Genomic DNA, 112,927 nt, shown 5'->3' on the forward strand with positions numbered 1-112,927 from the left:
AGCGCCACCAGCAAAATGGTTAGCGGCGCCGCCGCCCAGTACGGCAGGCCGTAAAACTGGACCAGATAGTACATGCCGTACATGCCGATCATGACCAGCTCGGCATAGCAGATCCAGGTCACGTCGATGACGCCGAAGATCAAATTGAGCCCGAGCGCCAATAGCGCCAGCACCCCGCCGAGCAGGATGCCGTTGACCACGGCTTCCAGCAGATAGATGTCGAAGACGTCCAGAAATCCCTGCATCGCTTGCCTGTCCTAAACGCCGAGATATGCCTGCTTGATGGTGTCGTTGTTCATCATCTCCGCCGACGTGCCCGACGCGCGGATGCTGCCGGCCTCGAGCAGGTAGGCGCGGTCGACCACGCGCAGCACCTGCTGCACGTTCTGCTCGACGATCAGCACCGTCAGCCCGCTGGCGCGGATCCGCTTCACCAGCTCGAACACCTGTTGAACCACGACCGGCGCCAGTCCCGCCGATGGCTCGTCGAGCAGCAGCAATTTCGGGTTCGACATCAGCGCGCGGCCGATCGCGCACATCTGCTGTTCGCCGCCCGACATGGTGCCCGCCATCTGGCTGCGGCGCTCCTTCATCCGCGGAAACAGGTCGAACACGAATTCCAGCCGCTCGGCATATTTGGCGCGGGCGCCTTCCATGTAGGCACCCATCTTCAGATTGTCGTCGACCGTGAGCCGCGGAAACAGCCGGCGGTTTTCCGGCACATGGGCGATGCCGAGGCTGACGATGCGATGCGCCGGCGTGGCCAGCACGTCGGTACCCTCCATCGAGATCGAGCCTCTGGTGGGCCGGATCAGGCCGGAGATCACCCGCATCAGCGTGGTCTTGCCGGCGCCGTTGGGGCCGATCACGCCGACCGCCTCGCCCGCCCTGACGTCGAGGCTGACGCCGAACAACGCCTGGAAAGTGCCGTAACCAGCATCGACCGATTTCAATTCGAGCATGCCTAGTCCCCTGCCCGCCGGCGCGCTTCCCCGGCCGCGGCTAGAGTCGAATCCGCATCGGTGCCGAGATAGACCTCGATCACGCGGGGATCGCTCGACACCGCACTCGGCAAGCCTTCCGAAATCTTCTCGCCGTGATCGAGCACCATGACGCGATCGACCACGCGCATCAGCACGCCCATGATGTGCTCGACCCAGATGATGGTGATGCCGAGTTCGTCGCGGATCTTGCGCAGCATGTCCGCCGCAGCATCCATCTCTTTCTCGTCGAGGCCGCCGAGGCTTTCGTCGGCGAGCAGAAGTTTCGGCCCGGTCGCCAGCGCTTTCGCAAGTTCGAGCTTCTTCAGGCCGGCTGCCCCGAGGCCGTCGACGGTGGCATGGCGATCGGTGGTCAGGCCGACCATATGCAGCGCCTTTTCGGCGGCCTCGTTCGCCTTGGCGCGGCTGTGGCTGCCCTGGCCGTAGTAACCGGCCAGCGCCACGTTTTCGAAGATGCTGAGCCGGTGAAACGGCCGCGGGATCTGGAAGGTGCGGCCGATGCCGCGATTGATGATGCGATGAGGGGCGACGCCCGCGATCTCCGCGCCGTCGAACAGAATCGAACCGGCGCTCGGGACCAGCGTGCCCGACAGCATGTTGAAGATCGTGCTCTTGCCGGAGCCGTTCGGCCCGATCAGGCCGAGAATCTCGCCCTGTTCGACCCGGAACGATACGTTGTTGACCGCGGTGAAGCCGCCGAAGCGCTTCACCAACCCGTTCACCGTCAGCACCCCAGATACTCCGCTAACCTACTGGCTGCTGAAGGTGGTGCCCTTCGGCAAAGGCAGCACGGCCTCGCGCTGCATCTGGCTCTTCGGCCACACCACGTACGATTTGTCGTCGACATACTGGATCACCACCGGGAACGAACGCTCGTTCTGGCCGGCCATCTGCTGGCCTTCGCCGTAGAACTTGACGCCGAAGCCGAGCATGGTGCCGCCTTCCGGCAAATCGACTTCGAGCGAGGCCTTGCGCAACGCCTCGGGATCGACGCCGCCATATTTCTTGATCGCGCGCGGCAGCACCTCGGTCATGAAGACGTAGGTGTTGGACGCGGCCATGCCGACATGGGCGGAGCGGATGGCGACGCCGGGCTTGGCCTTGTCGAACTCCTCACCCACCATCTTGATCATCGGCGGCAGCTTCGGATCCATCGACTTCTGGTTGGCGAGCCAGATCGAGATCGGATCGGTGTTGAAGACGTAGTTGACGTCGCCGCCGAGGCCTTCCTTCAGCTTCTCGTAGACGCCATAGCCTGCGCCATGACCGACCAGCGCGCCGAACTTCAGGCCCTGCTCGCGCGCCTGGCGCAGCAGCAGCGTGATGTCGGGGTTGTAGCCGGTATGGAAGACCACGTCGGGCCGGCCGCGCTTCAGCTTGGTGACGAGCGCGGAAAGATCCGGCGCGGTGGCGGAATAGCCCTCCTTCAGGACGACGTTGAAGCCGGCCTTCTTGGCGCCCGCCTCGTTGCCCTTCGACACGTCGACGCCATAGGCGCCGTCTTCGTGGATGATCGCAACCCGCAGGTCCTTCGGCTCCTTGCCGAACTTTTCCTTGGAGTTCTGGGCGATGAAATCCATCGTCATCAGGCCGAACTGATCGCCACTGGCCTGCGGACGGAAGATATATTTGAAATTCTTGTCGGCGAGCACCGCCGAGGAAATGCAGGTGGTGATCCACATGAACTTCTTCAGCTGCTCGACGCGGGCCGCCACCGGCACGCACTGCGCCGACGAGAAGAAGCCGAGCAGCATGTCGACCTTTTCCTGCTCGACGAGGCGGATCGCCTCGTTGATGGCGACATCGGGCTTGCTCTGCGCGTCGGCGTAAACCGCCTCGATCTTGTAGCCTTCGACGCCGGTCTTGCTGAAATGGTCGAGCATGATCTTGGCGCCGGTGTATTGCAGCTCGGAACCGCCGCCGGCGAGCGGGCCGGTCAGGTCGTAGATCACGCCGATCTTGATTTTCTTTTCCTGAGCTTCGGCGGCAACCGCCATCCCCAGCACCGCCACCGCGGCGGACAGCCCGACAAACAGGCGCGCAACCTTGTGCCCCGGCATCAAATCCTCCCTGTATATGGTGCGATGCACCTTTTTGTTTTTGTCGTATCTTTTTTCGACATCACACGGGTAGCGCCGTGTGATGTCAAGGCAATAACCAAGGTTACACTGTCGCGGCACCTCGGCATCCAAAAAAAATATCAGTCGCAGCACAACCGATGCGCGCAGCCGCTCAATCATCGGATGTTAAACATCGGATGATTGCTAGCATACATCACCCATGCTAGCAAATCTCAAATCTCAGCCAAATCTCAGCAACGTCAAGAGGAGAAGGAGGTGGCCAAGCCGAAGAGCGCCGACAAGCGTGTCAAGCCGGGGCGCATTCGCAACGTGTTGACGACACTCGGCCGCGAAATTGCGCAGGATCTCATTCCGGTCGGAGCGGCCCTGCCACCGGAGCCGGATCTCGAAACCCGCTTCGGCGTCGGACGCGGCGTGGTACGGGAGGCCATCAAGACGCTCGCCGCAAAAGGGCTGGTCAGCGTCCGCCCCCGGCATGGCACCCACGTGCTTCCGCGCAGTGAATGGAGCCTGCTCGACCGCGACGTTTTGAGCTGGCTGGTCGGCAAGGACGAACCGGGCCGCGATCTTCTGCTGGCAATCCAGGAAGTCCGCTCGATCATCGAGCCGGCGGCCGCAGCGCTCGCCGCCGAGCGCGCCACCAAGAACGACCGCTGGCGCATCAATGCGGCTTTGGCCGCGATGGAAACCGCGCAGGACCACGCGAGCACCATCGCCGCGGACAAGGCTTTTCATCTCGCGATCCTCGACGCCACGCACAACCCGGTGCTGCAAGGCTTCCGTGGCGCCATCGACACCATCCTGAGCACGGTTTTCATTGTCGCGGTGGGCAGCGCCGGCTGGTTCCGGGACAATTTGCCCAACCATGCCGCCGCCGCACGCGCGATCGAGAGCGGCGACGCCGAGAAGGCGCGGATCGCGATGGAGCGGGTGCTTGGCTACACCAAATTCAAACTGTCGAGCCGGAGGACCGCCGCCGCCGAGCGACGATTGGCCGGCACGGTCGCAACCACGCCAACGAAAAGAGCAATCGTCAAGAAGGCGAGCGCCAACAAAAAGAAAAAGCGTCATGTGTCGTAGTATGAAGCGCTCGACCCATATCCCAGTTACGCCGCAAACTGCGCCTCAATGAACGCCGTCACGAAGCGTGGCATTGCCGAATTGAGATCGCGCGTTCCGCGCACCAGATGAATGGCCGACAATTCAGGCGATTGCTGCAAAGCGAGATTGGCCTCGATCCGGCTGCGCAATGCCTCGCCCGACATATCGACGTGCAACAGCCGGATCATCGCCAGCGCCGGGCCGGTGTAGACGCAGTGCCAATCCGGATCGCTCCGGTACTCCCCCGGCACGAGACCGGTTTCCTCCTCGAGTTCGCGCGCCACACTGCCGGATATGTCGAGCGCGCCATCCCTGACGTCGTCGAGATCGGGCGTGCCTGACGGAAAATAGATTCGTCCGGCGTTGGAGGTGTGCTGGCCCATCTCGCCGAGCACGAACGCGCCGTCGGCGCAGCGCAGCGCGCCCATCCCAAAACCGTTGAACACGTCCCGGTCAGGAAAGCCCCAGTCACGCCAGGCCAGGAAGCTCGCAAAATCAGTCTCGAAATAGCCGGCCGTGAGGTGACTGCCGGCAAAGACCGGATGGCGCCCGAGCAGCACGCGCCCGTTCCACAGTTGCGGATTGTCGCGCTGCGCCTGCGCAAAATGCGCATCGATCTCCGCCCGCCGCGCGGCGGCGAACGGCCATGACCAGGATTCGACCGGCAGATCGAGCGAGGTAACGCGATGAATGACCGGTGGCGTCGTGCCATTCATCGCCGCATCACTTCCAGCATTGCGTCACGCACGACTTCACGTGTTATTTGGCGCTCGAGCCGGTCGTCTTCTTGACCTGATCGACATATTTGTTGGTGTAGGTCTTGGTGACGTCGATGTTGGCTTTTGCCACCTCGGGTGAGCCCTCGCTGAACACCGCCAGCACCGCATCCGCGCCCTTCGGGTCCATCTTGCCGTTCAACGAATACATCGGGATCGTGTTCTTCAGCGCCGCCAGATACAGCTCCTTGTTCTTGCCGACGATTTCTTCCGGCATTTTCGCCATGATCTCTTCCGGCGAATGGGTGTGAATCCAGGTCAGCGTGTTGACGATCGCCGTGGTCAAAGCCTGCACTTCCTTCTCGTGGGATTTGATCCATGCCGCCGTGGTGTAGAGCGAGCCGCCCGGATATTCGCCGCCGAACACTTCGAGCGTATCCTTTTGCGTGCGGGTGTCGCTGAGGATCTTGAGGTCGGGATAGCTGCCCTGCAGCACCGTGACCGACGGATCCAGCATCACGGCCGCGTCGATCTGACCCTGCTGCATCGCCGCGATAGCGGTGGCACCAAGCCCGACGCCGATCACCGAGGCGCTGGTCGGATCGAGGCCGTTTTTCTTGAGCAGATACTTCAGGAAGAAATCGGTCGAGGATCCCGGCGCGCTGACACCGACCTTCTTGCCGGCAAGATCCTTGATCGAGTTGATTTCCTTGTTGTGCGAGGGCGACACGACGAGCACCAGCCCGGGATAGCGGTCATAGACCACGAACGACACCAGTTCCTGCTTCTTGGCGGCCAGATTGACGCAATGGTCGAAATAGCCGGAAACCACGTCGGCGCTGCCGCCCAGCACGGCCTTCAGTGCATCCGAGCCGCCCTTGAGATCGACCAGTTCGACGGCAAGGCCGGCTTTTTCGTATTCGCCGAGCTGCCTGGCCAGCACCGTCGGCAGATAGCACAGGCAGGATCCGCCCCCGATCGCGATGGTGACCTTGCTTTGCGCTGCGGCAAAGCCTGACGTCAGGACGAGCGCCAGCAGCGCCCCGGCCAGCCGGCCAACAATTTTCTTCATGGTTTCCTCCGATGGGTTGCCGACAGGATAATGCAGTGCACAGGCCTTGAGAAGGCGACTTTGGTGACAATGCAAGGGCGTTATTGCAACGCTGTCCCGCTCGCTGCGATTTATTCCATCGCAGATGCGTGGTCTTTCGCCGCGCTGGCGAAGTGCAGCTTCGCGGCGTAGCATTGCCTTACAAGAAAATACAATCGGGGAGGACCATCCATGAATCGGATCGCCATCACGCTGTCCATATCAGCCGCTTTCGCCGCGGGCGTCGGCGTCACGCATCTGCTGCGTCCGGCCTATGCTGCCGAAAACATCACCGCGCAGGTCATCTCGACCGGCGAGATGAACGGTGACGCGCTCGGGGCTGCCAATCCCGTCGGGTTCCGCTCCAAGATGTTCGTCTCCGCCGACGGCGTCACGATCTCCATCCAGGACGGCAACGTGCCCAAGCACATGCATCCGAACACCAACGAGATGCAGTTCATCCTCGAGGGCACAGGCACGGTCTGGCTGGGCGACAAGGAAGTAACGGTGAAGCCGGGCGACCTCATCGTGATCCCCAAGGGCACCCCCCATGGCGGCACCAAGCCGGATGGACGGACCTTCAAGGCGATCGCGATCAAGACCCCGCCGCAGGCGCCGGATGACACCAAGATGCTGAACTGAGGGTATCACCGTCGTCCACCGACGTTCGTTTGGCGGAAGGCGTCAGCCAGATTTCCCTCAATCGAGAGATCACGCGGTATGGGTCCCCCGATGCGCAATTGCGCATCTGAGCTCAAGGCCGGGACGACGAGAGACCCTACCCTCGCCCCTCCACCGGCGCCGGCCGCCACCGCAACAGCCCGCGCTGGACCACGATCGCTGCCGCAACCAGCTCCAGACCGATGCACACCGCAAGGACGGCATCATAGTCGCCGCGCCAGCCGCGAACGAGACCGACAAGGCCGGGACCAAGCGCACCAACGGTTCCGCTGACCGCGTTCGACAGCCCCATGACCACGACAAAGCTTGCGGCATTGAACTCGCGATGAATGATCAGGGGCGGCAAGGTAATGATATTGCCGATTGAAAAGCCGAACACCGCACAAGCGGCGAGGACGACCGGAACGTCGTCGGTCTGCAGGATGGCCAGCAGCGCCGCCGCTTGGCTGACGAGCGATACGGCGGTGACGCGCCGCGGATCGAGCCGGTCGACAAAGATGCCGAGGCCGAGGCGTCCGGCTATCGCCATGAACGTCATAATGGAAACCGCGACACCTGCGCCGGCAAGGCCGATTTTCGGTTCAAGCAATGCGATCTGGTGCACGATGAAACCAATCTGAGCCAGCAGCGCAAGCGCGAATGGAACCGAGATTGTCCAGAACGCCGGGCTGTGCAGCAGTTTGGCGCGCGGGATCTCGCCCGCAGCGGATGACATTTCGGCTGGCGACGGATCCTTGATCTGCCCCTCGGCCAAACCACCGCCGGATGGCGGACCGATCCAGGCGACAGCGACAGGTATGAGAACCGCAACCATGATCGCCGTCACGGTCAGCATCGCGGCCGGGAAGCCGAACCGCTCGACGAGAAACACCAGCAACGGCGTAATGACGACCCCGCCGCAACTCCCGCCGGTGAACGCAAGGCTGATGGCGAGGCCACGACGGCGCACGAACCAAAGGCTCACGACCGTCGCGATCACGACCGTCCCCATGCCGATCCATCCCAGAGACATCAGGATGAAAGCGGCGTAGAGCTGCCACGGGGTGGTCGCCCATGCGAGCAGCGTCGTCGACGCCGCCAGCGCCGCAATTCCCAGCAGCACAAGCCGCTTCGCACCCAGCCGGGCGACGAGTTCGTTGGTGAAGGTTGCGAAAATATTGCACAGCAGGAACGACAGCGTGCTCGCGCCCGAGATAAGGGCGGCGGTCCAGCCGTTCAGACGCTGCAGTTCGGCCAGGTAGACGCCATGACCGTACAGGCCAAAGCCGAACAGAAACAGCGCCATGAGGAAACAGGCGAGCACGACACGCCAGCCGGCGTAGCGCAGCAACGTCTCATCGGATTGGGCTGTATCCGGTGCGGGGATCATTTGCTTTCGGGCGGTCGCGCCGATCGAAGCCGCGCATGGAGCAGCCCGCCTTGATCATGCGTCAGTTCGCTCGCCGAAGGCGAGTAATAATTAAGCAGACGTCTGTAACAAGGCCGCGGCCTCCGACGGCGTCGATCAATCCCGCACCACGGGCGCCGGCCGCCATACCAAGAGCCGCCGCTCGACCAGCGTCACGCCGAAATCGATCAGGATCACGAAGGCCGACAGCACGAACATGCCGGCGAAGACAGCGCCGACGTCGAACACCCCCTCGGCCTGCTGGATCAGGTAGCCGAGGCCGGCCGCCGATCCCAGATATTCGCCGACAACGGCGCCGACCACGGCGAAACCGACCGCGGTATGCAGCGAGGAAAACATCCACGACAGCGCCGACGGCCAGTACACATGCCGCGTCAACTGCCGTTCGCTCATGCCGAGCATGCGGCCGTTGTCGAGCACGGTGGTGCTGACCTCCTTGACGCCCTGATAGACGTTGAAGAACACAATGAAGAACACCAGCGTCACGCCGAGCGCGACCTTGGACCAGATGCCGAGCCCGAGCCACAGCGCGAAGATCGGCGCCAGCACCACGCGCGGCAACGCGTTCATCATCTTGACATAGGGATCGAACACCGCGGCGACGCGGGGCTGGCGCGCGAACCAGAAGCCGACCAGCACGCCGCCGACCGAACCGATCACGAAGGCCAAGACCGACTCCCACAGCGTGATCATCAGATGCTTCCAGATCACGCCAGTCGCGAACCATTTGTAGATCTGGCTGGCGACATCGACCGGAGTGGAGAAGAAGAACGGCGGCAGCAGCATGCGGCCGAACACCGGTACGGTGGCAAAGAACTGCCACAGCGAGAGCGCAACCACGGCGACCATCAATTGCCAGAACAGCAGCGTCAGGCGGGACATCAGGAGGCCTCCGCCGCTTGCGAAGACTGCGCGTAACCCTTCATCACTTCATCCTTCAGCACGCTCCAGATTTCCCGGTGCAGTTCGTGGAACTGCTTTTCCATCCGCACTTCCGAGATATCGCGCGGGCGCGGCAGGGCCACCTTCCAGTCGCCGATGATGCGCGCGCCGGGTCCCGCCGACATGATCACCACGCGGTCGGCCAGCGCGATCGCCTCTTCGAGATCGTGGGTCACGAACAGCACCGCCTTGCGGTCGGCGGTCCATAATTCCAGCAGCAGATTGCCCATGATCTGGCGGGTTTGGGCATCGAGCGGCCCGAACGGCTCATCCATCAGCAGGATCTTGGGATCGCGGATCAGCACCTGGGCGAGCCCAACGCGCTTGCGCTGCCCGCCGGACAGCATATGCGGATAGCGATTGCCGAACGCGCCGAGCCCGACCGACGTCAACCAGCCCTGCGCGCGCTCCAGTGCCATCGCCCGCGGCGCGCCCTTGATCTCGAGGCCGATGGCGACATTGTCGATCGCGGTCTTCCAGGGAAACAGCGCATCGGCCTGAAACAGATAGCCGGCGTCCCGATTGAGCCCGGTGAGCGGCTGGTCGAAAATCCGCACCGCGCCCGCGGCCGGCTTCAACAGGCCGGCGGCGACGTTGAGCAGCGTCGATTTCCCGCATCCGGTGGGACCCACGATGGCGACGAACTCGCCATGCGCGACCGAAAGCCGGGCCTTTTCCACCGCCGTATAGACCCGTGCGTCGGCCAAGCGGAATGCCACCGTCGCCTCATCAAGCGCGACCGCCGTAGGCTGTACCGTATCCAATGCGTCCCCTCCCCAATTTGGGTCATGCCTTAGCGGTTACGAACGATAAGTTCAACGCGGCACCGCAACGTGGTAATTGATCTTATTGCCATTCTTGGAGGCCGGGCCGCCACCCCGGTCACGACCCGTTTTGCCAGCTCGACCGGTCTGCTTTGGGGATCGCCAATCGACAGACCCATCGCCATGCAACGAATTTGGGTATCTACTGATCTGTTCGGAATTCATGCCGGAGACGTTCAATGAAGCGGGGGTTTCACCTCGTCGGATCGGCGGTACTGCTGGTCATCTCGTGGGCTGTGATCTTTGAGATTGGGTTTCGGCTGCAGCAGTATTTCGGTCCGCTGTACGATCTCGAAATGGCGAGCGTCAATTTGAACTGGCAATCCGACGTGGTGAACCATCAGCCGACACCGGAAGACCAGAATCTGTGCATCTACGGCGATTCGACCGGCTTCAGCTACAAGCGATCGTTTGACGCGAACGGCATCAGGATTACCGACGATACGGCACAGCAGGCCGAGTGCGAAAACCCGGTTTCGGTCCTGTTCCTCGGCGATTCCTTTATGGAAGGCTACGACGACAAGAACACGCTGCCGTATCACGTTGCAAAATACTTCAAGACAGAGCGCGGTACCTGCCTGAAGGCCTACAATGCGGGATATACCTCGTATTCCCCGGCCATCTTCGTGCCGCAGGCCAAGAAGCTGCTGCCGGTGCTGCGTCCCGACTATATCGTGGTCGACGTGGACGAAACCGATCTGTACGACGACTTCGCCCGATACCGCGGCCTGATTGTCCGCAACGAACGCGGACAAAATGTCGGCGTCAAGGCTTCACCGATTGGTCGCGAATGCAGTATCGGCCTGATGGAGGCCCGCAAGCATCCCTTGTACCTGATGCGCTTTGCGGCAAGGCTTTGGCATTCCTTTGTCCATATGCCAGCGGTAGTTGCGAAGAACCGATCGGACTTCACCCTGTTTTCCTATTCGCAGGACCAGGGCAGCGATCTCGAACGGAAATATGCAGAGCCGCTCCTGAGTTTCAGGAACAATCTGCAGGAGCTGGCTGAGGTGCTGAAGGATTACACCAGGGACGGCAGCCGCGTGCTGTTCATCTCTCATCCGCATCTCCAGCACCTCAAACCCGACGCCAAGGGCCGCCTGTGGAACAATCTCATCAGCTCTTCGGTGCAAAAAATTTGCGTCGCCAACAGCTTTCTTTTCTTCAATGCCACCGAGGCACTGAAGAAGCGGTCCGGATCGCGCCCCGAGCGCTTCTATTGGGGAGGTAACGATATGCATTTTAGTCATGAGGGGCTGGCGGAATATTCCGCTGCCGTCGCCGCGTTTATGGCCTCGGCGATGATCCCGAAGGACTGACCGCGTCACCTCAATGGCCTATCGGCCGACGAGGCCACCGAATGGCGTGACCGCGTGCCGGCGGCAGAAAAAGGTTGGCACCCGGCTCACGATTAGCCGATTGTTCGGCTATCGCTATTTCCCTTGCGGAGAATCGACGCCGAATGCCCGCCTCGTCTCTCATCTCCTACGCGCATGTCGGCAAGACCTTCGACGGTGGCCGAGGCGCGAACCGCGTGGTGGCGGTCGACGACGTCTCGCTCGATGTCGCCGAGGGTGAGTTCCTGGCCGTTGTCGGCGGCTCCGGGTCAGGCAAGACTACGCTGCTGCGGCTGGCCAACCGGCTGATCGAGGCCGACGAGGGCCACATCACGGTGGAAGGCGAAGACGTCCGCAATGTCGACCCGATCGGTCTGCGCCGGCGGATCGGCTACGTGTTCCAGAGCGGCGGACTGTTTCCGCATCTTTCCGTCGCCGGCAATATCGGCATCACGCCAAAGCTGCTCGGCTGGCCCGCGGACGAAATTGTGGCGCGGGTCGATGAATTGGTCGATCTGGTGCGGCTCGACCGCGCGCAGCATCGCGACCGGCTGCCGCATGAATTGTCCGGCGGCCAGCGCCAGCGCGTCGGCGTGGCGCGGGCACTGGCGGCGAAACCGCGCATCGTGCTGATGGACGAGCCGTTCGGCGCGCTCGACCCCCTCACCCGCGACGCGCTCGGCGACGATTATCGCGAATTGCACCGCAGGCTCGGGCTGACCACGGTCATGATCACCCATGACATGACCGAGGCCATTCTGCTCGCCGACCGCATCGCTATCATGCGCGGCGGACGGCTTCTGGCCCAAGGCACGCCCGCCGAACTCTCTGATAGCGGCGACGCTTACGTCGGCGAGTTGCTGCGCACGCCTCGGCGGCAGGCGGAACGGCTCGGCGCGCTGCTGCCGCGGGATGGCGCGGCATGAACCTGTTCGCCGATCCACGCTGGAGCGAGGCGCTCGGGCATCTGCCTGACTATCTCGGCAACCATGTCCGCGTCAGCGTGACCGCGCTGGCTCTGGGGCTCGCGGTCAGCCTGCCCCTCGCGATCATCGCGCACAATCGTCCGGTGATGCGCGGCGCGCTGCTCGGGCTTGCCAGCATCGTGCAGACCGTGCCAGGGCTGGCACTGCTGGCGCTGTTCTATCCGCTGCTGCTGGCGCTCGCGGCGGTGTCGCTGTCGTGGTTCGGATTTGGATTTTCCGCCTTCGGTTTCCTCCCCGCCGTGCTGGCGCTGGCGCTCTATTCGATGCTGCCGGTGCTGCGCAACACCATCACCGGCCTGCAGGGCGTCGATGCCGCGATCCTCGAAGCCGCCCAGGGCGTCGGCATGACGCCGCGGCAGTCGCTGTTCACGGTGGAGCTGCCGCTGGCATTGCCGGTCATGATGGCGGGCATCCGCACCGCGGCGGTCTGGGTGATCGGCACCGCGACGCTGTCGACGCCGATCGGCCAGACCAGCCTCGGCAACTACATCTTTGCTGGATTGCAGACCCAGAACTGGGTGTTCGTGCTGTTTGGCTGCCTGTCGGCCGCGGTGCTGGCACTGGCGGTCGATCAATTGCTGGCACTGATCGAAAGCGGATTGCGCCATCGCAGCCGCGTGCGCGCCATGCTTGGCGGCGCCGGCATCGCAGTGCTGGTCGCGGCGACGCTGGTGCCCGCCATGACGCGCTCGCAAACCAACTATGTCATCGGCGCCAAGACCTTTACCGAGCAATATGTGCTGTCGGCGCTGATGGCGCAGCGGCTGCGGGCCGCCGGGCTCTCCGCCAGCTCGCGCGAAGGCCTCGGCTCGAACGTGATCTTCGGAGCGCTGGCCGCCAACGACATCGATTTCTACGTCGATTATTCCGGCACGCTGTGGGCCAATCAGTTCCAGCGCAGCGATATCAGGCCGCGCCAGGAAGTGCTTGCCGAGCTGAAAACCATGCTCGCCAAACAGAACATCACGCTGCTCGGCGAACTCGGCTTCGAAAACGCCTATGCCCTGGTGATGCCGCGCAAACGGGCGGAGCAGCTCGGCATCCGCAGCATCACCGATCTGGCGCCGCACGCAGCCGGAATGTCAATGGCCGCGGACTACGAGTTCTTTTCACGGCCGGAATGGGCCGGGCTGAAAAAGGCCTACGGGCTGTCGTTCCGCGCGCAACGGCAGATGCAGCCGGACTTCATGTATGCCGCGGCGGCTTCCGGCGAAGTTGACGTGATCGCGGGCTACACCAGCGACGGACTGATCGCGAAATACGATCTGGTGGTGCTCGCCGATCCCAGACACGCGATCCCGCCCTATGATGCGATGGTGCTGCTTGCTCCCAAGCGCGCCGGCGATGCGGCATTGCGCGCGGCGCTGCAGCCGCTGCTCGGCAAGATCGATATCGCCGTGATGCGCGAGGCCAATCTGCGCGCCTCGGGCAACGACGCGACTTCATCGCCCGACGCGGTGGCGAAATGGCTGTGGGAGAAGATCGGGACGCGGTAGCCAGCCTGCGCTAAGGTGTCCCGGCCCACATGGAACTGCGCCGTGAATTTTTTGCGCTCTCTCAGACTGCCTGCCGCTTGTATCGCTGTTATGTCGGGACTGGTACTCGGAATGGCCAACGCCACCGCAGCTTCGCTGCCCGCACGCGTCACCTTCGCCAGTGCCGACGGGCGGACGACGCTGGTCGGCTATGTCTTCACGCCGGAAGCGCCGCATGCACCGCGCGTGCCTGCGGTGGTAATGATGCATGGCCGCGCCGGCGTCTATTCCTCGGCCGCCAACGGCAAATATGACGCCTCGACGCTATCGAAACGCAATCAGCAATGGGGACACATCTGGGCCCGGCAAGGTTATCTCGCCATCCTGGTCGATGGTTTTGGTCCTCGCGGCTATCCAACTGGTTTTCCCCGTTTCAGCTACGATTCCCGGCCGGATGAATTGAATGAAATCACCATTCGTCCGCTCGACGCCTATGGCGCGCTCGCTTACCTGCGGACACGCAACGACGTGATCGCCGATCGGGTCGCGTTGCAGGGCTGGTCCAACGGAGGTAGCGCCACGCTGGCGACGATGTCGGTGATCGCGCCCGGCATCACCGCGCCGACGCCCGCAACCGGCTTCCGGGCCGGATTGGCGTTCTACCCGGGCTGCGGCCTGAAAGGCCAATTCGCCGACGGGATCAAGCCTTACGCGCCGGTGCGCGTGTTGCATGGATCGGCCGACGAGGAAGTCTCGCCGCGGCGCTGTGCCGACTTCGTCGCCAAAAGCCGCGCGATCGGTGGCGACATCCAGTTCCAGCTCTATCCCGATGCGGCGCATGGTTTCGACGATCCCAGTCCCTCGCGCCAGAGCGACGCCGCCAATGCATCCGCGACCCGCGACGCGATCGCGCGCGCGATTGCGTTCTTTGCAAGCGTGCTGAAGCCGTAGGCTCTTGTGCGGGACGGCAGCCTGCTTGAAATCCGGCATCAAAGACTGGCAAAAAGCGATCGAGCAAGCCGGAATTCAAAACCGGTAGCCGCGTCACCCTTCACCGGGCCACCGATCTGGAGAATGCTTTGATGACCGCACCCTCGACCAATCCCCGCCACTGGAATGTGGGCCTCGTCGGCTACGGCGAAGTGGGTCGCATTCTCGCCGAGGACCTGCGCAAACAGGACGTGAAGGTCGCGGCCTACGATATTAAGCTGCGCAGCGATCAGACAGGCTCCGCCCTGCGCGACCATGCTTTCGCACATGGTGTCGCGCTTGCGGCCTCCCATGCCGATCTCGCCGCGAGTGCCGATTTCATCGTTTCCGCCGTCACCGCGAGCCAGGCCGTCCCGGTCGCGCAGGCTTGCGCGCCGGCCGTGAGGCAGGATGCCTGGTTCCTCGATTTCAATTCGGCATCGCCGGGCGCCAAGCAGCGCGCCGCCGCCCTGATCGACGGCAAGGGCGGCCGCTATGTCGAAGGCGCAGTGATGACGTCGATCCCGCCGTACCGCATCAAGGTGCCCTTGCTGCTTGGCGGCGCCGGTGCCGAGGCGCTCGCGCCGCTGCTGGTGGAACTCGGCTTTGACGCCAAGGTGGCAAGCCGGGAATTGGGCGTCGCTTCGGCGGTCAAGATGTGCCGCAGCGTGATGATCAAGGGCCTGGAGGCGATGGTGATCGAGAGTTTTACGACCGCGCGCGCCTATGGCGTCGAGGACGCGGTGCTGGCGTCGCTCACTGAGACCTTTCCCGGCATCGATTGGGAAAAACAGGGCGCCTATTTCTTCCAGCGCGTGATCGAGCATGGCCGCCGCCGCAGCGAGGAGGTTCGCGAAGTGGCTGAAACCGTGCGCGAGGCTGGCCTCACACCATGGTCGGCGGAAGGCACCGCTGAACGCCAGGCCTTCATCGCTGATCTCGCCGACGAAGGCCTGTTCGGTGCGAAAGGCACCGAGGCGTTTGCCCGCAGCCCCGACTGGCGCGTGGAGGCCGACCGGATCCTTGCCGCTGTGAAGAAGAAATAAGTGATGCCGAAACGTAGGGTGGGCAAAGGCGCACTTAGCGCCGTGCCCACCATTGCTCTCCGAATTCAATGGTGGGCACGCTAGCGCTTTGCCCACCCTACGCCACTACAGCCCGCGCACCAGCCCGGCGTCGATCAGGAGGCGGTTGAAGCGCCTGGCTTCCGCGCCGTCCTTGCAGGCATAGAACACGCCCTTGCATCGCAGCATGATGCTCTTCTGCTCCTTGAACGACGGATCGAGCGGAACGCCGGCGGCGTCCTGGATGACGAGCGGAATGTAGGCGGCGTCGAGGGTTGCGAGGGCCGACGACAAATCGGGCGGCTGGAAGTTGATTCCATCCAGCGCATAGTAGGTCGAGAAGTAACGCGGATCCGCGCTCATCAAACGTTGCCCCAGCAGTTTCCGGTCGATGCCGGGCTCGAGCAGTTTCTGCGAGATTGCCGGTTGATGATCGCCGAAGCGCAGCACCAGGAACGACTGGTCCGGATAGTCGCGCGCCAGCCGTGCGGTGAAATCGCGGTAGTCCTTCGCCGTCATGCTCTGGCGGCGGATATACTCGTCGATCTCCGGCGTATTTCCCGGCGGTTTCCAGTCCGGCGTCAGATCGGGCCGGTAGACACTGGTCCAGGGAAAATGATTGGCCGTGAGATACACGAACATGAAGACCGGCGACTGTGACGCTTGCTCATCAGCAAACGTCTTCAAGGCCTGATCGAAGTAGAACTTGTCGGGCTGCATGTCCTCATCGACGCCCATGTCGGCCATGTCGATGAACCTGTTGACGCCGACACCCTTCTGGAACGCCCGCGCGCTGAGGAAGTCGCCATAGGTCGGATAGAGCGAGACGGTCTTGTAGCCGCAGCGCTGCAGCGCTTGCGGCAGGCCACGCTCGATGCGGTTCGCGGTGATCCTCGTGACGTAGAACTTCAGATCGCCGAACGAGCGCGCCGACATGCCGGTCAGGACATTGAACTCGGTGTACCAGGTCGGGCCGCCTGTCGCCTCCGCGATCATGATCCGTCGCTTGCCGTCGGTGGACTTGAAGTAGTCGGAATATCCCGGCGGCACTTTGACGCCGGGCGCGGCCGAGATGTCGAAGCTCGACTCGTCGAGCAGCATGATGATGTGCGGCCGCTTTGCAGCGGCATCGCATTTTGCGTCTGGCGGCAGCGCCGGCCGGACCGTGGCGTGCGCTCCCGGGGCCAGGCCAAGCGAGCCGCTGGCCGGCGGATCGGCCTCGATCCATCCGGTCGAGGCCAGCCGCGACACCGCGACCACGCCCGAGCGCGCGAGGTTGGAAATATGATTGATGCCCTGGAACGGCTCCCAAGGCTGCTCGGGCGCAGCGAGCGATATCGCCGACATCGAGACGGTCGAGGCGGCAAGAACCGCCAGCACCGGGCCGCGAGCTGCACGAAGCGGATCGGCGCGCCAGATCACCCACAGCAGCGGAACGGCAATCACCGCCGCCACGATCAGCTGCGTCCGCAACTGTGGAAACACCGAGAGCAGAAACGAAAGCGTATCGCGATCGATGATCAGGAAATCGAGGAAGGTCAGAGATAGCTGCAAAATGTCGAACTTGAAGCGCGACAGCACGATCAGCAGCACCACCAGAACCAGCGCCAGCGCCGCGGCGACGCCGGGCCGCCGCAGCACCAGCAGCAACAGGCAATTCACAAAAACCCACGCCAGCAGCGCGAGCGTGATCCCAACAAATCCGTATTCCGTGCCGAGCAGGACAGCCAAGGCCGCAAGATGCAACGCGGCGACCACGCCGACGCCGGCATAGAACCAGACCCCGCGTGATGCTGTATCACCGGTCCGGTTCACTGCAGGTTTGGCGGAGGCTGGAATGCTGCCCTCCCTTGTTGCTAGAGGTTTTTCACGTAACCGGCGTCGATCAGGAGCCGGTTGAAGCGTCGGGCTTCCGCGCCGCCCTTGCAAGCATAGAACACGCCCTTGCAGCGCAGCATGATGCTCTTCTGCTCCGAAAAGGAGGGATCGAGCGGGATGCCGGCGGCCTCCTGGACCACCAGCGGCAGATAGGCCGCGTCGACGGTTTCCATCACCGCAGGGCTCTTGACCGGTTCGAAGTTGATGGCGTCGATCGCATAATAGGTCGTGAAATAGCGTGGATCGTAACTCTCGAATTTCTTGCCGGCGGCGGTCTCGTCAATCCCGGGATCGAGAACATGCGACGAGAATTCCGGCTGATGGTCGCCATAGCGCACGATCAGGAACGGCTGCGCCGGGAATTTCTTTTTCAGCCCCGCGACGAACGCCGAATAGTCGTTGGCGCTCATGGTCTGCCGGCGCACATATTCATCGACCACGGGCGCGTTGCCGGGCTTCGACCAGGATGGCGTCAGGTCCGCACGAAACGGCGTCTCCCACGGGAAGTGATTGGCGGCGAGATAGACGAAAATGAATTGCGGGTTCAATGCTGCGTTCTGGGACAGAAGGTTCAGGGCCTTGTCATAGAAGAAGCTGTCGGGCTCGATGCCCTTGGCGCCGAGATCGCGTGCATCGTAGAATTTCTGGATGCCGGTGGTGGTGTGGAAGCCGCGTGCGCTCATGAACGCGCCGTGGGCGGGATAGAGCGAGGTCGTGCTGTAACCGCAGCGGCGCAGCGCGAGCGGCAAGCCGCGCTCGACGCGGCCCGCTGCGATACGGGTCACGAAGTAGGAAAACCGGCCGAACGAGCGCGACGAAAGCCCGGCCAGCACATTGTATTCGGTGAACCAGCTCGCCCCGCCGCTGCTTTCGGCCACGAACTTGCGTGCCTTGCCGTCGAAGGAGTCGAAATGACTGCCGTAGCCCGCCGGCACCTTGACGCCCTGCGCCTGGCGAATGTCGAAGCTCGACTCATCATGGACCATGATGATGTGCGGCCGCCGCCCCGCCGGGGCGCATGAATCCACCAGCGGCAGCTTGAGGCGACCGGCGGCGACGGCGTCGGACTCCATGAAGCCGTAGTTGACGAAATCCGAGACCGCGGTAACGCCGGAACGGGCGAATTTGGACAGATAGCCGTCCGGATAGTAGCCGCGCCAGGCCTCGTCCGGCCAGGCAAAGGCGTATCCGGTGAGCGCGGCAAGGCAGGCGAGCATCCCCGCCAGCGCCGGCAACCGGCGGATCCGGAACGGATCGAGCCACCACAGCGCATACATCAGCGGGATCGTCACAAGGCCCGCCGAGATTACCGACCAGCGCAGGTTCGGAAAGATCGTAAACAGGAAAGCCGCACTGTCGCGATCGATCACCATCAGATCGACGAAGTTCGCGGTCATCTGCACGACGCCGTGCTTGAACTGCGACAGCAGCACCAGCGCCACGACCAGCGTCAGCGACAGCGCGCCCGATAGCGCGGGCCGGCGCAGCAGCGCGATGAACAGCAAGTTCAGGATGCCCCACGACAGTGCGAAGCACAGGCGCGAGCCGAAATCGGCCTCGGTCTGCAGCATGACCGCCAGCGCGGCCATATGCGGCGCGGCGACGGCCAACAGCCGCCATATGCCGATCGCGGCAATGCCGGCGGTAACCGCAGCGGTGGCAGAGGGACCTGGGTTTGGCGCGGGCGCCATGGGCGGAACGCAACACTACCCGGCGCAACGCAAATGCCTTGGCTGGCGACGGCCAGGAGACCCACGACGCAGCCGGAACCTGGATCGTGTCATGAAAACGTAGTGTAAACGTCATGAACAGGCAATGAATTTGCCGTTGCAACGCGAAGCTTTAGTGAATCCGGCTGACGCTGGCCCACGCCGCCAACTTCCGGCCAGCTCTTCGCGCTCCCTACCAAAGGCGAAGGACCGTCACGGGCGAAACCTGATTTCGTGACTTTTTGTCAGGTATCAGACAGACAACCGTTTCTGGACGGCGGTATTTTTTGGCATGCCGAGGACCAGAGCTGATCCAGAGCTGTTGCCGATCCACCGTCCGCGCTGCCCTGACTGCCAAACGCGGATGCTGACGGTTGCCGTGTCGGCTGGACCGGAAGGTTTCGAGCATCGAAATTATCAATGCCCGAAGTGCGCCCATGCCGAAACCAGGATCGAGGCGATCGACCCGCTGGATACGATGGCCGTGGCTCGGACAGCTCTCGAGCCGGGACGGTTGCCCCAGCAGGAAGCCGCGCCAGGCCCGGTCTTCGACAATCCGACCAAAACCCAGCCGAAGCGTTAGATCCATGGCCCGACCGATCAAGAATCCCCGCCCCAAGCTCGATCTCGAAACCGAAGCACTGGCCGCGCTTGAAGCAGCCCGCACCATGGCTCCCGGCCCGGAGCGTACCGAAGCGATGAAACGCGCCGGCATTCTGCAAAACGCCGTGGACATGCAGGGCATGTTGTTTGCGAAGCGGGGCCGGCCACCGAAGGCCTGAGCCAAGCCAGACCGTCAGCCACGGAAAACGTCAGCCCGCCCCGAGGAAAAATAGGATCGCGAAGAATATCGAGACGGCGATCACGACGGTCCACGCAGAGGCGCCTGCGACCCGGATCGCGATCTCCGTCAAGCTCAGGGATTTCGTCAAACCGGCGGCCGGACATTGGTCGTCAGCCGCACGACGGCTTCGGATTTCAGCGGGTCGGCAACCGTCATGGTCTCGATCGCGCTGCATTTCGGGCATTCGAAAGTCCGCTCCTCCGACCCGTCAGACAAAGGCGCTAGTCGAGCCAGCATCATCCGGGTGAGGCACCTGCCGCAGCGCGGCCGTTCGATCGCGGAAAGGGGGACGTCCGGCATTTTGGACATGATCCTTCCTTCATGCATATCTCGCCGGCTGGTTTGATCGGGCCCTGCTCGTCGGCGCGCCAAACGGCATCCTGCAAAATGGAGGTTCCCGAGCCCGTTGTAATCCTGTCGGATCGTTCGCCGAATGAGTTCCTGCGTCTGTCCGCTACCCGACATAGTTGGATTATTTTCTTGCTATGTCCGGTAGTTGACGTACCGTCCCGCAATTATCGGGTATCCCGCCAAGGCACCGATAGCTGAGAGTAGTTCGCGCTCCCGCCTGTCACCAGGAGCGCATTTCATGAATCAATTGCTCAGCCTTTTCCCGCCGTCCGACATGAAACTTCTCGGTCCGCATTTGAAGGCCGCACAATTCGACCAGCACAGGGTGTTGTTCGAGGCGGACCAGCGAATCCGCCACGTCTACTTTCCGACCAGCGCCGTGGTGTCGCTCGTGATCACGCTGTCGACCGGGGAAATGGTCGAAGCGGCCATGATCGGCAAAGACGGTGTGGTGGGTGCTTCCGCAGCGCTTGACGGGAAGATAGCGGTGAGCCGCGGCATCATTCAGCTCAGCGGCGAAATTGTCGTATGCGACGTCGAAGCCCTGAAATCGGTCGCAATACAAAGCCCGAAACTGCTTGCCCTGCTCATGCGGCACGAACAAACGGTCTACGCCCAGGCCCAGCAATCCGCGGCATGTTTTGCCACGCATCAGGTGGAAGCGCGGTTCTGCCGCTGGTTGCTGCGCGCGAGAGATTTGTCCGATAGTGATTACCTGCCGTTCACGCAGGAATATCTCGGCGAGATGCTGGGCGTCAGACGAACGAGTGTGACCGCGGTCGCCAGGACATTGCAGGAGGCGGGACTGATCAAATATGCCCGCGGCAAGATCCAGATCGTGGATGCAGAAGCGCTGCAGGCGAATGCCTGCGAATGCTACGGTTCGGTCAAGACGCATTATGAAAGGCTGATCGGGCCTCTCAAGAAGTAACCGGCAGGCTGATGCGTTGCGGACGCCGCTCTATTGGTTGCATGGCTTCAGCGTCTTGACCGCGGTTTCCGCCTCGGCTCTCGTTTTGTAGATCGTATCGCTGGCCACCGTGATGTTGGGTGTATCGGTGCGAGGGGTCTTGTCGACCACCGTGCAGGTCTTCGTCAGCGAGTTCAGCACGATGTAGAATGCGGGGACGTTTCCCGCAGGCTGGGCGAGACCGGCACCGTTCAGGGTCAGCACGAAGATCGCGCAGAACAGGCTTCGTTTCATGGCAGTCTCCGTTAGCCGCTTTCGAGGCGAACAAGGCTCAGGACGAGCACCAGCAGGATCGCGCCGATAAGCCCGCCAAAGAAGATCCACTTCCTGAGCGGCGTATTGAGGATCACCTCGGCGCCTCGCGCCTTGTCGGCGGGATAGGGTTCTTTTGGCGGTGGTGCGGGTTGCGCAGGACCTTCTCTGACCACGGGCGCCTCCCGGTTCAGGATGCAGTCTTTAAATTGTGCAGCAGCGAACGGTGGCGGAACGCCTTGCCGCCCTTGTCAACGCGCGGCGAGATTGCCGGTTCCGGCTTCGTGCATTACGCGCGGCGGAAACCTCCTCAAACGCATCAAGCGGATTTGCCGGGAACTTTGGCGATACCTTCGATGAAGAGATCGAGGATGCCTTCCGCGGTGCTTTCGGCATCCGCGCCGGCGACGCCCCAGCGCGGAAAATGACCGTCGATATTCATCCGGGCGAAGCCATAGACCAGCGCCCGGCCGGCGATCTGCACCTGTTTCAGGTCCACCGAGCGCAATTGCCCCTGTGCAAACGCTTCCGCCAGCGTGCGCTCGGTAAGGTCGATCAGTTCGGCATTGTCCTGCGAGACGCCGGCTGCCTTGTCGTGATCAAAAAAGCGGCGGCTGGAAATGATCTCGAAATGGGTCGGGTTCTTCATCGCCCAGCGCAGGTAAGCGAGCCCCAGGCAGCGGAACCGGCCCAAGGGATTGTTGGCCGGATTGTTGGCCGGATTGTTGGCCGGTGCCTCGACCAGCGCCGCTTCGATCTCGGCCCGGAACCTGCGCTGCGCCTCCTCGGCGACCGCGTTCATCAGGGCGTCGCGGCTGGGAAAGTGCCGGAACGGCGCTCCCGGCGACACCCCGGCGCGGCGGGCAGCCTCGCGGACACTGACCGCGTCAGGACCGCCCTCGCCGACCAGTTGCAGCACGGCGTCGATCAGCACCCGGCGGAGATCGCCATGATGATAGGGCTTTGGCGCCGACGCGCGCGCCGTGCGGCGGCGCGGCTTGGCCGGCAGTTTTGCGGACGGAGGCTTGGCCGAGGAGCGCATCGTCCCTCCTAACATCACTCTCTTGTGAATGTAAGCATCGATTACACGGATTGACGATGCGTGACGCGCATATGTAACTGATGATTACATTTACTTGCAGGGGGAGAGCGATGTCGGAAAGCCGTCAAAACTGGTTCGAAGGCTGGCGGCTGTTTGCCGTGCTGGCGCTGACCCTGCTCGCGCTTAGCATCTGGATCGCCGGCATGCGGCAATTCGAGGTCGATGGCGTGCGCATGGTGATCCGCTTCACGGCGCGGACCTCGCTGCTGTTCTTTTGTCTTGCCTTCAGCGCCGCCGCGCTGGCGCGGCTCTGGCCCAACGCCTGGACGCGATGGCAGCGCCGCAACCGCCGTTACCTCGGCGTGACCTTTGCAGCCTCGCACGGCATTCATGCGATTGCGATCGCCGCCTTCGCAATGATGGATCCCGCGGGCTATGCGGCCGCGACATCGCCCGCCTCCTACATTTTCGGCGGCATCGGCTATGCCGTCATCATCGCGATGACGGCAACGTCATTCGACCGGTCAGCCAAAGCCCTCGGCGCGAGTGCCTGGCGCAGGCTGCATCTGATCGGCGGCTATTATCTGCTGTTTCAGTTCACGGTCTCGTTCGGCAAGCGAGTTCCCGACATGCCGCTATACGCGCTGTTCCTGATCCCGCTGCTGGCGGTGTTCGCCTTGCGGATGATCAGCATGGCCGCGGCGCGAACGCCGCGCACGGTGCAGACGGGATGACGGCCGCTACGCCTGCGTGCTGGTCATATCAGATCAGATGAAACGTGCGGCCCAATCGGCGATGAATCGTGATCACGGCGCGATCGACGTCGCTGATCAGGCTGTCGCCGAGCGCGACGCTCGGGATTTCCCAGTTGCGGCCGCCGCGGACGCCCGGCACCGGTTGAAGACCGGTGATGCGCGCCGTTTCGCATCCCGGTTGATCGCCAAGCGCCTCGTTGACGAGTTCGGTCAGCTCCGCGTTGGTCTTGCCGATCGTCGTCATGCTTGCGGCGTCAGGCCGAGGCGCCTGGCGATGATCTTGTCGACGGTGCGCTTGGGCAGCAGCGCCGCCGCCAACACCTGAAGCGGATCGGGCACGATCGAATAGCGAACCTTGGGATTTGGCAGCGTCAGCGCGTCGAAGATCTTCGCGGCGATTTTCTCCGCGGGCAATCCGATCGAACCAAGCTGCAGCATGTAGGCGCGGACCTTTTGCAGCGCCGGAAAGAACGGCGAGTTCTTGTAGCCGGATATGTCGACTTCCTCGGCCTTGCTCCAGATCGGCGTTTTTACCGCGCCGGGCGCGATGATGATGACGTCGATCCCGAACAGCATCAATTCGCGGCGCAGGCTCTCCGACAGCCCCTCGATCGCGTGCTTGGAGGCCGCATAGGCCGACGTCATCGGGACGCCATTTTTGCCCGAGACCGAGGAGATCATGACGACGCGCCCCTTTGGTCCCTTCAGTGACGGATCGGCGCCGAGCAGCGGGCCGAACGCCTGCGTCGCGATAACCGGCCCGATCACATTGACCTCCATCTGGCGGCGGAATTCGTCGGCCGCGAGTTCAAGCACGGGACCCGCCACCGCGATGCCGGCATTGTTGACGAGGCCCGCGAGCGTTTCGCCGCTCAATTGGCTGCGCACCTCGCGCGCGGCGGCCAGCACCGCGGCCTCGTCGGTGACGTCGAACCGCAGCGGCGTGAAATTGGCGCCGAACTCAACCCTGAGGCGGTCCGCGTCGGCCTGCTTGCGGACGCTGCCGAACACGCGAAAGCCACGATCGAGCAGCAGTTTCGCGGCAGCCCAGCCGATGCCGGTGGATGCACCGGTGATGACGACGGATCTCATGATTGTCTCCCCTCTGTGAGGCGGGGTTGATGTAATAGAGAAGTGCAATGCGCGGCGGCGGCGGCCAACATTCCCGTCACGACGGTGCGCGCGCCCGCCCCCGTTCTTGCTGGAGGGTTTGAGGAACGCAAGTCCGGCAGCCTTAACAGAATTCATCGTGAAAAAATCCTTAGCGCCGCGCGTCATGAACCGCCTCCTCGGCAGCGGACCAGGCTTGATGGCCCGTTGTCGGAGCGCTTCGCCTTCGAGTTTTTTCCGCAACGGTTTGGAGAGGATAGCTGCCGGTCAAAACACCGAAAACGGCGCAAATCATGCGAATGCCGCGGTTAGGCGCTGATCACGGCGCAATATAACGGCATGCAGCGTCGCGAGTGTGGTAAAGCAATCGGGAATGCAAAGCGGACAATGTTCGGCGCACGCATGCGGCGAACTTGCAGCGATGGCTGCGAATTTCGCAATTGCCTGTTTTCAGTGCTGTCGTTCCGCATTTCTACGGGCTTTCGCCTTAACGCTCGCGAAAGACCGCGCTCGCCATTGTGCGTGCTGAAGTTGAAACAACAAACAGGCTGCCACAATGGCGCAACAGCCGGCTCACTCGATTATCGCCGAACTCGAAGATGCCGTAAGGGGTGGCTCGCCAGCCCGGCGCGTCGAAACCCTGCGTCAGGTCACCGATCTCTTCCTCAATGACGGCGAACGCCTCAGCGAAGACCAGGTCAAGGTGTTTGACGACGTGCTCTGCCTCTTGATCGCACGCGTCGAGACACGGGCGAGAACCGAGCTCAGCAAGCGGTTGGCGCCGCTCGACTACGCGCCGTTCGAAGTCATCCAATATCTCGCATGGGACGACGAAATCGCCGTCGCCGGCGAGGTGCTCACCCATTCCAGCCGCATCAGCACCGAAGCGCTGGTCGAGATCGCCAGCAGCAAGGGCCAGGACCATCTGCTCGCGATTTCGGCGCGCGACAATTTGCCGGAAGCCGTCACCGACGTGATCGTCGATCGCGGCCAAACCAAGGTCATCCGCAGGCTCGCGAAGAACGCGACCGCGCGGTTCTCCGAAGCCGGCTATTCCGGCATGGTCGCCCATTCCGAAGCTGACGACGAACTGGTCGAGATCCTCGGCCTGCGCCTCGATCTTCCCGTCAAATTCCTGCGCGACCTGCTGCGACGCGCCAAGGACGCCGTTCGCGCGAGGCTTCTGGCCCTTGCGCCGCCGGCGCTTCAGGAAGAGATCCGGCGGGTGATCGAAGACATCGTGCGCGAGGGACCTCCGTCCGGGCGCGACTTCCGCGTGGCCGAAGAACTGGTCAGGCTGATGATGGAATTGAAAGAGCTGGACGACGCGGCCGTCTATGGTTTCGCCGAGGCGAAGAAGTTCGACGAGGTCATGGTCTCGCTCGCGGTCCTCAACGACGTGCCGGCCGAAATGATGGCCCGTCTGATCGAAGGGCCGCGCGCCGACCTTATCCTGATTCCCTGCCGCTCCGCCCGCCTGAACTGGCCGACGGTCGAGAGCATCCTGCGCAACCGCCCGGTGAAGCGCCGCATCGACGACCAGACCCTGGCCGTCGCCGAGCGGGACTACAAGCGACTGTCGATGGAGACCGCCCAGCGCACCGTGCGCTTCTGGCAACTTCACAACAGGATCGAGCGCTAGGCGTCTCGCCCGCCGCCGGAGGCCGGTTCGGAGCCGTGAGCTAGTGCCGGCTCCCGCGCTCCCGTAGCCGGTAGAACTGCAGTGCGGTTCTTGCGGTCTTTGGCTGCAGCCGGAAAAAGCTCGCGAACCGTTCGTCCAACCATTCTTTCGTCACGCCGCCGCGCGTGGCGTGCAAGATCAGGATGACCTTTGTCGTTTCCCACGAAAGGTCGATGGCCTTGGCAAGAATAAGAAGCTGCTCGGTCTCGCTCTGAACCAGCGCGCGCTCAACCAACCCGATCGGCAAATCGCACATCAGCGAAAGCGCCACCGCCGTTTTATCGAAACTCCCCTCGCGGGCGAAACCGAGCAACCGCGCCTCGTCGAGCTGTCCGAGCGCATGCAACGCGTGCACATTGGTCAGCGCCTGCGCATGCTCGTGAGAGCCTGCGCGCGCGGTCGCCTGAACTCCCTCCGAAGCGTCCGCGACCGCGCTCCGGATCAGCGCGGCTTGTCTCGGATTGGCCGCCTCAAGTCTGCGTCGCACCGTTTCGGAAGCCTGCGCAAACAGTTTCAGCAGATCCTGGCGGGGGATGTCGGGGCGCGACCAGACGCACAATGCGAGATCGCCGCTATGTTGCGCTTTCTTCACGAGTGCAGACATGCCGGACGTGGAAAATTTCGCGCCGCGGTTACCGGCGGTGCTGACAACGACCTCATGATCGCCCCGATCGACCAGAATATCGGTCACGGCCTCGGTCAAGACGCTTCGCGCGGAAATGGCCAGCAGGTGACCCTGCCCCCGGGTTCGCGCATTCTCCACCAGCGTCGTCTCGTCGAGCCGACCGGAATGAGTCAGGACCGGCGCGGCGACCTCGATCGCGTCGTCGAATGCCAGTTTGCGGATCACCTTGCCGGGCGCGTCGGCCACCCCGGCGAGCCGGCTCCCGAAAGCCACGCGGGCGGCAAGCTCGATGGTTTCGACGAGCTTGCACATGACCTCGTCGAACAGGTCGATCTGTTCGTCGGAAAACCCGCCCGAACCGTGGATAAAAAGGTCCGTGACACGCCGCAGGACTTCACCCCGCTTTGACAGATCCCTGCTCGCCAGCACGTTTTCGAGCTGATTTATCAGGCTTTCCTGCGCAGTCATGATATGGGTCCAGATATGGCGATTGCGAACGCGTTATAGCGACGGTCAGGCAACATTCTTCGTCAACGGGAATACCGATTCGAGATCGAGTTCGAAGTGCGGAACAGGCCGGCCAAACAGATATCCTTGGGCAAAATCCACCCCGAGGGCCAGCAAGGCTTCGAACTGCTCGCGGCTCTCGACGCCCTTGGCCGCCGTCGCAATGTCGAGGCCGCGCGCCAGCGCAAGCACGGAAGCGACGACCGCCGCACAGTCCCGGCGGTTCGCAATGCCCTGCGTGATCGGCCTGTCGATCTTGATCTTGTCGAATGGAAAGTTCGTCAGGTAGCTGGCCGCGGAGTATCCCGCGCCGCAATTGTCGAGCACGATCGAGACGCCTAGATTCTTCAGTTGCCGAATGGTGAGCAGATGCGCCGCCTGCTTCCTTTCCAGCAGCGCAGCATCCGCTATTTCGAGCTCCAGCCGATCCGGCGAAAGGCCTGATTCAACCAGCGCGCATAAAATGACGTCGAACAGATTGCCCTTGTCGAACTGAGCTGCCGAGATGTTGACGGCAATCCGGATATGCGGCGGCCAGGCTGCGGCGTCGAGGCACGCCTGTTGCAGGATCCATTCTCCGAGCGGCTGCATCAACCCCGTCGATTCCGCCAGCGGAAGGAATTGATCCGGCGCGAGCATGCCTCTCGACGGATGATGCCAGCGCACAAACGTCTCGACGCCGCTTACGACGCGTGTCCTGGCATTGACGACAGGCTGATAGTGCAGTTCGAATTCGCCGCGCGACATCCCCTCGCGCAACTCGCTCTCCAAGGACTTCTGGATGTCCGCGGCTTCGGTCAATTCGGGCTGGAACACCCGGAAATCGTTTCGTCCTCCCGATTTCGCGGCATAGAGGGCCATATCCGCCTTCTGCAGCAGAGAGGCGGCGTCGTCGCCATGTTCCGGTGCAAAGGCAATGCCAATGCTGGTTCCGACGCCGACCTTGCTGCCGTTGAGGTCGAACGGCTGCTCAATCAAGCCGATGATCCGAAGCGCGAGTGCGATGGCGGCCTCGCGCTGGTCGCTTTCGTGCTCCTGGATGATCGCGAATTCGTCACCGCCCAAACGAGCCACCACGTCGGTATCGCGAAGCGACGACTTCAGCCGCTGCGCGACTTCGATAAGCAACTGATCGCCGGCGGGATGTCCCAGCGTATCGTTGACATTCTTGAACCTGTCGAGGTCGAGCATCAGCACGGAAAAATGGACGCCATGGCGCTGCAGGCGCCTGGCCGCCTCATCGAGTTTTTCGGAAAATAGCGCGCGGTTCGCAAGACCCGTGAGCAAATCGTGCTGCGCCAGGAACGCGATCCGCTTTTCGTTCCGCGCCCGATCCGTGATGTCCTCATGCGTCGTAAGCCAGCCGCCATTCGCCATCATGTGACGGGCGATCGCAACCACGCGCCCATCGGCGAGCTCGCGAATTTCCTTCGTCTCCTTCACATTCTTTTTGAGGTAGGTTTCAGGCGCGACGTCCGAGAAATTGGTGCCCTTTTCGCGGCGATACTCCAGAATCTGCGCGAGCGAGATTCCCGGCTTTATCTGATCGCGGTTGAGATGATAGATGTCGCCATAGCGCGCATTCCAAACCACGACCTTCTGCTCTGCGTCGAACATGCAAAGCCCTTGCGACATATTGTTGAGCGCGGCGTCGAAGCGCACGTTCATGGCTTCGAGTTCGGCGGCCTTCTCCGCCAGTAGCCGCTCGCCGCGCTTCTGCTCGGTGACGTCTTCATGGGTCGCGACCCAGCCGCCTTCCGGCAGCGGCTTGCGTTGAATGAATATCTCCCGGCCATCGGACGGCCGGTAATCCTGCCTCGGTGTCGTCGGCATCAATTGGACGTGTTGATCGACGGTGAGATTGCTGGTTTCGCCGCGGTCAGCATAGTGCTGCAGGATGTGCTCCAATGGCGTGCCCGGCAGAACCAGTTGGTCCGGCAGATTGTACATCTCCTGGTAACGGCGGTTGGAGATCACCAGCCGCTTGTAGGCGTCGAACAGGCACAGCCCCTGCGACATGTTGTTGATGGCGACATCGAACCGATCGTTGATGCGCTTCACTTCCGCGGCGCTCTCGACCAGCAGCGTGTCGGCGCGCCGCTTCTCGGTGATGTCCTCATGGGTGGCAACCCAGCCGCCGTCTTTCATCGGCGTGCGCATTATCCTGATGATCCGGCCGTCGGCGAGCGTGAGCAAATGCTGCGTGCGGTTCTTTGCGCCTTCAAGAAAGCGGTCGAGGTTGAAATCAGTTCCCTCGGTCTTGTAGTTCCTGAGAATGCGGCTGAGCGGCGTTCCGGGCTTCACCTGATCCGCCGTCAGTTCGTACATCTCGCTATAGCGGCTGTTCGACACCAGCAATTCTCCATGGGCATCAAACATGCTGAGGCCATGCGGCATATTGCTCAGTGCCGCGTCGAAGCGCGCATTTGTACTCGCAAGGGCCCGCGTCTTGGCGGCGATGGCGTTGGCCTGCCGAACCAGCACAAATGTGCCGAGCAGGATGACGGTGACGATCGCGAACACCAGCAGGCCGAATGTGTAGAGGTGCCGATACCACGACGCCAGCACTTCGCTGCGGGAGTAGGTCACGATCAAGACCAGCGGCAACCCGGATACGGCCTTGTAGCCCGCAATGCGAGACACGCCGTCAACGAAGCTTGTCGTCTCGTAGGAGCCCGTCTCCGATGCCGGCAGGTATTTGGAAAGCAGCGCACTATCCGAGAAGGACTTGCCGAGCGCCTCTTTTCTTTCAGGCTGCCTCGCCATGATCCGACCCTCGCGGTGCAGCAGCAATACGGATCCGCCCTTGCCGATATCGATCGAGCGATAGATCTTGGTGAAATAGGATTGATCGAGCGGCGCGGTGACGATCCCCGCAAAACTGCCGTCGGCGTTGCTTAGCCGTCGCGATGCCGCGGTAAGCCATTTGTCGCCGGCAGCTGAAAGATAGGGCGGCGAAACATACAGGCGGTTTTCGCCGCTATCGCGCTGGGCCGCGAAATGCGCCATGTCGGATATGTTGCTGCGCGGCAGCGCACGGTCATAGGAATGCGCCAGTACCTGCCCCGATGCATCGGTCCACCCGACGGCGACCAGGACGGGTGAGCTCTTTTGCAGTTGGCGCAGGTTGGTGTTGGCTGCGCCTGGATCGGCATTGTTCCCAGACAGGCTGTTTCTGCGAATTGCCGCAGCTTCGAGCAGCGCACGATCGACATCCTCGAACGTCAGCGCCGCATGCTCGGCAAGAACCTTTGCAAAGCTCTGGGCATCTTTTTTTGCGGCTGCGATCCGATCCACGTAGCGGGCCTCAAGATCGGTAACAAACAGAGCGATCGTCGCGAGGCAAAGCAGGACACCAAGCGCCGCAATCAGCGCGCCTGGCGATCGTGCCAACCTTCGAAAGATTCCCAGCATAGCGAGCCCAATTGACGAAGAAATGCCGGCACCAAAATCGCCCCTCAATCTTAAAATTTCGTGCGTAACATACGTACGTACCGGACACGGATGGCCCGTTCGCCCCGGGGACGGGCTCCTACATCCGTAATTCTACTGCGCCAGAGGGGTGTTAACGGTGCGGACGCAAGTTGCGGCTTCTTAGCGACCCGGAACCGGCACCTTCGCGGAAACAACGTCGCCGACGGTGGGCACGCTGGCACTTTGGCCACCCTACGATCCCCAGCACGAAAAAGGGGCCGCGCAATGCGCGGCCCCGATTCCATTTTGACCTAGAGGAGGCTTAGTTCTTGGTCTTGTCGACCAATGCGCCCTTCTTGATCCACGGCATCATGTCGCGGAGCTTGGCGCCGACCTCCTCGATCGGGTGCTCGGCGAGCTTGGCGCGGGTGGCCTTGAACGAGGTCTGGTTGACCTTGTTCTCCAGCATCCAGTCGCGGGCGAACTTGCCGCCCTGGATGTCGGCGAGCACGCGCTTCATCTCGGCCTTGGTCTCGGCAGTCACGATGCGCGGGCCGGTGACGTATTCGCCGTATTCAGCGGTGTTGGAGATCGAGTAGTTCATGTTGGCGATGCCGCCTTCATAGATCAGGTCGACGATCAGCTTCACTTCGTGCAGGCACTCGAAATAGGCCATCTCCGGCGCGTAGCCGGCTTCCACCAGCGTCTCGTAGCCGCCCTTGATCAGTTCGACCAGGCCGCCGCAGAGCACCACCTGCTCGCCGAACAAATCGGTCTCGCACTCTTCCTTGAACGTGGTCTCGATGATGCCGGCGCGGCCGCCACCGATCGCCGAAGCGTAGCTGAGGCCGAGGTCATGGGCATTGCCGGAAACGTCCTTTGAAATCGCGATCAGGCAGGGCACGCCGCCACCGCGCTGATATTCCGAGCGCACGGTATGGCCGGGGCCCTTCGGCGCGATCATCAGCACGTCGAGATCGGCGCGCGGGTCGAGCAGGTTGAAATGCACGTTGAGGCCATGCGCGAACACCAGCGCCGCACCCTTCTTCATGTTGTCGTGCAGATGCTCGCGGTAGATGTCGCCCTGCAGTTCGTCGGGGGTGAGCATCATGACGAGGTCGGCCCATTTGGCGGCTTCGGCGACTTCCATCACCTTGAAGCCGGCGGCCTCCGCCTTGTTGGCCGAGGCCGAGCCCTTGCGCAGCGCAATGGCCACTTCCTTGACGCCGGAATCCTTCAGGTTCAGCGCATGGGCGTGGCCCTGGCTGCCGTAGCCGACGATGACGACTTTCTTGCCCTTGATCAGGTTCAGGTCGGCATCACGATCATAATAAACTCGCATAGTCGTTTCCTCATCGGTGGCCAGAATGGGCCGGTTAATCAGGCATTTGGGTTAAGATGGAGCGCCGGTCGCCCGCGAATTTCCGGCGTTGTCTAGAGCATTTTTCGCTTTCTGGGAAACCCGTTTCTGCATGGCGCGGTGCGGCATCATGCGTCCATGAAGACCGGGTAGAGCGAGGCCAGCAGCAGCACCGCCATCACGATATTGAAGGCCCGCACCGCCCTCGGCGAGGTCAGGACCGGCCGCAGCGCGCTGCCGAACAGGGCCCAGGCGGTGCAGGAAAGCACCCCCAGCAACAGGCTCAGGACGACCTGGATCGCGATGTTCCAGGGATAGGCCGCGATCGCCGCATAGGCCGTGATGGTGCCGATCACCATGACCCAGCCCTTGGCGTTGACCCATTGGAACATGGCCGCCCCCCAGAAGGTCATCGGCCCGCGGCGGTTGTCCTGGTCGGCCGAAACCGGCCCGGACATCGCGATCGCGGCGGCAAGATAGATCAGGTAAACGACGCCGGCATATTTCAGGACCGTCTGCAGCACCGGATAGGCGATGAAGACGGTGCCAAGACCAAGCCCGACCGCGCCGACCATGAAGGCAAAGCCGACCGTGATCCCGGCGATATGCGGGATGGTCGGGCGGAACCCGTAAGTCAGCCCCGAGGACAGCAGCATGATGTTGTTCGGCCCCGGCGTGAAGAACATCACGGTGGCGAACAGCACGAAGGCGATCAGCAGCGAATGTGACATGGTGGCCTCACGCGATCTTTGGCAGAACTGTTTTTGATGAGGCCTGCAAGCGCTTCACCAGCAGCATGATGGCGAAGCCGACATCGGCCGGTTGCATTTTTTTAGCTTTGTTGGTGGTCCGGCTTCGGTTTGCGCAAAAGATAAGTGCCGTGCAGCGGCGCGTGGTAATCGACCGATTCCAGTGTGAAGCCGACATCGGTCAGCATGCGCTCGATCACCCAGCCAAAGGTCGAGTACTCGTCGCGCATATGGGTGACCACGCTCTCGCGCTCGAAATCGTGGTTCTTGATCGAGAAATCTGCCCACGCCTCGACGTCGCGATCGACGCCGTCGGGCATGCTGACGAAGACGATGTCGCGCAGGTAGAAATTCGCGCCGGGCTTCAGCGCGGCATGGATCCGCGCCAGCGCCACCGCCTTCCAGAAATCCGGCAGATGATGCAGCGTGAACTCGCTGACGATCAGGTCGTAGGAATTGGGCTGGTAGGCGAAGCTCAGCATGCCCGCCGGCTGGCTGCGGACCGCGACCTTGCGGTCGCGCGCCTGGATGTTGGCGAGCGCCAGCATCGCCGGCGAGATGTCGATGGCGTCGACCTCGGCGCCCATCAGCGCCGCCTCGACCGCCAGTACGCCGTTGCCGCAGCCGATATCGGCCACCCGCCAGCCGCGCTGGACGCCGAGCATGGTCAGCGCCGCGCGGGCGCGGATGTCGCTGTCGTCATGCCGGTCGTAGATCGAGGCGACCGCGGAATCGAGCCCGAGTTGCCGCCGTTGATTGTAATACCAGTCGCGCGCCAGCATGGTTCACATCCCCTCAGGCCCGCGTCCGATCGCGGCAACGCCGGTGCGCGACACCTCGACAAGGCCGATCGGTCGCATCAGGTCGATGAATTGGTTGATCTTGGCCGAATTGCCGGTGATCTCGAACACGAAGCTTTCGGTGGTGGCGTCGATCACGCGGGCGCGGAACGCGTCAGCCAGCCGCAGCGCCTCGACGCGGTTGTCGCCGCCGCCACGCACCTTCACCATCGCAAGCTCGCGCTCGATCGAGCGGCCGGTCAGCGTCATGTCGACGACGCGATAGACCGGAACCATGCGGTCGAGTTGGTGCTTGATCTGCTCGATCACCATCGGCGTGCCGGTCGTGACGATGGTGATGCGGGAGAGATGTTTCTGGCTCTCGGTCTCGGAGACGGTGAGGCTTTCGATGTTGTAACCACGGCCGGAGAACAGCCCGATCACGCGCGCGAGCACGCCCGGCTCGTTCTGCACGAGCACCGAGAGCGTGTGCGACTCGGTCGGATCGTGGCGCTCTTCGAGGAAATAGGCGGATGCGGGCTGATTCATTGTCGTTCCCAAATCTTGGCTACGCCAGTGCCTTGGCGGCGGTGACATTTTCGTTGCGGGCGATCCATTTCCAGAACAGATCGAAATCGATATTGCCGCCGGACAGGATCAGCCCGACCCGCTTGCCGCGGAGTTTCGGCTTCTCCTGCAGGGCAGCAGCAAGCGCGGCAGCGCCGGCGCCCTCGGCGAGATTGTGGGTATCGGTCCAGTAGGACCGCACCGCGTCGGCGATTTCGTCGTCGGTCACCTGGACGATGTGCGAGGCGCCCTTGCGAATGATCGCCAGCGCCTCGGCGTCGGGGACGCGCGTCGCCATGCCGTCGGCGAGCGTATTGCTGCTGTTGGTCTTCACCACGGTGCCGGCGGCGAACGACAGCGCATAGGACGGCGCCTCCGTCGACTGCACGCCGACGATTTCCGTCTTTAGCCCGAGCAGATCACGCGCCAGGATGCAGCCGCAGATGCCGGAGCCCTGCCCGATCGGCACATAGAGCACATCGATATCGCCCGCGGCGCGCAGCAATTCCAGCGCGTAGGTGGCAACGCCCATCACGAGATCGCGATGGAACGACGGCACCAGCTCGAGGCCCTCGCGTTCGGCGTGACGCTCGCATTCCTCGCGGGCGGACTGAAAATCCTCGCCATGCTCGATGAGGTTGGCGCCCAAGGCGCGCATCGACTGGTTTTTCTCGACCGAATTGCCATGCGGCACATAGATCGTCGCCGGCACGCCGAAACGGCGCGCGGCGAAGGCGAGACTCTGGCCGTGATTGCCGCGTGTCGCCGAGATAATTCCTGAGGTCTGTGCCCTCTCGCGTTGCAGCCGCTCGACATAGACCAGTCCGCCCCGCACCTTGAAGGCGCCGATCGGGGTGTGGTTCTCGTGCTTGACGACCACGTGGGCGCCGAGCCGCTGCGCCAGCAGCGGCCACGCATGCGCCGGCGTCGGCGGCATCGCTGCCCCGACCACCTGATGCGCGCGCTCGAGTTGCCCCAGATCAAACATCTTCGCTTCCTGTCAACCTACTCGCACCCTTGTCGTCCCCGCGAAGGCGGGGACCCAGTATTCCAGAGACGCCAGACGGCAACCGAGAAGCCGCGGCGTACTGGATCGCCCGGACAAGCCGGGCGATGACAATGGAATTTGTGGCAAGCATCCTCACACCAGCGCCTTGCCGCCGGCGAAAGCGGCCGCGGTCGCCTCGTCGGTCGCTTCCGCCGGCAACAGCATTTCATTGTGCGCCTTGCCGGACGGAATCATCGGGAAGCAGTTTTCCAGCGCCGCGACGCGGCAATCGAACAGCACCGGGCGCTTGATCGAGATCATTTCCTTGAGCGCGCCGTCGAGATCGCCGGGCTTGATCGCCTGCAGGCCGACACAGCCGAACGCGTCCGCCAGCTTGACGAAATCCGGCAGCGCCTCCGAATAGGAATGCGACAGCCGGTTGCCGTGCAGCAGCTGCTGCCACTGCCGCACCATGCCCATATACTGGTTGTTCAGGATGAAGATCTTGATCGGCAGTTCAAACTGTACCGCCGTCGACATCTCCTGCATCGTCATCTGCACCGAGGCATCGCCCGCGATATCGATCACGAGGCTGTCCCGGTGCGCGACCTGGACACCGAGCGCGGCCGGCAGACCGTAGCCCATGGTGCCGAGACCGCCCGAGGTCATCCAGCGGTGCGGCTCCTCGAAGCCGAAGAACTGCGCCGCCCACATCTGGTGCTGGCCGACTTCGGTCGTGATGTAGGTGTCGTGGCCGCGCGTCGCCTCGAACAGGCGCTCGATGGCGTATTGCGGCAGGATAACCTCGCTGTTCTTCCGGTAGGCGAGCGAATTGCGCGCCCGCCATACGGCGATCTCCTGCCACCACGCCTTGATGTCCGGCTTTTTCGCTTCCGCCTTGAACACCTGCAACAGGTCGCCGAGCACGTTGCCGCAGTCGCCGATGATCGGCACGTCGACGTGGATGTTCTTGTTGATCGAGGACGGATCGATGTCGATGTGGATCTTCTTCGAGCCCGGCGAGAACGCGTCGGTGCGGCCGGTGATGCGGTCGTCGAAGCGCGCGCCGACGCACAGCATGACGTCGCAATCATGCATCGCCATGTTGGATTCATACGTGCCGTGCATGCCGAGCATGCCGAGCCAGTTCTTGCCGGTCGCGGGATAGGCGCCGAGGCCCATCAGGGTCGAAGTGATCGGAAAGCCGGTGACTTCGACCAGTTCGCGCAGCAATTTCGAGGCTTCGCGTCCGGAATTGATGACGCCGCCGCCGCTATAGATCACCGGGCGCTTTGCGCCGGCGAGCAGCGCCACGGCTTTGCGGATCTGCGTCGCGTCGCCCTTGACCCGCGGCGTGTAGGAAACATGCACGTCGGACTTGCGCGGCGGATGATAGGTGCCGGTCGCGAACTGCACGTCCTTTGGCACGTCGACCACGACGGGGCCGGGACGGCCGGTCGTGGCGACGTAAAACGCCTCGTGCAACACTTTCGCGAGATCGTTGACGTCGCGCACCAGCCAATTGTGCTTGGTGCAGGGCCGCGTGATGCCGACGGTGTCGCATTCCTGGAACGCATCATTGCCGATCAAATGCGTCGGCACCTGCCCGGTGATGCAGACCAGCGGAATCGAATCCATCAGCGCGTCCGTCAGCGGCGTCACCATATTGGTGGCGCCGGGGCCGGAAGTCACCAGCACGACGCCCGGCTTGCCGGTCGAGCGCGCATAGCCTTCGGCGGCGTGGCCGGCACCCTGCTCGTGCCGCACCAGGATGTGCTCGACCTCGCTCTGCTGGAAGATCTCGTCATAGATCGGAAGCACCGCACCGCCGGGATAGCCGAACAAATGCTGGACGCCATGATCGATGAGCGCGCGCACGATCATCGCGGCACCGGTCATCTGGTTCGGATCGTGGCTCTTGTCGGTCATGACGTTTTCCTTGGCTTGCTCCGGATGCGCTGTGTCTGCGCGGCTTCGTCGGTTTGGATTTGGGAAATAAAAAAGGGCCCCAGAGGCCCTATGCACACCGCCTGCAACTGGATGGCCTCAGCCATCCCGGGCGGTGCGCCAGGGTACGACTACGATAAGGAGCTTGGTAATAATATTACGCATGAGACGGTCCAGACTTCCCGAAGATTACGCGGGTTATAGCGACCGGACCCCGGAAGTCAAGGGAAGGACGCTTTCAGCCCGATTAAGGCAGTGTAACGGGGTTCCGGCCGTTCGGCGAGTGCGAATTTGCTGTTCCCTGCCATGCAGGGGGGCCCTACGACGTCTCCGTCATTCCGGGATGGTCCGAAGGACCAGACCTAAGGGGCGCTATTGCGCCCCCGGGGAATCTCGAGATTCCGGGTTCGCTTCGCGCCCCGGAATGACTTCCGACACCCACCCCCGCGCCGCCTCCGGCGCCACCCACTCAAACTCCGGCAATTGGTGCCGGAACCAGGTGAACTGCCGCTTGGCGTAGTGGCGGGTGTCGGCGCGGCCGGTCTCGGCGGCCTCCGCTTGGCTGATTTCGCCCTTCAAATGCCGGATCAGCGCCGGCACGCCGTGGGCCTTCATCGCCGGCAGCAGCGGGTCGAGGTGTCGAGCGGCCAGTGCGGCCACCTCCTCCAATGCGCCTGCTGCCAGCATCGCATCGAACCGCGCATCGATCCGCGCATAGAGCTGGTCGCGCTCCGGCGCCAGAAAAAGCGCGTGAAACTCGCCTTGCGGCAGCAGCGGTGGCAGGCCTTCGCGGTGCCAGTCGGTCAGCGCGCGGCCGGTCGCCTCGACCACTTCGAGCGCCCGCGCGATGCGGGCGCGGTCGCGCGGCTTCAGGCGTTCCGCGGTTGCCGGATCGCGCTTTGCGAGCTCGGCATGCAGCGCTTCGACGCCGTCGCGCTCCAGCCGCGCGCGCACGCTGTCACGCACTTCTGCCGGGATCGGCGGCACCGCCGACAGGCCGCGCGTCAGCGCCTTGAAATAGAGGCCGGAACCGCCGACGAAGATCGGCAGGCGTTTTGCGGCTTGTGCTTCCGACAGCATTTTGGCGGCGTCCGCGACCCACGCGCCGGCGGAAAAATTCACGGCGGCATCGACATGGCCATAGAGCCAATGCGGCGCCTGCGCCTCCTCAGACACCGTCGGGCGGGCCGTGATGACGCGGAGATCGCGATAGACCTGCATGGAATCGGTATTGATGACGACGCCGCCGGTCTTTTGCGCCAGCTCAAGGGCCAGCGCCGACTTGCCGCTGGCGGTCGGCCCTGCGATAAGCACGGCCTTATTCCCCAAACGCGAATTCGCCTGCATGTCCCTCGTCGCCACGCTCATCTGCAATCCCGTCAACCCCGCGCTCGACTCCACCATCGTCGACGGCGCGCTGGCCGTCCTGCCCTCGCCCGGCACGGCCCAATGGCTGTTCGACGAAGTCGCGGTCGATATCCCCTTCACCGGCAGCGAGGATATCAAGGCGATCGAGGCCCGCCTGCGCCAGGCGCGCGGCGACCTGCCGATCGACATTGTGGTGCAGCCTCAGGCCTTCCGGCGCAAGAAGCTTTTTCTCGCCGACATGGATTCCACCATGATCGGCCAGGAATGCATCGACGAACTGGCCGATTTTGCCGGACTGAAGGCGCACGTCGCCGCCATTACCGAGCGCGCGATGCGCGGCGAGATCGAGTTCGAGCCGGCGCTGCGCGAGCGCGTCGCGCTGCTGAAGGACATGCCGGTCGGCGTGGTCGATGAAGTGCTGAAAAAGCGCATCACGGCGACGCCGGGCGGCCGCGAACTGGTCATGACCATGCGCGCCAACGGCGCCTATACCTGCCTGATCTCGGGCGGCTTTACGCTGTTCACCAATGCGGTCGCCGCGATGATCGGATTCCAGGAAAACCGCGCCAACGAATTGAAGGTGTTGGACGGCAAGCTCACCGGCGAGGTCACCGAGCCGATCCTGGGCCGCGCCACCAAACTCGCGACGCTGGTCGAACTCACCGAGTCCTTTGATCTCGACGACATCGACACGCTGGTGACCGGCGACGGCGCCAACGATCTCGGCATGATCGAGGCCGCCGGCCTCGGCGTCGCCTATCACGCCAAGCCGGCGGTGGCGGCGGCGGCCGCCGCCCGGATCGACCACGGCGATCTCACCGCCTTGCTGTATGCGCAGGGCTATCGGCGCGATGAATTTGTGACGGCGTGAACCACCGCCGCACCTGAACACGAAGCATTTAATTGCTTGTTCGTGACGACCCGCTCGCCCAGTTTTGCCGAGAGCAGCGCGGGTGGAGTTCTTTCAGGTGAACCAAATCAATCTACGATTCGCAACGTCCTCCCCTGCCGGGAGCGACCCGCTGCAGGCCATCGAGACGGCCTATCGGCGGATCGAGACCGAGCGTGACCGGAACTGCTGGATCCATGTCCGCCCGATCGCGGAGACGCGGGATCATTGCCGCACGCTGATGACACGCGCCGATTCCGGCGAAACCCTCCCGCTGCTCGGTGTCCTGTTCGGCGTCAAAGACAATATCGACGTTGCGGGCATGCCGACGACGGCCGCGGTGCCGGCGTTCAGCTACATGCCGGCGCGTTCCGCCGAAAGCGTCGAACGCCTGATTGCGGCCGGCGCGATCTGCATCGGCAAGACCAATCTCGATCAACTCGCCACCGGCCTCTCCGGCGCGCGCTCGCCCTACGGCTCCTGCGCTGCTGTCGCAGACCCGCGCTATGTCTCGGGCGGCTCCAGTTCGGGCTCGGCGGTCGCGGTCGCCGCCGGCCACGTCACGTTCGCGCTTGGCACCGATACCGGCGGCTCGGGCCGCATTCCCGCCGGGTTCAACGACATCGTCGGCATCAAGCCGACGGTCGGGCTGGTGTCGTCGCGTGGCCTGGTGCCGAATTGCCCGACGCTGGATTGCGTCTCGATCTTCTGCAATTCGGTACAGGACGGCGCCGCGATCCTGGACGTCATAGAAGGCTTCGATCCCGAGGATCCGTACAGCCGGCCCGCGCCGGCCTCCGTCAGCGCCCGCGCCGCCGGCAAGTTCAGGTTCGGCCGCCTCATGGCCAACGATCTCGAGTTCTTCGGCATGCCCGAATGCGGCGCGCTCTATGAGCAGGCCTGCGACAGGTTTTCCGCCCTCGGCGGCACCGCGGTCGAGATCGATTTTGCCCCGTTCGCCGAGGCCGGCGAGATGATGTTCACCGGCCCCTGGGTCGCGGAAAGACGCGCCTCGATATCGGCCCTGATGGAGGTCGACACCGATCGCCTGCTCGACGTCACCAAGGCCGTGCTTCGGACCGCCACAAGCTATTCGGCAATCGATACCTTCACCGCGATGCACCGGTTGTTGCGGCTGCGCCGGCGGTCGCAACATCTCCTCGCCGGTATCGATGCGCTGGTGGTGCCCACGGCGCCGCGACCGTTCCTGCTGGACGAGATGCACAGCGATCCGATCACGCTGAACAACCGCCTTGGCCACTACTCGTATTTTGCCAATCTGCTGGATTTGTGCGCGGTGGCGATCCCCAACGGCGTGTTGCCAAACGGCATCCCCATGGGGGTGACGCTGCTGGCGCCGGCCTGGTCCGACCGGGCGTTGATCGCGCTGGCGCGGCGGCTCGACACAAAATCGCGAAAACAACCCCATGCAAAGTAAGAATGGGGCTCGGCCCTAGTTCGCGTAAAGGCCCTCGACGATCGGCAATCGCGCGGCCCGCAGGGCCGGAAACAATCCACCGATCAGGCCCACGATCAGCGCCAGCCCAACCCCCTCGGCGATCAGCCAGGGACTGAGCTTGAAGTCGAACACCACCTGGGTGAAGTTCCCGCCAAGGGTGGACGCCGTGACGCCATCGAAAATCAGATAAGTGGCGGCGGCGCCGAGCAAGCCGCCTATGACGGCGAGCACCAGCGATTCGGCGAGCGTCCCGACGAACGCAGGAAAACCGCCGAAGCCGATGGCGCGCAGCGTTGCGATTTCCGTCGCGCGGCTGGCAACCGACGAATACATCGTGTTGAGCGCGCCGGCGACCGCGCCCAGCGCCATCGCGATCGCGAGCGGCCAGCCAAGCTTCTGAATCAAATCGGAGGTCTGCGAGGCCTGTTCCGCGAAGTAAGCTGCTTCGGATTTGACATCGAGCTTCAGCCGCGGATCGTTGTCGCTATAGCTTTTGAGCTCACTGAGGGCGGCCGGCCCGGTGAGGCGCGCGCGCACGATCTGTACGATATTGTTGCGATTGAACATGCTCTGCACCACGTTGAGATCGGCCCAAATCTCGGATTCGAACACGCTGCCGCCGGCCTCGAACACGCCGACTACGGTCCAGCGCGTGGCGCCGAAGGCCACGGTGCTGCCGAGGTCGAATCCCTCGAATTCCCGCAGCAGGGCCTTGCCGACCACCACCTCGTTGCTGCCCCGGTTGAACATGCGGCCTGCGGTAATGGTGATGCCCTTGCGCAGCGCGGCGCCCTGTTCCCCGATCCCGCGCAGGGGCAAATTGGCCTTGGTCTTGGTCGAGCGTTTGATGCCGTCGACCACCAGATAGAGTTCCGGCGAGATCAGGGGCTTGCCGTCGCTGCCACGCGCGATGCCGGGACCGTCCTCGATCAGTCGTACCTGATCGCGGCTCACGGTACTGTTGATTTCGGCCTGCGAGCCGGCCCGCAGCACGATCGCGATGTCATCAGCACCGGATCCGGCGATGGTCCGCTGGAATCCGTTGGCCATCGCCAGGAACGCGAGCAGGACGATCACCACCAGCGCGATCGCGATCACCGTCGAGAGCGAGAGCCAGCGCCGCTGCGATATGCTCCCGAGATTGATGGCGGTGACGGCGGCCACCTGAAGCCAGAGCGAACGCATGTCTATCCCCGTCCAAGCGCGGTTGCAATTTTGAGCCGCATGGCGTTGAGCGCCGGAATGATCCCCGTAATCAGCCCCAGCGCGATCATCAACGCCAGGCCTTGCATGATGATGGTCGGCGACACGGCAAAAGCGGGCGCGATGTTGGAGAGGCTCGAGCGCAGGGCCATGGCGATCAGCGCCGCAATCGCCAGCCCGGGAATTCCGCCGAGCAACGCCAGCAGCACGGATTCGCCGAGCACCATCCTAAGGATCCGCGGCCCGGAAAAGCCGAGCGTCTTCAGCACACCGATCTCGCGGGTGCGCTCCCGGATCGACAGCGCCATGGTATTGCCGACGATCATCAGGATGGTGACGAAGGCGGCGCCGACAACCAGCAATACAATCAGCGCGATGTTGCCGAACTGGGCCGCGAACGCCTTGCCGAACGCCTTTTCGGTGTCGGTCGAGGTCTCGGCGGTGGAATTGGCGAACATCGCGTCGATCGTCTTTGCTACGCGAGGGTTGCTTTCGGGAGAGGTGGTCTGAAGGATCATCCAGCCGATGGTGTCCTTGCCGAACGAGCGGGTCTCGTCGAAGTAGGCGTACTGAAACAGCAGGAAGTTGGTGTCGACGTGCTCGGCCTTGCCCTTGACGATGCCGGCAATGGTGAGATCCCAGGTATGCCCGCCGCTCTTCTGGCTGAAAATATTGCTCGCAACCGGGATGCGATCGCCGATCTTCCAGCCCCACTTCTGCGCCAGGCTTTCGCCGACCACCGCGCTGCCGCGATCTCGCATGAAGGCTTGAAGCTGTTCGGGCGGAACTTCGAATTCGCTGCGGTACACGTCGAAATAGGTGCTCGGCTCGATCGCCAGCGACATCAGGAAATTCTTCGGGTCCTGATAGTAGCCGCCGAACCAGTTGGCGAAGGTCACCTGCCGAACGCCTTCCACCGCCCGCACACGATTATAGTAGGCGATCGGCAGCGGCTGGGTGAAGTTGATCTTGTTGACGGTGATCATGCGGTCCGCGGCGGCGGCATCTTCGCCGGCGGTGAAGGCGCGGTAGAATCCAGCGAGCACGCCGAAGATCATGAAGGCGATCAGGATCGACACGATCATCAGGGCGGCGCGCAATTTGCGGCGGAACAGGTTTTTCCGGACCAGGTCGAAGTCGTTCACGCGGCGAGCTCCCGTTCGACGAAGCGGCCCTTGTCGAGATGCAGGACGCGCTTGGCATAGTTTGCCGCCGCCGGATCATGCGTTACCATCACGATGGTCTTGCCGAGTTCGCCATTGAGCAATTGCAGGATTGAAAGGATCTCGTCGGCGGATTGCCGGTCGAGGTCGCCGGTCGGTTCGTCGCAAAGCAACAGGTTTGGGTCCGAGACAATGGCGCGCGCAATCGCCACGCGCTGCTGCTGGCCGCCCGACATTTCGCGCGGACGGTGCTTGACGCGGTCGGCAAGTCCAACAACGGAAAGTGCTGTGTGAACGCGCGCGGCGCGATCCTTGCGGTTCAACCTGGTGAGCAACAGCGGCAGCTCCACGTTCTGCGCCGCGGTCAGCATCGGCATCAGATTGTAGAATTGGAAGATGAAGCCGATATTGGCGGCCCGCCAGGCGGCGAGTTCACCCTCGGAGAGACCGTCGATGCGCTGGTCCGCAACCGAAATTTCGCCGGCGTCGACGCGATCGATACCCCCGAGCAGATTGAGCAGCGTCGTCTTGCCCGAACCGGACGGTCCCATGACGGCGATGAAGTCACCGCGCGGAATCGCAAGATCGAGATGATCGAAGATCGAGATTGTTTCCTTGCCCTTGGTGAAACGCTTGGCTACGCCGGTAAGGCGAACCATCGGATGCTCGGCTGTCACGCTTTTCTCCTCTCAAGGTTTCCGGCCGGAAGCTAGTTCGCGGCGGTGGTCTTGGTGGCGTCCTTGGCATCGGCCAGGAAATTCACTTTCACCGCCATGTCCGGCAGGATGCGCGGATCCTTCTTGTCGAAGCGGATTCGCACCTTCACCGTGGCCTTCTCGCGGTTCGCGGTCGGCACGATGGCAATCACCGAGGCGGGAATCGTCCAGTCCGGATACGCATCCAGCATCGCGTTCACGGCGCCTCCGGCGACGACCCGGCCGATGAAGGCCTCATTGACGTCGACTTCGATCTCGATTGAATCCATGTCGACGATGGTGCAGATGCCGGTGCGCGTATAGCCGCCCACCGACATCGGCGAAATCATCTCGCCGGGCTGTGCGCTGCGGTCGATAACGACGCCGGCAAAGGGCGCTCGTATTTGATGCTTGTCGAGCACCGAAGCGCTTCGCTTCGCGTCGATATTGGCAGTCTCGAATTGCGATCTGGCCTGCCGCAGTTGCGCGCTGAGCACGCCGACGCGGGCCTGCGCCTTGGTCAGGTCGGCCTCAGTCGCAAAGTTCTTTTGTGAGAGTGTTTGTACCCGCGACATAATCCGCGTCGCGTCCTCCAGATCGGCGTTGATTGCGGCGATCGCGGCATTGGCCGTCTCAGCGCGCGAGCGGGCCAGCTCATAATCCCTTTCAGCAAGCACGCTGTCGAGCCGGGCGACGACCTGCCCCTCGCTCACCGTCATGCCTTCGTCGATGAACACTTCGACCACCTTGCCGGTGATCTCGGCGGCAACGGTTGCCTTGCGGCGCGCCACCACATAGCCGGAGGCCGCCAGGCTGCCGGCCGCCTTGCTATTCGTTGGCGGCTGCTGTGGCGCCTGCGGTTGTGCAGCGGGCTGCTGTGCGGCGTGCGATGCGGCCTCTTTGGTCGGGTCCTGCCTGCGGAACTCGAATGCGGCAAAGGCGGCGAATCCGACGACGCAGATGATAATCACCGCTGAGATCGGCAACCAACGGCCGCCCGATCGCTCCGCCTTGCCGGCGCTGCGATCGATCGTAAGCGATCTCAGCAGTTTGCTCTTGTCTTCGGTCATTATTCATTTCCATCCACCTGCTCGCTGCCGTTCCCGCGCGGGCGGCATCGTTCTCGCGCTAGTGGTCTCGCTCACAGCCGGTCTACGCGTCGCGTCATCGTTAGGGCGGGCCCCTGCGCTTTCGGCGAGGCGGCAAACCCAGCTCGGTTGTAAATCCCGTTCAGTCGCGCGAGCGCCAGGCGGCGCCCGTTTTTTTCGACGAGGCGAATAGCGAGAATTTAAAGCTTAATGGCAGCGGAAGCAATTGCTGGAACACCAAGAGTTGCGTGTGACAGATGCCGCCATTTTTGGTATGCGGTGGTTCATCCAAGGGCAATCGCCACTTTGCCGAAATGCGCCGCTCTCCATAAGGGCTAACGCAAGGTCTTGTCGATTACCGGTTCCATGCGATTGGCCGAGATGGCGTCCGCCATGCCTTGATGTCCTCGACCGATCCGTCGTCGGGTCTTCTTTGGCAGGGTCTGGGCGTTTGCCGTGCCTGTTATGATTGGTTCCACGGTCTTCGCCAGCAGTCCGCGCCAGAGCCCGTTCGCGAATGTCTTCCGAACAGGATCGCATCATCCATGCTGGCCCCCGGTCTCCAGCATGGAGTTTGAATCGGAAAATCTCCCAACTTGGAATCCCGATTCCGGGAAAAAGGCAACATGCTTTAGACCACTTCCAGATCCAGCGCCGGCATGTTCAGGATCGAGATCAGCCCCCGGTGATACCGGATGATGCCGCGCTGCTGCATGCGCGCGAGCTGAACGGTGACCCATTGCCGGGTTGAGCCGATCAGATTGGCGAGGTCGCCATGCGTAAACGGCACCGCGATGGTGGTTTCGCGGCCGTTGCGGATGCCGTGTATCCGCGACAGGAAAATCAGCAGGCGATGCAGCCGCTCGGTGACCGAGCGCGTCCCCAGCATCTGCGCCATCGCCGAATAGCACCGCGCCTTGAACGCGAGCGCATCCAGCAGCGCCACCGCCAGTGGGGCGGACTCCAGCGCGACTTTCTTCAGCGCCGGTCCCGGCAGAAATGTCAGCTCGCTCGCCTCAACCGCCACCGATGTCCACATATGCGGTCCGGTGCCGAACAAATCCGGGCCGCCGACGAAGTTACCCGGAAACCAGTAGGCCAGCGTCACCTCGCGGCCCGATGGCGCGACGTAGTAGCTGCGAATGCGGCCGGATCGGATCAAATAGATTCCGGTCTGACCATCGCCCTGTTGCCAGACGAACTGGCCGCTTTCGAGAGGCTTGTCGCGGCCTATACCGCGCAGGCGCTGCCGATCCGCCTCGCACAGTTCATCCAGCAGACCCGGCAGCGGGCGGACGAGGCTGTCCGATTCCGCCAGCATGATTCCGGCCGCGGCTCTCGCATGTGCTGCTGTCATGGTCGCCTCCTTGAATTGAGCTGATCAATTCAAGACTCGTGCCAACAAGGCGCAATTTGGCGCCGTAAGAGCCTTTTTCCGTTCCGATGGAATCGGAACGGGGCTCTAGATTTTTGATTTGACGCGTTTTCCTTAGCGCGAACCGGTATCCACTTCGCTTTGAAAACGCTCTAGCCGGCGCTCGACTGATCGAAGGCGCGACGGCCTTCGGACCGGATCAGGTCGAGACAATCCTTCTTCAGCGCGAGGTAGGCAGGATCGAGCATGATGGCGTTGGAACGCGGCCGCGGCAGATCGACGCCAAGATCGCGCAGGATACGTCCGGGGCCCGCACTCATGATCAGGACCCGGTCCGCCAGCAGAATGGCCTCGTCGATGTCGTGGGTGACGAACACCACCGTTGCATCGATGCGCTCGCGCAATTCGAGCAGGCTGTCCTGCATCACGCTGCGGGTCTGGGCGTCGAGCGCGCCGAACGGCTCGTCCATCAAAAGCACGCGCGGCTGGTTGGCAAGCGCGCGTGCAATCGCGACGCGCTGCTGCATGCCGCCGGACAGCGTGTGCGGATAGGCGTCGGCGAAACGATTGAGACCGATCATCTCGATCAGCCCATCGGCAATCGCCCGGGCCTCGCTCCGCGACTTGCCCAGCATGCGCGGACCATGGGCGATGTTCTTGCGGACGGACTTCCAGGGAAACAGATGCGGCTGCTGGAACACCATGCCGACATCGGGCCGCGGGCGCTGCATCGGCTTGCCGTCCACAATCACCGCGCCGCTGTACGGCGTCTCCAGGCCTGCGATGGTGTTGAGCACCGTCGACTTGCCGCATCCGGATGGTCCCACGATGCAGACAAACTCGCCGTGAGCCACGCTGAATGTCACCCGATCGACGGCAATCACCTGCCCCTGCGGCGTGTCGAACACGATGCTGAGATCGGCGACGCTGATGATGGTGCGTGCCACCGCGCGTTCTCCTGCAAAGGACGGCTGTGGATGCGCAAGCGTCAACGCGGCATCGGACCGGTGTACCATCTGCTTCATCGCCACCACACCGTGCGTTCCGCGACCGCCGCGAACAGACGGTCGGCGACAAAGGACATCAACCCGAGCGCGGCCAATCCGCCCATCACCTGGCCGGTCTGCAGATTCTGCTGCGCGATCTCGATCCGGTAGACGATGCCGGCAAAGGCGCCCGCCAGCTCGGCCGCCACCAGCGTGTAGAACGAAATGCTGATCGCGGTTCGTAGCCCGACCACGATGTAGGGCAAGGCGCCGAGCAGCACGATCTCCTGCAGCATCTGGCGCCGCGGCGTTCCTAGCATCTGCGCCGCCCGGATCAGGCCGCGGTCGACCTTCTGCACGCCGATATGCGTCGACAGCCACACCGTGAAGAAGACGCCCCAGACCACCAGGAACAGCTTGCCGGTTTCAGACAGGCCGAACCAGAGGATCACGATCGGAACGAACGCGATCGGCGGTATCGGCCGCAGGATATGAAACAACGGCGACAGCAGGCTTGATACCAGCGCAAACTGCCCGGTGAGAACGCCGAGCGCTATGCCCAGCGCCGCCCCGACCACGAACCCGGTCACGACGCGATAGAGGCTCGCCCCGAGATCGAGGAAGAACTGCCCGCTTCGTACCCATTCGAGCACGGCGACCGCGACGACCGACGGCGGCGGAAACAGTACGGCGTTGACGATCCCCGACCGTGCGATCACTTCCCATGCCACGACAAAGAGCGGGATCGAAAGCGCGCCGACCAGGATATTGATCCGCTTCATCTGCTATTTGGCCGAGACGGTAACGCGGCCGGCATCGATGCCGCGCAGCGGTTCGAGCGCCAGCACCTTGGTGAAGTCAGGCATCGTCGCGCCCGGCGGGTGATTGCCGCTCTCCAGCCGCCACGCCGCATGCAGCTTGAGAATGCCAAGCAACTGATCGTCGATACGGACGCGGTAGACGTAGTCCTGCCAGATCGCAGCGAGTTCGTCGCGCTTCATGCCGACGATATCGGCGATGGTCGTGATCGCCTCGTCCGGGTTCGCCTTCAGCCAGGCCTCGGCGTCCAGCAAGGCCCGCAAGAATTTCTGCACCAGCGGACCGTTGGCGTCGAGATAGGGCCGCGTCACCACGATGTTGAAGGTCTCGGAATACAGACCCTTGGTGTCGAGCAGCACCGCGTTCTCGCCGAGGGCCTTCCTGGCGTTGGCGATATGCGGCTCCCAGGTATCGAACGCGTCGATGCTGCCGGCTGCCATCGCCGGCAGCATTTCCTGCGGCCGCAGGTTGACCAGCGTCACGTCGCCCGGCGTCAGACCCGCGGCCTTCAGCAGCGTCGCGGTGTAGACCTCGCTGCCGGTGCCCGCTGTGAAACCGATCTTCTTGCCGCGCAGGTCGGCCTTGGTCCTGATCCCGGCCTTTGCCGCCGTCATGGTCTTGAGATCGGAGTATTCCATGCCGGCAACGAACGCGATCGGCTGGTTGGCCATCGCCGCGGCGGTCACGGGCGCTTCGGCCGTGGTCGCAAAATCGGCGCCGCCGCCGAGCACGGTATCCAGGCATTGCTTGCCCGAGGTGAAGTTGGCGACGGTAATGTCGAGCCCCTGCTTTTCGAACATTCCCTTCGCCTTGGCGACGATGACCAGTCCGGATATCGGACCGAGATTCTGCGCCAGCCGCGCTTTTACAAGATCCTGCGCCGCCATCGCGGGCGCGACGATCGACCAGCAGAGCACGGCACATGCCGCAAACGCGGCGGCGGGGATGGATCTGGCGCGCGGCATGAGTGATCTCCATGGGCCGCCAGGGGTTCTGACGGCATGCTTGGTGACAATGATGGCGCCGGCCCTTGACCGGTCCCACCCGCAAACCCCGCGTCCTCCCTTTGGACCTCCCGGCCAGCCTGTTGGGACCGTTGAGGTGATCCCGCTGTTTTCCGAGATGCGGATCGTCGCCCACGGCCCCCGTCCAAGGAAGCAATTAATCGACATCGGACGCGGGCAGGCACGACGTGACGCAGGGTGCTTTAGCCCCCCTGCCACGAGGTCGGGTCATCGCTTGATTGGGTTACGATCAGGCGCGCATGCGCGGCGGTATCGTCGAGATGAATTTGTGGAGGTGGGACTTTCGGCGTCGTCCCGGCGAAGGCCGGGACGACATATCACTGCACGAGCAGTGGCACGAAGCGCAATTCGCCTTCGCCGTTGGCAACCATCAGCAGGACCGACTTGCGCCCGTCCTTCTTGATCTGATCGACCCGCTTCTTGACGTCGGCGGTGTTCGTCACCGCCTCCTGCGCCACCTCGACGATGACGTCGCCGGCGGACAGCCGCTTCTCGGCGGCATCGGATGCATTGTCGACGCCGGTGATGACCACGCCCTTGACGCTGTCCTTGATCTTGTACTTGCCGCGCAGATCCTTGCTCAGCGCGGCCAGATCGAGGCCGAGCACCTTCTGCGTCACCGGCTTCTCGGCGGCGGGCTCGTCCTTCGACTTGGCGGCGGCCTGCTGCACCTTCTCGTTATCCTCGAGCCGGCCGAGCGTCACCTTCTTGGTTTCCTCCGCGCCCTTACGGATGACGACGACTTCGACTTCCTTGCCGACCGCGGTGTCGGCGACCACGCGCGACAGGTCCTTCGGATCCTTGACGTCCTTGCCGTCGAACTTGACCACGACGTCGCCGGGCTCGATCCCGGCGGGCTTGGCCGGGCCCTTGTCGTCGATGCCGGCGACCAGCGCGCCGCGCGCCGGCTTGATGTTGAGGCTTTCGGCGATCTCGTCGGTGACCTGCTGGATGCGGACGCCGAGCCAGCCGCGGCGCAGCTCGCCGAACTCCCGGAGCTGATTGACCACGCCGATCACGGTCTTCGAAGGTACCGCGAAGCCGAGGCCGATCGAGCCGCCGGTCGGCGAGATGATCAGCGTGTTGACGCCGACCACTTCACCCTCGAGGTTGAACAGCGGACCGCCGGAATTGCCGCGGTTGATGGAGGCGTCGGTCTGGATGTAGCTGTCGTAGGGCCCCTGGCTGATATCGCGGTTGCGCGCCGAGACGATGCCGGCCGTCACCGAGCCGCCGAGGCTGAAGGGATTGCCGATCGCAATCACCCATTCGCCGAGACGCAGCTTGTCGGACTCGCCGAACTTGACCGCGACCAGCGGCTTCACCGGCTTGAATTTCAACACCGCGATATCGGTCTTCTTGTCGACGCCGACCAGTTCGGCCCTGATCTTGGTGCCGTCGTTCATGATGATGTTGATCTCGTCGGCATCGGCGATGACGTGATTATTGGTGACGACGACGCCAGCGGTGTCGATGATGAAACCGGAGCCGAGCGAATTGGTCTTGCGCGGCTGCATCTCGCTTCGCTCGCCGCCCTTGGGAGCGCCGCCGCGCCGGTTCTTGAAGAAGTCGTCGAAGAATTCCTCGAACGGCGAGCCCGGCGGCAATTGCGGCGTGGCCTGCCGGTCGCCGCCACCACCACCCTTGGCCTCGACGTTCTGCGAGGTCGAGATATTGACGACGGCGTCGATCACCTTTTCGGCGATGTCAGCGATGCCGTCCGGGCCCCGCGCGAAAGCCGGCGCTGAAGCCAGAGCGCCGACAGCGCCGAGTGAAATCGCAGCCCCCATCATGCGCAGGCGACGGCTCAAAGCGGGTCTGGCTCCGGTCATGTCAGCTTCTCTCCAGCGGGTCGATTTGGGGTCCACAGTGCGCCCGAACGGGTCTGAGGCGCAAGCATTTGAACCGGGCATTTCGGCGAAAAACCGGCCATTAACGGGTAACGATTCCGTTGATTCCGCAGGCGATTTGCCAAGGTCGGCTCGGCCGGCGCGCTAGCGGCGAACCAGCCAGATCAGGAGCAGGCCCACGACCGCCGATCCGATGCCCACCGCCCGCAGAATGTTGTCCGGCGTCGTCATCGCGCTCTTCATCGCCCGGCGCATCCAGGCCGGGCTTGCCGCGAACATCAAGCCTTCCAGCACAAACAGGATTCCCATGCCGATGAGGAAGTCGGCAAACGCTATGGACCTCATCGGATGGCAACCTCCCGCTGAACGCAGTTCTTGCTTTTGTGGCAGGCGAAGCGGGGTCCGCTTCGCCTGATATGGTGTGGCCGGCCGAGAGCTTATTGCTTCGGCGCGGCTGGCGCGGCGGCGGCCGGCGGGTGGCCGGCCGAATTGGCGAAGAAGCGGAAGAACTCCGAATCCGGCCGCAGCAGGAAGCGGGTGTCGTTGCTGCGAAGCCCGGTCTCATAGGCCGACATCGAGCGGTAGAACGCAAAGAAGTCGGGATCCTTGCCATAGGCCTCGGCGAACAGCCGGTTGCGCTCGGCATCGCCGGCACCACGCGTCTGTTCGGAGGTCGAATTGGCTTCCGCGATGATGACGGTCGCCTCACGATCGGCCTTCGACCTGATCTCCTGCGCCTTCTGTCCGCCCTGGGCGCGGAACTCGGCGGCCTCGCGCGCCCGCTCGGTCTGCATGCGCTGATAGACCGCCTGGCTGTTCTGCTCCGGCAGATCGGCGCGGCGGATTCGCACGTCGACCACCTGAATGCCGTAACCGTCGGCTTCCCTGTCGAGCTGTTCGCGAATACGCAGCATCAGGGCTTCGCGCTCATCGCGCACCACCGTGATGAAGGAGACCTCGCCCAGCACGCGGCGCAGCGACGCATTCAACAACGTCGTGAGCTGAATGTTGGCCGCCTGGATCGAACCGATGCTCTGGTAGAAGCGCAGCGCGTTCTTGATGCGGTAGCGGGCGAAGGCGTCGACCACCAGCCGCTTCTGGTCCGAAGCGATCACTTCCTGCGACGGATTTTCCAGATCGAGGATGCGCTTGTCGATCGAGATGACGGTGTCGATGAACGGCGCCTTGAAGTTCAGGCCCGGTTCGGTGACGACGCGGATGGGTTCACCGAGCCGCACCACCAGCACTTGCTGGGTCTGGTCCACGGTGAAGACGGAGCTGTAGCCGAAGATGACGACGACGAACAGCGTGATCAGGAGGACAATGCCTGTGACGGGAGACCTCATCGGTTGCCTCCCTGCTGCTGCTGACCCGTGGCGGGCGGCGCCGGCGTTCGCCGCGGCGACAACTCGTTGAGCGGCAGATACGGCACCATGTTCTGCGCCGACGGGCCGCCGTCATAGACGAGCTTCTCGGCATTGGCGAGGATACGTTCCATCGTCTCGAGATAAATTCGCTGCCGCGTCACGTCCTTTGCCTTGTTGTATTCGTCATAGACTTTCAGGAAGCGCGCGCTCTGGCCCTTGGCCTCGGCGACCGCCTGTTCCTTGTAACCTTCGGCGACCTGCAGGATCTGCGCGGCGCGGCCGCGCGCGTCCGGAACGACGCGGTTGGCGTAGGTCTGCGCTTCGTTCTGCAGACGCTCGAGGTCGGCGCGGGCGGCCTGCACGTCGCGGAACGCGTCGATCACCTGCGCGGGCGGATCGACCTTCTGCATCTGTACCTGCGTGATCTGAACCCCCGAACCATAATTGTCGAGCGTCTTCTGCATCAGTTCCTGCACACCGGCTTCCGTGGTGGTGCGGGCGCCGGTCAGGATCGGCTGGATGTTGGAACGGCCGATCACTTCGCGCATCGCGCTTTCGGCGACCGCCTTCACGGTGCCTTCGGGGTTCTGGATGTTGAACAGGTAATTGCCGACGCCGTCCGGCTTGATCCGCCACAGCACCGTGAAATCGACGTCGACGATGTTCTCGTCGCCGGTCAGCATCAGGCTTTCTTCCGGCACGTCGCGCATGGTGCGGCCGCGCCCGCTCGGATCGCTGATCAGCGTCATGCCGATCGAGATGGTGGAAACGCGCAGCGCCTTCGGCAGCAGCACGGTCTCGATCGGATACGGCAGATGGTAGTTCAGGCCGGGCTGCACGGTCTTGATGTGCTTGCCGAAGCGCAGGATCACGCCGAGTTCTTCCGACTGGACGCGGAAGAAGCCCGACAGGAACCAGATCGCCAGCGCGCCGATCAGAACCAGCGCGATGCCCATGCCGCTGAAATGGCCGCCGGGCAGCAGCTGCTGGATCTTGTCCTGGCCGCGACGCAGAAGGTCCTCAAGATCGGGTGGGCGCGGCCCAACCGATTGCGGTCCGTTGCCCCACGGTCCCTTCGGACCCGAGCCCCACGGGCCCCCGCCTTGATTCTTCCACGGCATATAAAAGTCTCCTCCGCGGGCCCGGGTCCGCCTGATTGGGCAAAATGCCCGGCCTCGCATGTCCGACCGGCTTTATAGGGGACCGCCCGGGCCCTTACAACGCAAGCTTATGGTCTCAAGCAGCTATGCTTGGGGCCATAATTGTCAATGCAAACATTGGCTAGCGAGGTTAATGCGACAATTGACGCGTGCCGCGCCGACGAAATGTCACATAGGAGAAGTCGGCGCTGTCGTCGGGTCCGGCCGGATTCCGCACGCGCGCGACCTCTTCCCAGTCCGAAGCCGCAATTGCGGCGAAACGCGTATCGCCGTCGGGCCGGGCATGCACCTCGGTGATTTCCAGCCGATCGGCACGATCGATCCATTGCGCATAGATTTCCGCGCCGCCGATGATCGCGATCTCAGTGGCGAAACGTCGCAGCGCATCGCCGGTCGCGATCGCCTCGGCGTCGGCAAGGGAAGTGGTGACCACCGCGCCCTCCGCGCGGTAGGCGGCATCGCGCGTGACCACGATGTTGGTCCGCCCTGGGAGCGGCCGGCGAGGAATCGACTGGAAGGTCTTGCGGCCCATCACGATCGGCTTTCCCATCGTCATCGCCTTCAACCGCTGCATGTCGGATTTCAGCCGCCACGGGATGGCGCCGCCGGCGCCGATCACGCCGTTCTCGGCGACCGCGACAATGAGAACAATTTCCATCAACGCGTCCCTTGCGCCAGCGCAGTCAACGCCGGACCGCTTACCCGGCACACCGTCCACTCGTCCATCAGGACCGCGCCCAGCGATTTGTAAAAGTCGATCGACGGCGTATTCCAGTCCAGCACCGACCATTGCAAGCGCGACCAGCCGTTGGCCACACATTGCTTCGCAAGCTGCGCCAGCAGCGCCTTGCCGATGCCTTTGCCGCGCTGCGCCGGCCGGACGAACAGATCCTCAAGATAGATACCGGACCGGCCGCTGAACGTTGAGAAATTGACGAACCAGACCGCGAAGCCGGCCGGCTCGCCCTCCCACTCCGCAATCTCGCAAAACAGCCGCGGATGGCTGCCGAACAGCGCGGCGTCGATGTCAGCTTCGGTGGCCTCGACCTCGTGAAGCAGCTTTTCGTACTCGGCGAGTTCGCGAACCAGGGACAAGACAAGCCCGGCTTCATCGGGACGTGCGCGGCGGATAGCAAGAGCCATTCGATCGCTCACACTGCGTCTCATACAGCTACTTGGGCCTTGATATGCGGGTGCGGATCGTAGCCTTCGAGCACGAAGTCCTCGTAACGGAAAGCGAAGATGTCCTTGACCTCCGGATTGATCTTCATGACCGGCAGCGGCCGCGTCGGCCGCGTCAGTTGCAGCCGCGCCTGTTCGAGATGGTTGGAATAGAGATGCGCGTCGCCGAGCGAGTGCACGAAATCGCCCGCCTTCAATCCCGTCACCTGCGCCACCATCATCGTCAGCAACGCGTAGGACGCGATGTTGAAGGGCACGCCGAGGAAGACGTCGGCGGAGCGCTGATAGAGCTGGCACGACAGCTTGCCATTGGCGACATAGAACTGGAACAGGCAGTGACAGGGCGGCAGCGCCATCTTGTCGACGTCGGCCGGATTCCACGCGCTCACGATCAGGCGCCGCGAATCCGGGTTGCGCTTGATCATGTCGATGAGATTGGAAATCTGGTCGATGCGGCGGCCATCGGGCGCCGGCCAGGATCGCCATTGCGAGCCATAGACCGGGCCGAGATCGCCATTGGCGTCGGCCCATTCGTCCCAGATCGAAACGCCGTTGTCCTTGAGATATTTGATGTTGGTGTCGCCGGCCAGAAACCACAGCAATTCGTGCACGATCGCCTTCAGCGGCAGCCGCTTGGTGGTCAGCATCGGAAACCCGGCGCTCAAGTTGAAGCGCATCTGGTGACCGAAGATCGACAGCGTGCCGGTGCCGGTGCGGTCGTGCTTCTCCGCGCCGTCAGCGAGGATCCGTTCGAGCAGGTCGTGGTACTGATTCATGGAGTCTTCTTGATCAAGGAGTCTTCTTGGCGTCGGTTTCGCAAGCCTTTCGGGAAGGCGAATTTAGCGGCCGCAAGCGGCAATCGACAGTACCGATTCGGCTACGCCCCGATTATACCCGGAAAAGTGATGCGCCTTCCGTGAAACAACAAGGGGCGGAACCTGCGTTCCGCCCCTCACCTATCTACTTGATCGGATTGATCAACCTGCCGGCTTGAGAACCGGCGTCCACTTCGCGATTTCGCTCTTCACCAGTGCGGCCAGCGCTTCCGGCGTGCGATCCTTGGGGCCTGGGATCACGCTGCCGAGCTCAAGCAGGCGCTTTTTGACGGTCTCGTCGTCGAGTGCCTTGACGATCGCCTCGTTCAGCTTGGCAATGATTGGCGCCGGCGTTCCCTTGGGCGCGAAAATCGCGTTCCACGCCTGGGCCTGGAACGCCGGCAGGCCGGCCTCCGTGGTGGTCGGAACATCGGGCAGCGACGGATTGCGCTCGGCGGTCGCAATCGCATAGGCCTTGATGGTGCCGCCATTGATCTGCGGCACGGCGTTGACGATCTGGTCGCACATGTAATCGACCTGTCCGGCCACCAGCGCGTTCATCGCAGGTCCGGTGCCGTTGAAGGGCACGCCGACCGGCTTGACTCCCAGCACCGAGTTCAGCAACTCGCACGACACGTTCGAGACCGAGCCGACGCCGGCATGCGCCGCGTTGACCTTGGTTTCGTTCGCCTTGACGTAGGTGACGAATTCCTTGAGGTCCTTGGGCGCGAGATCCTTGCGCGCCAGGATCAGGATCGGCGTGCCGGCGAGCAGCCCGACCGGCTCGAAATCCTTCTCGGGATGATAGGCGAGCTTGGGATAGAGCGGCACCGACGCCGCATGCGTGCCCATGTGCCCGGTGATCAGCGTATAGCCGTCATTGGCGGCCTTCGACGCGCGGGTCGTGGCGGTGGTGCCGCCGGCGCCGACCACGTTTTCGATGATGATGGCCTGGCCGAGCGTCTGCGCCATATGACCGGTGACGATGCGCGCGATCACGTCGGTCGGACCGCCCGCCGCAAACGGCACGATCATGGTGATGCTGCGCGTCGGGTAGTTTTGCGCCTGGGCCGGCGCGGCAAGAGCGACCAATCCGGCAAGGATGGCCAGGCAACCACCCGCCACAGAGCGACGACCATATAGTTTCATCTAATTCTCCCAGCTAAAGGCATTGAAGCAAATGCCGGCCCGACCGGCCGGCATTTCCATTTCACGAAACAACGAACGAAGTCGATTCGACTTCGGGCTGTGGCGAGCCGACGCAGGTCAGTTCTCGGACTCCACGAACACCTGATCGCGCTTCTTGCGGAGCGATGGCAGTACCGCCAGCACCAGCAGGCCTGCAGCGATCGCCATCAACACCGCCGATAGCGGACGCGTCAGGAACACTGACCAGTCACCGCGCGAGATCAGCAGCGCCCGGCGCAGGTTCTCCTCCATCAGCGGTCCGAGCACCATTCCGAGCAGCAGCGGCGCCGGCTCGAAATCATGCTTGATCAGCCAGTATCCGACCAGCCCGAACACGCCGGCGAGCACCACGTCCGTCGGCGCATTGTTCACCGAATAGATGCCGATCGCGCAGAACACCACGATCGAGGGGAACATCAGCCGATAGGGCACGCGCAACAGCCGCACCCAGATCCCGACCAGCGGCAGGTTGATGATCAGCAGCATCAAATTGCCGACCCACATCGAAGCGATCATGCCCCAGACGAGTTCGGGCTGCTTCTGCATCACCTGCGGTCCCGGCACGATACCGTGAATGGTCATCGCGCCGACCATCAGCGCCATGACAGCGTTCGGCGGGATGCCGAGCGTCAATAGCGGGATGAACGAGGTCTGGGCCGCCGCGTTGTTGGCGCTCTCAGGCGCCGCGACACCCTCGATCACGCCGTGACCGAATTTCTGCGGATGCTTCGATACCTTCTTTTCCAGCGTATAGGCGGCGAAGGATGCGATGACCGCGCCGCCGCCCGGCAGAATGCCGAGGATCGATCCCAGCACCGTGCCACGCAGGATCGCCGGCGTGGAATCCAGCAGGTCTTTTTTGGTCGGCATCAGGCCGGTGACCTTCTGCTGCACCAGCTGGCGGTCGGTTTCGCCGCCCGCATCGAGATTGCGGATGATCTCGGCGAAGCCGAACAGGCCCATCGCGACGGTGGCAAAGCCGAGGCCGTCCGCGAGTTCGGGGATGTTGAAAGCCATCCGCGATGCGCCGGTCTCGATGTCGGACCCGACCATCGACAACAGCAGGCCGAACACGATCATCGCGATCGCCTTCAGCACCGAGCCCTTGGCAAGCACCACCGCGAAGATCAGGCCGAGCACCATCAGCGAGAAATATTCGGCCGGCCCGAACGCCAGCGCGATCTTGGTCAGCGGCGCGCCAAGCAGCGCGATCAGAACTGTCGCGACGCAGCCGGCAAAGAACGAGCCGATCGCCGCGATCGCCAGTGCCGGACCTGCACGTCCCTTCTTGGCCATCTGAAAACCGTCGAGCGCGGTCACCACGGAGCCCGCCTCGCCTGGAATGTTGACCAGGATCGAGGTGGTCGAACCGCCGTATTGCGCACCGTAGTAGATGCCGGCGAGCATGATCAGCGCGCCGACCGGCGGCAGGCCGAACGTGATCGGCAGCAGCATGGCGACCGTGGCGATGGTGCCGATGCCCGGCAGCACGCCGACCAGCGTTCCGACCAGTGCACCAATCAGGCAGAGCAGAATGTTGACGGGAATGGGAATCGACACGCCGCCAAGAAAAGCGGGGGTCCACTGCACCAGCTGGAATACGACGCCGAAGCCGAGGCTAAGGTTTGAAAAAACGTCACCCATCACACCCTCACCGGATCATAAATTTGGGCAGCATCTGCAAGGGCAGACCCAGCGCGTAGGGAAACAACAGGCTGCAGAACGCCGTCAGGCACACGGCGACGATGATGGTTTCCGTCCATTTCGTTTCCGGCGTGCCCAATGCCGCAATCAGGAAGCTCGAGAACGCCGTGACGATCAGGCCCATCGGGCGGATCATGAGCGCAAAGGACAGGATCGCCAGCGATACGAACAGCGGGCCGCGCCAATGGTATTTCGCCAGGTGCGCGCCCTCGGTGACGAGGCCGACGACCATCACCGCAACGCCGAGGCCAAGCAACAGAAAGGCGAACATGCGCGGCGCGGTTCCGGCCCCGAACGAGAACCCCCGCATGCCCTGCAAATCGCTCGACGCCCACAGGGCGAACAGCGCGATAGCGATCAGCGCGACCCCGCCGACGAAGTCCTGCGGACCGCGAACCCATTTCGGCATGATCGATTTGACCGGCCCGTGGCTCGGCGTATCACTCATCGATATCTCTCCCCCCGACAGGGCTTCCCGCCCGTTCTGATTGGATGGCGTTTCTGATTGGATGGCTTTTGTGCACAGTCCCAAGGTCTTGCCTAGCGATTTTCCTCAGATAACGCCAGCAAAACCCAAAGCACCTCCGGCCAGCAATATCCAGACCGGATTGAGCCGCGTCGCAAAGGCCAGAACCGCGGCGGCCGCCGTAATCAGGCCGGCCACCCAGCTAAGGTCCGAAGTCAGCGCCAAAATCAGGCCACTGGCGCCCATCAGGCCGATCGAAAGCGGAACAAGGGCCGCCTGGATAATGGCGGGCCAGCGGGATTGGCTCGACCGCTGCAAAAGACGGCTCACATAATAGGCAAGGACGGCGGTCGGGCCGCACATCGCCAGGGTCGCCGCCAGCGCACCGGCCACCCCAGCGACGGAATAGCCGATCAGGGTCACGATCAGCACGTTCGGCCCCGGCGAGAGCTGGGAGATGGCGAAGATGTCGGCGAATTGCTTGTCATTCATCCAGTGGTGAACGTCGACCGCGATCCGGTGCATCTCGGGTATGGCCGAATTCGCGCCGCCAACCGCAAACAGCGACATCAAACCGAAAGTCCAAACGAGCGTCGAAATCGGATTGCCGTCCGAATTCATGCGGCCACCCGCTGGCGCAGAAAATAGGTAATGCCGAGGCTGAGCGGGACCGCCACCAGCAGCACCGTCTGCAGCGGCAGCCGCAGCACGCCGATGGCAATGAATACCGCGAGCAGGAACACGAGCCCGACCAGGTCGCGCTTTTTGATCAGCGGCATCATCATCTTGAAGACGACGGCCATCAGAAGCCCGACCGCCGCGCAGGAGACGCCGGCCAGGATCCGCCGCAGCGCGTCGATCTCGCCGTAGCGCGCGTACAGCGCCGCGAGGATCGTGGCGATCACCATGGGCGGGCCGACCAGCCCGGCAAAGGCCGCGATGCCGCCGGCAATGCCACGAAAGCGCGAGCCGAACACGACCGACAGGTTGACGATATTGGGCCCTGGCAGAAAATGGCACAGCGCGAAGGTCTCGTTGAATTCTTCCGCCGTCATCCAGCGGTGCTGGTCGACGATGCCGCGCCGGGCCCAGACCAGCACCCCGCCGAAGCCGGCCAGCGACATTTTGGCGAACGCCACGAACAGCTCGAGCAGGCCGGGCTGGTTTGGCGGGTGCGATGCAGGAAGATCCGGCGCCGGGACGGCGGCCGGCGGGGATTCCGAAGCCATGGACTTCGAAGCCATGGACTTCGAAGGCATGGATTTCGAAGGCATGGCGCAAAATCTAGAACGGCGGCACCGCCAAGGCCAATCCCAATTCGTCCGGTTCCCGCGCATTCCACGCCCATCCCGGCACTATTTTTCTCAGCCTTTGCCCCCTATATTAGAGGTGCCGGCTCGCCGGCTATGGAAATAAATTGCCGTCGCAATAAACCATTCGGACCCGGGGGCAGTACCCGGCGCCTCCACCCAAGCCCACCTTTGAAGGCGGGTTTCGGCGGGGGCGAAACAGGATCGACGAGGGCGTAAAGGGCGTGTTTTTTCTCGGTATGGTTCCGCCGTTATCGGGCTATGCAATAGTTGCAAACGACAACTATGCTCCGGTTGCTCAGGCTGCGTAACGCAGTTTGAAAAACCAAGTCTAAAGTCCTAGTGGGTTAAGCTCCGCTAGGCGGGGTTCGGAGGCACCTGGCAACAGAAGCCTCCACTTTATTTGCTCCCGCTTTTCCTGCGAGATTTCTTGTGAGTTTTCTTGTGAGTTTTCTTGCGATTTGCCGCTCGGCGGAACGCTTCTGCCGGAAATTCGATCGATGACGCCTGCTGACCTGCGGCCCCCGCCGGGGTAGCATGGGTCAAAATGGCGAGTCGGGCGACCGGCAGTGCCACCCATCTCAACGTGACAGGACCACCATGGCGACCGACCACATCCGTTATGACGTGCTGGCGCGCGACGCGCTGCGCGGGGTGCTGCGCCGCGTGCTGACCGACGCCGCCGAGCACGGCCTGCCCGGCGAGCATCATTTCTTCATCACCTTCCTGTCCACCGCCGACGGCGTCAAACTGTCGCCGCGGCTGCTGGCGCAATATCCGGAAGAGATGACCATCATCCTCCAGCACCAGTTCTGGGATCTGGTGGTGAGCGAGGATCGCTTCGAGGTCGGCCTGTCGTTCGGCGGCATCCCCGAGCGGCTGGTGGTTCCGTTCGCGGCGATCAAGAGCTTCCTCGATCCCTCGGTGAAGTTCGGGCTGCAATTCGAGCCATCCGACGAGGCCGCCGAAACGCCCACCGCCAACCTGCCCGCCGTTGCCGCGGCCCCCAGCCTGCCCGTTCCTGCACCGGCCACAGCCGCCGAAAGCAAGGACGAGAGCAAGGATGAGCCGGCCAAGCCGAGCGAGGGCGCGGAAGTGGTGCGGCTGGATCGTTTCCGCAAGAAATAACTGGAGACAATCTACGCGCGGGAAAATCCGCGGCGCGCTACAATGACCGTTCCGCATCCACGCGTAACGGAATTCATTGATGGCCCGACGAGCGACATCCCCGCGATCCAAATCCACCCGCAGCGAAACCGACAGTTTCGGGCCCATTGACGTCCCCGCCGATCGCTATTGGGGCGCGCAGACCGAGCGCTCGCGGCAGAATTTCCGCATCGGCCATGACCGCATGCCGACCGCGCTCGTCCATGCGCTCGGCATCGTCAAGCTCGCCGCCGCGCAGACCAACCGCGACCTCGGCCTGCTCGACGCGCGCCGCGCCACCGCCATCACCCGCGCCGCGCGCGAGGTGATCGAGGGCAAGCTCGACGATCATTTTCCGCTGGTGGTCTGGCAAACCGGTTCGGGCACCCAGACCAACATGAATCTCAACGAGGTGATCGGCAACCGCGCCAACCAGATGCTCGGCGGCGAACTCGGCGCCAAGAAGCCGGTTCATCCCAACGATCACGTTAATATGAGCCAGTCGTCGAATGATTCATTCCCGACCGCGATGCATATCGCCGCCGCCGGACGCATTATTGACGATCTGATCCCGGCCCTGAGCGAATTGCATCGCGAACTGCGCAGGAAGGAAAAGGCGTTCGCCAGGATCGTCAAGATCGGCCGCACCCATACCCAGGATGCGACGCCGCTGACGCTGGGTCAGGAATTTTCCGGCTACGCCGCACAGGTGGAAAGCGGCATCGCACGGCTGCGCGTGGCGGTGAAGGATCTGTTCCCGCTGGCGCAGGGTGGCACCGCTGTGGGCACCGGCCTCAACTCGAAACCGAAATTCGCGAGGACCTTCGCAAGGCACGTCGCCAAGATTACAAAACTGCCGTTCACGAGTGCCGCCAACAAGTTCGAGGCGCTGGCTTCCAACGACGCCTATGTGCTGGTGCATGGCGCGATCAACTCGGTGGCGACCGGCCTGTTCAAGATCGCCAACGATATTCGCCTCTTGGGATCGGGCCCGCGCTCCGGCCTCGGCGAATTGATCCTGCCCGAAAACGAACCGGGTTCTTCGATCATGCCGGGCAAGGTCAACCCGACCCAATGCGAAGCACTGACGATGGTTTGCTGCCAGGTGTTCGGCAACCAGACCGCCGTGACGGTCGCCGGCAGCCAGGGCCATTTCGAGCTGAACGTGTACAAGCCCGTGCTGGCATATTGTATGTTGAATTCCATCCAATTGCTGTCGGATGTGGTTCGCTCCTTCACCGAGCATTGCGTGGTGGGAATACGCGCCGACGAAAAGCGCATCCGCGATCTGATGGAGCGTTCACTGATGCTGGTGACGGCGCTCGCGCCCAAGATCGGTTACGACAACGCCGCCAAGGTCGCCAAATCGGCGCATGCGCGCGGAACCACGTTGAAAGAAGAGGCTGTGCGGCTTGGGTTCGTTACTGCGGCCGAGTTCGATCGCCTGGTCCAGCCCGACAAGATGACACACCCGGGCTAACGGTCGCGCGACCCCGGTAAACTACGGACGTGCGTGACGTGATTATTGATCATAACTCCCAAAGAATGAGTTTGCTCATCTATCGCCATCTCGCGGACACAAGGTACGAGCACAAAATATTTGGTTTTCGCAGAGCGAAACTTATTTTTTGATGCTATCAGAGAGCGCTACACGGGGATTCTGATGACGATCGATTTTGCACGCGCGCGGCGTGATCACGTTTGCATACGTAATGGATTTTCACACCTTCAAGTCGCCGGATGATGGAGGCGAGCATGGGGGACGTGGTCAACCTGAAGCGCTTCAAGAAGCGCAACGAGCGCGAAGCCTCGGCCAAGCAGGCCGACGCCAACCGCGCGCGGTTCGGCCGTACCAAATCCGAACGCGCGCTCGACGAGCAGGCGAAGGATCGCGCCGGGAACTTGCTGGATCAACATCGCATCGACGGCGGAGACGCATCATGAAGTCGCCGGTCGTCAAGCGCTCGATCGTGGTCGCCGGCCACAAGACCAGCGTCAGCCTCGAAGAGGCGTTCTGGAACGGCATGAAGGAAATCTCGGGCCTGCGGAACATGACGCTGTCCGAACTGGTCGGCGAGATCGACAGCAACCGCCAGCAGGGCAATTTGTCCTCGGCGATACGTCTGTTCGTGCTGGACTATTTCCGCACCCGCGCGATGCCGGCGGCCGCAGTTGCTCCTGAGGCCAGACCGCAGAGCTAGAACGCATTTCGTCGGGCTCAAACTAGCCGCAGGCGCTTCTCGCAAGGGAATACGCCCGCGGCGATTATCTCGCACACCTCAATAGACGAGGCTCGAACCGGGCGGCTTTTCAAGCGCGGCCGCGAGCGAACGATATTCCGTGCAGTCGGTGCCGCAGATCGCAGCGATCCGGCTCAAATGATATTGCGCAGAATCACGGTTGCCCTGCTCGATCTGCCAGAGGCCGTAGTACTGCCAGGTCAGCACGTGGTTGGGATCCGCCTTGAGCGCGCGCTCGTACCAGGCTTGCGACAGTTTGTAGTCGCCGAGCTTGCGATAGGAGTAGCCGATCAGATTGGCCACGTTGGGATGATCGTCGTGGCCGAGCGCCTTCAACTGCTCGATGGCGCCGGCATACTCGTTGCGGTCATAAATCGTCGCATAGGCTGCGCGATACCCCTGGATAAAGGCGGGGTCGCCGAGGCTGGTTTCCTTGGCTTTCTTCTTGGCCTTTTGGGTGCTGCTTCTGGCGGGCCGCGGCGCCGACCTGGTTTCCGGCGGTGGGGGCGTCGCCATCGGTGAATCGGCGCCGCCGCCACCTCCGGCGGCAAAGGCTGGAACCGGCGGTGCCGCAACGGCCAGCGCCATCAAGGACATTGCCAGTGTTACTAACCTGATCACGGATTTGAACACGCGCGCCTCCTGCTCTCGAGGATAGGAATTCCTCCAGCCGTATCCATCAACCCCGCCTTGCACCGTACATTCCCCGACTTCGTCGGGGCGTCCTCACAAATCGGAGAGATCGTCGAGGACGCCCTTGCCTTGGGGCCGGCAAGTTTCTAGGAAATGCCGATCGAGCCACACGGACACATGGAGAGAGCAATGGACATCGCAATGCACACCGCGCCGCGATCCCTGTCCATTTCGGAAGCTCTTCATGCCCGCCTTTCTCATTCTGGATTCGATTTCCCTCAATACACCTGACGGCCGGCCACTGTTCGACGGACTGACGCTTGCGCTTGGGCGCGAGCGAACGGGGCTCGTCGGCCGCAACGGCTCCGGCAAATCCACACTGCTGCGCCTGATCGCGGGCGAGAGCGAACCTGCCGGCGGATCCGTGCAACGCATCGGCTCGATCGGCATGCTCGCGCAGCTGGCGGATGACCGGCAGACGGTCGCGCAAGCGCTCGGTGTTGCCGGCGACCTCGCCCGCCTGCGCCGTCTCGAACGCGGCGAGGGCTCGCTCGACGATACCGCGGATGCCGACTGGACGCTGGAAGCGAGATTGCATACCGCACTGGTCGAAACCGGCCTGCCCGCGATGCCGCTCGATCGTCCGATCGCCTCGCTGAGCGGCGGCGAACGAACGCGCGTCGCGCTGGCACGACTCTTGATCGAGGCACCGGACTTGTTGTTGCTCGATGAGCCCACCAACAATCTCGACGCCGATGGAAGGCAAGCGGTGGCGCAACTGCTCGCACGCTGGCAGGGCGGCGCGCTCGTCGCCAGCCATGACCGCGCGCTGCTGGAGCGCGTCGACCGCATCGTCGAACTGATGCCGGTCGGCATTACCGTGTTTGGCGGCGCGTGGTCCACCTTCGCCGAGGCGCGCGACGCCGCCCGCGCCCGCGCCGGAGCCGAACTCGAGCGCGCGTCGGACGCGCTGCGCGATACCGAACGGTCTATTCAGAAAGCGCGCGAGAAGAAGGCGCGCCGCGACAGTGTTGGTCGCGCCTACGCACGCTCGGGCAGCCAGGCAAGGATCATGTTGGGTGCCCAAAAGCAGATCGCGGAAGCGAGCAGCGCCCGCGAGGGCCACCTTGCCGATCGCCTGCTCAACGACCGTACCGGCGCCCTCGAAGAAGCCCGCGCCAAAGTGGAAGTCCTGACACCGCTTGCGATCGACCTGCCCAAGGCCAACCTGCCCGGCGGCCGCGAACTCGTCGCCTTCAAGGATGTGATGATGTCCTTTGAAGGCCGCCCTTTGTTCGGCCCGCTGTCATTCGAGGTGCGCGGGCCCGAGCGGATCGCGATCCGCGGCGCCAACGGCTCCGGCAAGACCACGCTGTTCCGACTGATCACGGGCGAACTGAAACCTGCGTGCGGCGAGATCCGCCGCCTGACCGATCGCATCGCCGTCCTTGACCAGCATGTCGGGCTGCTCGATCCGGCTTCATCCGTCCTCGACAATCTGCGCCGCCTCAATCCGGAACTGACAGCAAATGAAGCGCACGCCGCGCTCGCCCGCTTTGCCTTTCGCAACCGCGCGGCGCTGCAAATCGCCGGCACGCTGTCCGGCGGCGAACGGCTGCGCGCGGGAATGGCTTGCGTGTTCGCGAGACCTCAACCGCCCTTCATGCTGCTGCTGGATGAGCCGACCAATCACCTCGATCTCGCCTCGATCGAGGAACTGGAAGTTGCGTTGAAGGGATTCGACGGCGCGCTGATCGTGATCAGCCACGACCAGGCATTTTTGCAGTCGATCGGGATCCAGCGCGAGATCGTGCTCTAGTTATTCTGCAGCGCCGGCCGCGGCGGTGGATTGGCGACCTGCGGCGTCAGCGACAGCGGCGGCTTCGGCCTGGGCTTCGCGGCGGCGCCGGGCGCGGGCCTGACCTCGATCGGCGGCGGCAGCGGCGCAACCTGTTGCTGGGTCGTGACCGGCGCGGGCGCAGGCGCAGGTGCCGTCGCGATGGGCGCCGGCGGGCGCGGCGGTGTGGCGGCCTTTGGCTTTGCTGCCGGCGGCCGGCGCGGATCGCGGCCGGGCACCGGCACTGGCGGCAGCGCCTCGCTCGGCGAAGCCAATTCCGGCGCTAATGGCACCACCGCATCCGGCGGCAGCGATATCGGCGCCGGCATCGGCGGCGGGGGTTCGCCACGCTCGATCGCATCCAGCCTTCTGGTTTCGTGATCGATCGTCCGCACCGCCAGCCAGGACGACAACGCCGTCACATCGACGCTGCGATTGAGCGCATCGGGCGTGCCCACGGCAAACAATTGAATCTCGGGGCGGCCGGTCGCCGGTCCCACCATCGTCAGCGCCAGCGCGGCGCGGATGTCGGCCTGATCGGCCGGAATATCATAGCCGCCGGAGACGGTGGCGCGCACGCCATTGGCGTCGAGCGTGGTGGCGCCGACGCGTAGCCGGCCATCCCGGATGTTGAACGGGATTTGCGCCGAGCCGACCGACAATGCGCCGGCCAGCAGCGCCGGTTCGACGATTTGCCTCAGCCTCGCATCGTCCTTGGCCTGGCCGCCATCGCTGGCGCGAACCGCCACCTCAAAGGCGCGCGGATCGAGCCCGGCAATCCTCGCGGATTCCAGCGTCACGGTTCCGCTGCCGGAGAGTGCGCCGGTCAGCGCCGCCGCGCTCCGGCCCTGGCTTGCCAACGCCATCTGCAGCGACGCGCGGCCCGCGGGCATCGCGAGATTGCGATAGCGCAGCGCCGTGCCATCGACGCTACTGAGCTGCACGCTCGCATTCATCGCAATGCCATTTGGGCCCTGCCTGGCGTCGATCGTGGCCGAGGCCTCGCCGCCGCCGATCTTGCCCTTGATGGAATCGAAGGTCAGCGACTGGCCGTCGCCTTTCACAATCCCGCTCACCGGTTGTAATTCGCTGCCGCCCGGCAGCAAGCCACGCAATGCCTGGAACGCGACCTTGCCGCGCCAGCCCTTGACCAGCCCCGCGGTGAGCGGCTCCGCCGCATCGTGTCCGGCAGCCCCCATCGCCAACGCAAAGGCCGGCGCCAGCGCGATTTGGTCGAGGCCGATTTCACCTTCGATATTTTTTTCGTCGCCCAAGGTAACCGCGACGTGTCCGCGCAGCCGTGAACCGGCAATGCTGCTGTCGAGATCGTCGAACGTGAGCTTGTTGCCTGCGAGTGACACGCGCGAGGACAGGCCGATATTCTGTGCCAGCGTGTCCGTCGGCTTGAGGTCGAGCAACGGCCCGAAATCGGCGCTGCGAACTTTCAGGGAGAAACTGCCCTTGGCCTCCTGCGCCCATGGCTCCGCCGTACCGTCAGCGTCGGCGTCCAGGCCCTTTCCGGAGATCTTCGCCTTGAGCCGCAGCGACGCACCCCATGCCCCCGTCGCCGAGCCTTCGAACTGCGCCGGACCGTCGCCGGCGGTCATCGCGCGATCCAGCCCCAGCAGCGCCAGCAAGGCACGGCCCTGCCCCGACGACATCTTCGAATCGATGCCGATTTCGCTGCGCCCCAGCGCCTGCAGATCGATGCCCTGGATCGCCATCACTGCCGGCTTTGCGGTGATCGTGGTGATTCCCTTGAGCTGCGGCGAATCGATGTCGACCACCGCGCGCGCGTTGGCAAGATCGGCCTGCCCGGCGCTCTTGTTGAGTTCGAGCGCGAGTTTGACGCGCGCAGGCCCCGGGCTCGCCCCCATCGCATTGAGCCGCGCAGCCAGCGACGGCGCAAACGGCGCCACCAACGCGGTGATCTGGCCAAACGACGACGCCGTCGAATGAAGTTCCAGCTTCCCAATCGAAGCGAAGCGATCGAAACGGCCGATGCCTTCCAACGCGACCTTGTCAGGCTGGCCGATATTCAACTGGTCGAGCGAAAACGCTTTCGGTCCGTAACCAAGCCTGGCCACCAGCGGCCGCAACTCCTGGCCGGCGGAAATGGCGCGGCCGATATCCAGTGACAGCCGCCCTTCGTCCGGCCATTCGGCCTGCGGGCCGGCCAGCGAACGCGCCAATGCCGTGGCCGCATCGAGGTCGAGGCGCTCGGCCTTCAACTCCGCCGTGATCTTCGAGCCATTGCCCGCTTGCCGGTGTGACACCGCGATACGGCCTTCAACGGCGCCGCCATCGATCTCGGCCTTCATCGCTTCGATGGCGAATCCATCAGGCGCAATGGTGACGTCGCCGCGCAGCCGCAACGGCTTCTGGCTGCGATAGCCGATGTCGCCGCGGCCCTGCAGCCAGGTCATCAACGCGTCGGGATCTGACGATTCGACGTTGAGCGCGGCCTTGAACTGATCCGGCGACGCGCCTTTTGCGATCGCCTCGCTCAACGAGACCCGCGTCGTGCCCGGCGCGCGAAACTCCAGCTTGCGTACGCTCCAGGATTTCGCATCGCCATGCAGTTCGGCAGCGATGTCCTGCAACGGACGGCCGCCCAGCATCACCTGCTCGGAGGCTAATCCGATCTGCGCCGCGATCGGGACTTGCGGAAGGCCCGACATCAGCGCGCGCACCGCCGGCAACACACGGACCGGTTCGGTGGCGCTGACGTCCTTGCTGTCCTTGGCGAAGAATCTGTCGGCATCAAGCTGGCGCGCGACGAGCGAAGCCCGCAGCAGCGGCGAGCCGCCGAAGCGCATGTCGCCATTTCCCGCCAGTTTCAGCGCGCGTTCGTCCGCGCCATACGTCACCTCGAGCGCATCAAGCCGTGCGGTTGAGTAATCGGCCTTGACGCGGGAGCTGACACGCCAGGATGGCGGCGACGTATCGAAGTCGCCGGCCTTTGGGCGGGGCGGACTCGCCAATATCATCGTGCCATCGAAACGCGGCGCCCGCGTCTCGAAAGACAATATGCCGTCGAGATCGGCCGAAAGCGTGTTCGGGCCGGGATCGATGTTCAAATGGACACGGGTGCCGTTGCCGTCGGCGGTCTGGCCGGAAGAAACCCGAAACGGATAGCGCGTGCCCGACAGCACGAAATTGCCGTCGCCACGGATCGAGCCCGCCAGCGAACGGACATCGCCGGAGAAGGCGATGTCGTTCAGTTCGAGGGTGTTGCGGCTGGCGGCGTCGTGCAGCGCGATCCGGCCGGTGAGATTGAGCCGATCGATCGCCAGCGAGCCCGGATTGAGCGTTCCGGTCGAGGCCGGCCAGTCGATCCGGCCCTTTGGATCAAGCCCGAGATCGAGCGACATGCCGTTGATGGAAAGCTCGGTGGCGCGCACTTCGCCGCGCATCAGCGAACCCAGGCTGAATTCGACGTCGAGCTTGTCGGCGCGCACCTTGCCAAGGTCGCTGGCGCCGCCGACCGTCACCGCGCGCAGCTGCAACGACGGCGCCGGCAACAGCCGCGCGTCGAGTTTGCCGCCGACGCGCACCGGCGCGCCGATGATCCGGCTCGCCTCGGCCTCGAATTGCGGCCGGAATTGATTCCAGTCGATGAAATACGGCCCGACAAGCGCGGCCACCAGCGCAATGATGAAGGCGATTGCCAGGCCGAGCAGCGTCGTCTGCACGGTGTCTCCCCATGAACCGCTCCGGCACAGACCGCGCCACGCGAACTCAGGGCCGGAGCAGCCCAATATATAGAGAGAAGTATGGCGAAGTCACAGCGGCATCAGCGCCATAGCCCCGCCGGTTCCGATTTATTCAGAACCTGAGGGCTCGTCGATGTCGAGGCGATATGGTTACCAGCTTGCCGGCAGATGCTTCAGGCCCCGGAGCACGAAGGTCGGCCGCCATTCCGGGTTCACCGCGTCATCCAGCCGCAGGTCGGGAATCCGGCGCAGCAGGGTGGAAAGCGCGATCTCCGCCTCGATCCGCGCCAACTGGGCGCCGAGACAGAAGTGGATACCCCCGCCAAAGGACAGCGGCTTCACATTGGGCCGGGTAATATCGAGACGCTCGGGGTGATCAGGGTAGACCGCCGGATCGTGGTTGGCCGAACCGAGCAGGCAAAGCACGGTCTCGCCTTTTGGAATCCGCTTGCCGCCGAGGTCGTCGATGTCTTCCAGCGCCACCCGGCCGGTCAGTTGCACGGAGGAATCGTAGCGCAGGAACTCTTCGACCGCGTTGGTCATGAGTTCGGGCCTGGCCTTGAGCAGCGCCAATTGGTCCGGATTGCGATGCAGCGCCAGCAGGCCGTTGCCGATCAGGTTGACGGTCGTCTCATGGCCGGCGCCGAACAGCAGGATGATGTTGGCCGTCAGCTCCTCATTGGAGAGCTTGTGACCGTCTTCCTCCGCCTGCACCAGCTGCGTGGTCAGATCGTCGCCGGGGTTTTTTCGCCGCAACTCGAACAGTTGCTGGAAATACATCTCGGAAATCATTGTGCCTTCGTTGGCCTGCTTGATCTCCTCCGGCGACAACGGCACCGGATCGAGAATGCGGCCACCCCCGCGCGCCCGGGTGTAAAACGCCTCGCGATGCTCTTCGGGGATGCCGAGCATGTCGCAGATGACGGTCACCGGCAGGCGGAAGGCGAAATCCTCGATCAGGTCCATCTTCCCCTGCGGGATGATCCGGTCGAGCGTCTCGTCGACGATTTGCTGGATGCGCGGGCGCATGTCCTCGACCCGGCGCGCGGTGAACGCTTTCACCACCAGTCCGCGCAGACGGGTGTGATCGGGCGGATCCTGCTGCAGCATCATGAGACCGAGGCTGCGAAAGGCCGGCTCCTCCATGATGTTGGGCCCATAGCGCCGGATGGTGCGTTCGACATGCTGCTTGCCAAAGCGCTTGTCGCGGATCACCAGACTGGCCTCGGCGTGCCGGCTGGCGACATAGAGGCCGAGCGGCGTCAGATGCACGGGATCGGTGGTGCGCATCCGCGCGTAATGCGGATAGGGATTGCGGATGAATTCCGGTGACAACGGATTGAAAAGCAGCTCGCTCGTCGCAGCCTGAACGTGCTCGTTCATGATTGACCTCGATTGGTTTCCACGCCGCAGTTTTTGTTAGTCTATCAGCGCATCGCGTCCGCTGATGCCGGATCTTGCCATCCGGGCCTCTGCAACTCGATACACTGTTGTATTGAGTTGCATTCTCACCTAAAATGGGCCGATGTCAAGGTTGCGAACCAGACCGACAAGGGACGATACCCGCGACAAGCTGTTCGAGGCGGCGGCGCGGGTGTTCGAGGAACAGGGCATTGGCGGCGCCAGCATCGAAATCATTGCCGCCGCGGCCGGCTTCTCGCGCGGCGCATTCTATTCGAATTTCACCAGCAAGGACGAGTTGATCATCGCCATGCTCGAGAATCACGTCGAGCAATCGATTCTGCGCCTTCACGATCTGCTCGCGAAGCACAAAAGCCTGCCGGATTTCATCGACGCGCTGAAGACGATGGACCGCAGCCAGCAGGATCCGCTAGGCCGCTCGCCCTTGCTGCACATGGAGATGATTCTGTTCGTGGCGCGCGCGGAAAAGCGCCGGCCCGAACTCGCCAAGCGGCTGCGCGCTCGCCGAAAATTGATCGCCGACATTGTCGAGACCGCAGCGAAGAACAGCGGCAAGGATCCAGTGCTCGATCCGGCCTGGTGGGGGGCTATCGTTCTTGCGATGGAAGACGGCTTCCGCCTGCACCGCCTGATCGATCCCGAGACCACGCCATCAGACAGTTTTCTGCGCGCCATCGGCGATCTGGAACGCGCCATCGGCGCGGCGTCGGCATAACTATTCTAACCGCCGCCTTGCATCTTATGCAGCTGCCCCGCGACGGCGCGGATCTTGCGCGGTGATGCCTGCCAGATCGCGAACGCCGACAAGGCGCTCACGGCGATGCCGATCGCAAAGGCCAGCGTGTAGCTGCCGTTAAGGTCGAACAGAAACCCGGTCGCCCACGGGCCGGCCGCGCCGCCGGCCAGCGCCGCCAGCATCATGGTGCCGAAAATGCTGCCATATTGCTTGCCCTGGAAGATTTCGAGCACCACCGCGCCCATCACCGAGGTCAGGCCGTAGCCGAGCACGCCCTGTGTCACGATCATCAGATAGACCAGCGGCAATACCGGCGCGAATTTCAGTCCGATCAGTGCGGCGAAACAAATCGCAAAGCCCAGGCAGCTGATCGCCCAGATCCATTCACGCCCGATCCGGTCGGAAAGATGCCCGAGCCAGATCTGGCCGGGAATACCGAGCAGGCTGACCACGCCGAGCGCCCAGACAGCGACATTGGCGCTGAAGCCGATATCGAGCAGGAACTTGGTCTGGTGCACCTGCACCGCGTACCAGACGTACAGGCCGCAGAAATAGCCAAGGCAGATCCACCAGAACCGCGCGGTGCGCAGCGCACGCCGCAAGGTCCAGTCGGTGGCGGCCCAGACCGGGTCGACGATGTTCGAGACCGGTTTTGCTGAAGTCGCCGTCGGCGCGGCGTCGCCATCCGGCAGCAGCCCGATATCTTCGGGACGCATCCGCAGCAACAGATTGATCGGCGCCAACACGACCAGGACCACAATGCCCATCGCGGTGCAGGCGGTGCGCCAGCCGGTCTGCTCGATCATGTGCTGCACCCAGGGCAGCAAGGTCACCGAACCGATACCGACGCCGGCAAATGCCAGCCCCATCGCAAGGCCGCGGCGGCGAATGAACCAGTTCGGCACGAACAGCGATTGGCCGGAATAGCCGAGACACACACTTCCCGCGCCGACCAGCACGCCGATGGTGAGATAGAGATGCCAGGGCTGCGTCGTCAGCGGCGCCAGCAGCAGGCCCGCGCCCATCAGGGCGACGCCGAGTTCCATCACCGCGCGCGGGCCGTGACGGTCCATCAAGCGGCCGATCAACGGGCTGACGCCGCCGGAGACCACGAAACCGAACGAGAAGGCGCCTGCGGTGAGGCCGCGTTCCCAGCCGAATTCGGAGATGATCGGCGGAAAGAACAGCGAGAACGCGGTCCGCGCATTGACGCCGATCGCCATGGTGACGAACGTCACCGCGACGATCGTCCAGCCGTAAAAGAAGGGAAGACGCATAGGCATGTCATTCCGGGGCGCACGAAGTGCGAGCTACGATGCGCAATTGCGCATCGGAGAATCTCGAGGTTCCGGGTCTGGTCCTTCGGACCATCCCGGAATGACGGGGTCAAGAGCTTTCGCGCCTAACGCCGAGGCGTCGGGTCAGGCATGAATGCTGCAGAGCATCAAGGACGTCGCGTCCAGCTGATAGCGTTGACGGCGCCGACCGGAATCTCGCCCGCGATGATCTTCTCGACCTGCCGCACCGTTTCGAGCGACTGGCTTTCGATCGCGGGCGGCGTCAGCCCGCCGATATGCGGCGTTGCGATCACATCAGGCAGTTGTGCCAGTTCCGGCGTCGGCATCTGGTCCAGGGCGCGGCCGACATCCATTGCGGCGCCCGCAATCCGCTTCTCGTGCAGCGCTGCGGTCAGCGCCGCCTCGTCGACGAGATTGCCGCGCGACAGATTGATGAAGAACGCATGCCGCTGCATCCGCGCCAGCGCCGCCTGCCCGATCAGATTTTCCGTCGCCTCATTGGCAACCGCGAGACAGACAACAAAGTCGGATCGTTCCAGCAGATCGTCGAGCGGCAGATGCCGGATGTCAGGCTCGCTCACACTCGCAAGGGGATCGGCGACCAAAACTTCCATGCCCAGCACCTTGGCGATCCCGGCGAGGTAGCGGCCGATGCTGCCATAGCCGATAATGCCGATGCGGCTGCCGGCCAGTTGCCGGCCCATGATCACTTTGGGCTTCCGCCCGGCATGATAGTCGGCGCTGGCGCGCGAGACGCCGCGCGACAGGTCGACCATGAATCCGAGCGCGAGTTCGGCCACTGACTGGACGAAGCCGGGTCCGGCCTGGGTCACCAGCACGCCCGCGCGCGAAGCCTGCTCGACGTCGATGTTGCGAATGTCGACCGCGCAGCGAACGAAGGCGCGCAGCTTTGGCAGCCGCGCAAATATCTCGCCGGGTCCGGCGGTGAGCCGGTCGGCGACGATAATTTCGACGTCACGTGCGGCGTTGATCAGGCCGAACGTATCCAGCGCATCGTCGCTCTGATGCAACTCCACCTGTGCGATCGCCTGCAATCCGCTCAGGCTGCGCTCGCCGTAATATTGCGCCCTCGCTTGCGGCGTATGGGTGAGCAGGACTTTCAAATCAGCATCTCCACCTATTTGGCGCCTACTTGGATTTGGCGACTGAAGTGCCGTCCCAATCCTCGCCGCTCGGGTTCTCAAGCTGCTCCCTGCAGCGCGCGATCATGACCGATGCCGCCGCATCATCCTTGATCTTCTTCACCTGTTCGAACGCCGTGATCGCGGCGGTGAATTCGCGCGCCCGCCAGCATGCGAGTCCGGCTTCATAAGGCTTCACCCAGTCGATCGCACCGCCGGCCTCGTCCGCCATGGCAAGCAATTCGTAGATTTGCAAGCCCCCGGCGCGGCCGTAGACCGCCAGGCGATCGAGTTCGCGCACCACGATGCGGTCGCCGGCGAGACGCCGGGTTTCGGGGCCGATGATGATGGTGGAGCCGTAGACCTTGTTGGTGCTCTCGAGCCGGCTCGCAATATTCACGGCGTCGCCGATCACGGTGTAGTTCAGCCGCACTTCGGAGCCGATATTGCCGACCAGCATGTCGCCGGAATTGATGCCGATGCGGATCTTCACCGGCTGGCCATGGTCGTCGACCAGACCGACCTCCGCCATCGCGCGCTGGCAGGCCAGAGCCGCACGGCAGCAATCGACGGCGTGCTCGGGGTTCGGCGCCGGCGCCCCCCAGAACGCCATCACGGCATCGCCGATGAATTTGTCGATGGTGCCGCCCTGCGCCTGGATCTGCGCCGAGACGGAATCGAAATAGCGCGACAGCAGCGGGATGATGCGATCGCCAAGCCGCTCCGAGATGCCGGTGAAGCCGGCGAGATCGATGAACATCACGCTCATCGGCCGCACCGCGCCGCCAAGACGCGCGCCATTGCCGTCGCTGATCAACCGCTTCACGAGATCAGCGGGGATGTATTTGCGGAACGCGGCCAGCCCCTGCGCCATGTCGCCGATGGCGCCTGACAGGTTCTCGATCTCGGTCAGCCGCGACGGATGCCGCTCGACCTTGTCCAGATCGAAGCGCTCGACATGCCTGATCTCGCCCACCACCTTGATCAGGGGAGCGGCGATCAGGCGCTGGGCAAGCCATGCCGACAGCAGCCCGGCAATCACGATCAGGACCGCCAGCCCGATCAGCAGATTCCGGATCGTCATCTGTACCGGACCGAGAAATTCCGACTCCGGCACCACTGTGACCAGCGACCAGCCCGGAAACGAGATCGGCGTCAGCACCGCCTGATAGACCTTGCCGTCCCGCGTCACCTGGCGCTTCAGCGGCTCGCCCTCGCCGGGATTGTAGGCGCTGCCGGCATTCTTCATCGCATCCACCGCGACCGCAAACAGCGGATGATCGGTCTTCAGCGGCGTCACTTCGCTGGCATCCGGATCGGGGGCGGCGACCACACCGCCCTCGCGATCGAGGATGAAAGCGCCGGCCGATTTGCCGACCGTCAGTTGCGACAGGAAGTTCGAGACACGCGTCAGTTCGATGATGATGGCGATGACGCCGGCAGGCTTTTGCTCGATCTGGATCGGCGCCGCGAAGGCGGCCGCCAGACGTTCACCGTTGGGATGCTTCGTCAGCGTCGACCAGTTTTCGTCGTTGGAGCCGGCCACCTCGCGGAACCATTCCTGATCGGTGACGGAATAATTGGTGTCCTCGACGCGGCTGGACTTGAGCAGCGTGTCGCCACCTCCGAACTCATAACGGTTGATCTTGGCTTTTCGATCGCCCGCAATCTCAATCATTTCGATGACGCCATTGCCAAGCTTGTGCCCGGCAAAGAACGTTCCGTCCGGCCATCCGAACGCCACCCAGGAAATGGTCGGTTGCGACCGCAACTGCGATCGGATGACCACCTCGCGCATCTCGGCGTCGCGCGCCTCGAACACTTTTCCGAGCAACAAGGTGCGCACCGCCGACATGGACGATCGCGCTTCCGAGGTGATCGATTGCAGCTCGTCGCCGACCGCGGAGACGATCTGGTCGTTGATGGTGTCGGCAAGGGTCTGGCTGACCTGCTGGGCGGTGCGCCACCACAGCAAATGCACGCCGACGGCGCTGACGACGATCGACGTCAGCACGAGGGCCGAGATGGCGTTGCGAATGCCGATGCGCATTGCGGGGTCCTGGTTCGCGGGGTCGGTTACCGCAATACGGAACGATACTAGCGTCTGTTTCACCGGCGAGGCTATCCCGGCGCCTTTCACATGCCTGGTCATATCCTTGGACACGGCTCTGTGACCAGAGTTGAGCCGGAAGCCGACGAAACTTACCGATTGCCTGTTCCGTACAAGCCAAGACGGCGCTATGCCTTGCGGCAGTTCTCGAAGGTCATGCAATGCACGATGTTTCCATCCCGGCGGCCCTGATTGCCGGTCTCGTCAGCTTCCTGTCGCCCTGCGTGCTGCCGCTGGTGCCTCCGTATCTGATCTATTTGACCGGCGCGACCATCGAGCAGGTCAACAACGAGGGGGCGACGCAGGCCTCGAAACGCGCTGTCATGGCCGCGGCGCTGATGTTCGTGCTCGGCTTTACCACCGTATTCGTGGCGCTGGGCGCCAGCGCGTCGTTCATCGGCGGCCTGATCCGGGCCTGGTCGGCAGAACTGTCGATTATTGCCGGCATCGTCATCATCATCATGGGCCTGCATTTCCTGGGGCTGACCCGCATCGGCCTGTTGATGCGCGAGGGACGGCTGACCGCGCCGAAGCCGGTCGGGCTGTGGGGCGCCTATGTCATGGGACTTGCGTTTGCGTTCGGCTGGACCCCCTGCATCGGGCCGATACTGGCGGCGATCCTGTCGATCGCCGCCGCCGAAGCCACGGTGACCAAGGGCGCGGGCCTGCTCGCGGTCTACTCCCTCGGGCTTGGAATTCCCTTCCTGCTGGCCGCCTTCATGATCGAACAATTCTCCGAGCTGTTCGCGCGGATGAAGCGGCATCTCACCACCGTCGAGCGCGCCATGGGCGTGTTGATGGTCATTACCGGCATCGGTTTCCTGACCGGCGCCGTTACCAGCGTCAGCATCTGGCTGCTGGAAACGTTCCCCGCACTGCAAAATTTCGGCTGACGCCCCCGTAACAAGCGGGCTATCCGTTGCGAAACTCCTGCCAGGACCAGATTGCCGCCCTGCGCGGCCGCAGCGTTTTCGCGCGCACTTGATTTGAGAGGCCGCCGGTGCGGCCTCGCGTCACGATAATAATTGGAGGGGGCCCCGCATGAATTTCATCGTCAATCTTCTGATCCTGTTGCCGGCGCAGATCGCCTCGTATTTCTCCTGGGCCGGCCCGCTGATCATGCGGCTGGTCGTCGGTTACACCTTCATGCTGGCCGGCTGGGGCAAGCTCACCAATTTGCCGCAGGTCACCGAGAATTTTATCGGCTGGGGCATCCCGTTTCCCAAAATCCTCACCCCTTTCGTATCAGGCGTCGAGTGCTTTGGCGGCGCCATGCTGATCCTCGGCCTGTTCACCCGGATCCCCGCCGCGATGCTGGCGGTGGTCATGCTGGTCGCGATCAAGTCGGCCAAATGGGGCGATGTCGATTCGCTGCAAACGCTGCTCGGCTTCGAGGAAATGACCTACTTCGCCGCCTTCACATGGCTCGCGATCGCAGGCCCTGGTGCCGCCTCCCTCGACCGGCTGCTGATGAAATCCGCCGGGTACAACGAGGTACCAGCCTGAGGACGGTTGCTACTTGCCCCAATTGTCCCTCCCGCGCCAGCGAACGCCCAGTGTGACCGGCATCACTGCACCTCCATCCCCCTTCGAGCGACAAACCCCCAACAGGAATGAACCGATGTTGGGTCGTCATGGCTTGCTCAAAATATGCTTGCTGGTCGAATGTGGCGCGCGGCTCGTTTGCAGCGATGCTGCTGGCCGTTGCGGCGTTTGCCGCCGCCCCCGCCGGCGCGGAGATTATCGGGAAGGAAGACTCGCTGCGCGGGATCACGATGACGCGCGAAGAGTGCGCCGCGAAACCGCAGACCTTCTGGCTCAACGTCTACAGCCAGGATTTCTGTGTCCGCTATTATCTTTCCACCGCTGGAGGCCAGGGCTCGCGCCCGGTCATCATTCTGAACGGCGATCACAACGGTCCGGTTGATCCGACCCGTTGGACCTGGGCAGATCCGTCCAAGGCCAGTGACGTCAACACCGACAAACTCGTCGCTATCGCCGACCATTTTTCGAAAATGGCGAAGACCACGGCGATCTACCTTGGACGCATCGGCGTCGAAGGCACCTCCGGCACCCATCTGTCACGCAAGACCCTCGTCGAGCTGAACCTGATGGACATGGCGCTTGAGGCGCTCCGGCAACGCTACCAGTTCGAGGGCTTCCATCTGTTCGGGGAGTCCGGCGGAGGCCGGCTTGTGTTCGGCCTGGCCCAGATGCGGCGCGACGTCGCCTGCCTGATTTCCGGCTCGGGACAGATCGTGACCCGGGGGCCCGCACGGCCCGGCGATCCCGCAAAGACTTATTTCGACATCACGGGCAAGGTGCAATGGCTCGCGCAGAACCGCGCCTTGCGCATGATGGTCATCAGCGACCCATACGACCAGCAGGTGCCGACCGCCGTTCAGCAGACCCCCATGGTGCAGACCCTGAGACAGGCCGGCCACGTGGTCCCCCACCTCCTCGTCGAAGCCACCGACCCGAAGCGCCACGCGGTGCTCGACTATGGCGCGATCGCGATGGGCGGCTGCGTGCTCGGCCGGCACGACGACGAAATCGCGCGGGCGATAGGCACGCTTCTTCGCCGCAACGCCGACACCAACCGGCGTCAGCAGGACGAAGCGCGTGCCAAGTCCGCGCCCCAGACGGCTTCCGACACGATCGCGCGCCAGCCGGGACGCTCGTGACATGAAAGCGACGCAGCGGCCCGGATCAGCAACGGGACAGTCAGGAAACATGGAGCGCGCAATGCGGGTCCTTGCCAGTGTGCTTCTCACCGCCGTCACAACCATCCTGGCGCCGGCAGGCGCGCAGGCCGAAGCGCAGCAGCGCATGTGCCTGGACAATGCCACCCCGCCCGCCCCGAGGGCTGCGGCCTGCTCATTCGTCATCGCGAATGCGCCGCCCGCTGAGGCCAGGGAGCTTGCCCGTGTCTACCTCATCCGCGGCAATGCCAATCTGGCCCTCGGCGTCTACGACCGGGCGGTGGCGGATTTCGACGCGGCGACGAAAGCCCACCCGACCGCCCATGGCCCGTTCAACAGCCGCGGTGTCGCGTTCCTGCGCCAGAAGCAGCTCGACCGCGCCATCACGGAGTTCGATTCTGCGATCCGGCTCAATCCCAACGATCCCCTTGCCTTCACCAACCGCGGCGACGCCTACCGGGACAAGGGCCGCATCGACCGCGCGCTGCAGGACTACGACGCCGCGATCGTGATCAATCCAAAGTGGGTCAATGCCTACTTCGGCCGGGCAGCGGCGTTGCAGCAGAAGGCCGGCTCCGATTTCGACGCCTTCGTCAACGAGGGACGCTTCGAAGAGCTGGCCATCGTGGAATACGGCAAGGTGCTGCAGATCGCGCCGCGACACGCCGGCGCCCTCAGCAACCGCGGCCAGCTCCATCATACCTTACGCAGATACGACCTTGCCATCGCCGACTTCACGCAAGCGATCGAGATCAATCCCGCAAATCCTGCCTTTCTGCGCAACCGCGCGCTGACCTACCGGATGATGCGGCGGTTCGACCTTGCGATCGCGGACTATCGCAACGCGTTGGCGATGACGCAGGATGCCGACGGGCGCAAGCTGATCGGAGAATTGCTCGCTCAGCTCGGCGCCGCCGTCTGAGGTCGTGGCCGCACGCCGCATTGGTCACCCAGGAATTTCGCGTGTTGGCCCTGGGCGGACATAGACCACGCGCCGTGTTGTCGTCCATACTTCGGAACTCTACGCCACTGCCGATTGGTCGCTCCGGCGGCACGGCATTGTTTTCGGAGGGTCTATGCCCATTATCTCGTTCTTGCGCGTGCGAAAGGACCGCGACGCTTCCGAGTTTCACGATTGGCTTCTCGCGCGGATCAAAGCCATCTTCGAAAACGAGGCTGCGCGGCCACGGTACTGCGTTCTGAGTCTTGATGAACCGGTACCATCAGGCCTTTCCCTGCCGCCCGCGATGAGGCTTGACGCCAGCAATAGCGTTCCGTGGCCGCCCTACGATGCGGCCATCCTCCACACGGATAATTGGTCAGCGGCCTTCCCAACTGGTCTGGATGAATGGGCCGACCTCGAACACACGTACCGGGTCACGCGAAAAATTATCAAGGACGATGGTAATGTTGTCGATGGAATGCCCTCGACCGGCATTAAGTATTTGCGCGGTCTTATCTTCCATAAAGATCTTCCGGAATCCGCGATCCGTCGCAGCTGGGCGCGTCATGCGCCGCTTGCGGTGGACGTGCATGAGGGAGCAAGCCGATATGTTCAATGGTGGGTCGAAGAGCATCTCTCCGCCAACGCACCAAAGATCGGCGGTATTGCGGAACTTCATTTCGCGACCGCCAGCGCGCTTGCAGAGCGCTTCTTCGACTCTCCGCGAGGGATGAAAGAAATCGCGCACGATCTCGGCCACTTTGTTGCCGGCGGACCGCCAAGGTTGTTCGCCCGAGACTACGTGTTCGGGAGCTACACGGACTGACAAACCGTTGCGGTCTCGTCTGCTTCGGTCAACAAATCCCGTTGTGCAACGCAACGAGACTTATCCACCACCCTAATTCACCGTTTAATTCCAGCCCGCGAACGATCATTGAAATAAATTTCGCTCGCCGTGTAACCAAGCCAAACCCGCCGCGTATTTATCCCCGGGTACCATCTGTCGGTCCTGATGTCAGTGGCTTGCGGGTGGTGCACCTTCACACTTCTTTCTCGAGGAGACGTCCATGAAGATGACTTCCAAATCCGGCGCCACGATTGCCGCCGCTGCAGCCACTCTGTTCCTGGCTGGCGCGACGATGTCGACCGTCACTTACGCCGCCGGCGAAGGCAAATGCGTCGGCGCCAACGCCTGCAAGGGCCAAAGCGCCTGCAAGAGCGGCGCGAGCGCCTGCAAGGGACAGAACGCCTGCAAGGGTCAGGGCTTCTCCGCCATGACCAAGGAGAAGTGCGACGCCGCCAAGGGCAAGTATTCGCCCGCCTGATCGAGGCCATCCGGAACGGGGCCCGGTGTATGCCGGGTCCCCTTTCCATGATAATTTGAGGCAATACCCATCGCCTGATCGCGATGCGCGAAGCGGAGACGACATGAACGTCGCAAGCAGATTGCCCAACTCCCCGGCGGCGCTTGAGCGTCCGTTGCAGTCGGATAAGCCACCCTTCCTTGGCTTCGGGCTCGGCCTGCGCGCGCAACACTATGACGAAATCCTGAGCGGCAACCCGCCGATCGACTGGTTCGAAGTCATCAGCGAAAACTACATGCTGCCCGGCGGCCAGCCGCTGCGCGTACTTGACCGGATTTGCGAACGCTATCCCGTCGTGATGCACGGCGTGTCGCTGTCGATCGCATCGACCGCCCCACCGAATTTCGAATATCTGCAGGGCCTGAAAGATCTCGCCAGGCGAGTCGAACCGAAATGGATTTCCGACCATCTGTGCTGGACCGGCGTGCACGGCAAGAACCTGCACGACCTGTTGCCGATCCCCTATACCAGCGAGGCGCTCGACCACGTGGTCAGCCGCGTGCAGCTGGTGCAGGATTTCCTCGGCCGCGCCATCGTGCTCGAGAACGTCTCGACCTATGTCCAGTTCAACAATTCCGAAATGACGGAATGGGAATTCCTTGCCGAATTGTCGCGCCGTTCCGGTTGCTGGCTGCTGTTCGACATCAACAACGTCTATGTCAGCGCCTTCAACCACGGCTATGACCCCATGACCTTCCTTAATGGGATTCCCGCGGACCGCGTCGTGCAGTTCCACATGGCCGGCCACAGCCACATGGGCACCCACATCATCGACACCCATGATCATCCCGTCTGCGAAGACGTCTGGGATCTCTATGTCGCGGCCATCAAGCGCTTCGGCCGGGTCTCGACCATGATCGAGCGCGACGACAACATCCCGCCGCTCGACGAACTGCTCGTGGAAGTGAACCGCACCCGCGAGATCGCGGAGAAGGTCTTGCCGCCTTTGGGCAAGCAGGCGGGATGAGCGACTTCGCGCGGCAGCAGGCGGATTTCCAGCGCGGCATCCTGACCGGCGACGACACGGTGCTCGCCGAAATCCTCGACAGCCCCAGGGAGAAGCGCGAGACGCTGTACGGCGTCTATCGCCATGCCTATGGCTCGCGGCTGGTCGAGGCGCTTCGTAACGACCATGAGCTGCTGCATTCGTATCTCGGCGACGAGACGTTCGACGAGATGGGCCATGCCTATGTCAAGGCGCGGCCGTCAGAACATCCGAACCTGCGCTGGTTCTCGCAAGGCCTGCCGGAGTTTTTGAAATCGGCCGAGCCCTATTGCAACCATCCTGTTGTCGCTGATCTCGCAGCGCTGGAGAAGGCGCTCAACGACGCGTTCGACGCGGCGGAGGGTGAGGTGCTTGACCTCGCCGCCATGGCCGCGTTTGCGCCGGAGCAATGGAACGACCTCACATTCCGGCCGCATCCGAGCGCGGCCAGGCTCGATTTGTCGACCAACGCGTCCGCGGTCTGGATGGCGCTCAAGAACAACGAGACCCCGCCGGACGCGGCCACGCTGGAAGAACCGTCGCGCATCCTGATCTGGCGCCAGGACACCACGCCGAAGTTCCGCGAACTCCCCGCTGAAGAGGCGATGATGTGGGACGAGGCCGCGAAGGGCATTCCGTTCGGCGTGCTCTGCGAGATGCTCGCGACCTATGACGATCCCGATGGCGCGGCGGCGCGCGGCGCGGGCTATCTGCACGGCTGGATTACATCAGCAACCCTGACGGCTGTTTCCACCTCAGTGTCACGATGAAACCCCTCGGCGGCATCAGCTGGGTGATCGTGGCCGCCGTGCTCATCGCCATGCCGGCAAGCCTCATTTCGTTCCGCGCCGATGCGCAATCGGAATATCTGCGCGGCGACCGGATGCCGTATGACGCATTCAACCGCCTGCCCAAGACCGATCTCGAAATTGCCGGCAGTACCATCCATGTCGGCTTCGCGCCCGGCGAGATGACGCTGCCGAGAGAAAAGGTGCTCGACTGGGTCCGGATGTCGGCGAAGGCGGTCGCGACTTACTACGGCCGGTTTCCCGTCGAACAGCTGCGGCTGCTGTTGGTGCCGGTCGACGGCGCCCGCATTCGCGGCGGCACGACCTGGGGCTATCGCGGCGCCGCGATCCGCATTCCGCTCGGCCGCGATTCCACCGAGGAGGTTTTGCGGCGCGACTGGGTGATGGTGCACGAGATGGTGCACACCGCCCTGCCCGATCTGAACCATCGCCACACGTGGCTGTCGGAAGGTCTTGCCGTCTATATCGAGCCGGTGGCGCGGGCGCAGGCCGGTGACCTCACGGCAGCGGAGATCTGGCAGGCGATGATGCGCGACATGCCGAAGGGTCTGCCGCAGGCCGGCGATCAGGGCCTCGACAACACCGACACCTGGGGCCGGAGATATTGGGGCGGCGCGATGTTCTGCCTGCTCGCGGACATCGAAATCCGCAGGCGAACGAATAATCGCCTCGGGCTGCAGGACGCCATGCGCGGCGTCCTCGCCGCGGGCGGCAATCATGAAAAGGATTGGCCGCTCGATCGCCTTCTCTCTACCGCTGACAAGGCCGTCGGCGTCGACGTCCTGACTACGCTTCATGGCGAGATGGGTTCAAAGCCCGTGACGCCCGATCTCGCGGGCCTGTGGCGCGACCTCGGCCTGAAGCCGCAGGGCGAAAGCCTCGAATTCGACGACGCTGCGCCGCTGGCGGCGATCCGCAAAGCCATCACTTCGCCACGCGCGAAATAGACGCGGCTACTCCGCGCAGAGCGCGGGATGCTCCTTCAGCACGTCGTCGCGGATCAATCTGGACTGGATGGCGCGAAACAGCGTCCGCGCGGTGGTGGTGTGATTGGCCTTGAGGCAGAGCTCGACGATCTGGCGCACGGCGGCGTCACGCAACAGACCGTCGGAAATCTTCATGGCGATTTCCATGGCGACTTTCGCCGCGCGCTCATAACGTTCGGCATCGGGTGCTATTGCCGCGTGCGAACGGTCGGCAGCACCGCCGATCTTTTCCGCGCTGCTGGCGGCGGAACGGCAGATCGCCCGTATCCTGTGCGCGGCTTCGATATCACCGATCGGCCCCTCGATGGGCTCGTCCCAGACCTCCTTGGGTGCGTCCTTTTTGAACCATTGCATGGAATCAGCAGCCAGCGCGTTTGCGAGACAAACAATGCGATCGTGCGATCGGTGGCGGCATTCTCATCCGGGAAAACCAATCGTTGGTGACATTCCGGCAACAGAGGTTTGGAAATCCGGCTCGTTGCTTGTGGCGTGCAGCCGGCCTCCATGATCTCGGCCGGCTATCTACGCCGGTCGCCTTGGTCCGATCGCCTCGAACTGCGCCTTCTGTTCATCGTCCAGCGTGGCGTAAAAATCCTCCAGCGCAGCGCGCACCTGCTTGACGGCTTGCAGCATGGTATCGAGCCGCTTGGCGATGGCGGCGAACCGCGCTGGCGGCGTCATCACATCGCCCGGCTGACAGGCCGCCTTCAATATCTCGGCAGCCTCGGCGCTGGTATCCTGAAGCACTTGCAGGGCGGAGCGCTGGGTCTCGTTCGGACGCAACCGGGTTTCGATCTCGCTGGCTGGCCATGCCATGGCGGCAGACTGCGCCACGCCACAGCCCTGTGCAGTCCCTTGCACAGGCACCTGGACAGATTGGCTCCTCGCATTGTTGGCTACGGATATCCTGCGCTGGTCCTGTGCGAGCGCGTTGAAGCGGGCCTTCTGCTCGTCGTCCAGCATTCCATAGAATTTCTCCAGCGGTGGCCGCACCGTGGCGACCGCCGAAATCATCGCCTCGATCCGCTGCTGCATGGCCGCAAGCCGGCCCGGCGCCGTCAATACGATTTGCGACGGGCATGCCGCCCGAATGTTCTGCGCAGCCGCGATCGATGCGTTGCCGAGTTCGTCGAGCGCGCCAAATTGCGTTTCGGTCGGCAGAACGGTGAGCTGGATTTGATCGATGGGCAGGCCGGCGATGGCGCGCCTGTCGTCACCGCACATTTGCGCCAGCGGAGCGAGCCCACGGTGTCTGCGGCCGGACGGACGCTGTTCCAGATAGCCGGTCAAAGCATCGTAGCCGTAGGGCGCGAATATTCCGGCGTAAATATCGGTGTAGCCGTAGTCCCAGAAGCCGATGCGGTCTCCCCAGATTGTGTAATCGTAGATGTCGTGATAGGCGAACGGCCAGAACAGCGGACCAACCCACCCATAGCCGCCATTACCGTGTTGCCACCACCCGCCTCCGCCACGGCCCTGATGCCAGCCCGCGACGGCGAGACCGGCGGCGATCTGTGCCCGCGCCGCGGGATTGCTGAGCAGACGCCCGCCACGCAACCCGCTGGCGCGCGACAACGAATTCATCGCATGGCGGAAGTTTCCGGATCGTACCGAGGCGTTGCGGATCTGGCTGAGATTCGGGCTGCTGCGCGTGGCAAAGCCGCGATGGCCGCGAAAACTGCCTCGCGAATGCGAACGGGATATGGCGAACTTCCCGCCGCCGTGGTGACCGTGCCCGCCGAAATGCCCATGACCGCCACCGTGCCCTCGACCATGGTGACCCCCGCCATGCCCGTGGCCATGACCACCGCCGTGACCCCCACCATGACCTCCGCCCTTGGCGATCGCCATGCCCGAAAGCAGGATCGCCACAACAAAGACCACCATTCCGATTGCCGGTTTGGACATGGCACGCTCCCTTGCGCCAATCGCTGACGTTTTGCGGCAACAGACAGACGCCGACAGGGAGCAAAAGTTCCACTTGCGAAGTGGCAGGTGGACGAGCCTTCGGGGAATTCGCGGGAGGATTTGCGCCCGGCCCTAAACCGCCGGCACGATTTTCCCGGGATTGAAGATGTTTTGCGGATCGAGCGCCTTCTTCAGCGCGCGCATGGCGTCGATCGCCTCATCACCGAGCTCGGCCTTCAGGTATTTCTGCTTGCCCTGCCCGATGCCGTGTTCGCCGGTGCAGGTGCCGCCCATCGCCTGCGCGCGTTCGACCAGGCGGTGCATGAAATCCTCGCCGCGGGCCATCTCGTCGGCGTTGTCGACGTCGCAGACCAGCGAGCAGTGGAAGTTGCCGTCGCCGACATGGCCGACGATCGGCGACAACAGATTGAGCCGCTTCAGATCTTCTTCGGTCTCGGTGACGCAATCGGCGAGCCGCGAGATCGGCACGCAAACGTCGGTCGCCACCACGCCGGCGCCGGGACGCAGCGCCTTCACCGACCAATAGGCGTCGTGCCGCGCCTGCCAGAGTTTTGTGCGGTCCTCCGGCTTGGTGGTCCAGGTGAAATCACCGCCGCCGCATTCGCCGGCGATCTCCTTGAAATTCTTCGACTGCTCCGCGACCTCATTGGCGCTGCCATGGAATTCCAGCAGCAGCAGCGGCGTCTCCGGCAGCGTCAGTTTCGAATAGGAATTGCAGGCGCGCACCTGCTCGGCGTTGAGCAGTTCGATGCGCGCGACGGGAATGCCGGTTTGAATTGCAAGGATCGTCGCCTGGCAGGCGCCGCGCACGGTCTCGAACGAACAGGCGGCGGCCGCGATCGTCTCGGGAATGCCGCGCAGCTTGATGGTGAGTTCGGAGATGATGCCGAGCGTGCCCTCGGCGCCGACAAATAGATGCGTCAGGTCGTAACCGGCGGAGGATTTCTTGGCCCGCGTGCCCGTGGTGATGATCTCGCCGTCGCCGCGCACGACTTTCAGCGCCAGCACGTTGTCGCGCATGGTGCCGTAACGCACCGCGTTGGTGCCCGAGGCGCGGGTCGAGGCCATGCCGCCGAGCGAGGCGTCGGCGCCCGGATCGATCGGGAAGAACACGCCCTGGTCGCGCAGATGCTCGTTCAGCGCCTTGCGGGTCACGCCGGGCTGGATCACGCAGTCGAGGTCGTCGGCATGGACCTCCAGCACCTTGTTCATGTCGTGCAGATCGATGCAGATCCCGCCGGCCGGCGCGTTGACCTGCCCCTCCAGCGAGGTGCCGGTGCCGAACGCAATCACGGGAACAGTATGCTTGGCGCAGATCCGGACCACATCCTGGATATCGGCGGTTTCCTGCGCCATCACCACGGCATCGGGCGGCTGGGTCGGCAGCCAGGTGGTGGTATGGGCATGCTGTTCGCGCACCGCCTGCGAGGTGATCAGCCGGTTGCCGAACCGCGCCGCCAGCGCCTCAAGCGCGCTTGCCAGCGCCTGCGGCTCCGGCCGCTTCTCATTGCCCGATATCGTCATCGCCACGCAAAATTCCTCCCGGCTTTGAGCGGACCGTGGCAAAGGATATATGGGGGGTCAAGAGAGATCGGCCAAACAGGGATGGATGATGACGACCCCTTCCGCCGCCAAAGATGCGCTATCCGATATGCCCCTGCCTTCAGCACCCTTCCTGTCGTCGGTGATGCAGATCGAGCCGCAATGGATCGATTACAACGGCCATCTCAACATGGCCTATTACAACGTGATGATGGACCGCGCGATCGACGAAATGTGGCTGCATCTCGGGATCGGCCCTGCGTACATGAAGGAGCGCCATGGCTCGACCTTCACCGCCGAATGCCATGTGCGGTATTTGCGCGAGATTCACCTCGGCGATCCCGTGCAGGTCACGGTCTATCTGCTCGCGGCCGACGAGAAACGCATTCATACGTTTGAAGAGCTGCGCCACGCCACTGAGGGCTGGATCTCCGCGACTTCGGAGAACATGACCATTCACATCGACATGAACGCGCGAAAGACCGCGCCGTTTCCGCCCGATATCCGCGCCCGCATCCAGGCGGTGGTGGATAGCCACGCGGCCGTCCCATGTCCCGAGGGCACCGGCCGAAAGGTGGCGATGCCCTCGAAATAGCGCTTGCAAGTAACGCTTGCGGCTAAACCCGCGTGCGTCCACGCACCAAACCGACCACCGCCGAGACCAGGAACAGGATGATGGCGATGAAGAAGATCGCCTTTGCGATTTCGACGGAGGCACCGGCGATGCCGCCGAAGCCCAAAATACCTGCGATCAATGCGACGACCAGAAACGTAACGACCCAGCTCAGCATGACACGACCTCTGTTTGGTTGCGATCGGCGCGGTTAAGAGGATCGCGCCAGCTCTTGCCAAAACAATCCGCCCCGGAAGCGATGGTTCCTGGGTGCGAAACCGGGAATATTTGTCAACAAGGCGGAACAAAATCGCGGGCGCCTGCGAAAAACGGTCCCGGGATAACGCCGGATTAAACCTGTCAAAACGGCCGGACAGGCCCTATATGGCCCTTGATCCCTGCTAAGAAGGCTCCCCTTCACCGCCTCACGGTGCCATCGTGGGGACAAGACGATTCGCATGACAGAGCCGAGCAAGCTGCCCCATCACGGCGTTCCCGAGCACCAGCCCGCAGCTGGCGGCATCGCCGCGCGTGCGCGCGCCACCGCGGCTCCGCAATATCTCAGCGGGCTCAATCCGGAGCAGCGCGACGCCGTCGTGACGCTCGACGGCCCGGTGCTGGTATTGGCCGGCGCCGGCACCGGCAAAACGCGCGTGCTGACCACCCGCATCGCCCATATCCTGAGCCAGGGCCGGGCGCGCCCGCACGAAATCCTCTCCGTGACCTTCACCAACAAGGCCGCGCGCGAGATGAAGCTGCGGCTCGGCCAGATGCTCGGCCAGGCCATCGAGGGCATGCCGTGGCTTGGCACCTTTCACTCGATCGGCGGACGCATCCTGCGCTACCACGCCGAACTGGTGCAGCTGAAATCCAACTTCACCGTGCTCGACGTAGACGACCAGGTCCGCCTGCTGAAGCAATTGCTGCAGGCCGAGAACATCGACGACAAGCGCTGGCCGGCGCGGATGCTGGCCGGGCTGATCGACGGCTGGAAGAACCGAGGCCTGACACCGGCGCAGGTGCCGGCAGGCGAAGCCGCCGTGTTCGGCAACGGCAAGGGCGGCAAGCTCTACGCCAGCTATCAGGAGCGGCTGAAGATCCTCAACGCCGCCGATTTCGGCGATCTGTTGCTGGAGAACATCCGCCTGTTCCGCGAGCACCCTGACGTGCTCCGGCAATACCAAAGCCGGTTCAAATTCATCCTGGTCGACGAATATCAGGACACCAACGTCGCCCAGTATCTGTGGCTGCGGCTGCTGTCGCAGGCGCCGTCGTCACCCTCCAAGGCGCAAGCCCTGGCTGCGGTCATTCCGGGGTCGCTTGATTCACCCGTCGTTCCGGGGCGCATCGAAGATGCGAACTACGATGTGCAATCGCACATCGGAGAACCTCGAGCTGAAGAGGACTCATCTCGAGATTCCGGGCTCGCGCCTATCGGCGCGCCCCGGAATGACGAGAGAAACGTCGCTCCCTCCTCGCCCCTCAAAAACATCTGCTGCGTCGGCGACGACGACCAGTCGATCTATGGCTGGCGCGGTGCCGAGGTCGACAACATCCTGCGCTTCGAGCACGATTTCCCCGGCGCGAAAGTCATTCGTCTCGAACGCAATTACCGCTCCACCGGTCATATCCTCGCCGCCGCCTCGCATCTGATCGCGCATAATGAAGGCCGGCTCGGCAAGACGCTGCGCACCGAGGATGTCGACGGCGAGAAGGTCACCGTGACCGGCTCCTGGGATTCCGAAGAGGAAGCCCGCGCCATCGGCGAGGAGATCGAGGAACTGCAGCGCGCCGGCGACAACCTCAACGAGGTCGCGATCCTGGTGCGGGCCTCGTTCCAGATGCGCGAGTTCGAAGATCGTTTTGTCACCCTCGGCCTGCCCTATCGCGTGATCGGCGGTCCAAGGTTTTATGAGCGCGCCGAAATCCGCGACGCGCTGGCGTATTTGCGCGTGATCAATTCGCCGGCCGACGATCTCGCCTTCGAGCGCATCGTCAACGTACCGAAACGCGGGCTCGGCGATGCCACCGTGCAGATTCTGCACGACCACGCCCGCAAGCGCCGCATTCCGTTGTTCGAGGCCGCCCGCGCCGTGGTCGAGACCGACGAGCTGAAGCCGAAGGCGCGCGGGTCCTTGCGCGATCTCATCCGGCATTTCGACCGCTGGCGCGCCCAGCGCGAGGTCACCGCGCATACGGAGCTCGCCGAAATCGTGCTCGACGAGAGCGGCTATACCGAGATGTGGCAGAAGGACCGCTCCGCGGATGCCGCCGGACGGCTCGATAACCTGAAAGAGCTGGTGCGCTCGATGGAGGAGTTCGAGAACCTGCAAGGCTTCCTCGAACATATCTCGCTGGTGATGGACCGCGACGGCGGCGCCGAGGAAGAAGCCGTCTCGCTGATGACGCTGCATTCGGCCAAGGGTCTCGAATTCGACAACGTGTTCCTGCCCGGCTGGGAGGAAGGCCTGTTTCCGAGCCAGCGCACGCTCGACGAACAAGGCCGCGCCGGCCTCGAAGAAGAGCGTCGCCTCGCCCATGTCGGGCTGACCCGCGCCCGCCGCCGCGCCAAATTGTACTTCGCCACCAACCGCCGCATTCACGGCACCTGGACGACCACGATCCCGTCGCGCTTCCTCGACGAATTGCCGGCGCCGAATGTCGAAATCACGGAATCCAAGGGCGGTTCGGGCTGGGGCGGCAGCGGCGGCTACGGCGCCTCGCGCTTCGACAATGTGGAATCCTTCGGCTCCAGCTACACCACGCCGGGCTGGCAGCGCGCGCAGGCCAATCGGGCGCGCAACAACCAGGGCGGCCGTCACGGCCAGACCCGCGACGGGTTTGAGGAAAGCCAGTCGTCATTTTCATCCGGCGACGCTCGCGGCGGCTTTTCCCGCACCAAGCGCGGGCCGATGGTGATCGAGGGCGAACTGGTCGCCAAATCCACCGGCACCGTTTCGGAATTCTCGCTCGACGACCGCGTCTTTCACCAGAAATTCGGCTACGGCAACGTCGTGAAGATCGACGGCAACAAGCTCACCATCGCCTTCGAAAAGGCCGGTGAGAAGAAGGTGGTCGACAGCTTTGTGGAGCGGGTGTGAGGGACGGCCCTTCCTTCTCCCCTTTTGGGAGAGGGGAGGATTGCCGCCGGTAGCCCGCATCAGCGAAAGCGATATGCGGGGAACCAGTAGAAAGATCCCGGATATCGCTTCGCTCATCCGGACTACGACTCCGCTGAAATCCATTCAATTGCAATCGCTTACTCGCCCCACAACTGCGAGCGGCGTCTTCGCACTCCGCGCTCATGGGCGCTTGACTACGCGCATCCTGGTCATCCCGCGGACGATCCCTCGAACCAGATAGCGCGTAGCACGTGCTCCTCCCCACGATCGCCCCACCCTCGCATCCGCACAGTTATTGGTCCCCGACCGCCATCGACACGAAACGAAGACCTTGCGCTGGATATGCCGCGAGTGATCAACTCTCTGACCGGAATGCTCCTGCACGGTTGGAGAAGACATGATGTTCAAGAAGATTGCGATCGTGGCTGGTTTGGGACTGGCGCTATCAGTCACAGCCGAGGCCCAGACACCGCGCAAGGGCGGCACCATTCGGATGACGGCGCCCTATGGCTCGAGTTTCACCAGCATGGACATTCATACGACACAGCGCGCCCAGGACGAGATCGTCGCCAAGGGCCTGCATCGGTCGCTCTACATTTGGGACTCCGCCGAAGGTAAGCCGGTTCCGGAGCTTGCCAAGGAGGCCATCGTCTCGGGCGGAGGTCTTGTTTATACCTTCAAGTTGCGCGACGACGCTTATTTCCACCATGGTCGCAAGATGACGGCTGACGACGTCATCTGGAGCTACAACCGCATCATGGACGGCGCCAAAGCCTATCCCGGCGCGCGTTTTGTCCGCCTGATCGAGGGCGCATCCGAGGTCGAGAAAGGCAAAGCCAAGGAAATCTCCGGCCTGAAAAAGATCGACGACTTCACGCTCGAAATGAAGCTGACCGAGAAAGTCGATCCAGGCTTCTACTTCTTCAACGCGATAACTTCGATCTATCCCGCCGACGAGGGCGCGAAGGAGAGCTTCATTCAGAAGCCGATCGGCCTTGGGCCATTCAAATTCGTCGAGCACGTGCCGGGATCGCGCGCCGTTCTGGAACGGTGGGACAGGTTTTACAAGCCCGGCAAGCCCTACGCTGACAAGATGATCGTGTCGATCATGGGCGAAGCCGCGGCGCGCGATGTCGCCTTCCGCAACAAGGAAATCGACACCTCGGTGCTCGGGCCCGCGCAGTACGTCGCCTATCAGGCCGACCCCGCCCTCAAGGGCACTATCGTCGAAGTCGCCGAGGTCTTCACGCGTTACATGGGGATGAATCCCGCATTCAAACCGTTCGCTGACAAGCGGGTGCGGCAGGCTATCAACCATGCGATCGATGCCGATCTGATCATCAGCAAGCTGGTCAAGAACAAGGCCTATCGCGCCGCCAGCTGGCTGCCTCTGACCTCACCCGCTTTCGACAAGACCATCAAGCCCTACGCCTTCGATCCCGCAAAGGCGAAGCAGTTGCTCGCGGACGCGGGCTATCCCACCGGCTTTGAATTCGAATGGACGGCGAGTCAGAATGAAAGCTGGGGCCTGCCGATCGTCGAGGCGATTATCCCGATGCTGGATAGAGTGGGCATCAAGGTGAAGGTCAAGCAGGTCGAGACCGCGGTGCTGGCGGAGGTTGCGCGCAAGGGCGAATTCCAGGCCTTCATCTATTCGCAGGCCACCGGCCCGGACCCCCAGGCCGCCCTCAAATGCTTCCACTCGTCGACGCCGCAATCGGCCTGCAACTACACGAGCTTCAAGAATGCGGAATTCGACAAGCTGATCGACGAGGCCGGGCAGACCGACGACGCCGCCAAACGCGTCCAGCTGCTGCAAAAGGCCAATGCCCTGCTCTATGACGAAGCGCCGGTGTGGTTCTTCAACTACAACAAGGCGGTCATGGCGGTGCAGCCGTGGCTCAAGGGGATTCAGTTGAACGCGACCGAACTGACCCATCAAAACGTCGAAGACCTCTGGGTCGAGGCGACCTCGCCCGCCAAGTGAACTAACAAGTGACACGCGCTCTCGCCCTCCCTCCATCGCAAAAACCAAAAAAACGATAGAGGGAGGGAGGAACAGGCCTAATGCTCTCGTTCGCGATCCGTCGAATCCTGCAAACCGTTCCGACCGTGCTGGCTGTCGTGCTGGTGATCTTTGTGCTGTTCAGCGTCGTGCCGGGCAGCATCATATCGAGCATGAACGATGACGGCCGCGGCCCGGCGGACGCGCAGGTCGTGGAGCGCATGAAGAAACAGCTCGGCCTCGACGATCCCGTCTACATCCGCTTCAGCTCCTACATTGCCAAGCTCGCGACCGGCGATTTCGGCACATCGTTCCGGACCCGCGAGCCGGTCACGACCATGCTCGCCAAACGGATGTGGCCGACGCTGCAATTGATATTCGCGTCCATGACGCTTGCGATCGTGATCGGCGTTCCCCTCGGCTTCATCGCAGCGCTGCGGCCGGGCAGTATCGTCGACACGCTCTCGATGGTGCTGGCGGTGTCGGGGCTTTCAATGGCCAAATTCTGGCTCGGGCTGCTGCTGATGTACCTGTTCGCGTTGAAACTCGGCTGGCTGCCGAGTTTCGGCTATGGCGACGGCGGGCTCAAATATCTGATCCTGCCCGCCGTGACCCTCGGGGTCTCGCCGATGGCGCTGCTGGCGCGGACGACGCGCGCCGCGGTTCTTGAGATCATGACCGCGGATTTTGTCCGCACCGCGCGCTCGAAAGGCATGAGCGAAACCCGGGTCGTGAAGTGGCATGTGATGCGCAATGCGCTCGTCCTCATCCTCACCACGATCGGCCTGCAATTCGGCGCGTTGATGGGACAGGCGGTTGTCGTCGAGAAACTGTTCTCCTGGCCGGGCATCGGCTCGCTGCTCGTCGACAGTGTCCTGCAGCGCGACCTTCCTGCCGTCCAGGGCTCCATCCTCGTGGTGGTGCTGTTCTTCCTGACCATCAACACGATGATCGACCTGCTCTATGCCGTGATCGACCCCAGGATCAGATACGCATGAGCGCCGGACGGCCCGATTACGCCTGCGCGCAATTGACTGTACTGCCTGCGGCGGGGCGGCCGCGATGAAGCTTGGCGCCAATCTCATCATCGGCGGGGCATTGTTCGCGCTTGCGATCTTCGTCGGCCTGCTCGCGCCCTGGCTGGCGCATACCGATCCGGTCATGGATGCCAACCTCTTGAATGCCGAGGAGCCGCCGAGCTGGATATGGTGGTTCGGCACCGACGCGCAGGGCCGCGACATCTATTCCCGCGTTGTGCATGGCGCGCGCATCTCGCTGACGGTCGGCATCGTCTCGCAACTCGTCAACAGCGTCATCGGCGTGACACTGGGCCTGACCGCGGGCTATTGGGGCGGCTGGTGGGACGATTTCGTCAACGGGCTGACCAATCTCATGCTCGCGATCCCGTCGCTGATCTTCGCGCTTGCCATCATGGCGGTCCTTGGACCGGGCCTGACCAGCCTGCTCATCGCGCTCGGGTTGACCAACTGGTCCTTCACCTGCCGGATCGCACGGGCGTCGACGCTGTCGCTCAAGAGCCAGGGTTATGTGCAGGCCGCACGGGTGCTCGGCTATGGCGATTTGCGCATCATGATCACGCAGCTGCTGCCGAACATGGTCGGCCCCATCATCGTCATCGGCACGCTGGGCATGGGCGGCGCGATATTGGCCGAAGCCGCACTCTCGTTCCTTGGCCTCGGGGTCCGCCCGCCCTATCCAAGCTGGGGCAGCATGCTCTCGGAAGCCCGCGACCAGATCACAACGGCGCCGTGGCTCTCGATTTTCCCCGGCCTCGCCATCTTCCTGACGGTGCTCGGCCTCAATCTGCTCGGCGATGGCTTGCGTGACATTCTCGATCCACAGTCGCGGAGCCGGCGCACATGACGGGGACTCCTCTGCTCGAAGTCGAGGATCTGCGCATCGATCTCAACTATCGATCCAGCCATGTTGCGGCGGTCGAGGGCGTTTCATTCCGCATCGATCGTGGCGAGACCTTCGGTCTTGTCGGTGAATCCGGCTGCGGCAAGAGTATTACGGCGCTTGCCCTGATCGGCCTGTTGCGCCAGCCGCTTTCGATCGGCGCCGGCGCCATTCGATTTGACGGCCGGGAGATCCAGAGACTCTCGGCGGCCGAGCAACGCGCGCTACGCGGCAATCGCATCGCCATGATCTTCCAGGAGCCGATGACGGCGCTCAATCCGGTCTCGCCCGTGGGCCGGCAGATCGCCGAGATGTTCGTGCTGCACCAGGGCAAGGATTGGCGGGAAGCCGACCGACTGGCGGTAGAGGCGCTGGCCAGCGTCCGCGTCCCCGCACCCGAGCGACGGGTGAAGGATTACCCGCACCAGCTTTCAGGCGGCATGCGTCAGCGCGTGATGATCGCCATCGCCCTCGCATGCGGGCCGGATCTTCTGATCGCCGACGAGCCGACAACCGCGCTCGACGTCACCGTGCAGGCGGAGATCATCGAGCTGATGCGGAATTTATGCGCCGAGCGGGGCACCGCCATCTTGATGATCAGCCACGATCTCGGCCTGGTCGCCAATGTCTGCCGCCGCGTCGCCGTCATGTATGCCGGCCGCATCGTCGAGGAGCGCGGCTCGGACGATATCTTCCGCACCAGCGCGCATCCCTATACGCAAGGCCTGGTCGACTCGCTGCCGCGGCTGGGGAGCCGCGCTGCCCTTGGCCGGACGCGGCTGACGGAGATCGCGGGCGTCGTCCCGGCGATCACGGATTTCCCGGACGGCTGCCGATTCAATCCACGCTGCGCGCGGGCGACCGACATTTGCCGGACCACCGAGCCGGAGACGACTTGGCTCGCTGCAGGCGGGCTGGTCAGGTGCCATCACCATGCATGAACCTGCAGCAAGGCCCGGCGACGATATCATCCTCAGCGTGGAGGATCTCGCGGTCCATTTTCCCGTCGGCGGCGGCCTGCTGGCCAGCGGCCGGCGTCTGCTCCGTGCGGTCGACGGCGTCGATCTCGAACTGAAGCGCGGTGAATGCCTCGGTCTGGTCGGCGAATCCGGATGCGGCAAGTCGACATTGGCACTTTCGATACTGGGCCTGCAGGCGCCGACGCGGGGCCGCATCGTGCTGGACGGCCAGGTCGTGACGGGCCGGCAATCCGGCGATCGAAAGGCATTGGCCCGCATCGTGCAAATCGTGTTTCAGGATCCCTACGCCTCGCTCAATCCACGCCAGACCGTTCGCCGCACGCTGGAAGACCCGCTGCGCCTGCACGGCGTGACGGCCAAAAGCGAGATCGACGCACGCGTTGCGGCGATGCTCAGGCATGTCGGCCTGCGGCCTGAACAAGCCGGCCGCTACCCGCATGAATTCTCGGGCGGCCAGCGTCAGCGCATCGGCATCGCCCGCGCGCTGATCCTCAATCCCAGGATCGTCATCTGTGACGAACCGGTATCGGCGCTGGATGTCTCGATCCGCGCCCAAATCATCAATCTGCTGCTGGAACTGAAGGAAACGCTCGGCCTCTCCTACATCATGATCAGCCACGACCTTGGCGTTGTCGAGCACATGAGCGACCGGGTCGCCGTCATGTATCTCGGCCGCATTGTGGAGACAGGCCACTGGCGCGAAATCTTCGAACGGCCGGCGCACCCGTATACGCAGACCCTGATATCGGCCATTCCCGATCCGCTGCGCCGCGCGCCGTTAGCTACGACGCCAGGCGAGCTTCCCAATCCGCTCAATCCGCCGGACGGCTGTGCGTTCAGTCCGCGCTGTCGTTACGCCGAAGCCGTGTGTCGTCGCGAGCCCCGGCCATCGCTTGAAACGCGTCCCGACGGACACGCGGTCCGCTGCTGGCGAGCCGACGAGATTGCCGGTCAGACGGCGCTGGCCTCGACCGACAGCTGAGATCCCGAGGACGACGGGCACGTGACCCATTGCAACGCGCCGGCGTCAAGAACAAAGCGCCTCACATGCCGCGGCTGGCAAATACCTTCTGGCAGCTCGAGCTCAGCTTGGCCCTGTTTTGCTGCAGGCATTGTTGAACCGCTCCATCGTCGCCCAATTGCGGCCGGCAAAAGCGCTGCGCATCCCGTGTGCAGGCTTGCTGTTCCTGTGGCGTACCCTTCTGACCCTGCGCAAAAGACAGCGACGTATCTGTCAGCAAAATGACCAGAACCAGGACGATTGATCGCATAACGATCTCCCTGTGTTGACGGGAACAAAACGTTGCTCCCCGTCCGCGGTTCCTCGATCGGCATACCCGGTACACCTCACCTGGGATGCACTGCTGGCCCTCCTGCGTCGCAAAGCCGCAACAACGATCACAGATCGATTGCCGCGCTGGCGCGTTGAGAGAGACGGGCGACTAACGAGCTGCCAGGTAGCGACGATCATGCTTGCACCCAGCCTTCGCCTTTCAGCATTATTTCTTCTCGGCGTTTCGATCCTAGCGGCGAGCGTGGGCTCTTCCACCGCCCAGGAGAAAAGGCATGGTCCACCTGCGGGCGCGGGCGGGCCCGCGGGACCGCCGCCTGGTATGGCGCGGCCTGCCGCCCCGCCACCCGCCATGGCCCGTCCCGCACCGCCTCCGGCCATGGCGCGGCCGGCGCCGCCCCCCGCGATGGCCCGTCCAGCACCGCCGCCCGCTATGGCGCGGCCCGCGGCGCCGGTAATGCGTCCGGCTCCGCCGCAACAGCGTCCGGCGATGGCGCCGCGTCCGACGCCACAGATCGCCGCGCCACCGCGCCCGGCCGCTCCGAGGGTCGCGGCACCGTCGCGCCCGAGCGCACCGGCCGCCGCGAGCCCATCCCGGCAGGACGCGAGCCCATCCCGGCAGGATCGGATCGGCCAGCGCGAGCAGCGCATTCAGCCGCCGCAGCAAGCGGTGCAGGAGCGGCAGCGCGACAGGCTTTCGCCCCAAAACGCGCAGCGCCAGGAGCGCATCGACCGGTTACAGCAGCGCGTGCAGGATTTGAAGTCCCAACAGCCGGAAGGCCAGCGCGCACAACGCGCGCAGCAACGGGTGCTGCAAACCGAACAGCGGCAGCTGCAGCGTGAGGAGCGGCTGCAGCGGCTCCAGCGAACCGCGCAGGAACGGCAGCGCGACACGCTTACGCGGGAGAGCGCGCAACGCGAGCAGCGCATCGATCGGCTGCAGCGGCGCGTCCAGGAGTTGCAGTCGCGACAGCCCGACGGCGTGCGGGCGCAACGCGCGCAGCAACAATTGCTGCAAACCGAACAGCGACAGCTCCAGCGCGAGCAGCGCCTGCAGCAACGTGATCTGGCGCGCCGGCAGGAGCTGGGAATGCCGCCTTCCGGCAGGCAGGCCGAGACCGTCGGTGCAGCCGTGCAGGCCGCTTCCCGCGGGCGGTTTGCCGAACGCTTCCGCAGCAATCCTGATCCGCAGGTCCAGGCGGCGCTCGAGGGCGGGCGGCACGGCTGGGCTCCCCGCCACGCCTGGAAGCGCGGCCTGCGCGCGGCGTTCGTGCCGTGGGCCGGCCACGTGTTCTGGCCCTATGCCTATTCCGACATTTTCGAATACACGTTCTGGCCCTACGGGTACGACGGTGGTTATTGGGCCTACGCCTACGATGACTTCGTCGACACCGTGTTCTGGGGCGCGGACAGTCCGTACTCCGCCTACGCCAGGCTCGGCCCGACCGGGCGCCAGGAGAGCGACGGCGTGATCGGCGGCTCCCGGCCGCGCGAAAGCGCGGGCATGAGCCAACAGGCGCTCAGGCAACTGTGCGAAGCGCCGGAAAAGGGTATCACCGCCTGGCCGATTGCTTCGATCGAGGAGGCGGTGCGGCCGACGTCCGAGCAGCGCGCATTGCTCGACGAGTTGAAGGACGCAGCTGCAATGGCCGCCGCCGCGTTCAAGGAATCCTGCGGCGACCAGTATGCGATGACTCCCCCCGGCCGCTTGCGTGCAATGACGAACCGCATCAGCGCCACGCTCGAGGCCGTGCGGATCGTGCGGCCGGCCCTGGAGAAATTCTATGGCGCGCTCAGCGACGAGCAACAGGCCCGCTTCAACGCGCTCGGCCCCGACATCGGCGGGCGTTCGCAACCGCAGCCGCAGCAGGAAGCAAACGCGCAGCCGGATACTTGCGGCGAGCCGAAGCCCAGCCTGACCAACCTGCCGATCGAACGGATCGAGACGGTGATACGTCCGGCGGGCAAGCAAAAGGAAGCGCTAGACCGCCTGCGCGAGGCGACGGAGAAGGCCGTTCAGACGCTGCAAGCGGCTTGTCCGGTTGACGTGCCGCTTACGCCGGTCGGGCGGCTGGAGGCGATGGAGAAGCGGCTCGAGGCCATGGTGCAGTCAGCCAAATTGGTGCAGCCGGCGCTGGATGATTTCTATGCCACGCTGGCCAGCGAGCAGAAGGCGCGCTTCAACACGCTGGGACGGTTCGCGGGCCGCTGATTGCAACTTCAGCGCAAACGCAAATCGAGGCCTCGGGCCGTTCTCCCACGGCGGCGTTGGCGGTCAAATGGAGCCGCGACAGATCGCCGAAAATTGTGTGCCAATCATCGACACTGTTGTGCCAACAGCGTCACCCTGAGACGCCCGAAAAGCAGTGCGATGACGTTCATCTTAAATAGTTACCGTAATTTTTAAAACGAGTTTGCGCTCGCTCCAAAAGACCATATCGACCACAGCGCGATAGCTGAGGGTTCGATATGACGGAAGCAAGTTACGACCTCATCAGGTCCCGGGCGGCACCTTTCAATTGGCGCATCGCCGCGATTGCAGCCTTCACGATTTTGGTCGTGGCAGTGGCGGCCCTGGTCCACGTCGTTCCCTACGGCCGGGCGGTGTGGGATTTCGTCTTCATCCTTGATGGCGCCTATCGCATCGGCCACGGCCAAATTCCGCACGTCGACTTTTCTTCGCCGATCGGCGCGCTCACGCTTTACCTGACGCATTTTGCCGAACGCCTGTTTCCCGGCGGGCAGCCGTTCATCGGCCTGCACGCGCTGGCGTGGCTCATGGTGGTGCCACCGTTCGCCGTCATCGCGTCGCGCATTCAATCGCCCTGGGGATTTGCCGCAAGCTTCGCGGTTCTCGCGGTGGTGGTTCTGGTGCCCTACACGCTCGACCCCACCATGCTCTCCGAGATCAGCTACTTTGCCACCTATAACCGCTTCGCCACCGCGATCCTGTTCCTGGCAGCACTCTGGTATGTGCTGCCGAAGGCCCGCGGCGACGGCGTGCTGCTGGGTTACCTGCTGACCGCCCTGATCTTCATCAAGATCACCGCCGCTATCGCAATGCTCGGCCTCGTCGTCGCGGCCGTGCTGCTCGGACGCGCGCGACCCACGGCGCTGTTCGCCATGCTGTTCGTTGCCGCAGCCTTGGCTGGACTGGTCGAACTGGCGACCGGAGGGCTCGTCTCCGGCTACCTGCACGACATCGTGTCGATGAGTGCCTTGAACCGGGGCGGCGCCGTTTTCCGGCTCGCCGCCTCCTCGGCTCGCAACTGGCTGCCGCTTGTGGTCACGATCACGATCGTCGTGCTCGCGGCTCGCGAACTCGATTTCACCACGGCGGTCAGGCGCCCGCTCAATTTCGCGCGCGATACCATCGCCCGGGAAGCCTTCGTCGTGGACGCAGCGCTGCTGGTCGCGGTAGCGCTGGCCGCGGAGAGTCAGAACACCGGCGGCGTCGGATTGATTGCCGCCGCGGCCGTACTTTTCCACCCGGGCCTGCGCACTACCCGTGGCTGGCGCCTGATCGCCGCAGCGGTACTCGGCGCGACGCTGGTGCTGCCGCTTGCCGATGTCGTTGAAAAGCGCCTCGTCTCGACATTCGTCCGGGAACGGCAGGGCACGACCGACCACGCCTTTACAACGTTCCTTCCGGGCATGCGCGTGCCGCCCGCCACCCTCGCCGGCTCCCGGCTGATGACGCGCCTGCAATCCGAATGGCTGCCCTATCTCGACGAGATCGCCAACAATGGCTTTGACCTCGACGGCGACCCGGGCAGCACGAGCCCGGCGACGCGCGCGGCGTGGGCTGTCAGCGTTGCCGAAGCCGGCGCGAACTTTCAGCGGCTTGGCTACGCGACCAAGGCGCAGCGCTATACGACCATCGATTTTGCCGAATCCTTTCCGCGGCTGCTCGGCCTGACGCCCGCGCGCGGCACCACCCTGGCGATGGATTTCCGGCGCACGGTGCCTGCGTTTTCCGCAAGCGAAGCGTCGGCCTATCTGGCGGACGCGGACGGTGTGTTTTTCCGCACCTGCATTCTCCCCGGCGCGACCGACACCAATCCCGCGACCTTCCGTACCGTGCTGGAACGGGAGTTCACGCGCCACAAGCTGCATCCCTGCTGGGATTTCTACAGCCGTACCCGCTGAAAGGGCCCGCATGTCCACCTTACCCCTGCCGCTTGCTCCTGAACTCTCCGATCCGTGCGAGGCGCCGCAACCCCGGCCGCTGATCCTCGATCTCGATGGCACGCTGGTGCGCGCGGACATGCTGCTTGAGACCGTGCTGGCGCTGCTTCGAGCCGCGCCGTGGCGGTTGTTCGAGATCGGCCTGTGGATGCTGCGTGGCCGCGCCTATCTCAAGCGCCGTCTCGCCGATGAGACGAACATCGAGCCGGATGTTCTGCCGTTCAATGAAGAACTGCTCGCCTACGCGGCCGATATCGCGGCGAGCGGACGGCCGGTCTATGTCGCCACCGCCGCCGACGCCAAAGTCGCGGAAAAGGTTGTGCGGCGGATTGCTTTCATTCGCGGCGTCATCGGCAGCGACGGCTTGCGCAACCTGAAGGGCGAAGCGAAGGCGCTGGTTCTCGCTGAACGATTCCCTGATGGATTCGACTATGCCGGCGACGCGCGCGCCGACATCCCGATCTGGCGCCGCGCCAGGAATGCCATCGTTGTTGAAGCGGCGAGTTCGGTAGAGCACGCCGCCGCAAGCGTCGCGACCGTCGCCAAGGTGTTCCCGCGACCGTCCCGGATCCGTGCATTGGTGCGCAGCATGCGCCCGCACCAATGGGCAAAGAACGCGCTGGTTTTCGTGCCTCTTATCCTCGCCGGACTGGTCTCCCACGTCGACGCCGTCTACGCGACGACATGCGCGTTCCTCGCCCTCGGCCTGGTTGCCTCATCCACCTATCTCGTCAACGATATCTGGGACCTGACCGACGACCGCAGCCACTGGTCGAAGCGAAACCGGCCGCTGGCGAGTGGACGCCTGCCGCTTGCAACGGCGATCGCAGCCGTTCCGATCGGGCTGTTCGCAGGGCTAGCCGTTGCGGCGCTGGCCGGACCGGCAACCGTTGCCGTCGTACTGCTGTATCTCGCGGTAACCCTGCTCTATTCGTTCGCGCTCAAGCGCATCCCCATTCTCGACGGCTTCGTGCTGGCCGGATTGTTCACGCTGCGCCTCGGCGCCGGCATCGTGGCGTCAGGCGCGCCGCCGTCGCCCTGGCTGCTGGTGTTCGCGATGTTCCTGTTCGCCTCGCTCAGCTTCGCAAAACGCCACACCGAGGTCGCCCGCGTCATCGAGCGCGGCGGAACCGAAGTCCGTGGCCGCGGCTACAAGTCGATCGACCTGCCGCTCATCATGGGCATCGGCATGGCGACCGGGGTGGCCGCCGTGCTCATCATGGTGCTCTACATCATCAACGACGCCTTCCGGCAGAGTTTTTATGGCAACACCGCCTGGCTCTGGGCTTTTCCGGCCATCCTGTTCCTGTTCGTATGCCGGATCTGGCTGAAATGCGGACGCAGCGAACTGCACGACGATCCCGTGGCTTTTGCCGTCACCGATCGGCCAAGCCTGGCGCTCGGCGGCGCCCTGATGGTGTGTTTCGGACTGGCATGGTCGGGCGTGTTTGGCTGATATGCCGCCACTTGCGCAGGACGCGCGGAGGTTCCCCGTCGTCGGACGCAGAAGACACGGGTTGGCGCCCTGTAAATAACCAAAAAAAACCGCAGGACGATGTCGGATTCGGCAAACCCCGTTCGTCGTTTCGCCGGGCCGATCAGGCCGGCTGGATACCGCAAGCGGCACGCAAGCGCAGCGAAAGGATGAGAAATGACCAAGAAGATTGCAAAAAACACGATTTGCGTCTGGTACGACAAGGACGCGGAGGCGGCTGCCCGCTTCTATGCCGAAGTGTTTCCCGACAGCGCCGTGCACGCCGTCCACCATGCCCCCGGTGACTACCCGTCCGGCAAAAAGGGCGACGTGCTGACGGTCGATTTCACGGTTGCCGGCATCTCCTGTATCGGCCTCAACGGCGGCCCCGCGTTCAAGCAGACCGAAGCATTCTCGTTTATGATCACCACTGAAGACCAGGATGAGACCGACCGCTACTGGAACGCCATCGTCGGCAATGGCGGCCAGGAAAGTGCGTGCGGCTGGTGCAAGGACAAATGGGGCGTCTCCTGGCAGATCACGCCGCGCGTGCTGCTGGAGGCGATGGCGGCCGGCGGCGCTGAAGCCAAGCGTGCCTTCGATGTCATGATGACCATGAAGAAAATCGACGTCGCCAAGATCGAAGCGGCGCGGCGCGGCTGATACTCGCCGGATAAGCTTGGCTTGGCGCGGCTCAGTCGTCGCGCCTGCCCACCTAACCAATGCTGCCAGCAAACCGCTCGGCAAACCGCTGACGTCGAAATGCTTCCGCTACGAAATCGACGAAGAGGCGCGTCTTGGCCGGCATCAAGGTGCGGCTGACATAGTAGATCGAGATTGCGCCCGCGTCGGCATACCATTGCGGCACCAGCCGCACGAGCGCGCCGCTCTCCAGATGCCGCAGCGCGTGTGCCAACACGATCTGCGTGACGCCCATGCCGAGCACCGCAGCCTGGCACATCGCCTCCGGATCGTCGAACGCGATGGTGGGTTTGAGAGAGACCGTCATCTCGTCGCCCGCTGCGTTGCGCATCGGGCGCTCACGAACACGCCGGGTTTTTGAAGAGCGCATGACAATGCCATCAAACGCGGCGAGCCCCGACGGATCGGCGGGCGGGGTTCTTCCCTTCATGTAAGACGGCGAGGCCACCGCGATGATGTGCGCGGGCGCAAGGACCCGCGATACCAGACCAGGCGCAAGATCAATCCCGCCGCCGATCGCAGCATCGAAGCCTTCAGCAATCAAATCGACTTGCCGGTTCTCGAACTGCCAGTCGGCGCGAACGCGCGGATAATTTTTCAGGAACTCCGGCAGCAGCGGCAGGATGTATTCGACGCCGAACGTCATGCCCATGCTGACCTTGAGCACGCCGGCCGGTTCGCCGCGGTCCGTTGCGACGCTCGCAATCGACGCCTGCAGCTCGTCGAGATTATTTCTGATGGCGTGGAGGAAGCGCTCACCGGCCTCGGTCAGCGTGAGTTTGCGCGTGCTGCGCTGAAAGAGGCGAATTCCGAGATTCCGTTCCAGCATTGCAACATTGCGGCTCACCGCCGCCGGGGTGAGCGACAGGCGCCGCGCGGCAGCGGAAAACCCGCCTGTTTCGGCGCTACGGACGAAGGATTCGAGGTTTGCGAGCGTTTCCATAAGTAAACTTTCAAGCAATCATTGAAAGTAAAGATAACAATTACCGACTAATCACGCAGCAATAAAATGTGGCGGTATGGGCTTCAGAAGCAGGCACGGCTCCGCGCTCACCCGGGAGCCCCAGTTTCTCGGTCAGAGGCAGGCGCCGGACTTAGCCCGGCACACGACGACCGACGGCAAACACTCAAACCATTTGGAGCAAGTCATGACCACCAACGACATCAGCGAAGCCGCCAAGGCCATCATCCGCCGCAACACCGAAGAGGTACAGGGCGGCGGGAATTTCGAAGTGTTCGAAGAACTCTTCGCCGACAATTTTCTTGATCACACGCCGCAGCCGGGACGCACGCCCGATAAAGCCGGTGCGCGGCAGCTCTACAAAATCCTCCGGGTTGCGTTTCCCGACTTTCACGCCGACATCCATTGGCAGATTGCCGATGGAGATCGTGTGACGACCTACAAAACCTATCACGGGACGCATCGGGGAGAATTCTTTGGCCTGGCGCCGACGGGCCGCAAGATTCAATTCGAGACCGTCGACGTCATGCGTGTGCGTGACGGCAAAATCACCGATCACTGGGGCGTGGCCAATCTCTTCTCGCTCATGCAGCAACTCGGCGCGTGGCCGCCCGCAACGGCGGCCCGTTCCTGATCCCGTTCGTCAATCACATACGACCCTGAAAGGAACATTCCATGTCAATTGGCATCATCGGTTCAGGCGCCATCGGCGCAGCTTTTGCGCGGGTGCTGACTCGCACAGGCATCGAGGCGACAATCTCCAACAGCCGTGGCCCGGAGTCGCTGAGTGAACTCGTCCGGGAAGTCGGGCCATCGATCAAGGCCGGATCGCGCGAGGAAGCCGCACGCGCCGACATCGTCTTCGTCGCTGTCAACTGGACGAAGCTGTCGGCGGCGCTGGCGGGCCTGCCTGAATGGTCCGGGCGCATCATCATCGACGCCAACAATCCGATCGAGGCGCCATTGTTCAAGCCGATAGACCTGAAGGGCCGGGTATCGAGCGAGTTCGTCGCCGATCTCGTGCCCGGAGCACGCGTCGTCAAGGCGTTCAATCATCTCCGTGCTGAAATGCTTGCTGCGGACCCGCGATCGGGAGGAGGACGGCGCGTGCTGTTTTATTCCGGCAACGACAGCGCCGCGAAGGCGGAGGTGGCGGTCCATTGCCAAATCAAAATCTCATCAAGCTCGCCTGAAAGTCCGCTATTCGCCAAGCGCCCTGACGCGGCCAAAGGTGATCGGCGCCGAATTGGCGCGCCCGAGGCGGGTAATCCTTCCGGTCCGTGTCAGGCGTGACGCCGGGTGAACAACAACAGGCCGCCCATCGGCGCCTCGCCCATGCCATGTGAAGGGAAGAATAGCAGGCTCGCTTCACCGAACCGAGCCTGCAGCTTTCTGACGAACGGACGCTTACTTCTTCATACCGTCTTTCGACATCGCATCCTTCGACATGCCGTCGTGCTTCTTCATCGCGTCCTTGGACATCGCATCGTCCTTTTTCATGCCGTCCTTGGACATCGCGTCCTTTGCCATCCCGTCCTTGCCCATCTTGTCCTGCGCGTAGGCCGCGGGCGCGGAGGCAAGCCCGACCGAGAGAGCGAGAGCGGAAATCGAGAGCAAGGTGCGCAGATTCTTGGTTGTCATGTTCAGTGTCCTTTGTGTGCGAGTTAGCGGTTAGCCGCTGTTTCGATTTACGTTGATCGATCGGCCTTCGTTACGAATGGCGATCGAACGATCGTGAACAAATCGCTGTGATCAATCAGCCGTCGTTGCCGGCATTGGCGTCTCTCCTCTGTTTGATGGAAGTTTGAGTTGCGTGGTCAGTACCGCCGCCATCGCGAGCGACGCGCCGACGCCAGCTACGCAGGCGGCCCAGCCATAACGGTCGAACAATTGTCCGAGCACGGCGCTGCCGACCATTCCGCCGAAGAAGTAACATGCGAGATAAGTCCCACTGGCGACGCCGCGGTTATCGTACGCCGCCTGGCCGACGAAACCCGTCGCCGAGGCCTGCGCAAAGAAAGTGCCGGCGCCGACCAGCACCATGCCGGTGAGGACATACGAAAGGTGTGAGGACAACATCATCGGCAGGCCAATCGCCGCGAACGCGAGCGCGCCAGAGATCACCGGCCGGGTGCCAAACCGTGCGACGGCTCTTCCGGCGAACAGTGTCGTGACCACGGAGGGTGCAAAGACAAGATAGACGAAGCCGAGATCCATACGCCCGAGCGACAGCGGCTCGCGGACGAGAACGAAGTTGACGAAGGTGAAGGTGCCGATGAAAGCGAACAGGATGCAGAAGCCGATCGCGTAGGCGGCGCGCAGCGACGGGTTGCGCCAATGGGCGATGCTTGCCTCGAACGGAGACAGCGCCGCCGGCATCGCATGCATCGGCCTGGCGCGAGAAACCGTGAAATACACCAGCGCCGCACCAGCCAGATTAAGCAGTGCGAAGGAATAGAAATTAGACGCCAGCCCGAACGTATCGACCAGCGCGGCCGACATCAGCCGGCCGATCAGATTGCTGGCGACATTGCCGGCGATATAGGCCGCGAACGCGCCGCCGGCGTCCGTCGAGCTGCATTGCTCGCCGAGATGGGCCAGCGTCAAGGCGAAGGCCGACGCCATACAAAGACCCTGCAGCAGGCGAAGGATGGTGAAAATGGTGAGATCAGGTGCGCTCGCCAGCAGCATCGTCGGAACCGCAAGCAAAACAAGGCTCACGAGAATGCCGCGCCGTTGGTCGATATACGGGCTGAGGAAGCCGACTATGAGGCTTGCTATCGCCATGCCCAGGGTGCTGGCATTAACCGCAACACCCATCGCGGCCGGCGTCACGTTGTAATGCCGGGTCAGGGACGGAAGGATCGCCTGGGTCGCAAACAGATCGACCACGGTGAGGAAAGCCGTCAGGCCGATGACGAGGGAGCGCAGCACCACGCCCGGCGAGCGGCCATGCGTATCGCTCGCGTGCGTTTTCATCGACGCGGAAAGGTCGGTCATGGTGCATCTCGCCGGGTGAGCTGGAAAGGGATGTGACGCCTGGGCGTGCGGGGCAACACGGGGGATCCCAGGACGTCACATCGGCAACGGGCGCGGGAAGCGCGCGTTACATCCGGTTACATGTGGTGGTCATGCGGATCCTTGCGGACGTCGCCGACATAGAGAATGACCGTCTCCTTGCCGAGGTTCTTCCACCAGTGCGACACGCCGGCGACTTCGGGTCTGATCTCGCCGGCCTTGTGCACGATCGGTTCGGCGCAGTTACTGGCATATTCGACGATTTCGCCCTGCTGTACGAAAATCAGTGCCGGACGGTCGTCATGGCTGTGCCACGGCACGATGCCGCCGGGCTCGATCGTCAGCTTGCGGAAGCGCAGCTCGCGATCCCTGATGTTGGCGGGCTGCTTCTCGAGATTGATCGCGCCGAGCGTCACGTCGGTGACGCCGACCGCCTTGTAGTCGACTTTCTCGCGGACGTTGGCCTTCATCCTGTCGGCGGGACATTCGCCGGCAAACGCCGCCGGCGCCGACGCGAGCGAGCCTGCCAGGACGCCGGCAAGTGCAACATCCTGCCAGCACGTGCGGAATGTGACGTTGGATTTGGACATGTCGTGGTCTCCTCTGTTCGCTTGCTGCCTTTGAAGTCGCGCTGGCCCCGAATGATCGGGCCGGCTACGTCACGACAATCGACGAAAGCACCTGAGGAATGAAATGCCGGTTGGCTCTGGACTCCATAGCGCCGCGCTATGCGTGGCCGGCTCGATGCCCCCCGGCTATCGAACCCATTGGGCGACGGCATTTCAAAGACGGATCAATCCGACCTCTGATGGGTCAGCGCCCGATCGGCCGTTGTTGCCTGTCCCGTGAGGAAATCCCTTTGGCACTCCCCAACACACCCATCGCCGACACAGTCCGACCGGCCTGCCCCATCCTCCTGCATACACGCCAATCGGCCGCCCCTTGCCGGCGGCCCCGCGCTGGAAAATAGTATCAAGTCAAACCGACCGGCCGGAGTACGACATGACCCAGCTTTCGCCTGCCAACGCCGAACGCCTGCGGCAGGCCTTCCAGCACTGCCGCGACATGGAAGGTACGCTCGGTGAGCGGCTGCAGGCCTACGCCGCCGCCGGACGCGGTTTTTTTCCGGCCTACAGCGAAGCGGTGGATCGTCTCGTCGCGCGGATCCACGAGAACGGCGGCGGTGAGAATGCGCCGCGGCCGGGCGAGGCAATGCCGCCCTTCATGCTGCCGGATGAGACGGGGCGACTCGTCAGCCTGACATCGCTGATCAGCAACGGGCCGGTCATCGTGATGTTCTATCGCGGCCATTGGTGTCCTTACTGCCGGCTGAACGTGAAAGCGGTCATTCAGGCCGCGGACAAGATCAAGGCGCTAGGCGGACAGATCGTCGCGATCATGCCGGAAACCCAGAAGTACGCCGAGCGCTTCAAATCCGAGGCCGGCGCCCCCTTCCCGGTGCTGACCGATCTCGACAACGGCTATGCGTTGTCCCTCAATCTAGCGATCTGGCTGGGAACGGAGATCCAGCAACTGCTTTCCTATCTGGACCTGTCGGATTTTCACGGCAATGACGGCTGCATGCTGCCGATTCCGGCGACCTTCGTGGTCGGCCGCGACGGGTTGGTGAAAGCCCGTTTCGTCGACCCCGATTTCCGCAAACGAATGGAGATCGACGACCTGCTGGTTGCGGTGCGAGCGGCCGGCAAGGATCGCTGAGCCTCGGGCTTACGCCGTTCTGCTCAGGAATTGCTGCCAGTCCGACCCGCGCAGCATTCGCATGATTGCGGATGCGACCGCGGTGCGCTCACGCCCGGCGACACCATAGAGGTGAACCGTGCGGCGCGCGTCCAGTCCTTCGACCGAAGTGCGTTTCAGCGTGGCAGGAAGCGACGCCGTGTGAGGGACCACGGCAACGCCGATATCGGCTTCCAGCAGTTCGATCAGATCCCGTTCCGACGAAATTTCGTGATTGCGGTCGACCGCAACGCCATGCTCGCGAAGCGACCGGCCTAGCGAAGCGGAATGTTCGCAGTAACTTCGCGACAACCATTGCTCTGCCTGCAGGTCGCTGAAGCCGATTGTGTCGCGCTCCGCCAGCCGATGCTGCCGGCTGACGACGAGATAAAAGTCCTCCGTGAATAGCGGCCAGGTGTCCAGCCGGTCCCAGTCGCCGCCGAGTTCGGCAGCAATGCCGAGTTCGGCTTCGCCCTTCTTCAGATATTCGCCGACCTCCTCGCTGTTGCCGCGCAAAAATCGAAATTCGAGCTGGCTGAATTGCCGCCTGATCTGGTCGAGAAACGGTACCAGAATCGACAGATCGACCGAGTGGCTAAGCGCAATCCGAAGCGCACCGATTTCTCCGCTCTTGAACGACGACGCCAGCATGCGCGCGCCGCTGGCGGCGTCATAGCATTGCTGCAGCAGCGGGTGCATCCGAAGGCCGAGTTCGGTCAATTGCGCCGCCGGCCGTTCCCGGCGGAACAGGTCGCCACCCAGTTCGGCTTCGAGCTGCTTGATCGCCCGCGTCAGCGACGGCTGTGTGACGTTGCACTCGTCGGCGGCGCGCGTGAAATTCAGCGTCCGCGTGACGGCGAGGAAGTATCGTACCTGATGCATTTCCATGATCGTGCTGCCCCGATCTCTCGTTGCCGCAGGCTATCCGATCAAGACCCGCAATGACACCCGAACGGCAATAGCGGCAGCCTATGGTTTAGGAAGCCAAACGGCATTTCAAAACACCGTGTCCATCCTGCAGATTTCGGCTGGCAAAGCTGCAGGAAAGGGACCGCCATGAACGTTCAGCCGAAGGCGCGGGACACCAGGGCCGCGCGGCCGCTCGCCGGCAGGGTCTCGCTGGTCACAGGGTCGACCAGCGGCATTGGCCTCGGGATTGCGCGGGCCCTGGCCGAGGCGGGATCCGAGGTGGTGCTTAACGGTCTTGGGACCGCCTCCGAGATCGCCACGACCAAAGACCAGATCGAGGCCGATTACGGCATCAAAGTCAGCTATTCGGCCGCGGACATGACGAGGCCGGAGGCGATCGCCGAGATGATCGCGGCTGTCATCGCAGGGCACGGCCAGCTCGACGTGCTCGTCAACAATGCCGGTATCCAATATGTCGCGCCACTCGACCAGTTTCCGGTCGAGAAATGGGACGCGATCCTGTCGATCAATCTGTCATCCGCGTTTCACACCATTCGGCTCGCCCTACCGGCGATGCGCCAGAACAAGTTCGGTCGCATCATCAACATCGCCTCCGCCCATGGACTGGTCGGCTCGCCCTTCAAGGCGGCCTATGTCGCCGCCAAGCACGGTATCGTCGGGCTGACCAAGGTCGCCGCGCTGGAGACCGCCGAAGAAGGCATCACCTGCAACGCGATCTGTCCGGGTTACGTCTATACGCCGCTGGTCGAAGCGCAGATCGACGGCCAGGCCAGGGCGCACGGCATCTCCCGCGATCAGGTGATCCACGACGTGCTGCTGGCGCAGCAACCAAACAAGCGCTTCGCGACGGTCGAGGAATTGGGCGCGTTGACCGTCTTCCTCGCCAGCGACGCTGCGGTATCGATCACCGGCATCGCGCTGCCGGTCGATGGCGGCTGGACCGCGCACTGACGTACCGAACGTAACGAAGCAAGGGAGCGTGACATGAACGACGTCCGGGACAATTGCTCAACGCTGAAGGCACTCGGCAAATCCGAGCCCGGCCAGATCGTGCTGGTGCTGCAGGGCGGCGGCGCGCTCGGCTCCTATCAGGCCGGCGTCTATCAGGCGCTGCACGAGGCCGGTATCGAGCCGGACTGGATCATCGGTACCTCGATCGGCGCCATCAACGCCAGCCTGATCGCGGGCAATTCACCGCAGAAGCGGCTGCCGCGGCTGCGCGAATTCTGGAAGAAGATGGAGCAGAACACGCTCTGGCCTCTTCGCGACATCTTTCCGGGCTTCAACGAAAAGCTGTCCTATTGGTCGACCGTGACCCATGGCATTCCCGGCTTCTTCCGGCCGAATCCGCTGGCCCATGCCGGCGACCTCTATCCGCTCGGCGCCGATCAGGCCGGCTATTACTCGACCGCGCCGCTGGAGCGCACGCTGACCGAACTGGTCGATTTCGCTCTGGTCAATCAGTGCAGGCCGCGGCTGACGGTCGGCGCGGCGCATGTCCGCAGCAGCCAGATGCGTTATTTCGACAGCCGCGATAGCGAGCTCGGCGTCAAGCACATCATGGCGTCTGGTGCGTTGCCGCCGGCGTTCCCGGCCGTTCGCATCGACGGTGAGTTATATTGGGACGGCGGCATTCTATCGAACACGCCGACGGAAGCCGTGTTCGACGACAACCCGCGTCGGAATTCCCTGATCTTCGCCGTACACCTCTGGAATCCGACAGGTAGCGAGCCGACCACGATGGCGGAGGTGCTGAATCGGCACAAGGATGTGCAGTATTCCAGCCGGATCGCCAGCCACGTCGCGCGCCAGCAGCAGGCGCATCGGCTGCGCCACGTCATCAACCAGCTTGCCGCGCGCCTGCCGGAGTCCGAGCGCAACAGCGAAGCGGTGAAGGAACTGGCGAGCTATGGTTGCCCGACCCGGATGCATGTGGTGCGGCTGCTCGCTCCGCAGCTCGCCCGCGAAGACCACACCAAGGACATCGACTTCAGCCCGTCCGGCATCATGCAGCGCTGGGACGCCGGCTATCGCCACACAAGGGCGGTGCTCGAACGCAAGCCGTGGATCGGCGAATTCGATCCGCTGTCGGGCGTTGTCGTGCACGAGCAGACGGAACTGTTGGCGGAGG

Annotated in this window: 111 protein-coding genes and 1 other RNA gene (2 of these 112 running past the window's edge); 47 read left to right on the top strand and 65 right to left on the bottom strand. The window is 63.4% G+C overall.

Features of this window, described 5'->3' with window-relative positions; translation table 11 throughout:
- The 4 genes in view from JQ567_RS12720 to JQ567_RS12735 are tightly spaced (at most 18 nt apart) and all read right to left on the bottom strand, a layout consistent with a single transcriptional unit that may run on beyond the window.
- A protein-coding gene (locus JQ567_RS12720) for a branched-chain amino acid ABC transporter permease (protein WP_212415532.1) crosses the window boundary here: on the bottom strand, window positions 1-245 show its beginning. The gene continues 637 nt to the left of window position 1, outside the view; only the first 245 of its 882 coding nucleotides appear in the window; the start codon lies at window positions 243-245; its stop codon lies beyond the left edge, outside the window.
- Window positions 246-257: 12 nt separating this feature from the next.
- Window positions 258-962, bottom strand: coding sequence for an ABC transporter ATP-binding protein (locus tag JQ567_RS12725; protein ID WP_212439127.1), 705 nt, complete (start codon window positions 960-962; stop codon window positions 258-260).
- Window positions 963-964: 2 nt separating this feature from the next.
- Entirely contained in the window at window positions 965-1,732 is a 768-nt protein-coding gene (locus JQ567_RS12730) for an ABC transporter ATP-binding protein (protein ID WP_212439128.1), read from the bottom strand.
- 18 nt (window positions 1,733-1,750) lie between these two features.
- Window positions 1,751-3,061 carry an ABC transporter substrate-binding protein gene (locus JQ567_RS12735; RefSeq protein WP_212439129.1) on the bottom strand — a complete coding sequence of 437 codons (1,311 nt, stop codon included), beginning with the start codon at window positions 3,059-3,061 and terminating at the stop codon, window positions 1,751-1,753.
- Between the two features lie 276 nt (window positions 3,062-3,337).
- Here JQ567_RS12735 and JQ567_RS12740 point away from each other — a divergent pair, with 276 nt between their 5' ends.
- The gene (locus JQ567_RS12740; RefSeq protein WP_212439130.1) at window positions 3,338-4,162 is read left to right on the top strand and encodes a FadR/GntR family transcriptional regulator; all 825 of its coding nucleotides are present in this window, start codon (window positions 3,338-3,340) and stop codon (window positions 4,160-4,162) included.
- Between the two features lie 26 nt (window positions 4,163-4,188).
- On the opposite strand, the gene JQ567_RS12745 is transcribed toward JQ567_RS12740, so the two are convergent.
- Both JQ567_RS12745 and JQ567_RS12750 read right to left on the bottom strand, forming a co-directional pair.
- Window positions 4,189-4,899 carry an NUDIX hydrolase gene (locus JQ567_RS12745; RefSeq protein WP_212439131.1) on the bottom strand — a complete coding sequence of 237 codons (711 nt, stop codon included), beginning with the start codon at window positions 4,897-4,899 and terminating at the stop codon, window positions 4,189-4,191.
- Between the two features lie 43 nt (window positions 4,900-4,942).
- Complete coding sequence (locus JQ567_RS12750) at window positions 4,943-5,971, bottom strand: ABC transporter substrate-binding protein (protein ID WP_212439132.1); 1,029 nt, start codon at window positions 5,969-5,971, stop codon at window positions 4,943-4,945.
- A gap of 210 nt (window positions 5,972-6,181) precedes the next feature.
- On the opposite strand from JQ567_RS12750, the gene JQ567_RS12755 reads away from it, so the two are divergent.
- A complete protein-coding gene (locus JQ567_RS12755; RefSeq protein ID WP_212439133.1) occupies window positions 6,182-6,631 on the top strand; it encodes a cupin domain-containing protein in 450 nt (149 codons plus the stop codon).
- Between the two features lie 136 nt (window positions 6,632-6,767).
- Here JQ567_RS12755 and JQ567_RS12760 read toward each other — a convergent pair whose 3' ends face one another.
- From JQ567_RS12760 to JQ567_RS12770, 3 genes are all read right to left on the bottom strand, one after another.
- Window positions 6,768-8,039, bottom strand: coding sequence for an MFS transporter (locus JQ567_RS12760; protein WP_212439134.1), 1,272 nt, complete (start codon window positions 8,037-8,039; stop codon window positions 6,768-6,770).
- Window positions 8,040-8,174: 135 nt separating this feature from the next.
- Window positions 8,175-8,960, bottom strand: a complete 786-nt coding sequence (locus JQ567_RS12765) for an ABC transporter permease (RefSeq protein WP_212439135.1) — start codon at window positions 8,958-8,960, stop codon at window positions 8,175-8,177.
- On the bottom strand, window positions 8,960-9,784 hold the full coding sequence (locus JQ567_RS12770; RefSeq protein WP_212389908.1) for an ABC transporter ATP-binding protein: 825 nt from the start codon (window positions 9,782-9,784) through the stop codon (window positions 8,960-8,962). Before JQ567_RS12770 ends, JQ567_RS12765 begins: the two co-directional genes overlap by 1 nt.
- 239 nt (window positions 9,785-10,023) lie before the next feature.
- Between JQ567_RS12770 and JQ567_RS12775 the strand changes: the two genes are divergently transcribed.
- The 5 genes from JQ567_RS12775 (at window position 10,024) to JQ567_RS12795 (ending at window position 15,657) form a co-directional block, all read left to right on the top strand.
- On the top strand, window positions 10,024-11,163 hold the full coding sequence (locus JQ567_RS12775) for a hypothetical protein (RefSeq protein ID WP_212439136.1): 1,140 nt from the start codon (window positions 10,024-10,026) through the stop codon (window positions 11,161-11,163).
- A gap of 143 nt (window positions 11,164-11,306) precedes the next feature.
- Window positions 11,307-12,107 (top strand): ATP-binding cassette domain-containing protein, encoded by an 801-nt coding sequence (locus JQ567_RS12780; protein ID WP_212439137.1) that lies wholly within the window; start codon window positions 11,307-11,309, stop codon window positions 12,105-12,107.
- Window positions 12,104-13,663 carry an ABC transporter permease/substrate-binding protein gene (locus tag JQ567_RS12785; protein ID WP_212439138.1) on the top strand — a complete coding sequence of 520 codons (1,560 nt, stop codon included), beginning with the start codon at window positions 12,104-12,106 and terminating at the stop codon, window positions 13,661-13,663. The genes JQ567_RS12780 and JQ567_RS12785 overlap by 4 nt, the downstream gene beginning before the upstream one ends.
- Before the next feature lie 111 nt (window positions 13,664-13,774).
- Window positions 13,775-14,593 (top strand): dienelactone hydrolase family protein, encoded by an 819-nt coding sequence (locus JQ567_RS12790; RefSeq protein WP_212439139.1) that lies wholly within the window; start codon window positions 13,775-13,777, stop codon window positions 14,591-14,593.
- A gap of 131 nt (window positions 14,594-14,724) precedes the next feature.
- The gene (locus JQ567_RS12795; RefSeq protein WP_212439140.1) at window positions 14,725-15,657 is read left to right on the top strand and encodes a DUF1932 domain-containing protein; all 933 of its coding nucleotides are present in this window, start codon (window positions 14,725-14,727) and stop codon (window positions 15,655-15,657) included.
- Window positions 15,658-15,762: 105 nt separating this feature from the next.
- Here the strand turns inward: JQ567_RS12795 and JQ567_RS12800 are convergent, their stop codons facing one another.
- Window positions 15,763-17,490, bottom strand: a complete 1,728-nt coding sequence (locus JQ567_RS12800; protein WP_312017390.1) for a sulfatase-like hydrolase/transferase — start codon at window positions 17,488-17,490, stop codon at window positions 15,763-15,765.
- Window positions 17,491-17,531: 41 nt separating this feature from the next.
- Window positions 17,532-19,244 (bottom strand): sulfatase-like hydrolase/transferase, encoded by a 1,713-nt coding sequence (locus JQ567_RS12805; protein WP_212439141.1) that lies wholly within the window; start codon window positions 19,242-19,244, stop codon window positions 17,532-17,534.
- Window positions 19,245-19,626: 382 nt separating this feature from the next.
- Between JQ567_RS12805 and JQ567_RS12810 the strand changes: the two genes are divergently transcribed.
- Together JQ567_RS12810 and JQ567_RS12815 are read left to right on the top strand one after the other, a co-directional pair.
- On the top strand, window positions 19,627-19,845 hold the full coding sequence (locus tag JQ567_RS12810; protein ID WP_212439142.1) for a hypothetical protein: 219 nt from the start codon (window positions 19,627-19,629) through the stop codon (window positions 19,843-19,845).
- Between the two features lie 4 nt (window positions 19,846-19,849).
- Window positions 19,850-20,044 carry a hypothetical protein gene (locus tag JQ567_RS12815; protein ID WP_212439143.1) on the top strand — a complete coding sequence of 65 codons (195 nt, stop codon included), beginning with the start codon at window positions 19,850-19,852 and terminating at the stop codon, window positions 20,042-20,044.
- Window positions 20,045-20,190: 146 nt separating this feature from the next.
- Here the strand turns inward: JQ567_RS12815 and JQ567_RS12820 are convergent, their stop codons facing one another.
- Window positions 20,191-20,415: a response regulator gene (locus JQ567_RS12820; protein ID WP_212439144.1), complete on the bottom strand. Its 225-nt coding sequence runs from the start codon at window positions 20,413-20,415 to the stop codon at window positions 20,191-20,193.
- Between the two features lie 262 nt (window positions 20,416-20,677).
- A complete protein-coding gene (locus JQ567_RS38125; RefSeq protein WP_249165428.1) occupies window positions 20,678-20,815 on the bottom strand; it encodes a hypothetical protein in 138 nt (45 codons plus the stop codon).
- A 33-nt stretch (window positions 20,816-20,848) separates the two neighbouring features.
- Between JQ567_RS38125 and JQ567_RS12825 the strand changes: the two genes are divergently transcribed.
- Window positions 20,849-21,388: a Crp/Fnr family transcriptional regulator gene (locus JQ567_RS12825; RefSeq protein ID WP_312017391.1), complete on the top strand. Its 540-nt coding sequence runs from the start codon at window positions 20,849-20,851 to the stop codon at window positions 21,386-21,388.
- A gap of 30 nt (window positions 21,389-21,418) precedes the next feature.
- Here JQ567_RS12825 and JQ567_RS12830 read toward each other — a convergent pair whose 3' ends face one another.
- The 3 genes from JQ567_RS12830 to JQ567_RS12840 form a co-directional block, all read right to left on the bottom strand.
- Window positions 21,419-21,661: a hypothetical protein gene (locus JQ567_RS12830; RefSeq protein ID WP_212439146.1), complete on the bottom strand. Its 243-nt coding sequence runs from the start codon at window positions 21,659-21,661 to the stop codon at window positions 21,419-21,421.
- 11 nt (window positions 21,662-21,672) lie between these two features.
- Window positions 21,673-21,855: a hypothetical protein gene (locus tag JQ567_RS12835; RefSeq protein ID WP_212439147.1), complete on the bottom strand. Its 183-nt coding sequence runs from the start codon at window positions 21,853-21,855 to the stop codon at window positions 21,673-21,675.
- Between the two features lie 143 nt (window positions 21,856-21,998).
- Window positions 21,999-22,721 carry a TetR/AcrR family transcriptional regulator gene (locus JQ567_RS12840; protein WP_212439148.1) on the bottom strand — a complete coding sequence of 241 codons (723 nt, stop codon included), beginning with the start codon at window positions 22,719-22,721 and terminating at the stop codon, window positions 21,999-22,001.
- 110 nt (window positions 22,722-22,831) lie between these two features.
- On the opposite strand from JQ567_RS12840, the gene JQ567_RS12845 reads away from it, so the two are divergent.
- The gene (locus JQ567_RS12845; RefSeq protein WP_212439149.1) at window positions 22,832-23,455 is read left to right on the top strand and encodes a ferric reductase-like transmembrane domain-containing protein; all 624 of its coding nucleotides are present in this window, start codon (window positions 22,832-22,834) and stop codon (window positions 23,453-23,455) included.
- A gap of 28 nt (window positions 23,456-23,483) precedes the next feature.
- On the opposite strand, the gene JQ567_RS12850 is transcribed toward JQ567_RS12845, so the two are convergent.
- A complete protein-coding gene (locus JQ567_RS12850) occupies window positions 23,484-23,720 on the bottom strand; it encodes a hypothetical protein (RefSeq protein ID WP_212439150.1) in 237 nt (78 codons plus the stop codon).
- Window positions 23,717-24,568: an SDR family oxidoreductase gene (locus JQ567_RS12855; protein ID WP_212439151.1), complete on the bottom strand. Its 852-nt coding sequence runs from the start codon at window positions 24,566-24,568 to the stop codon at window positions 23,717-23,719. The genes JQ567_RS12850 and JQ567_RS12855 overlap by 4 nt, the downstream gene beginning before the upstream one ends.
- 574 nt (window positions 24,569-25,142) lie before the next feature.
- Here JQ567_RS12855 and JQ567_RS12860 point away from each other — a divergent pair.
- On the top strand, window positions 25,143-26,228 hold the full coding sequence (locus JQ567_RS12860) for a DUF2336 domain-containing protein (protein ID WP_212439152.1): 1,086 nt from the start codon (window positions 25,143-25,145) through the stop codon (window positions 26,226-26,228).
- 40 nt (window positions 26,229-26,268) lie between these two features.
- Here JQ567_RS12860 and JQ567_RS12865 read toward each other — a convergent pair whose 3' ends face one another.
- From JQ567_RS12865 to miaA, 9 genes are all read right to left on the bottom strand, one after another.
- Window positions 26,269-27,321 (bottom strand): DUF2336 domain-containing protein, encoded by a 1,053-nt coding sequence (locus tag JQ567_RS12865; RefSeq protein ID WP_312017392.1) that lies wholly within the window; start codon window positions 27,319-27,321, stop codon window positions 26,269-26,271.
- An 84-nt stretch (window positions 27,322-27,405) separates the two neighbouring features.
- The gene (locus tag JQ567_RS12870) at window positions 27,406-30,792 is read right to left on the bottom strand and encodes a PAS-domain containing protein (RefSeq protein ID WP_249165429.1); all 3,387 of its coding nucleotides are present in this window, start codon (window positions 30,790-30,792) and stop codon (window positions 27,406-27,408) included.
- A gap of 343 nt (window positions 30,793-31,135) precedes the next feature.
- Complete coding sequence (gene ilvC, locus JQ567_RS12875) at window positions 31,136-32,155, bottom strand: ketol-acid reductoisomerase (protein ID WP_212439155.1); 1,020 nt, start codon at window positions 32,153-32,155, stop codon at window positions 31,136-31,138.
- A gap of 146 nt (window positions 32,156-32,301) precedes the next feature.
- Complete coding sequence (locus JQ567_RS12880; protein WP_212439156.1) at window positions 32,302-32,904, bottom strand: LysE family translocator; 603 nt, start codon at window positions 32,902-32,904, stop codon at window positions 32,302-32,304.
- Window positions 32,905-33,005: 101 nt separating this feature from the next.
- Window positions 33,006-33,704 carry a class I SAM-dependent methyltransferase gene (locus JQ567_RS12885; protein ID WP_212439157.1) on the bottom strand — a complete coding sequence of 233 codons (699 nt, stop codon included), beginning with the start codon at window positions 33,702-33,704 and terminating at the stop codon, window positions 33,006-33,008.
- Window positions 33,705-33,707: 3 nt separating this feature from the next.
- Entirely contained in the window at window positions 33,708-34,250 is a 543-nt protein-coding gene (ilvN, locus tag JQ567_RS12890; protein WP_212439158.1) for an acetolactate synthase small subunit, read from the bottom strand.
- A 19-nt stretch (window positions 34,251-34,269) separates the two neighbouring features.
- A complete protein-coding gene (locus tag JQ567_RS12895) occupies window positions 34,270-35,256 on the bottom strand; it encodes a threonine dehydratase (RefSeq protein ID WP_212439159.1) in 987 nt (328 codons plus the stop codon).
- A 153-nt stretch (window positions 35,257-35,409) separates the two neighbouring features.
- Entirely contained in the window at window positions 35,410-37,185 is a 1,776-nt protein-coding gene (locus JQ567_RS12900; RefSeq protein ID WP_192737978.1) for an acetolactate synthase 3 large subunit, read from the bottom strand.
- 390 nt (window positions 37,186-37,575) lie between these two features.
- Window positions 37,576-38,550, bottom strand: coding sequence for a tRNA (adenosine(37)-N6)-dimethylallyltransferase MiaA (gene miaA / locus JQ567_RS12905; protein ID WP_212439265.1), 975 nt, complete (start codon window positions 38,548-38,550; stop codon window positions 37,576-37,578).
- Between miaA and serB the strand changes: the two genes are divergently transcribed.
- Window positions 38,549-39,442 carry a phosphoserine phosphatase SerB gene (gene serB / locus JQ567_RS12910; RefSeq protein ID WP_212439160.1) on the top strand — a complete coding sequence of 298 codons (894 nt, stop codon included), beginning with the start codon at window positions 38,549-38,551 and terminating at the stop codon, window positions 39,440-39,442. The two genes, miaA and serB, sit on opposite strands and share 2 nt — an antisense overlap.
- 97 nt (window positions 39,443-39,539) lie before the next feature.
- Entirely contained in the window at window positions 39,540-40,898 is a 1,359-nt protein-coding gene (gene atzF, locus JQ567_RS12915; protein WP_212439161.1) for an allophanate hydrolase, read from the top strand.
- Between the two features lie 15 nt (window positions 40,899-40,913).
- On the opposite strand, the gene JQ567_RS12920 is transcribed toward atzF, so the two are convergent.
- The 21 genes from JQ567_RS12920 to JQ567_RS13020 all read right to left on the bottom strand — a co-directional run bounded on the left by JQ567_RS12920 (window position 40,914) and on the right by JQ567_RS13020 (window position 60,234).
- Complete coding sequence (locus JQ567_RS12920) at window positions 40,914-42,104, bottom strand: ABC transporter permease (RefSeq protein ID WP_212439162.1); 1,191 nt, start codon at window positions 42,102-42,104, stop codon at window positions 40,914-40,916.
- A 2-nt stretch (window positions 42,105-42,106) separates the two neighbouring features.
- Window positions 42,107-43,267 (bottom strand): ABC transporter permease, encoded by a 1,161-nt coding sequence (locus JQ567_RS12925; protein WP_212439163.1) that lies wholly within the window; start codon window positions 43,265-43,267, stop codon window positions 42,107-42,109.
- Window positions 43,264-43,944: an ABC transporter ATP-binding protein gene (locus tag JQ567_RS12930; RefSeq protein ID WP_212207167.1), complete on the bottom strand. Its 681-nt coding sequence runs from the start codon at window positions 43,942-43,944 to the stop codon at window positions 43,264-43,266. Before JQ567_RS12930 ends, JQ567_RS12925 begins: the two co-directional genes overlap by 4 nt.
- Window positions 43,945-43,994: 50 nt before the next feature.
- Entirely contained in the window at window positions 43,995-45,050 is a 1,056-nt protein-coding gene (locus tag JQ567_RS12935) for an efflux RND transporter periplasmic adaptor subunit (protein ID WP_212439164.1), read from the bottom strand.
- A gap of 160 nt (window positions 45,051-45,210) precedes the next feature.
- On the bottom strand, window positions 45,211-45,360 hold the full coding sequence (locus JQ567_RS12940; protein ID WP_212439165.1) for a hypothetical protein: 150 nt from the start codon (window positions 45,358-45,360) through the stop codon (window positions 45,211-45,213).
- Between the two features lie 339 nt (window positions 45,361-45,699).
- Window positions 45,700-46,425, bottom strand: coding sequence for a Crp/Fnr family transcriptional regulator (locus tag JQ567_RS12945; RefSeq protein ID WP_212439166.1), 726 nt, complete (start codon window positions 46,423-46,425; stop codon window positions 45,700-45,702).
- 170 nt (window positions 46,426-46,595) lie between these two features.
- On the bottom strand, window positions 46,596-47,459 hold the full coding sequence (locus JQ567_RS12950) for an ABC transporter ATP-binding protein (RefSeq protein WP_409363596.1): 864 nt from the start codon (window positions 47,457-47,459) through the stop codon (window positions 46,596-46,598).
- A gap of 5 nt (window positions 47,460-47,464) precedes the next feature.
- The gene (locus JQ567_RS12955; protein WP_212439168.1) at window positions 47,465-48,211 is read right to left on the bottom strand and encodes an ABC transporter permease; all 747 of its coding nucleotides are present in this window, start codon (window positions 48,209-48,211) and stop codon (window positions 47,465-47,467) included.
- A gap of 3 nt (window positions 48,212-48,214) precedes the next feature.
- Window positions 48,215-49,213 (bottom strand): NrtA/SsuA/CpmA family ABC transporter substrate-binding protein, encoded by a 999-nt coding sequence (locus tag JQ567_RS12960; protein ID WP_212439169.1) that lies wholly within the window; start codon window positions 49,211-49,213, stop codon window positions 48,215-48,217.
- 377 nt (window positions 49,214-49,590) lie between these two features.
- The gene (locus JQ567_RS12965) at window positions 49,591-51,105 is read right to left on the bottom strand and encodes a Do family serine endopeptidase (protein WP_212411042.1); all 1,515 of its coding nucleotides are present in this window, start codon (window positions 51,103-51,105) and stop codon (window positions 49,591-49,593) included.
- A gap of 162 nt (window positions 51,106-51,267) precedes the next feature.
- Window positions 51,268-51,468, bottom strand: coding sequence for a DUF2065 domain-containing protein (locus tag JQ567_RS12970; protein WP_212439170.1), 201 nt, complete (start codon window positions 51,466-51,468; stop codon window positions 51,268-51,270).
- 92 nt (window positions 51,469-51,560) lie between these two features.
- On the bottom strand, window positions 51,561-52,469 hold the full coding sequence (hflC, locus tag JQ567_RS12975; RefSeq protein WP_212439171.1) for a protease modulator HflC: 909 nt from the start codon (window positions 52,467-52,469) through the stop codon (window positions 51,561-51,563).
- The gene (gene hflK / locus JQ567_RS12980; RefSeq protein ID WP_212439172.1) at window positions 52,466-53,611 is read right to left on the bottom strand and encodes an FtsH protease activity modulator HflK; all 1,146 of its coding nucleotides are present in this window, start codon (window positions 53,609-53,611) and stop codon (window positions 52,466-52,468) included. The genes hflC and hflK overlap by 4 nt, the downstream gene beginning before the upstream one ends.
- A gap of 169 nt (window positions 53,612-53,780) precedes the next feature.
- Window positions 53,781-54,308, bottom strand: coding sequence for a dihydrofolate reductase (locus JQ567_RS12985; RefSeq protein WP_212439173.1), 528 nt, complete (start codon window positions 54,306-54,308; stop codon window positions 53,781-53,783).
- Window positions 54,308-54,793 (bottom strand): GNAT family N-acetyltransferase, encoded by a 486-nt coding sequence (locus JQ567_RS12990; RefSeq protein WP_212411048.1) that lies wholly within the window; start codon window positions 54,791-54,793, stop codon window positions 54,308-54,310. Before JQ567_RS12990 ends, JQ567_RS12985 begins: the two co-directional genes overlap by 1 nt.
- Window positions 54,794-54,813: 20 nt before the next feature.
- Window positions 54,814-55,608 carry a thymidylate synthase gene (locus JQ567_RS12995; protein ID WP_212439174.1) on the bottom strand — a complete coding sequence of 265 codons (795 nt, stop codon included), beginning with the start codon at window positions 55,606-55,608 and terminating at the stop codon, window positions 54,814-54,816.
- Between the two features lie 201 nt (window positions 55,609-55,809).
- Window positions 55,810-56,796 (bottom strand): tripartite tricarboxylate transporter substrate binding protein BugD, encoded by a 987-nt coding sequence (locus JQ567_RS13000; RefSeq protein WP_212439175.1) that lies wholly within the window; start codon window positions 56,794-56,796, stop codon window positions 55,810-55,812.
- A 117-nt stretch (window positions 56,797-56,913) separates the two neighbouring features.
- Complete coding sequence (locus JQ567_RS13005) at window positions 56,914-58,479, bottom strand: tripartite tricarboxylate transporter permease (RefSeq protein WP_212439176.1); 1,566 nt, start codon at window positions 58,477-58,479, stop codon at window positions 56,914-56,916.
- A 7-nt stretch (window positions 58,480-58,486) separates the two neighbouring features.
- Entirely contained in the window at window positions 58,487-58,987 is a 501-nt protein-coding gene (locus tag JQ567_RS13010) for a tripartite tricarboxylate transporter TctB family protein (protein ID WP_212439177.1), read from the bottom strand.
- A gap of 105 nt (window positions 58,988-59,092) precedes the next feature.
- Entirely contained in the window at window positions 59,093-59,626 is a 534-nt protein-coding gene (locus JQ567_RS13015) for a chromate transporter (protein WP_212034468.1), read from the bottom strand.
- Window positions 59,623-60,234 carry a chromate transporter gene (locus JQ567_RS13020; RefSeq protein WP_212439266.1) on the bottom strand — a complete coding sequence of 204 codons (612 nt, stop codon included), beginning with the start codon at window positions 60,232-60,234 and terminating at the stop codon, window positions 59,623-59,625. Before JQ567_RS13020 ends, JQ567_RS13015 begins: the two co-directional genes overlap by 4 nt.
- Before the next feature lie 123 nt (window positions 60,235-60,357).
- Between JQ567_RS13020 and ssrA the strand changes: the two genes are divergently transcribed.
- The 5 genes from ssrA (at window position 60,358) to JQ567_RS13045 (ending at window position 63,662) form a co-directional block, all read left to right on the top strand.
- Window positions 60,358-60,714: a transfer-messenger RNA gene (ssrA, locus tag JQ567_RS13025) on the top strand.
- A gap of 201 nt (window positions 60,715-60,915) precedes the next feature.
- Window positions 60,916-61,443 (top strand): SspB family protein, encoded by a 528-nt coding sequence (locus tag JQ567_RS13030; protein WP_212439178.1) that lies wholly within the window; start codon window positions 60,916-60,918, stop codon window positions 61,441-61,443.
- Between the two features lie 79 nt (window positions 61,444-61,522).
- On the top strand, window positions 61,523-62,941 hold the full coding sequence (fumC, locus tag JQ567_RS13035; RefSeq protein ID WP_212439179.1) for a class II fumarate hydratase: 1,419 nt from the start codon (window positions 61,523-61,525) through the stop codon (window positions 62,939-62,941).
- Window positions 62,942-63,216: 275 nt separating this feature from the next.
- Window positions 63,217-63,405 (top strand): DUF4169 family protein, encoded by a 189-nt coding sequence (locus JQ567_RS13040; RefSeq protein WP_192738001.1) that lies wholly within the window; start codon window positions 63,217-63,219, stop codon window positions 63,403-63,405.
- Window positions 63,402-63,662, top strand: a complete 261-nt coding sequence (locus JQ567_RS13045; protein ID WP_192738002.1) for a ribbon-helix-helix domain-containing protein — start codon at window positions 63,402-63,404, stop codon at window positions 63,660-63,662. The genes JQ567_RS13040 and JQ567_RS13045 overlap by 4 nt, the downstream gene beginning before the upstream one ends.
- A gap of 78 nt (window positions 63,663-63,740) precedes the next feature.
- Here JQ567_RS13045 and JQ567_RS13050 read toward each other — a convergent pair whose 3' ends face one another.
- Window positions 63,741-64,334, bottom strand: a complete 594-nt coding sequence (locus JQ567_RS13050) for a tetratricopeptide repeat protein (RefSeq protein ID WP_312017393.1) — start codon at window positions 64,332-64,334, stop codon at window positions 63,741-63,743.
- A 244-nt stretch (window positions 64,335-64,578) separates the two neighbouring features.
- Between JQ567_RS13050 and JQ567_RS13055 the strand changes: the two genes are divergently transcribed.
- Window positions 64,579-66,153, top strand: coding sequence for an ABC-F family ATP-binding cassette domain-containing protein (locus tag JQ567_RS13055; RefSeq protein WP_212439180.1), 1,575 nt, complete (start codon window positions 64,579-64,581; stop codon window positions 66,151-66,153).
- Here JQ567_RS13055 and JQ567_RS13060 read toward each other — a convergent pair.
- Window positions 66,150-69,866: an AsmA family protein gene (locus JQ567_RS13060; protein WP_212439181.1), complete on the bottom strand. Its 3,717-nt coding sequence runs from the start codon at window positions 69,864-69,866 to the stop codon at window positions 66,150-66,152. The genes JQ567_RS13055 and JQ567_RS13060 overlap by 4 nt on opposite strands.
- Window positions 69,867-70,037: 171 nt before the next feature.
- Window positions 70,038-71,270 (bottom strand): cytochrome P450, encoded by a 1,233-nt coding sequence (locus JQ567_RS13065; protein WP_212439182.1) that lies wholly within the window; start codon window positions 71,268-71,270, stop codon window positions 70,038-70,040.
- A gap of 142 nt (window positions 71,271-71,412) precedes the next feature.
- Here JQ567_RS13065 and JQ567_RS13070 point away from each other — a divergent pair, with 142 nt between their 5' ends.
- Window positions 71,413-72,024 (top strand): TetR/AcrR family transcriptional regulator, encoded by a 612-nt coding sequence (locus JQ567_RS13070; RefSeq protein ID WP_212439183.1) that lies wholly within the window; start codon window positions 71,413-71,415, stop codon window positions 72,022-72,024.
- 5 nt (window positions 72,025-72,029) lie between these two features.
- Here JQ567_RS13070 and JQ567_RS13075 read toward each other — a convergent pair whose 3' ends face one another.
- From JQ567_RS13075 to JQ567_RS13085, 3 genes are all read right to left on the bottom strand, one after another.
- Complete coding sequence (locus JQ567_RS13075) at window positions 72,030-73,322, bottom strand: MFS transporter (protein WP_212439184.1); 1,293 nt, start codon at window positions 73,320-73,322, stop codon at window positions 72,030-72,032.
- A gap of 167 nt (window positions 73,323-73,489) precedes the next feature.
- Window positions 73,490-74,467: an NAD(P)-dependent oxidoreductase gene (locus JQ567_RS13080; RefSeq protein WP_212439185.1), complete on the bottom strand. Its 978-nt coding sequence runs from the start codon at window positions 74,465-74,467 to the stop codon at window positions 73,490-73,492.
- A gap of 25 nt (window positions 74,468-74,492) precedes the next feature.
- Window positions 74,493-76,598, bottom strand: coding sequence for an adenylate/guanylate cyclase domain-containing protein (locus tag JQ567_RS13085; RefSeq protein ID WP_312017394.1), 2,106 nt, complete (start codon window positions 76,596-76,598; stop codon window positions 74,493-74,495).
- 158 nt (window positions 76,599-76,756) lie between these two features.
- On the opposite strand from JQ567_RS13085, the gene JQ567_RS13090 reads away from it, so the two are divergent.
- From JQ567_RS13090 to JQ567_RS13130, 9 genes are all read left to right on the top strand, one after another.
- Entirely contained in the window at window positions 76,757-77,488 is a 732-nt protein-coding gene (locus JQ567_RS13090) for a cytochrome c biogenesis CcdA family protein (RefSeq protein ID WP_212439186.1), read from the top strand.
- Between the two features lie 148 nt (window positions 77,489-77,636).
- On the top strand, window positions 77,637-78,101 hold the full coding sequence (locus JQ567_RS13095; RefSeq protein WP_212439187.1) for a DoxX family protein: 465 nt from the start codon (window positions 77,637-77,639) through the stop codon (window positions 78,099-78,101).
- A gap of 128 nt (window positions 78,102-78,229) precedes the next feature.
- A complete protein-coding gene (locus tag JQ567_RS13100; protein ID WP_212439188.1) occupies window positions 78,230-79,279 on the top strand; it encodes an alpha/beta hydrolase in 1,050 nt (349 codons plus the stop codon).
- 61 nt (window positions 79,280-79,340) lie between these two features.
- The gene (locus tag JQ567_RS13105; protein ID WP_212439189.1) at window positions 79,341-80,219 is read left to right on the top strand and encodes a tetratricopeptide repeat protein; all 879 of its coding nucleotides are present in this window, start codon (window positions 79,341-79,343) and stop codon (window positions 80,217-80,219) included.
- Window positions 80,220-80,373: 154 nt separating this feature from the next.
- Window positions 80,374-81,066: a hypothetical protein gene (locus tag JQ567_RS13110; RefSeq protein ID WP_212439190.1), complete on the top strand. Its 693-nt coding sequence runs from the start codon at window positions 80,374-80,376 to the stop codon at window positions 81,064-81,066.
- Between the two features lie 241 nt (window positions 81,067-81,307).
- Window positions 81,308-81,565, top strand: a complete 258-nt coding sequence (locus tag JQ567_RS13115) for a hypothetical protein (protein ID WP_192738016.1) — start codon at window positions 81,308-81,310, stop codon at window positions 81,563-81,565.
- A 103-nt stretch (window positions 81,566-81,668) separates the two neighbouring features.
- Window positions 81,669-82,571 (top strand): DUF692 domain-containing protein, encoded by a 903-nt coding sequence (locus JQ567_RS13120; RefSeq protein ID WP_212439191.1) that lies wholly within the window; start codon window positions 81,669-81,671, stop codon window positions 82,569-82,571.
- Complete coding sequence (locus JQ567_RS13125; RefSeq protein WP_212439192.1) at window positions 82,568-83,359, top strand: DNA-binding domain-containing protein; 792 nt, start codon at window positions 82,568-82,570, stop codon at window positions 83,357-83,359. Before JQ567_RS13120 ends, JQ567_RS13125 begins: the two co-directional genes overlap by 4 nt.
- Window positions 83,356-84,345, top strand: a complete 990-nt coding sequence (locus tag JQ567_RS13130; RefSeq protein ID WP_249165430.1) for a hypothetical protein — start codon at window positions 83,356-83,358, stop codon at window positions 84,343-84,345. The genes JQ567_RS13125 and JQ567_RS13130 overlap by 4 nt, the downstream gene beginning before the upstream one ends.
- Window positions 84,346-84,351: 6 nt before the next feature.
- Here the strand turns inward: JQ567_RS13130 and JQ567_RS13135 are convergent, their stop codons facing one another.
- The 3 genes from JQ567_RS13135 to JQ567_RS13145 form a co-directional block, all read right to left on the bottom strand.
- A complete protein-coding gene (locus tag JQ567_RS13135; RefSeq protein WP_212439193.1) occupies window positions 84,352-84,738 on the bottom strand; it encodes a hypothetical protein in 387 nt (128 codons plus the stop codon).
- Between the two features lie 168 nt (window positions 84,739-84,906).
- The gene (locus tag JQ567_RS13140; RefSeq protein WP_212439194.1) at window positions 84,907-86,292 is read right to left on the bottom strand and encodes a Spy/CpxP family protein refolding chaperone; all 1,386 of its coding nucleotides are present in this window, start codon (window positions 86,290-86,292) and stop codon (window positions 84,907-84,909) included.
- A 132-nt stretch (window positions 86,293-86,424) separates the two neighbouring features.
- Window positions 86,425-87,837, bottom strand: coding sequence for an FAD-linked oxidase C-terminal domain-containing protein (locus JQ567_RS13145; RefSeq protein ID WP_249165452.1), 1,413 nt, complete (start codon window positions 87,835-87,837; stop codon window positions 86,425-86,427).
- Window positions 87,838-87,964: 127 nt separating this feature from the next.
- Between JQ567_RS13145 and JQ567_RS13150 the strand changes: the two genes are divergently transcribed.
- On the top strand, window positions 87,965-88,450 hold the full coding sequence (locus JQ567_RS13150) for a thioesterase family protein (protein ID WP_212439270.1): 486 nt from the start codon (window positions 87,965-87,967) through the stop codon (window positions 88,448-88,450).
- Between the two features lie 22 nt (window positions 88,451-88,472).
- On the opposite strand, the gene JQ567_RS13155 is transcribed toward JQ567_RS13150, so the two are convergent.
- Window positions 88,473-88,646: a DUF1328 domain-containing protein gene (locus JQ567_RS13155; RefSeq protein WP_212034490.1), complete on the bottom strand. Its 174-nt coding sequence runs from the start codon at window positions 88,644-88,646 to the stop codon at window positions 88,473-88,475.
- Window positions 88,647-88,926: 280 nt separating this feature from the next.
- Here JQ567_RS13155 and JQ567_RS13160 point away from each other — a divergent pair, with 280 nt between their 5' ends.
- The 6 genes from JQ567_RS13160 to JQ567_RS13185 all read left to right on the top strand — a co-directional run bounded on the left by JQ567_RS13160 (window position 88,927) and on the right by JQ567_RS13185 (window position 97,477).
- The gene (locus JQ567_RS13160) at window positions 88,927-91,569 is read left to right on the top strand and encodes an ATP-dependent helicase (RefSeq protein WP_212439196.1); all 2,643 of its coding nucleotides are present in this window, start codon (window positions 88,927-88,929) and stop codon (window positions 91,567-91,569) included.
- Between the two features lie 418 nt (window positions 91,570-91,987).
- Window positions 91,988-93,577 carry an ABC transporter substrate-binding protein gene (locus JQ567_RS13165; RefSeq protein WP_212439197.1) on the top strand — a complete coding sequence of 530 codons (1,590 nt, stop codon included), beginning with the start codon at window positions 91,988-91,990 and terminating at the stop codon, window positions 93,575-93,577.
- Between the two features lie 80 nt (window positions 93,578-93,657).
- On the top strand, window positions 93,658-94,593 hold the full coding sequence (locus tag JQ567_RS13170; protein ID WP_212439198.1) for an ABC transporter permease: 936 nt from the start codon (window positions 93,658-93,660) through the stop codon (window positions 94,591-94,593).
- 64 nt (window positions 94,594-94,657) lie between these two features.
- Entirely contained in the window at window positions 94,658-95,479 is an 822-nt protein-coding gene (locus tag JQ567_RS13175; RefSeq protein ID WP_212439199.1) for an ABC transporter permease, read from the top strand.
- Complete coding sequence (locus JQ567_RS13180) at window positions 95,476-96,456, top strand: ABC transporter ATP-binding protein (RefSeq protein WP_212439200.1); 981 nt, start codon at window positions 95,476-95,478, stop codon at window positions 96,454-96,456. Before JQ567_RS13175 ends, JQ567_RS13180 begins: the two co-directional genes overlap by 4 nt.
- Window positions 96,449-97,477, top strand: coding sequence for an ABC transporter ATP-binding protein (locus JQ567_RS13185; RefSeq protein ID WP_212439201.1), 1,029 nt, complete (start codon window positions 96,449-96,451; stop codon window positions 97,475-97,477). The genes JQ567_RS13180 and JQ567_RS13185 overlap by 8 nt, the downstream gene beginning before the upstream one ends.
- A gap of 61 nt (window positions 97,478-97,538) precedes the next feature.
- Here JQ567_RS13185 and JQ567_RS38130 read toward each other — a convergent pair whose 3' ends face one another.
- Window positions 97,539-97,766 (bottom strand): cysteine rich repeat-containing protein, encoded by a 228-nt coding sequence (locus JQ567_RS38130; RefSeq protein ID WP_249165432.1) that lies wholly within the window; start codon window positions 97,764-97,766, stop codon window positions 97,539-97,541.
- Window positions 97,767-98,522: 756 nt separating this feature from the next.
- Complete coding sequence (locus tag JQ567_RS38625) at window positions 98,523-98,846, bottom strand: hypothetical protein (protein ID WP_283816495.1); 324 nt, start codon at window positions 98,844-98,846, stop codon at window positions 98,523-98,525.
- A 30-nt stretch (window positions 98,847-98,876) separates the two neighbouring features.
- On the opposite strand from JQ567_RS38625, the gene JQ567_RS38630 reads away from it, so the two are divergent.
- The 4 genes from JQ567_RS38630 to JQ567_RS13205 all read left to right on the top strand — a co-directional run bounded on the left by JQ567_RS38630 (window position 98,877) and on the right by JQ567_RS13205 (window position 104,111).
- Complete coding sequence (locus JQ567_RS38630) at window positions 98,877-99,998, top strand: Spy/CpxP family protein refolding chaperone (protein WP_283816496.1); 1,122 nt, start codon at window positions 98,877-98,879, stop codon at window positions 99,996-99,998.
- 257 nt (window positions 99,999-100,255) lie between these two features.
- Window positions 100,256-101,935 (top strand): hypothetical protein, encoded by a 1,680-nt coding sequence (locus JQ567_RS13195; protein WP_212439203.1) that lies wholly within the window; start codon window positions 100,256-100,258, stop codon window positions 101,933-101,935.
- Between the two features lie 10 nt (window positions 101,936-101,945).
- The gene (locus tag JQ567_RS13200) at window positions 101,946-103,430 is read left to right on the top strand and encodes a UbiA family prenyltransferase (protein ID WP_212439204.1); all 1,485 of its coding nucleotides are present in this window, start codon (window positions 101,946-101,948) and stop codon (window positions 103,428-103,430) included.
- A 207-nt stretch (window positions 103,431-103,637) separates the two neighbouring features.
- The gene (locus JQ567_RS13205) at window positions 103,638-104,111 is read left to right on the top strand and encodes a VOC family protein (RefSeq protein ID WP_212439271.1); all 474 of its coding nucleotides are present in this window, start codon (window positions 103,638-103,640) and stop codon (window positions 104,109-104,111) included.
- Between the two features lie 52 nt (window positions 104,112-104,163).
- Here the strand turns inward: JQ567_RS13205 and JQ567_RS13210 are convergent, their stop codons facing one another.
- Window positions 104,164-105,093 (bottom strand): LysR family transcriptional regulator, encoded by a 930-nt coding sequence (locus tag JQ567_RS13210; protein WP_212439205.1) that lies wholly within the window; start codon window positions 105,091-105,093, stop codon window positions 104,164-104,166.
- 205 nt (window positions 105,094-105,298) lie between these two features.
- Between JQ567_RS13210 and JQ567_RS13215 the strand changes: the two genes are divergently transcribed.
- A complete protein-coding gene (locus tag JQ567_RS13215; protein ID WP_212439206.1) occupies window positions 105,299-105,745 on the top strand; it encodes an ester cyclase in 447 nt (148 codons plus the stop codon).
- Between the two features lie 41 nt (window positions 105,746-105,786).
- The gene (locus JQ567_RS13220; protein ID WP_212439207.1) at window positions 105,787-106,404 is read left to right on the top strand and encodes an NADPH-dependent F420 reductase; all 618 of its coding nucleotides are present in this window, start codon (window positions 105,787-105,789) and stop codon (window positions 106,402-106,404) included.
- 114 nt (window positions 106,405-106,518) lie between these two features.
- Here JQ567_RS13220 and JQ567_RS13225 read toward each other — a convergent pair whose 3' ends face one another.
- The 3 genes from JQ567_RS13225 to JQ567_RS13235 all read right to left on the bottom strand — a co-directional run bounded on the left by JQ567_RS13225 (window position 106,519) and on the right by JQ567_RS13235 (window position 108,719).
- Window positions 106,519-106,752 (bottom strand): pentapeptide MXKDX repeat protein, encoded by a 234-nt coding sequence (locus tag JQ567_RS13225; RefSeq protein ID WP_212206936.1) that lies wholly within the window; start codon window positions 106,750-106,752, stop codon window positions 106,519-106,521.
- Window positions 106,753-106,863: 111 nt separating this feature from the next.
- Entirely contained in the window at window positions 106,864-108,111 is a 1,248-nt protein-coding gene (locus tag JQ567_RS13230; RefSeq protein ID WP_212439208.1) for an MFS transporter, read from the bottom strand.
- Window positions 108,112-108,227: 116 nt separating this feature from the next.
- A complete protein-coding gene (locus JQ567_RS13235) occupies window positions 108,228-108,719 on the bottom strand; it encodes a cupin domain-containing protein (protein WP_212439209.1) in 492 nt (163 codons plus the stop codon).
- Between the two features lie 412 nt (window positions 108,720-109,131).
- Here JQ567_RS13235 and JQ567_RS13240 point away from each other — a divergent pair, with 412 nt between their 5' ends.
- A complete protein-coding gene (locus tag JQ567_RS13240) occupies window positions 109,132-109,848 on the top strand; it encodes a peroxiredoxin-like family protein (protein WP_212439210.1) in 717 nt (238 codons plus the stop codon).
- Window positions 109,849-109,857: 9 nt separating this feature from the next.
- On the opposite strand, the gene JQ567_RS13245 is transcribed toward JQ567_RS13240, so the two are convergent.
- Complete coding sequence (locus JQ567_RS13245) at window positions 109,858-110,754, bottom strand: LysR family transcriptional regulator (protein WP_212439211.1); 897 nt, start codon at window positions 110,752-110,754, stop codon at window positions 109,858-109,860.
- Here JQ567_RS13245 and JQ567_RS13250 point away from each other — a divergent pair.
- The 3 genes in view from JQ567_RS13250 to JQ567_RS13260 are tightly spaced (at most 33 nt apart) and all read left to right on the top strand, a layout consistent with a single transcriptional unit that may run on beyond the window.
- The gene (locus tag JQ567_RS13250; protein ID WP_212439212.1) at window positions 110,753-110,926 is read left to right on the top strand and encodes a hypothetical protein; all 174 of its coding nucleotides are present in this window, start codon (window positions 110,753-110,755) and stop codon (window positions 110,924-110,926) included. The two genes, JQ567_RS13245 and JQ567_RS13250, sit on opposite strands and share 2 nt — an antisense overlap.
- The gene (locus JQ567_RS13255) at window positions 110,923-111,747 is read left to right on the top strand and encodes a 3-hydroxybutyrate dehydrogenase (RefSeq protein WP_212439213.1); all 825 of its coding nucleotides are present in this window, start codon (window positions 110,923-110,925) and stop codon (window positions 111,745-111,747) included. Before JQ567_RS13250 ends, JQ567_RS13255 begins: the two co-directional genes overlap by 4 nt.
- A gap of 33 nt (window positions 111,748-111,780) precedes the next feature.
- Window positions 111,781-112,927, top strand: the 5' portion of a protein-coding gene (locus tag JQ567_RS13260) for a patatin-like phospholipase family protein (protein WP_212439214.1). Its footprint extends 11 nt past the window's final position; the window shows 1,147 of its 1,158 coding nt (coding positions 1-1,147); its start codon is at window positions 111,781-111,783; its stop codon lies beyond the right edge, outside the window.

Source organism: Bradyrhizobium sp. AUGA SZCCT0431, assembly GCF_018131065.1.
GTDB lineage: Bacteria > Pseudomonadota > Alphaproteobacteria > Rhizobiales > Xanthobacteraceae > Bradyrhizobium.

What these genes read in the sequence shown, in the direction of transcription:
- JQ567_RS12725 (WP_212439127.1), bottom strand. Translation starts at nt 962, where the DNA reads ATGCTCGAATTGAAATCGGTCGATGCTGGTTACGGCACTTTCCAGGCG.
- JQ567_RS12735 (WP_212439129.1), bottom strand. Translation starts at nt 3,061, where the DNA reads ATGCCGGGGCACAAGGTTGCGCGCCTGTTTGTCGGGCTGTCCGCCGCG.
- JQ567_RS12745 (WP_212439131.1), bottom strand. Translation starts at nt 4,899, where the DNA reads ATGAATGGCACGACGCCACCGGTCATTCATCGCGTTACCTCGCTCGAT.
- JQ567_RS12750 (WP_212439132.1), bottom strand. Translation starts at nt 5,971, where the DNA reads ATGAAGAAAATTGTTGGCCGGCTGGCCGGGGCGCTGCTGGCGCTCGTC.
- JQ567_RS12755 (WP_212439133.1), top strand. Translation starts at nt 6,182, where the DNA reads ATGAATCGGATCGCCATCACGCTGTCCATATCAGCCGCTTTCGCCGCG.
- JQ567_RS12760 (WP_212439134.1), bottom strand. Translation starts at nt 8,039, where the DNA reads ATGATCCCCGCACCGGATACAGCCCAATCCGATGAGACGTTGCTGCGC.
- JQ567_RS12765 (WP_212439135.1), bottom strand. Translation starts at nt 8,960, where the DNA reads ATGTCCCGCCTGACGCTGCTGTTCTGGCAATTGATGGTCGCCGTGGTT.
- JQ567_RS12775 (WP_212439136.1), top strand. Translation starts at nt 10,024, where the DNA reads ATGAAGCGGGGGTTTCACCTCGTCGGATCGGCGGTACTGCTGGTCATC.
- JQ567_RS12780 (WP_212439137.1), top strand. Translation starts at nt 11,307, where the DNA reads ATGCCCGCCTCGTCTCTCATCTCCTACGCGCATGTCGGCAAGACCTTC.
- JQ567_RS12785 (WP_212439138.1), top strand. Translation starts at nt 12,104, where the DNA reads ATGAACCTGTTCGCCGATCCACGCTGGAGCGAGGCGCTCGGGCATCTG.
- JQ567_RS12790 (WP_212439139.1), top strand. Translation starts at nt 13,775, where the DNA reads ATGGCCAACGCCACCGCAGCTTCGCTGCCCGCACGCGTCACCTTCGCC.
- JQ567_RS12795 (WP_212439140.1), top strand. Translation starts at nt 14,725, where the DNA reads ATGACCGCACCCTCGACCAATCCCCGCCACTGGAATGTGGGCCTCGTC.
- JQ567_RS12805 (WP_212439141.1), bottom strand. Translation starts at nt 19,244, where the DNA reads ATGGCGCCCGCGCCAAACCCAGGTCCCTCTGCCACCGCTGCGGTTACC.
- JQ567_RS12810 (WP_212439142.1), top strand. Translation starts at nt 19,627, where the DNA reads ATGCTGACGGTTGCCGTGTCGGCTGGACCGGAAGGTTTCGAGCATCGA.
- JQ567_RS12815 (WP_212439143.1), top strand. Translation starts at nt 19,850, where the DNA reads ATGGCCCGACCGATCAAGAATCCCCGCCCCAAGCTCGATCTCGAAACC.
- JQ567_RS12820 (WP_212439144.1), bottom strand. Translation starts at nt 20,415, where the DNA reads ATGTCCAAAATGCCGGACGTCCCCCTTTCCGCGATCGAACGGCCGCGC.
- JQ567_RS12830 (WP_212439146.1), bottom strand. Translation starts at nt 21,661, where the DNA reads ATGAAACGAAGCCTGTTCTGCGCGATCTTCGTGCTGACCCTGAACGGT.
- JQ567_RS12840 (WP_212439148.1), bottom strand. Translation starts at nt 22,721, where the DNA reads ATGCGCTCCTCGGCCAAGCCTCCGTCCGCAAAACTGCCGGCCAAGCCG.
- JQ567_RS12845 (WP_212439149.1), top strand. Translation starts at nt 22,832, where the DNA reads ATGTCGGAAAGCCGTCAAAACTGGTTCGAAGGCTGGCGGCTGTTTGCC.
- JQ567_RS12850 (WP_212439150.1), bottom strand. Translation starts at nt 23,720, where the DNA reads ATGACGACGATCGGCAAGACCAACGCGGAGCTGACCGAACTCGTCAAC.
- JQ567_RS12855 (WP_212439151.1), bottom strand. Translation starts at nt 24,568, where the DNA reads ATGAGATCCGTCGTCATCACCGGTGCATCCACCGGCATCGGCTGGGCT.
- JQ567_RS12860 (WP_212439152.1), top strand. Translation starts at nt 25,143, where the DNA reads ATGGCGCAACAGCCGGCTCACTCGATTATCGCCGAACTCGAAGATGCC.
- ilvC (WP_212439155.1), bottom strand. Translation starts at nt 32,155, where the DNA reads ATGCGAGTTTATTATGATCGTGATGCCGACCTGAACCTGATCAAGGGC.
- JQ567_RS12880 (WP_212439156.1), bottom strand. Translation starts at nt 32,904, where the DNA reads ATGTCACATTCGCTGCTGATCGCCTTCGTGCTGTTCGCCACCGTGATG.
- JQ567_RS12885 (WP_212439157.1), bottom strand. Translation starts at nt 33,704, where the DNA reads ATGCTGGCGCGCGACTGGTATTACAATCAACGGCGGCAACTCGGGCTC.
- ilvN (WP_212439158.1), bottom strand. Translation starts at nt 34,250, where the DNA reads ATGAATCAGCCCGCATCCGCCTATTTCCTCGAAGAGCGCCACGATCCG.
- JQ567_RS12895 (WP_212439159.1), bottom strand. Translation starts at nt 35,256, where the DNA reads ATGTTTGATCTGGGGCAACTCGAGCGCGCGCATCAGGTGGTCGGGGCA.
- JQ567_RS12900 (WP_192737978.1), bottom strand. Translation starts at nt 37,185, where the DNA reads ATGACCGACAAGAGCCACGATCCGAACCAGATGACCGGTGCCGCGATG.
- serB (WP_212439160.1), top strand. Translation starts at nt 38,549, where the DNA reads ATGTCCCTCGTCGCCACGCTCATCTGCAATCCCGTCAACCCCGCGCTC.
- miaA (WP_212439265.1), bottom strand. Translation starts at nt 38,550, where the DNA reads ATGCAGGCGAATTCGCGTTTGGGGAATAAGGCCGTGCTTATCGCAGGG.
- JQ567_RS12920 (WP_212439162.1), bottom strand. Translation starts at nt 42,104, where the DNA reads ATGCGTTCGCTCTGGCTTCAGGTGGCCGCCGTCACCGCCATCAATCTC.
- JQ567_RS12930 (WP_212207167.1), bottom strand. Translation starts at nt 43,944, where the DNA reads ATGGTTCGCCTTACCGGCGTAGCCAAGCGTTTCACCAAGGGCAAGGAA.
- JQ567_RS12935 (WP_212439164.1), bottom strand. Translation starts at nt 45,050, where the DNA reads ATGACCGAAGACAAGAGCAAACTGCTGAGATCGCTTACGATCGATCGC.
- JQ567_RS12945 (WP_212439166.1), bottom strand. Translation starts at nt 46,425, where the DNA reads ATGACAGCAGCACATGCGAGAGCCGCGGCCGGAATCATGCTGGCGGAA.
- JQ567_RS12950 (WP_409363596.1), bottom strand. Translation starts at nt 47,459, where the DNA reads ATGGTACACCGGTCCGATGCCGCGTTGACGCTTGCGCATCCACAGCCG.
- JQ567_RS12955 (WP_212439168.1), bottom strand. Translation starts at nt 48,211, where the DNA reads ATGAAGCGGATCAATATCCTGGTCGGCGCGCTTTCGATCCCGCTCTTT.
- JQ567_RS12960 (WP_212439169.1), bottom strand. Translation starts at nt 49,213, where the DNA reads ATGCCGCGCGCCAGATCCATCCCCGCCGCCGCGTTTGCGGCATGTGCC.
- JQ567_RS12965 (WP_212411042.1), bottom strand. Translation starts at nt 51,105, where the DNA reads ATGACCGGAGCCAGACCCGCTTTGAGCCGTCGCCTGCGCATGATGGGG.
- JQ567_RS12970 (WP_212439170.1), bottom strand. Translation starts at nt 51,468, where the DNA reads ATGAGGTCCATAGCGTTTGCCGACTTCCTCATCGGCATGGGAATCCTG.
- hflC (WP_212439171.1), bottom strand. Translation starts at nt 52,469, where the DNA reads ATGAGGTCTCCCGTCACAGGCATTGTCCTCCTGATCACGCTGTTCGTC.
- hflK (WP_212439172.1), bottom strand. Translation starts at nt 53,611, where the DNA reads ATGCCGTGGAAGAATCAAGGCGGGGGCCCGTGGGGCTCGGGTCCGAAG.
- JQ567_RS12985 (WP_212439173.1), bottom strand. Translation starts at nt 54,308, where the DNA reads ATGGAAATTGTTCTCATTGTCGCGGTCGCCGAGAACGGCGTGATCGGC.
- JQ567_RS12990 (WP_212411048.1), bottom strand. Translation starts at nt 54,793, where the DNA reads ATGGCTCTTGCTATCCGCCGCGCACGTCCCGATGAAGCCGGGCTTGTC.
- JQ567_RS12995 (WP_212439174.1), bottom strand. Translation starts at nt 55,608, where the DNA reads ATGAATCAGTACCACGACCTGCTCGAACGGATCCTCGCTGACGGCGCG.
- JQ567_RS13000 (WP_212439175.1), bottom strand. Translation starts at nt 56,796, where the DNA reads ATGAAACTATATGGTCGTCGCTCTGTGGCGGGTGGTTGCCTGGCCATC.
- JQ567_RS13005 (WP_212439176.1), bottom strand. Translation starts at nt 58,479, where the DNA reads ATGGGTGACGTTTTTTCAAACCTTAGCCTCGGCTTCGGCGTCGTATTC.
- JQ567_RS13010 (WP_212439177.1), bottom strand. Translation starts at nt 58,987, where the DNA reads ATGAGTGATACGCCGAGCCACGGGCCGGTCAAATCGATCATGCCGAAA.
- JQ567_RS13015 (WP_212034468.1), bottom strand. Translation starts at nt 59,626, where the DNA reads ATGAATTCGGACGGCAATCCGATTTCGACGCTCGTTTGGACTTTCGGT.
- JQ567_RS13020 (WP_212439266.1), bottom strand. Translation starts at nt 60,234, where the DNA reads ATGGCTTCGGAATCCCCGCCGGCCGCCGTCCCGGCGCCGGATCTTCCT.
- JQ567_RS13030 (WP_212439178.1), top strand. Translation starts at nt 60,916, where the DNA reads ATGGCGACCGACCACATCCGTTATGACGTGCTGGCGCGCGACGCGCTG.
- fumC (WP_212439179.1), top strand. Translation starts at nt 61,523, where the DNA reads ATGGCCCGACGAGCGACATCCCCGCGATCCAAATCCACCCGCAGCGAA.
- JQ567_RS13040 (WP_192738001.1), top strand. Translation starts at nt 63,217, where the DNA reads ATGGGGGACGTGGTCAACCTGAAGCGCTTCAAGAAGCGCAACGAGCGC.
- JQ567_RS13045 (WP_192738002.1), top strand. Translation starts at nt 63,402, where the DNA reads ATGAAGTCGCCGGTCGTCAAGCGCTCGATCGTGGTCGCCGGCCACAAG.
- JQ567_RS13055 (WP_212439180.1), top strand. Translation starts at nt 64,579, where the DNA reads ATGCCCGCCTTTCTCATTCTGGATTCGATTTCCCTCAATACACCTGAC.
- JQ567_RS13065 (WP_212439182.1), bottom strand. Translation starts at nt 71,270, where the DNA reads ATGAACGAGCACGTTCAGGCTGCGACGAGCGAGCTGCTTTTCAATCCG.
- JQ567_RS13070 (WP_212439183.1), top strand. Translation starts at nt 71,413, where the DNA reads ATGTCAAGGTTGCGAACCAGACCGACAAGGGACGATACCCGCGACAAG.
- JQ567_RS13075 (WP_212439184.1), bottom strand. Translation starts at nt 73,322, where the DNA reads ATGCGTCTTCCCTTCTTTTACGGCTGGACGATCGTCGCGGTGACGTTC.
- JQ567_RS13090 (WP_212439186.1), top strand. Translation starts at nt 76,757, where the DNA reads ATGCACGATGTTTCCATCCCGGCGGCCCTGATTGCCGGTCTCGTCAGC.
- JQ567_RS13095 (WP_212439187.1), top strand. Translation starts at nt 77,637, where the DNA reads ATGAATTTCATCGTCAATCTTCTGATCCTGTTGCCGGCGCAGATCGCC.
- JQ567_RS13100 (WP_212439188.1), top strand. Translation starts at nt 78,230, where the DNA reads ATGGCTTGCTCAAAATATGCTTGCTGGTCGAATGTGGCGCGCGGCTCG.
- JQ567_RS13105 (WP_212439189.1), top strand. Translation starts at nt 79,341, where the DNA reads ATGCGGGTCCTTGCCAGTGTGCTTCTCACCGCCGTCACAACCATCCTG.
- JQ567_RS13110 (WP_212439190.1), top strand. Translation starts at nt 80,374, where the DNA reads ATGCCCATTATCTCGTTCTTGCGCGTGCGAAAGGACCGCGACGCTTCC.
- JQ567_RS13115 (WP_192738016.1), top strand. Translation starts at nt 81,308, where the DNA reads ATGAAGATGACTTCCAAATCCGGCGCCACGATTGCCGCCGCTGCAGCC.
- JQ567_RS13120 (WP_212439191.1), top strand. Translation starts at nt 81,669, where the DNA reads ATGAACGTCGCAAGCAGATTGCCCAACTCCCCGGCGGCGCTTGAGCGT.
- JQ567_RS13125 (WP_212439192.1), top strand. Translation starts at nt 82,568, where the DNA reads ATGAGCGACTTCGCGCGGCAGCAGGCGGATTTCCAGCGCGGCATCCTG.
- JQ567_RS13130 (WP_249165430.1), top strand. Translation starts at nt 83,356, where the DNA reads ATGAAACCCCTCGGCGGCATCAGCTGGGTGATCGTGGCCGCCGTGCTC.
- JQ567_RS13135 (WP_212439193.1), bottom strand. Translation starts at nt 84,738, where the DNA reads ATGCAATGGTTCAAAAAGGACGCACCCAAGGAGGTCTGGGACGAGCCC.
- JQ567_RS13140 (WP_212439194.1), bottom strand. Translation starts at nt 86,292, where the DNA reads ATGTCCAAACCGGCAATCGGAATGGTGGTCTTTGTTGTGGCGATCCTG.
- JQ567_RS13145 (WP_249165452.1), bottom strand. Translation starts at nt 87,837, where the DNA reads ATGACGATATCGGGCAATGAGAAGCGGCCGGAGCCGCAGGCGCTGGCA.
- JQ567_RS13150 (WP_212439270.1), top strand. Translation starts at nt 87,965, where the DNA reads ATGCCCCTGCCTTCAGCACCCTTCCTGTCGTCGGTGATGCAGATCGAG.
- JQ567_RS13155 (WP_212034490.1), bottom strand. Translation starts at nt 88,646, where the DNA reads ATGCTGAGCTGGGTCGTTACGTTTCTGGTCGTCGCATTGATCGCAGGT.
- JQ567_RS13160 (WP_212439196.1), top strand. Translation starts at nt 88,927, where the DNA reads ATGACAGAGCCGAGCAAGCTGCCCCATCACGGCGTTCCCGAGCACCAG.
- JQ567_RS13165 (WP_212439197.1), top strand. Translation starts at nt 91,988, where the DNA reads ATGATGTTCAAGAAGATTGCGATCGTGGCTGGTTTGGGACTGGCGCTA.
- JQ567_RS13170 (WP_212439198.1), top strand. Translation starts at nt 93,658, where the DNA reads ATGCTCTCGTTCGCGATCCGTCGAATCCTGCAAACCGTTCCGACCGTG.
- JQ567_RS13175 (WP_212439199.1), top strand. Translation starts at nt 94,658, where the DNA reads ATGAAGCTTGGCGCCAATCTCATCATCGGCGGGGCATTGTTCGCGCTT.
- JQ567_RS13180 (WP_212439200.1), top strand. Translation starts at nt 95,476, where the DNA reads ATGACGGGGACTCCTCTGCTCGAAGTCGAGGATCTGCGCATCGATCTC.
- JQ567_RS13185 (WP_212439201.1), top strand. Translation starts at nt 96,449, where the DNA reads ATGCATGAACCTGCAGCAAGGCCCGGCGACGATATCATCCTCAGCGTG.
- JQ567_RS38130 (WP_249165432.1), bottom strand. Translation starts at nt 97,766, where the DNA reads ATGCGATCAATCGTCCTGGTTCTGGTCATTTTGCTGACAGATACGTCG.
- JQ567_RS38630 (WP_283816496.1), top strand. Translation starts at nt 98,877, where the DNA reads ATGCCGCCTTCCGGCAGGCAGGCCGAGACCGTCGGTGCAGCCGTGCAG.
- JQ567_RS13195 (WP_212439203.1), top strand. Translation starts at nt 100,256, where the DNA reads ATGACGGAAGCAAGTTACGACCTCATCAGGTCCCGGGCGGCACCTTTC.
- JQ567_RS13200 (WP_212439204.1), top strand. Translation starts at nt 101,946, where the DNA reads ATGTCCACCTTACCCCTGCCGCTTGCTCCTGAACTCTCCGATCCGTGC.
- JQ567_RS13210 (WP_212439205.1), bottom strand. Translation starts at nt 105,093, where the DNA reads ATGGAAACGCTCGCAAACCTCGAATCCTTCGTCCGTAGCGCCGAAACA.
- JQ567_RS13215 (WP_212439206.1), top strand. Translation starts at nt 105,299, where the DNA reads ATGACCACCAACGACATCAGCGAAGCCGCCAAGGCCATCATCCGCCGC.
- JQ567_RS13220 (WP_212439207.1), top strand. Translation starts at nt 105,787, where the DNA reads ATGTCAATTGGCATCATCGGTTCAGGCGCCATCGGCGCAGCTTTTGCG.
- JQ567_RS13225 (WP_212206936.1), bottom strand. Translation starts at nt 106,752, where the DNA reads ATGACAACCAAGAATCTGCGCACCTTGCTCTCGATTTCCGCTCTCGCT.
- JQ567_RS13230 (WP_212439208.1), bottom strand. Translation starts at nt 108,111, where the DNA reads ATGACCGACCTTTCCGCGTCGATGAAAACGCACGCGAGCGATACGCAT.
- JQ567_RS13235 (WP_212439209.1), bottom strand. Translation starts at nt 108,719, where the DNA reads ATGTCCAAATCCAACGTCACATTCCGCACGTGCTGGCAGGATGTTGCA.
- JQ567_RS13240 (WP_212439210.1), top strand. Translation starts at nt 109,132, where the DNA reads ATGACCCAGCTTTCGCCTGCCAACGCCGAACGCCTGCGGCAGGCCTTC.
- JQ567_RS13250 (WP_212439212.1), top strand. Translation starts at nt 110,753, where the DNA reads ATGATCGTGCTGCCCCGATCTCTCGTTGCCGCAGGCTATCCGATCAAG.
- JQ567_RS13245 (WP_212439211.1), bottom strand. Translation starts at nt 110,754, where the DNA reads ATGGAAATGCATCAGGTACGATACTTCCTCGCCGTCACGCGGACGCTG.
- JQ567_RS13255 (WP_212439213.1), top strand. Translation starts at nt 110,923, where the DNA reads ATGAACGTTCAGCCGAAGGCGCGGGACACCAGGGCCGCGCGGCCGCTC.